The organism is Photobacterium obscurum (assembly GCF_026191635.1).
In the GTDB taxonomy this organism is placed as follows: Bacteria; Pseudomonadota; Gammaproteobacteria; order Enterobacterales; family Vibrionaceae; genus Photobacterium; species Photobacterium obscurum.
Genome location: NZ_JAKRRW010000011.1, coordinates 57,672 through 171,658 on the forward strand (window position 1 = coordinate 57,672; position 113,987 = coordinate 171,658).

The following is a 113,987-nucleotide window of genomic DNA, read 5'->3' on the forward strand; positions in this document are numbered from 1 at the left end:
GCTAAAAGCCTGTCATTCGCTGCAAATTAGCAACATTCATTATTGAGAAATAGGCAAGAAAACCGAGGAATGGTTTGTCGAAGACAAGGTATCGCAGAAAAAGATACAAAAGACATACTATTCCGAACCCGGGCTGGTTCGGAATCACAGGAGACCGACACCGCTAGCGGGTTTGATTTTCCACCTTCATACTCGGGGGATGGTCGGTATCGTTCATTTAAGTCTCCAAAAAGTTTGCCGCTTATGCGACGCCGCCAATTGTACGCAATTGCGTTCTCAGTTCAAGCGATAAAAGCGCCGAATTTGACACAAAGTATTAATGCCGGCGTTATACCAGCCAAAACAAAACAGCCCGCACAAAGCGGGCTGTTTAATTCCATCAGTTACGAACGGTTAGGCATTATTAAGACGCGCATGCAGCTCTTGAACAGATGTCACCTTGTTACGGTCATCTGCACTCCAGGCCATGCAAGTTGCAAAGGCCGCATTCAACGTCGTGGTGTAGTTGACTTTCTCAGCCAAGGCACCACGGCGAAGTACTTTCGAGTCTTCAATCGCCTGACGACCTTCGGCGGTATTCACGATGTAGGAGTACTCATTGTTCTTGATGCGGTCAAGAATATGAGGACGACCTTCGTGTACCTTGTTCACCAAGCGAGGGTTAATCCCCGCCTCGCCCAACACCACTGCTGTACCATGGGTCGCATCCAGCTCATATCCCTGCTTCACCAGCTTGGAAGCCAGGTCAACGACACGCTGCTTGTCATTGCCGCGAACGGAAAGCAGTGCACGACCTTTCGCCAGTTTCTCTTTGCCACAGCCCAGCTCAGCTTTGGCAAAAGCCTCGGCGAAGGTATCACCGACCCCCATAACCTCACCAGTTGAGCGCATTTCAGGGCCCAATAGCGGGTCGACACCCGGGAACTTGTTAAATGGCAATACCACTTCTTTGACAGAGTAATATGGAGGGATGATCTCTTTGGTAAAGCCTTGAGACTCTAAAGACTGGCCCGCCATGACTCGAGCAGCAATTTTCGCCAGCGGCGCACCGGTTGCCTTCGAGACGAACGGCACTGTACGCGCGGCACGAGGGTTCACCTCAATCAGGTAAACTTCGTTGTCCTTCACCGCAAACTGGGTATTCATCAGGCCACGGACCCCCAGCTCGAATGCTAGCTTCTCAACCTGCTGACGCATGACGTCCTGAATCTCCTGGCTCAGGGTATAAGCCGGCAATGAACATGCCGAGTCACCCGAGTGAACACCCGCCTGCTCGATGTGCTCCATGATGCCACCGATAACCACGCGCTCGCCGTCACAGATAGCATCAACATCTACTTCTGTTGCATCATCGAGGAAGCGGTCAAGCAGTACCGGCGATTCATTAGAAACGCTAACCGCTTCATTGAAGTAACGACGCAAGTCAGACTCGTCATAGACGATTTCCATCGCGCGGCCACCCAGTACATATGATGGGCGAACCACCAATGGGAAGCCAATCTCTTTCGACTTTTCTACCGCCTGCTCCATCGTTGTCACAGTAGCGTTTTCAGGTTGTTTAAGGCCTAGACGCTCAACGGCCGCCTGGAAACGCTCGCGGTCTTCGGCACGGTCAATCGCATCTGGACTGGTGCCGATAATTGGCACGCCTGCGGCTTCAAGCGCACGAGCCAGTTTCAACGGCGTCTGACCACCGTACTGGACAATCACGCCCTTTGGTTTCTCGACACGGGCAATCGCCAGTACATCTTCCAGGGTTACCGGCTCGAAATACAAACGGTCAGAGGTATCGTAGTCGGTCGATACGGTCTCTGGGTTACAGTTAACCATAATGGTCTCATAACCGTCTTCACGCAGTGCCAAAGAAGCGTGCACACAACAGTAGTCAAACTCGATTCCTTGGCCGATACGGTTTGGACCACCGCCAAGTACCATGATTTTGTTATTATCTGTCGGGTTCGCTTCACACTCTTCATCATAGGACGAGTACATGTAGGCCGTATCCGACGAGAATTCTGCCGCACAGGTATCAACACGCTTGTACACAGGGTGAATATCGTACTGGTCACGCAGCTTGCGGATTTCGCTTTCTGCTACACCAAGCAGTTTCGCCAGGCGTGCATCAGCAAAGCCCTTACGCTTCAGCTGGCGCAGAACATTGGCATTCAAACCGGCGAAGCCGCCTTCTTTTACCTGTGCTTCAAGCTTCACCAGATCTTCGATTTGTACCAGGAACCAGCGGTCGATGTTGGTTAGGTTAAAGACGCCGTCGACTGATAGACCGGCACGGAATGCATCGGCGATGTACCAAATACGCTCGGCACCCGCATCTTTCAGCTCGTGGCGGATTTGCGTCAGGGCATCCGGCGCATCTAGGTCAACCATCTCATCAAAGCCCGTTGCACCGACTTCAAGCCCGCGAAGTGCTTTTTGCAGTGATTCCTGCTGGTTACGGCCAATCGCCATCACTTCGCCGACCGACTTCATCTGGGTGGTCAGGCGGTCGTTGGCACCGGCAAATTTCTCGAAGTTGAAGCGAGGGATTTTGGTAACGACGTAGTCGATCGTTGGTTCGAACGATGCGGGTGTTGCACCGCCTGTGATATCGTTCATCAGCTCGTCAAGAGTAAAGCCGATAGCCAGTTTCGCGGCAATTTTCGCAATCGGGAAGCCCGTCGCTTTCGAGGCGAGTGCCGATGAACGCGATACACGCGGGTTCATCTCGATAATAACCATTCGGCCATCTTTCGGGTTGATACCGAACTGAACGTTTGAACCACCGGTTTCAACACCAATTTCACGCAGTACCGCAAGCGATGCATTACGCATTAGCTGATATTCTTTGTCCGTTAGCGTCTGGGCCGGAGCTACGGTGATGGAGTCACCGGTGTGGATCCCCATGGCATCGAAGTTTTCAATTGAACATACGATAATGCAGTTGTCGTTCTTGTCGCGAACCACTTCCATCTCGTACTCTTTCCAACCGATTAGCGACTCATCGATAAGTAGCTCATTAGTCGGCGACAAGTCCAGGCCACGTGAACAGATCTCTTCAAATTCTTCCTTGTTATACGCGATACCGCCACCGGTTCCGCCCATCGTAAACGAAGGACGGATGATACAAGGGAAACCGACCATATCGAGAACCTTGTAGGCTTCTTCCATGGTCTTCGCCGTATCGGCACGCGGACACTCCAGGCCGATAGACTTCATGGCCGCATCGAAGCGGGAACGATCTTCTGCTTTATCAATCGCATCTGCCGTTGCACCAATCATTTCCACACCGAACTCTTCCAGCACACCGTGCTTTTCAAGATCCAAGGCACAGTTCAGTGCGGTCTGGCCGCCCATGGTTGGCAATACTGCATCCGGGCGTTCTTTTTCAATAATCTTACGTACAACTTCCCAGTGAATTGGCTCGATGTAAGTCGCATCGGCCATGTCAGGGTCAGTCATGATGGTGGCCGGATTCGAGTTAACCAGAATAACTCGGTAACCCTCTTCGCGCAGCGCTTTACATGCCTGCGCTCCCGAATAGTCAAACTCACACGCCTGACCGATAACAATCGGGCCAGCACCTAGAATCAGAACACTTTTAATGTCAGTACGTTTTGGCATTTCTTACTACTCCCGGCTTAGGCGCTGTGCTTCTTAATTAATTCGATAAAGTGATCAAATAGTGATGCTGCATCATGTGGACCAGGGCTCGCTTCTGGGTGTCCCTGGAAACTGAATGCAGGCTTGTCGGTACGATGGATACCTTGAAGTGAGCCATCAAACAGGGATTTGTGCGTTGCTCGCAGATTGTCAGGCAGTGTGGCTTCATCAGCGGCAAAACCGTGGTTCTGACTGGTGATCATCACGACATCGCGGTCAATATCTTTCACCGGGTGATTCGCACCATGGTGACCAAACTTCATTTTTACGGTTTGGGCACCGCTTGCCAGCGCCAGAATCTGGTGACCCAGACAGATACCAAAGATTGGCAGTCCTTTGTCCAGGAATGTTTTGGTTGCTTCGATGGCGTAAGTACATGGCTCCGGGTCGCCAGGGCCATTCGACAGGAAAACACCATCCGGATTCAGTGCCAGTACCTCTTCCGCTGACGTCTGGGCCGGAACAACCGTCAGGCGGCAGCCGCGGTCAACCAGCATACGCAGGATGTTACGCTTGGCACCGAAGTCATAAGCCACGACATGGTATGGCAGCTCGCTATCATCTTTCGCTTCAGGCAAGCCATTTTCCAGCGTCCATGAACCTTGCTTCCACTGGTAGGTTTCAGCCGTTGTCACTTCTTTCGCCAAATCCATGCCTTTCAGGCCAGGAAATTGTTTCGCCTTTGCCAACGCCAATGCTTCATCAAGGTTGTCGCCCGCCATGATGCAACCATTCTGTGCCCCCTTTTCTCGCAATATGCGCGTTAGCTTACGCGTATCTATGTCGGCAATACCGACAATGTTTTGCGATTTAAGGTAGTCAGAGAGGGAGAGTTCGTTACGGAAGTTTGAAGCTAGCAGGGGAAGATCACGAATTACCAGGCCTTGCGCGTGGATTGAGGAGGATTCTTCGTCTTCGGAATTGGTTCCGGTGTTGCCAATATGGGGATAGGTAAGAGTAACAATCTGTTGAGAATAAGAGGGGTCAGTGAGAATTTCCTGATACCCCGTCATCGAGGTGTTAAAAACAACTTCACCAACGGCCGAACCATCTGCCCCAATGGACACGCCGTGGAACACTGTCCCATCTTCAAGGACTAACAGCGCAGATTTGCTCAAGACAACCTCCAAAAATAATAAAAATGCAATTAAAACAGATAAACTTGCAACTACCCATTCCATACAAAGTCAAACATCGAGTCAAGCTGATTTTTGACAAATTCCGCGCAGTCTAGAGATCGCTGCGAATTCTGTCAAGAAACCAACCAAAATAAATTTAACTTTTATCAATCTTACACCACTTGCAGAGCAAAGATGCAAAAACAACAAGCTTTCTTCGCTTTTTAGAGTAACCAAGTGATAGCCAATCTCATTTTATCGTTTGCCCAAACACCCAGAAAGACAGAAACAAAAATATCACTCAAAAAAAGGAAATAATGACAACTTAACATTAGATTTCAAAGGGCACGCAAAGCAAAAGCCACCAACAAGCCAAAACAAAAGCCAAACCATAGTGCATCACTGCTCAAAAAGCGAGCTACGCAGATAAAGCAAATATTCACAGGACCAAAGCTCAAGAATCAGGTTTTATGCACTCAGCGCACCACTACGCATAAAGAAAAAGCCCCGCCGGAATAATGCCAGACGGGGCTTTCTAGGTAAGAGTAAACGGATATCACCGCCTACTGGCTGTTATAGCTCATCAAGACCGAGGACATCCTGCATGGTGTAAAACCCCGGCTCCTTGTCATTCAACCAAGCAGCAGCGCGCACCGCACCATTAGCAAACGTCATGCGATCCGTTGCCTTATGGGTTATCTCCACCCGCTCGCCGATATCGGCAAACATCGCGGTATGCTCGCCAACAATATCACCGGCACGGATGGTCGCAAAACCTATTTCATCACGGCTACGCTCGCCGGTGATCCCCTCTCGGGCATAAACAGCAACGTCACTAAGCTTGTTGCCCATCGCCCCGGCAATCGCCTCGCCCATCCCGATTGCGGTACCGGACGGTGCATCGACCTTATGACGGTGGTGCGCTTCAATAACCTCGATATCACAATAATCCCCCATGACCTTGGCGGCTTTCTCCAGTAATTTGAATACCAAATTAACCCCAACGCTATAGTTCGGCGCCATCACAACCGGAACGTGTTCCGCGGCTTTATCGATTTGCAGGCGCTCCTCGTCACTAAACCCCGTCGTACCGATAACAATTTTTTTGCCGTGCTGCTGGCAAAATTCAATATTCGCCAATGTGGCAACCGGTGCGGTAAAGTCAATCAGTACATCAAAATCATCTTTTGCTGCCGTTAGATCATCAACTACCGTGACTGACACGGCGCCTACCCCAGCCAGTTCACCGGCATCAACGCCGACTAATGTTGAACCGCTTCGCTCTGTCGCGGCCCCCAGTGCTGCCTGCTCCGAAAGATGCGTGGCTTTTAGTAGCTGGCGCCCCATGCGTCCTGCCGCGCCCGCAATCGCAATTCTGACCATTGCGCTATTTCTCCCTGATTCTGTCGTCTTGAATGAGTATTGCTTCAATGTAGCCTGTTGGCAGATATAAAAAAAGCCCCAGCTTACGCTGAGGCTTCAATTTCGGTTCGAGTCACGCTAGAAGTTCTTATCCCGATTGGTATTAAACATTCTTTACTTGCAGCTCACGAGGTACTTCAAAGAACATATTTTCTTCACGGCCGCTCAGTTCTTCCACTTCTGCGCCGCTCAGCTGTTGAATACGTTCGATGATCTGGTTAACCAGCTCTTCCGGTGCGGAGGCTCCGGCCGTGACCCCAACATTGGTTTTTCCCTCAAACCAGACGGGCTGAACATCCTCAGGGCAATCGGTCAAAAAGCCCGGTGTACCCAGCTTTTCTGCCAGCTCACGTAGGCGATTTGAGTTCGATGAGTTTTTCGAGCCCACCACAATCATCACATCAACAGCCTGTGCCATTTCGCGCACTGCATCCTGGCGGTTCTGTGTGGCATAGCAAATATCATCTTTGCGCGGCCCCTGGATTTCCGGGAACACTTCGCGAAGCTTGGCAATCACATCGGCTGTTTCATCAACCGACAGTGTTGTCTGGCTGACGTAATGCAGGTTAGTCGGGTCTTTTACTGCCAACTTATCGACATCTGCCGGTTTCTCGACCAGGTACATGCCACCCGCTTCACTGGCATACTGCCCCATCGTCCCTTCGACTTCCGGGTGGCCGGTATGGCCAATCAACACTACCTCCATATTTCGGCGGCTCGCACGCGCGACTTCCATATGGACTTTGGTTACCAATGGGCAGGTTGCATCAAATACCGTTAACTGTCGCTCTTTGGCTTCGTTACGCACTGCCTGCGAGACACCGTGAGCAGAGAAAATCACTATATTGTCATCAGGGACTTCGTGCAGCTCTTCGACAAAAATAGCACCACGCTGTTTCAGCCCTTCGACGACAAAGCGGTTATGCACCACTTCATGACGGACATAAATTGGCGGTTGATACATTTCCAGTGCACGCTCAACAATGCTGATGGCACGGTCAACGCCGGCACAAAAGCCGCGTGGATTGGCTAGTAAGATTTTCATTGCTAACAGCTCTTAGTTTTCTATGGTCACAACTTCGACATCAAACGTGACGCGTTGTCCCGCAAGAGGGTGGTTGAAGTCAACAGTCACCGAGTCACCGACAACTTCAGTAATAATTCCTGGGATATCGTTGCCATCAGGGCCGGCAAAGGCAATGATAGTTCCCACTTCAGCTGGTGCGTCAGCACCAAACTTGGTCAAATCAACATGGTGAATATTATCGGGGTTGGCATGGCCAAAGGCATCCTCCGGCTCGAGAGCAAAACTGCTCTTCTGCCCTTCGCTCAATCCCAATAGACACTTTTCAAAGTTATCCGTCAGGCTACCGTCGCCCATCCGGAATTTTGCCGGCTTCCCCATTGCCTGGGTTGAATCAGCAACAGAGCCATCTTCCAGTTTTATGGCAAAGTGCATCAGTACTTCACTGTTTTCCGTAATTACCGACATGTAAGGTCCTTTTGAATATTGTCTTTATTTTCCCCGCCCATTTAACAACAAAGCGCTGCCCGTATCAACGGACAGCGCTCAGGGTTATAACGTGAATCTGTTTTTAGTGGTTAACTGGTTGTTTCTTCTTGTCAGCAATGAAGCCTTCCAAAATAATCAGTCCAGCACCGATACAAATAGCCATATCTGCAATATTAAATGCCGGCCAATGATAGTTACCAACATAAAAATCGAGGAAGTCGACCACGAAACCATGGTAAAGGCGGTCAAACAAATTGCCGAGTGCACCACCAATGATCAACCCGTAGGCACTATTTGCCAGCTTATGTGACACTGGCGTTTTTCGCATCCAGTACACCAACAGGGCACAGACTCCCAATGCAATCGCCGTAAATAACCAGCGCTGCCAACCACCAGCATCACTCAAAAAGCTAAATGCCGCACCGTAGTTATGGACATAAAGCAAATTAAAGAATGGCAACAACTCAATACGGTTAGGCCAACCGTACTCCATGGTGTTCATCACCAAGAGTTTACTACCAATATCAATGATGAACACCAGAGCCGCCAGCCAAAGCCAGCGAACCCCCGATTGTTTCAGCGACAGCCCTTGTTTAGGCGATAACTTGGTCATTAGGCAAACTTACGCTCTTCACCTGCACCGTCGATGTTGCTCACACAACGGCCACAAACTTCTTCGTGACCTTCGATAGTGCCAACATCAGCAACATGGTGCCAACAACGGTCACACTTCGCTGCTTCAGATGCATTAACAGTAACAAACAGACCTTCAACCTCAGTTTCCTGAGCGCCTTCTGGCAGGCTGTCCGCAACCACAACTTCCGCTTTCGATGTCAGCATCACAAAGCGCAGCTCGTCTTCCAGCTTGTTAAGCTTCGCAGCCAGTGTGGCGTTCGCATGAAGAGTCACCTCTGCCTGCAGAGCACCACCAATCACTTTGTCTTTACGTGCACCTTCAAGCAGCTTGTTTACCGCACCACGAACCTGCTGGATTTCAGCCCAGAACTCATTGTTTAGCTCTTCGCCTTCAGCAAGGCCGAACAGGCCATCGAACCACTCACCAGTGAACACGAACTTGTCACGCTGGCCTGGCATTTCGTTCCAGATCTCATCGGCAGTGAACGACATAATTGGTGCCATCCAACGAACCAATGCCTCGACGATGTAGTAAAGAGCAGTCTGACAGCTACGCTGCGCATGGCCGCCACGTTTTGCTGTGTACTGACGGTCTTTGATCACATCAAGATAGAATGAACCCATCTCAACTGAACAGAATTGCATCAGGCGCTGAGTAACAGTGTGCAGGTTGTACTCATCGTACGCCTGAATAATTTCTTCTTGTGCAGCCATTGCACGGCCCACAGCCCAGCGGTCAAGCGCTACCATTTCTTCCGGTGCAACAAGATCTGTTTCTGGGTTGAAACCACTCAGGTTGGCTAGGAAGAATCGTGCCGTGTTACGGATACGACGGTAAGCATCAGCAGAGCGCTTCAGAATTTCATCGGAAACCGCCACTTCACCGGTGTAGTCTGTCGATGCAACCCATAGACGCAGGATATCGGCGCCCAGCTTGTTGGTTACGTCTTTTGGTGCAACAACGTTACCTACAGACTTGGACATCTTGCGGCCCTGGCCATCAACCACGAAACCGTGAGTCAGCACTTGGTTGTAAGGGGCTTTGCCTTTCATCGCTACTGATGAGATCAGTGAAGACTGGAACCAGCCACGGTGCTGATCCGAACCTTCCAGATATAGGTCTGCTTGGTTACCGTTGTACTCTTCGCGGCTATCAACCACAGAGAAGTGAGTAACACCGGAATCAAACCATACGTCTAGGGTATCCAGTACCTTCTCGTAGTTTGCTGCGTCTTCTTCACCCATTAGTTCAGCAGGATCAAGATCCCACCATGCCTGAATCCCTTTTTCTTCAACCAGCTTCGCGACTTTTTCAATCAGCTCTGGTGAGTTCGGGTGAAGATCCTGTGTTTCTTTGTGAACGAACAGTGCAATTGGCACGCCCCAGGTACGCTGGCGCGAGATACACCACTCAGGGCGACCTTCTACCATACCTTCAATACGGCTCTGGCCCCACTCAGGCATCCACTGTACGTTTTTGATTTCTTCTAGTGCCTTGGCACGCAGACCCGCCTGCTCCATCGATACGAACCACTGAGGTGTCGCACGGAAAATGATTGGCGTTTTGTGACGCCAGCAGTGTGGGTAGCTGTGCTCGTAAGCATGGTGATGCAGTAATGCACCATGCTCTTTCAGCGTTTCAACCACGGCATCGTTGGCTTTGAATACGTGCTGACCGGCAAACAGCTCTGTGTCAGGCAGGTAAACACCGTTGCTGCCCACAGGGTTAGCCACTTCAAGACCGTATTTCTGACCAACAACGAAGTCTTCCTGACCATGGCCTGGAGCAGTATGAACACACCCCGTACCAGATTCAGTCGTTACGTGATCGCCAAGGATTGCCGGCACGTCGAAGCTGTAGAATGGGTGGTTGAAGCGCATTAGCTCCAGATCCGCACCTTTACAGAAGCCTAGGTTATGGAAGTGCTCGATACCCGCACGATCCATCACATCTTTTGCCAACTCTGCAGCCACAATCAGACGCTGAGGGTTTTCACCTTCAGTTTGGACCAGTACATATTCCAGATCGTCACGGATCGCTACTGCGCGGTTTGCAGGCAGTGTCCAAGGTGTCGTTGTCCAGATAACAATCGAGACATCACCCTGGCCTTCGTGACCTTCAGCACAGCCGAACTTGGCAATCACGGCAGCTTCGTCGACGGCTTTGAACTTCACATCAATAGATGGTGAAACTTTGTCTTTGTATTCAACTTCTGCTTCTGCCAGTGCAGAACCACAGTCTGTACACCAGTGAACTGGCTTGAAGCCTTTCAGTAGGTGCCCCTGGTCGGCAATTTTACCCAGAGAACGAATGATGTTCGCTTCTGTTGCAAAATCCATTGTACGGTACGGCTTGTCCCACTGACCCAGAACACCTAGGCGGATGAAGCTCTCTTTTTGGCCTTCTACCTGGCCAGCCGCGTACGAGCGACACTTCTCGCGGAACTCGGCAGCCGTTACTTTGTGGCCTGGTTTGCCTACTTTCTTTTCTACCATGAGTTCAATTGGCAGACCGTGGCAGTCCCAGCCTGGGATATAAGGTGCATCAAAGCCAGAAAGAGTCTTTGACTTAATAATAATGTCTTTAAGAATCTTGTTCAGTGCGTGACCAATGTGAATATCACCGTTGGCATATGGAGGGCCATCGTGCAATACGAAGGACTTTTTACCCTTCTTGGCTTTACGGATCTCACCGTAAAGATCTTCATCATACCAACGCTTAAGCATCGCAGGCTCACGGTTAGCTAGATTGCCTCGCATCGGAAACCCTGTTTCAGGCAGGTTCAGGGTATCTTTATAGTCGCTCATTGATTCTCGATTCCGTTACTTGGGCGAAGTTGGACATTATTACGCTCAGACAGCCACACCCGTGCCGTTTGAGCATCACGCTCTATTTGCGCTCTTAGCGCATCAAATGATTCAAATTTAATTTCGTCGCGCAGCTTATGGTGCAGCACAACTTCAATCTGACGTCCGTAGAGATCAGACTGAAAGTCAAACAGGTGTACTTCAAGCTGTCGCCGTACACCATTAACTGTTGGCCGGCGGCCAACATTGGCAACCCCAGGTACGGGATGGCCATTCACACCGAACACCTCTACAGCATAGACACCGGACACCGGTGATACACGCCGCTTAAGGGGTACGTTCGCTGTTGGAAAACCGATTGTGCGGCCGAGCTTGCGCCCATGAGATACCCGCCCGCTAATACTATACGGACGGCCCAACATAGACTCAGCCACCTGCAACTCGTCACTGGCTAGTGCCTGACGTATTGCGGTGCTGCTGACACGTTGCTGTGACACACAAAAACTCTGGGTGCTGACAACGGTAAAACCAAACTCTTTTCCAGCCGCTTCCAGCATAGCAAAGTCTCCGCTACGGCCTTTGCCGAAGCGAAAATCGTCGCCAACTACCAGAAACTTAACACCCAATTGCTCAACCAACAAGCGACGAACAAAATCTCGTGCCGACATATTGGCAAAATGGGCATTAAAATTGACGCAAAGCAAACGGTCTACACCCACTTGCTTGAGTTGCAAGTACTTGTCTCGAAAGCAGGTCAATCTAGCCGGGGCTTTATCTCCCGCAAACAATTCCAGCGGCTGAGGCTCAAAACTCATCACCGTTGCCGGATAGCCTAAGGCTCGTGCTTTCGCCATAACCTGACGCAACACCGCCTGATGACCTAAGTGAACACCATCAAAGTTACCAATTGTCACCACGCTACCGTGGTGCTCTGGTTTGATATTATGTATGCCTCGGATTAATTCCATGCGCCGCTTAAATTATCGCAGAGTGAAAAACTGACGGATTATATACTACTCTGAGCCCATCATACCAATCTGAATCATTTTCTGGCCATATCAGGCCACATTATATTCAGGGTTAACTCTCGGCTCGCAGGTGATGCAGACGGATACCCAGCACTCCCGCAGCCAACAAATAAACCAACGCCCCGAGACCTATCAGCCCCGCCAGCCACAGTACCCGATAACTCAACGACCAAGCCAGCCACTGATCCATTGCCGGCAGTACCCATAACAAGGCCGCCACCATCGCCGAGCCAGCTACAGCCAAGCGCAGGACAAACATCAGGGTAGTTTTCGACACCTGGTACACCTTTGCGCGGTGCAGGCCACGGTAAAGCAAGGCTGCATTCACCAGTGCTGACAACGCCGTGGCCATTGCCAAGCCGATATAGCCATACAGATAGGCAAATATGGCGTTAAACACCATATTGGTGAGCATCGCAATAATGCCATAGCGCACTGGTGTCTTGGTATCCTGTCGGGCGTAGTAGCCCGGTGCCAGCACCTTAATCAACATAAAGTTAAGCAGGCCAGAGGCATAGGCCAGCAGTGATAGAGAAGCCTGCTCGACATCCGCCGGCGAGAACTCGCCCCGCATAAACAGCACCATCAGCATCGGTTTTGCCAGCACCATCAGCCCCAGCATCGCCGGAAGGCCCAGCAGCAAGACCATGCGAACTCCCCAATCCATGGTGTGGGCAAACTGGTCGCCGGTTTGCTCAACATGCTTGCGCGACAAGGCAGGCAGAATAACCGTGGCAATCGCAATACCAAAAAGCCCAAGCGGAAATTCCAGCAAGCGGTCTGAATAGTACAGCCAGCTGATCGAACCAGTCGCCAGGAAGCTGGCAATAAAGGTATCAAACAGCAAATTGATCTGGCTCACCGACACCCCGAACAGTGCCGGGATCATCAGGGTGCGGATTTTTACCACACCTGGTTCGTGCCAGCCCCACTGCGGTTTTACCAGCATCCCCTCTTTATATAAGAAAGGCAACTGGAACAGGAACTGGATCAAACCACCAAGAAAGACCCCCAGCGCCAGACCGATTTCCGGTTGTTCCAGGTTCGGGGCCACAAACCAGGCACAGCCGATAATAGCAACATTGAGAAATACCGGGGTAAAGGAAGAGACCGCAAACTTACCCAGCGTATTGAGGATTGCCCCCGACAAGGCCACAAAGGTGATAAACCAGAGATAAGGAAAGGTGATCTTCAGCAACAGGCTCGCCAGTTCAAATTTTGGTGCAGCCGGGCCGCCGTTAAGCCAGTCAATAAACCAGCCGGCACCGAACAGCGCGGTGACAACTCCCGAGCCCACGATCCCCAGCAGCGTCACGACAGACACAATGACCCCCAGAGTACCAGAAGCCCGAGCAATCAACTGACGGGTCTTATCCATATCGCCGGCGGCATGGGATTCAGTCAAAACAGGAACAAATGCTTGGGAAAAGGCCCCCTCGGCAAAAAGTCGACGTAAAAAGTTGGGGATCTTGTTGGCAAAAAAGAAAACATCGGCGGCAGCTCCGGCTCCCATCAGGTTCGCTACTACCACATCTCGCACTAATCCCAGTACTCGAGAGACCAATGTCATCGTACTGACAATCAATCCGGAGCGTAAAAGACGCTTACTCACAAAAAAACCTCATAAAGATGGCTCAGAAAGAGGTGACTTCCGAGTCCAAATGCTGCTAAAATCTGCCGCCATATTAACCGTGTTAATCCGCAAGTGCCAACTCTGTTGGTTAGGCGGTTATTTGCACAAATCATTTGACAATCTTTGGTTTTGCAGGCATAGTCCTCGGCCTTAAATTGTCACCGTACCAAGAATTTGGGAGTTACACCCTTGGCAAATATCAAATCTGCTAAGAAACGTGCTATCACTTCTGAGAAACGTCGCCAGCACAACGCTAGCCGTCGTTCAATGATGCGCACTTTCTTCAAAAAAGTTATCGCTGCTATCGAAGCTGGCAACAAAGAAGCTGCTTCTCAGGCGTTTGCTGAAATGCAACCTGTTATGGACCGCATGGCTACTAAAGGCCTGATCCACAAAAACAAGGCTGCACGTCATAAAGCACGTCTAGCTGCGAAAATCAAAGCTCTTTAATTAAGAGTTGCGATTTAAGCATTAAAAAAAAACCGGCTCACGCCGGTTTTTTTTATACCTGGACTTTCCAGGTCAATACATCAATGCTACGCACCGCAGTACATTTTGTGGAGCAACTGGATCATCGCCCTGACTTCATCACTCTTTAAACGGTAATATACCGTTTGAGCTACTTTTCGGGTATCAACCAATCCGTCACGCCGTAGCCATGCCAAATGCTGAGATAACGCAGACTGACTCAAACCCAGCTTTTCACTCATCATCCCAACCGACATTTCTTCTTCCAGCAGATAGCACAGAATAAATAAACGTCGTTCATTCGCCATGGCTTTCAGTAATGCTACGGCTTTAGGGGCATTCTGCTCCATTTGCTGCAGTTCCATACCTTCACCACTTTAACTTAAGTTAATGCTAATATACTTAATTTAAACTGGGTTTGCTAGTTATTGGCGTTAAAAAACCGCCAATTCAACAGCAAAGGTGCAACATTACTTAAACAACTTCCTGAAGTCGGCTTCGCAGATCTTCTTTACCGCCGGGTGCATAATCATCCGTTCGGCAAAAATAACGTAATACTCTTCCTTAATTTCTTTTACCCGCTTCACTTCTCGTATGGTATTGGACTCTTCGATTTCCACTGCATAAATCGATGGCGCAACAAACATTGATTCATGATACGAACCAAATGCTTTCATCAAAGCCGCATCGTCAAACTCTCCGAGGATGTTCGGCGTGATCCCCTGCTGATCAAACCAATGATGCAACTTACGTCCCATCGCCGTACGTCTGCCGGGTACCAATAACTTATAGTCTTCAATACAGGCTGGAAAGTTAAGAGCCTTTGCAGGTACCGAGCAGAAAAAGCTCATGGTCGATTCGCCAAGCTTCTTACTATATAGCCCCGGGCTCTGTGTCGAGTCAACGGGACAGTCAGAAAGGATCATATCAAGCTTGTGCTGCGAGAGTTGCTCCAGCAGCATTTCATGGGTGGACTCATAGCAACGTAGGTGGATACGTTCATCTTCCGGGATCCCCTCCAGCAACACTTTACTGACTAGGCGTTTTGACAGGGCGTCTGCGACCCCTACTTCCAGTAGCTGGTTTTCCCGCTGGGTATAATTGACGATATCCAGCATCTCGTAACTCAGGTCAAACATTTTGTCGGCATACTTAAATACCAACTGCCCCAGCTCGGTCGGTTCAATATTACGCCCGACCCGTTTGGTCAGTTTGCCTTTCAGTCTCTCTTCCAGCGCTCTGATTTGTCCAGTAACCGTTTGAGGAGCAAGAAATAATGCATCCGCGGCCTTCGTTACTGAACCTTGTTTACAGACCATCCAGAAGTAATAGAGGTGGTTGTAATTTAGATGAGACATCCTGTTATGCTAATTTCCAAATATAAAAAACCCCAGATGCGCAGCTTACGCTGTGCCCCCGGGGTCTTCAACTTTTATCAGCTTCGGAATAAGCTATCAGAGATAATTCTTTATCAGTTTGTTGACTGAATCGACTTTTTCTCATCCTGCACGGTTTTACGGTAACGCTCTCCTACTCGTTGCTCCAAGGCACGGGAGCGGAAAGTATCCTTCTGCTCAACCATTGCCGTAGTATCAACGCTAGCCTTACCGTGGCTAAGACCGGCCAAATAGGCCTGACAAACTTCCGTATTACTATTATTGATGCAGCTGTCATAATCAGGAGCCGCAACGGCTGCTGAAGATATCAGGATTGCAACGCTTAGAAGATAACGCTTCATATTATGCCTCCGTTTTGGCAACGCACTGTTTTGGCAGCGCGCGGCTCAGTAACAAGTACCCCGTAACAGCTGATACCGTCGACCCCAACAAGATCCCTAATCGAGAATAAGTGCTGAAATCTTCTGGTGCACCGACAAAGGCCAGCGACGAGATGAAGATAGACATCGTAAAGCCAATACCACACAGCACTGATACTGCGAAGATATGGGAAAAACCAATACCATCAGGTAATTTTGCCACGCCCCCCTTCACAGCCAGGTAGCTGGCTGTAAAGATCCCTAGCGGCTTGCCAATCAACAGACCCAGTGCAATACCGAGTGGCAGCATAGATGTCAGGCCGGATAGCGATACGCCTTCTAGCGAGATCCCCGCATTGGCAAAGGCAAACAACGGCAGAATCAAGAATGCCACATATGGGTGCAGAACATGCTCCAGGTGCTTCAATGGTGATTGGCTTTCCGAGTGGCCTTCTTTACCGTTCAACGGAATGGCAAAACCAAGTACCACACCGGCTAGTGTCGCATGAACACCTGACTTCAATACACTGAACCACAAGATAGCGCCGACCACGAGATACCAAGACAGCTTCGTCACGTTCTTGGCATTCATTACAAACAGAGCTGCTGTTGCGGCAAACGCTACAGCCAATGCCAGGGTTGACAGATCACTGCTGTAGAACAGCGCGATAATCACAATAACACCAAGGTCATCAATAATAGCCAAGGCAAGCAGGAACACTTTAAGGGAAACCGGCACACGGGTACCCAGCAGTGCCATAATACCCAGCGCGAAGGCAATATCCGTCGCCGCAGGGATTGCCCAACCTTTGATTGCCATCGGATCGGCATAGTTGAATGCGACATAAACCAGTGCCGGAGCAAGCATGCCGCCGACAGCCGCAATCGCCGGGAAGATCGCTTTCTCTTTGGTATTAAGCGCACCTTCAATCAGCTCGCGTTTAACTTCCAAGCCAATCAATAGAAAGAAGACTGCCATCAGGCCATCGTTGATCCAGTGCGCAACAGAAAGGCCGGCAACATAAGAATGTAGCGTGCCGTTATATAGAGGCTCCAGCGGCGAATTCGCAATCATCATTGCGATCGCAGCGGCGAAAATTAAAATAATACCGCCAGCAGACTCTAATTTTAGAAAGTTTCGAATTGCCTCGGTCATCGACCGTAACTCCTTTACATGAAACAGATATCACAAAGAATGTGTAAAATTAGTTTAGTCGTCACACTACTATTGTGAAAAATCGTTTGTTTAGAGATAACACATCGGAAAAACCGAGCTATTTAAGGGCTAACAAAGTAATATCCGCAGAATAATTTTTCACTGTCATAAAACAAAGGTATTTCTTACTATCAAATTACACAGTAGGCGAAAAATATGACTGCTAGCTAGCTATATTCAAGCAATAAAGCCTAAATCATCATCATTTTTCCAAAACAAATAAAATGGAAAAGAACAACCACAAATCAATAACTTACCACCATAGGTAAAGTATTTATTACACTTCACACAGCTGCAGCCGGTCACAAAATAAGCACAAATTTACTTTATGACAGTCGGTGTCATATTTCTGAAATATTCGATCTCTACCATCGCCCCCAGATTTCAAAAATATGAAACCCAAACGACATATTCCTGTCATGGAGAAATAATTATGACTACCCAAGCCACTACTGCTGAGCCAATGAACAGCTCTATGCGCTGGGTCCGCTGGGCAAACCTAGCGTTCATGCTTTACGTTCTACTTGTTGCTGTCTCTATGGTCAGCAGCGGCTTTAAATGGTCGGTAGGTGAACAAGCAAAAACGCTGTTTGAATTTGCTTCCCACCCGATTGCCGGTCTGATGATTGGCCTGGTGGCTACATCGCTGATTCAATCGTCCAGTACTGTTACTTCAATTATTGTAGGCCTTGTTGCAGGTGGTCTGCCTGTTGAAACGGCTATTCCAATGGTGATGGGTGCCAATATCGGTACGACTCTTACCAATACTCTAGTTAGCCTTGGCCATGCACGCTGCAAGGACGAATTCCGTCGCGCGTTTGCAAGTGCTACGGTTCACGACTTCTTTAACCTACTAGCTGTTGTAATCTTCCTTCCGCTGGAAATGATGTTTGGTCTACTAGATAAAGTATCGTCATGGTTAGTTTCACCAATGATGGGTGCTGGCGATATGAGCATGAAGGGACTGAACTTCATGAAGCCGCTGACCAAGCCTGCAGTAGAAGTGGTGAAAGGTCCACTAGAAGCGATGGGCAATATGGGGGGTGTCGTACTCATCTTTATCGGTATTGCACTTATCTTCGTTGCTATCACAGCAATGGGTAAACTAATGCGCAGCCTGATGGTTGGCCGTGCTCGCGAAATTCTAAAGAGTGCAATCGGCCGTGGCCCAGTACACGGTATCGCATCAGGTACAGTAGTGACTATTCTGGTTCAGTCATCTTCTACAACAACCAGCCTAATGGTACCGCTAGTGGGTACTGGCGTGCTAAAAGTGCGTGATGTTTATCCTTTCACTCTGGGCGCCAATATCGGTACTTGTATCACAGCACTGCTGGCTGCTACAGCAATCTCTGGCGACTTCGCCGTCTTTGCTCTGCAAATTGCACTGGTACACCTGTCGTTCAACGTACTGGCAACACTGTTTATCTTTGGTATACCAGTACTGCGTGAGCTACCGTTGAAAGCCGCTTTCTTCCTGGGCGAACTGGCGACCAAGAACAAAATGGCTGTTGCTGGCTACCTTGGCCTAGTGTTTGTAGCGATTCCGAGCACTATCCTAGCTGTTACTGCCTAAGCACTAGCAACTAGCAACTAGCAACTAGCAACTAGCAACTAGCAACTAGCAACTAGCAACTAGCAACTAGCAAAGCATAAAAAAAGCCCCGCAATGCGGGGCTTTTTGTTGTTCTGATTTCCGGTATCAAGCGCCAAAGTATTTCAGCGCTAAATTTTTGTTACCCGGGGAAACACTCTTATACAGAAAAAGGGTACTTGATCGGCTCGTGATGCTGGTAACCCACCACTTCAAAGTCATCCATAGTTACCCAGGTCTCCAGATCCTCCAACGTCTTGATCTCCGGATTGATGATAAGTTGCGGTGACTCAAACGGCTCACGCTTAAGCTGAACATCACGCATCAACTCCAGCTGATCCTCGTAAATGTGAGCATTGATAATCTTGTGATAGGCCTGACCCGGTTTCTTACCCGTGATCTGCGCCATCAATGCCAACAAGGTATAGACTTGGATCTGATTGAAGTTCAAGCCTAACGGAACGTCACAAGAACGCTGGTAGCTGGTTAGGTACAGGGTATCCCCCAACAGCGAGAAAGTATGGGTATGCATGCATGGGCGCAGACACCCCATGTCGAACTCACCCGGGTTGTAAAATGTCAGGATTTCACCACGATCATCAATTCCCTGGCTCAGGTCATCAACAATTTTACGCAACTGGTCAATCGTCGTGCCGTCTGGCTTCTGCCAGCTTCGCCCCTGCACGCCATACACTCTCCCCATATCATCAGGGCCTTTACGATGGGGGTTATTTAGCCATGCCTCGTTATCATTGGCATTCATGTCCCAGGTCTTGGTACCCAGAGCACGGAAGTCAGCCGCATTGTCATAACCACGGATATAACCTAGCAATTCAGCAATTGCCGCCTTCCAGAAACTCTTACGCGTCGTGATCAGTGGGAACTGGTTGTTGGCCACATCGTAAGTTAAATCGGCATTCACCACGGTTAGGCATCGCTTGCCGGTTCGCTTGTTTTCAATCCAAGTACCGTCGTCAACAATTCGTTGACAGAGGTCTAAATACTGTTTCATCGTCCCACCCGTTTATTTCAGAGCCGTGTCCTGTCCACCAAAGTAGCAAGGTACCAAGACACAAAATTGCGCCCGATTTTATCAGAATACAAAAAAGGCAGCACCCAAAAGGTACTGCCCTTATGTTATGAGTCACCGTAACCAGATGTTAGGCTGTCTTGCCTTTAGGCTGAGTTTTATATGCCCAAACCATCATCAAAAGACCACCAATAACCATAGGTAGAGACAAGATCTGTCCCATACTGATCCAGCCGCCAAACAAGCCTAAATGCGCATCCGGCTCACGAAAATACTCGACGAGAAAGCGGAAGCTGCCGTAACCGAACAGGAACAAGCCAGATGCGGCACCTGCAGGGCGTGGCTTACGAATAAATACGTTCAGAATAACCAGCAATACCAGGCCTTCTAAGAAGAACTCATACAACTGTGATGGATGACGAGGCAGCGGGCCACCGGTCGGAAACACCATTGCCCACGGCACATCGGTCGTACGCCCCCACAGCTCGCCGTTAATAAAGTTGCCCAACCGCCCGACACCGAGACCAAACGGTACCAGCGGCGCAATAAAATCTGCCACGTTGAAAAAAGTCCGGCCATGCTTATGGGCATACCAGAACATCGCCGTGATCACCCCCAGCAGGCCGCCATGGAATGACATGCCGCCTGTCCAGACTTTGAACAAGTAGAGCGGGTTGGCAAGAAACAGGTCAAAGTTATAGAAAATCACATAGCCAATACGGCCACCCAGGACGACGCCGAGGAAGCCGGCAAATAACAAGTCACTGACCTGCTCACGGGTCCAACCGCTGCCCGGTTTGTCTGCCCGGCGATTCGCCAGCCACATGGCAAAAACAAAACCCAGCAGATACATCAGACCATACCAGCGAATTGCCAGCGGACCGATCTCAATCAAAATCGGGTCAATGTTTGGAAACGTCAAATAACCTTGGCTCATTAAATCAATCTCAGAAATTAGCAGCAAGTTCTAGTATCTCACCACTTGAAGCAATTATCCCAAAAACATCTTCGTGCTGATAACCAACAAAAAGACGGCAAAAATCTTTTTCAATGTCATGGTCGGCAAACGGCTGACCAATGCCGCACCATAGCGGGTTGTGACCATCGAGGTCATTACAATCCCAACCAACGCCGGCAAATAAACATACCCAATACTCATCGCAGGCAATGCCTCGTCACCAACGCCTGCGGTAATAAAGCCAACCATACCAGCCACCGCAATCAATGCCCCCGACAACGAGGCACAGCCGATTGCCCGGCGCATTTCCACACCGTGCCAGCTTAAGTATGGTACGGTCAGAGAACCACCACCAATACCGGCTAAGCTCGATACCACACCGATCACCCCGCCACTGCACACCGTCTTCACCGGCCCCGGTAACGGACGCTGGCCAGAAATCCGCATTGATACCAGCATTTGCAACGCCAGTAACAACACTATTACGGCAAATATTTTCGGCAATAGTTCAGTCGGAACCAACTCAGCAATAATGCTACCGCCAAGTCCGCCAATAATCACCCCCGGAGCCAGAGACTTCACAATCGAGAAATCCACATTGCCCAGTTTGATATGATTACGAGCCGACGAGCCAGAGGTCAATACAATACTGGCCAATGATGTCGCCAAGGCAATATGCATCACCAATTCACTATCAATACCCGCTCGGGGCAGTAGCCATACCAAAGCCGGTACTACCACCAAGCCACCGCCAATGCCCAGCATCCCCGCGAGTAAACCGACCCCACTGCCCAGCACTAAACACATGGCAAACAGCCATAACGCATGATCTATCATTCTAACCTACTGCTTACCCGCGCGAATAAACCCACCTAAACCGCGCTCATCGACAAACTCAGTTGCCTTTCTGCGCACATCATCGGCCAATGTGGCCTGTAAAGCAAATTGAACCAGCTGCTCCATCTCACTGACCGAAATATGGCGTAAGATATACTTAATCTTGGCAACGTTACGGGTATTCATACTCAATGAGCGGTATCCCATCCCAACCAGCAATAATGCCCCTACCGGGTCACCAGCTAGCTCGCCGCAGACACTCACCGGTATATTTAACGCCTTGCTGGTATCAATAATATGCTTCAGGGCATGAAGTACCGCAGGATGCAATGCATCATAGACATTTGCAACCCGCGAATTGTTCCGGTCAACGGCCAGTAAATACTGCGTCAGGTCATTGCTACCGACAGAAATAAAGTCAACCATCCCCTTCAGCGCATGCAGTTGGTACAGTATCGACGGGACTTCAATCATTATCCCCAGCCGAGGTCGCTTGAGGACCTTACCTTGCTCTGTGGCATATTTGGCTACTTCCGTATAAGCCCTTTCGATCAATGCCTTAGATTCTTCAAGCTCGGAAATACCGGAGATCATCGGTAGCAAAATGTCCATATTTTCCAAGCCGATACTCGCTTTAAGCATCGCACGAACCTGGATCAGGAAAATTTCAGGATGATCCAAGGTAAAGCGGATCCCCCGCCAGCCCAGAAACGGGTTATCTTCTTCTATCGCAAGATAGGGCAACGGCTTGTCGCCACCAATATCGAGCGTGCGCATCACCACCAGCTTATCGCGATAAGTCGATAATATTGCTCGATACTGCTGGGTTTGCTCTTCTTCGGATGGAAAACTACGCTGCAATAAAAACGGGACTTCGGTTCGGTATAAACCAACACCGTCCACCCCTTTATTGACGGCAATACTGGTATCAGCACTCAAACCGGCATTGAGATGAATATGAATACGCTGGTTATCCTGAGTATAAGAGGCTTTATTGAGCTCCTCCTCCACCGTCTTGGTAAGCTCATTTTCTTCTTTAAGCAGGCGAGTATATTCGGCCAGTACGTGCCGGTTAGGATTTACCAGGAAGTCACCCCGGTAACCATCAACCACCACCTGACAGTTATGAACAACCTCCGGAATAAAGTCGACCCCCATGATGGCAGGAATACCCAATGCTCGGGACAAGATAGCAGCATGAGAGTTTGCCGCCCCTTCCTGCGCCACAACCGCAGCCAGTTTTTCTCGAGGAATACTTGCGAGCATCGCAGCCGTCAGTTCACGGGTTAACAGTACAATAGGCTCATCCCACTGATACTCGGTGACATCGTCATTATTGAGAAAGAACAACAGGCGCTGGCCAAGTTCACGAATATCCTGTGCTCGCTCTTTCAGGTATTCATCCTTCATGTTGGCAAAACGATCAGAGTAGGCTTCAACCACCTGTCGGATTGCCCACTCTGCCAAATCACCACCTTCAATCTTGGCGAACAAATCTTTGCGTAGCATCGGATCATTGAGCAAGTGGCTAAACAGATCGAAGATAGCCAATGTCTCTTTATGCAGGTCATTATCGAAACGCTTTCGCAGTCGGCGAAACTCCGCACTGGCAAGCTCGATAGCAATGCTCAGCCTTTCCAGCTCCGCTTCTGTATCCAGGCAAGAGGCAGGCAGTACCTGCTCCAATCGAGGTTGATTATCATCCCACCAGGCACGGGCAACCGCCACACCGGTCGAAGCTGCTGAACCTATCAGATGCAGGCCATTACGCTGATCCGGCCACATGCCCTGTGCTCTGGCATGGGCAAAGATCACCGCGAGCTGGGCTGCCAAAGTAACCATGAAAGATTCTTCACTTTCATCAAACTCCCGCCGCTGGCGCTGCTGAATAACCAATACACCCAAGACCTGGCGCTGATGAATAATAGGTGTACCAAAAAACGAACAAAAAGACTCTTCCCCCGTACCGGGAAGATGTTTGAAATGAGGGTGATGCCTTGCATCGGCGACATTGATTGGCTCGGCACGACTGCCCACTAAGCCAACAAGGCCTTCACCAAATGCCAACCCGATCTGGCGATGGGGCTTTCTCAGCCCCTGCGTTGCCATCAGGGTATACTGCTTACGTTTATGGTCTGCAATATAAACAGAGCAACACTCTGTTTTCATCGCCCGGCATGTACTGACGACAAGCTGATCGAGCGCTTCAATCAAACTTTGTGCGCTTGCGACTTTCTCTACAATTTCTCTAAGCTGCGTCAGCATAATAAACCCTAGGGTCTGTTGGCCTTTCTGCGCCACACCTGTAGAGACTAAAAAGGTCTTCAGGCAAGGCACGAAGAATGCGGTTTAGCCCGCTAAATAAGTTCTGAGTAACGCAGAATGAAGCCTTGTTAGCCTCTTCCCGAAGGGCTGGGACTATTTTCCTCGCTAACTGCGTTATCGGAATGTCAATATAGAAAGCTATGATTGAACTCCTCCGCCTTGTTATCGTAAAAAATCGCCTCCAGCAGGAAAGGCGATGCAAGGTCAACAGACTCTAGCTGAGCTATCCTCGCTTGCCTCTTCGCTTGATCTTGCGCTCTTTTCTTTCTTTGAATGGCATGGCCATCGCGGCAAACTCTTTCAGCGCGCGTCGATAAACATCCCGCTTAAAAGACACGACTTGACGCACTGGGTACCAATAACTCACCCACCGCCAACCATCAAACTCAGGCGTGTTGCCACGCTGCATATTCACCTTTGACTCATCACATTCCAAGCTGAGCAAAAACCATTTTTGCTTTTGCCCGATACAAACAGGTTTAGAGTCCCACCTTACAAGACGCTTGGGTAATTTATAACGTAGCCAGTGACGGCTTGACGCCAAAATTCGGACATCTTTTTTAGTAAGCCCTACTTCCTCATACAGTTCCCGATACATGGCCTGCTCAGGGGTTTCCCCTTCATCAATACCGCCTTGCGGAAACTGCCAGGAATGCTGTCCATATCGTCGAGCCCAGAATACTTGGCCATGGCTATTACAGATAACTATCCCTACATTAGGGCGGTACCCATCGCCATCAATCACTGGACGACCTCAAGTATAATTCTCTATTAGCAGTGATTTTTTCACAGTCGATGCAATGGGTAAACAAACATTCTAATTAATAACCGTTTTTTCCTACCTAGCACTCAGTTTATGGATAACTTCAAATAACCGAATAGTTTATAAACAGACAAATGAGACCTATGCCACATTTATACACGCTTTCTGTGGATAGATTTGTGCAGAAGCCCCGTCAGAGGTCAGTTTTACCAGGTGGGCAATCATAAAATATCGTTATCACCCGCTAACAAACAATAAATAATGACATAATAAACAATAAGTTAAAAACAACCCCAAAATCATTCGATGATAATAAGAGGATCATTTTTGTTAGAAAAAATGGATCGGTCAAAGATCAACCAATCATGGCGTTATCCACATGCCCAGCTCCAATTTGAACAAAAACCCACCACCATCATGCTCAAAAACTCCTCGAACACCTGGATAAATAACCAGATAGTGATAAATAAAAAGATTTATCCAAACATCCTGTGGATATCTTTGTGAAAGATCCTTACATTCTTACTGTATAAGGCGCGTTATCTTCATTACCAACTCAACCACCCCATCTTTAAAAACAATAAAAACTATTATTATTCATAAACTTAACAACAAGCGCGACAAGATATACCTTCGTAACACCTCTTGTTGACAACAGGATCGAGCGTTTTTTAACCGCGTGATGACGGCGGGGTAACCATCAAGGCTGTAGGCGACTGCGTCCGAGTGACTAACGATGATCTCGTTTCCAGCTATTATCAGCATAAAGCCGCTATGATAGTATTTCGACTTAAGCAACGAACCATCTAAAACTGGCCTCTAATGTTATGCGCCCAACTCCCCAAACTGAACAAGAACTCCTAAACCGAGCCCATGATTTAGCTGGCTTAACTCTGGGTGAGTTGGCCCAACAGGCAGGTATCGCCACACCACCGGACCTAAAGCGGGATAAAGGCTGGGTCGGCCAATTACTCGAGTGGCATCTTGGTGCAACAGCAGGCAGTCAACCCGTTCCCGACTTTGTCGATTTGGGAATTGAACTCAAAACCATTCCGATTGGTTATCACGGTAAGCCGCTAGAAACCACATTTGTCTGTGTAGCCCCGTTAATTGGCCTCCAGGGGCTACATTGGGAAAATAGCCATATACGACATAAGTTAGCCAAAGTACTTTGGATCCCGGTAGAAGGCGAGCGAGATATTCCGTTGGCTGACCGTCATGTCGGCTCGCCATTGCTTTGGAGCCCATCGGCCAATGAAGAACAGCGCTTGCGACGAGACTGGGAGGAACTAATGGATATGATCGTATTAGGGCAAGTTGAACAGATCACTGCTCGGCACGGAGAGATCTTGCAGCTTCGTCCGAAAGCCGCCAACAGCAAAGCATTGACAGAAGCCTATGGAGCGAATGGTCAGCCAATAAAAACCCTTCCGCGTGGCTTTTATCTGAAAACCAACTTCACTGCAGAACTGCTTGAGCGATATTTCATTTTATAACGAGATAGTCATATCTTCCCGGCACTCTGACACCTTGCCATCAGGCGAGAATTCATCATAAGGGTCGGTCACCCGTAGTACGACAGAAGTGATCCCCAACGGACGGAGAAGATCTTTGACCTGCTCGATAGACTGAAAACGCAGCATTGCGTCATTATCATCCTTCAACGGCTCCAGTTGATGTTTAAACTCAACTTCCATTAGGTAATCCGAGCAGCCCGCATAGCTGGTCAGAATACATTTTGGCGCCTTTCCATCATGTGCTTTCAACCAATGCTTCAACTGAGATAGTTTCATTATATCTCCTAGGATCCCTGCGACCGAAAATCGGATCGTTTGTATCATCAGTGTATAACTATGTGACAGGTTAGCAATTACGGCAAGGTGCGACTGATAGATTAAATATAGATCTTGTTGATTTTACAGTCTTCTCAGCTTCTGAAAGACAGGTTATATTCAAGATAAATAACCGGTCCAAGGAGGGCTGATGGAATACCATAAACTCCCCCACTCTTCGCTAGAAGTCAGTAAAATCTGCCTCGGCACCATGACCTTCGGCGAACAAAACAGCGAATCGGAAGCGCACAGCCAACTGGATTTGGCTTTTGAGCGCGGTGTGAATTTCATCGATACCGCGGAGATGTATCCGGTGCCGCCTCAACCCGAGAGCCAAGGGCTGACCGAAACCTATATCGGTAACTGGCTGAAAAAATCCGGTAAGCGAGACAAGGTGGTGCTGGCTACCAAAGTTGCAGGCCCCAGAGGGCTGCCCTATATCCGTGAAAATATGGCATTGGATCGACGCAATATCCATGACGCGATTGAAACTAGCCTCAATCGCCTGCAGACCGATTATATTGATCTCTACCAACTGCACTGGCCGCAACGGGAAACCAACTGTTTTGGCAACCTCAACTACCAATACCAAGAAGACCATTCCGGTGTGACGTTCTCCGACTCACTAGAAGCACTGGCCGAGTTGATCCGTGCCGGTAAAATCCGTTATATCGGTCTGTCAAATGAAACACCATGGGGAGTCATGTCGTTCCTGCGCCTGGCCGAAAAGCATAACCTCCCGCGTGTGATTTCAATTCAAAACCCCTACAACCTGCTTAACCGAAGCTTTGAGATTGGCCTGTCAGAGATCAGCCATCATGAAGGGGTGGAGCTGTTGGCCTATTCACCACTGGCATTCGGTACGCTAAGCGGCAAATATTTAAACGGAGCCCGGCCGGATGGTGCCCGCTGTACCCTGTTTGAACGATTTTCGCGTTATTTCAACCCGCAGGGAGTAGCCGCAACTCAAGCCTATGTTGATGTCGCCAGAAAACATGGCTTGGATCCGGCCCAAATGGCGCTCGCCTTCGTTAACCAACGTCCTTTCATCGCATCCAATATCATTGGAGCAACGGATCTTGAACAGCTAGAAGCGAATATAAACAGTATTAACCTCACCCTCAGTGAGGAGGTGCTGGCCGATTTGGAAGCTGTCGGTATCACTTACTCCAACCCTTGCCCATAATACCACTCTGCGGCCAGCGGCCAGCGGCCAGCGGCAAATGAAAAAGCCCCCGATAACGGGGGCCAAAACATTAGCTCAACCAACGTCGGTCGCAGCCGGTATTGATAGATTTATTCCTGTACAGTATCGCTCCTCCGCTCTCGAGGCAAGCATTGTCACAAAGCGTTGTCATTGGTTACAACCCATGTTGTCAGTACGCTGGTTAAGCCCTCGACCTGAGTTTGCAGGCCGACTTTGGTTGTGGCGCCTTGCTCCTTACGTATAGAGCAAGGCGCTATCGTTACGTCATGAGTCGTGATTTATATTCTCGTCTCAGGTGACGTGCCATGCGAGTGGCTTTGGTTGATACAAGGTTATGTGCAATACGTTGATCTTTGCCGACTCCGACATCCTGCAGCATATGCTCAGAAAAATGTGGGAGATGAATCGTAATTCGACGATGTTCACGACGCCAGGCGGCATCTTCACGATGAACGTCAAGACGAATTAACAAAACGGCGATACGTAAATAGACTGATTGGCGCATAGTTGTGCTCTCCATAAGATAAATTATCGGAGGGACACAGATACAACTGTTCAGGCTGACAACTTTACTAGCCGCGACAGGTATCCGCGGCCCGTTTACACAGCGGATTGCTGTTATTGGTTGGTGTGCTTAGAGACATCACCAGCAGGACGCAGATATTTCAAAGTACTGATAATCATCATATGTTCCTCCTGGTAATAAGTGGAAAGGGGTAAAGTTGTTTTAATTTTAACCACTTAGTTAAATAAAACAAGTATATATTAGCACCCAAATGCATAATAATACTTTATGCTAAATTCTCTGGTTCCGACTCGCATATTCCCCTCGTAACCCTCGGATTAGGTTAATAAATTAGCATGATTGGTAAGCGCCCTAGGGCGCTTTGGCTGTTTACATCATCTATCGCTTAGCTTTGGCGAAGATGGCGGGGAGGCGGGACCAAATCATGCTTATTCAGCAACCGGTACATGGTCGCACGCGATACTCCCAGCTCACGTGCGGCTGCAGAAATCTGTCCTTTGTTATTTTCCAGCACCGTTAGTAATGCGCTTCGCTCTGACTCTTCCCGAATTTTCTTCAAGCTCTGCTTGTCATCCACCAGGCGAGGAAGATCAAGGTGTTCAACCTCAATCGTTTTGCTTTCGGTCAGAAGAATGGCTCGCTTGATCTGACTAATCAGCTCACGGACATTACCTGGCCACGGATAGTTCAACAACAGCTTCTGTGCCTCCTCCGATATGCTCTTTGCAACACTGTTGTACTGACGGGAGAACTTTAGCAACAAGTACTCAGCCAACAGCAAGATGTCTTCGCCACGCTCGCGTAGTGCCGGTACCGTCAAGCTAAGTACGTTCAACCGATAATAAAGATCCTCACGAATTTTCCCATCGGCCAGCAGCTCTTCCAGTGGATAACGCGTCGATACGATTAGACGAATGTCAGACTGTATCAGCCGACCACCTGCCGTCGTGAAGCTACCATCTTGTAGAAAGCACAATAATTCCTGCTGCCGCTCATCATTCAGGCCAGATATTTCATCAAGATACAGTACCCCCTGATCGGCTGCGGAAAAACAGCACCGGCTCTGTTCTGGCTGGCTATCATCATCGGTTATCTGCCAAGACGCATTTACCGCCTCACAACTCACGCCAACAAACGCCGCTTTGGCCCTGGTTGAGGCTTGGTGAATTGCCTGAGCAACCAGTTCTTTGCCGGTGCCTATCTCGCCCTGCACAAACACCGGCATGTCGGCCACTGCCATACGCTTTACCTGATGACGTAACTTCTTCATCGCAGCCGCATTACCCTGCAATCCATGCTGGCCAAATTGACCGAGTTCAGGCCACACTTTACGCTCCAGCTGCAGCATCCCCAACTGATGACCAATGGTCTTCAGTAACTGAGACTCAGGAACCGGAGAAGTAAAATAGTCGATACAGAAGCTCACGATAAACTGACAGATTGACTCCGTATTGAGTTGCTCTTCACGGACCAAAGCCAGCCAACGGGCTTGCTTATTACGGTTAACCACCCCTGCGATACCATTGAGGCTGAATTCGTCCTGAGTCAGATCAACCACACCGATACAAGGCCCCACTTCAAGCAACAATGATTCGGCAGTACGAAGATCATAACAGCGATAGCAGAGCCAACCTGCCTGCTCCAATGATGTGATCCAGGGTATATTGTTGCCCCCTAGAACGATTAATGTCCCCAGGGCTGAAGCGCGCTTCAATTCTGTGCTCATTCTTTACCGCCTTCCATCTGCCAGTAATAACACCTAACTCGTTACCCACGGCTTAGCCGTGTTATCTCAAACCGTCGATTCTCACAGGAGAATCCATCTGCAATAAACCAAGACTGAGTTTGATGATAAATATCTCGCCCCAATAAATGCAACTTGTTTGGTATTATAATTGATATCCTTGTAAGGTTTTCACATAAATTGTCGCACCAAAACGCAAAAAGCGCCCGAAGGCGCTTTTAAATCATTATCTTATTGTGAGTTAACTCACTGTTACCGCTTCCGGTTGTGCATCGTTCTCATCAACACCAATCTCGTTTTCACTTTTTGCGACAATGGTGTTCACTGCGGTATCACCGACAACGTTAGAGCTGGTACAGAACATATCATTGATACGGTCAACAGCGGCAACAATCGCTAGACCTTCAGGCGGAAGACCTAGTTGGTGAAGCAAGACACCAACCATCACCACACCACCACCTGGTACACCACCCGCACCGATAGACAGTAGCAGAATAGTCAATCCTAGGGTAAATAGGTCGGCACTGTTAATTGGCTGGCCGAAAGCATTGGCGACGAAGATAGTAGCCAGAGCGATGTAGATAGACACACCTGACATATTCATGGTCGCACCTAGTGGTACACCGAAACCGGCTACTGACTTTGAGACGCCAATCTTGTCAGTCAGGGTACGCATCGTAACCGGAATCGTGGCATTCGAGCTTGCCGTCGATAGCGAGAACAGGATCTGCTCACGAGTATGACGCAGGAACTGAGAAGGCTTGATGCCTGTCGTCAGGCCAACCATCATTGGATAGAAGAAGAAAATCCAGAATACCAGCATCGCAACAACCAGCGCGACGTAACCGGCTACCGACATCAGTGTATTGGCATCCAGGGTAGCACCTAGCTGAACCATCAGGGCAAATACACCGTATGGCGCCAGGCTCATCACCAGGCCAACCAGCTTCATCATGATTTCGTTGGCCATCTTGAATGTCTTGATGGCAGGACCACCACGACTATCCAGTGCCTGAATTGCAAGACCTGTCAGAATCGCCATGAAGATAATCTGTAGCATATCTCCACTTGCAAAAGCTTGTACTGGGTTGCTTGGTACGATGTTAACAATCAGTGAGAAAATATCAGGAGTTTCCGTGGTTGTCAGTTTAACCGTTTCTGATACCGTACCGGCCAAGTTCGCATCTGCACCAGGCTGGAAAATCATCCCAACCGTCAGGGCTGCGGTGATCGCGATGATGGTATTGATAATGTAGAGACCAAAGGTTTTACCACCCAAGCGACCAAATGCCGTAATGTCTTTCAGATCAACGATACCGCAAACAATCGAGACATAAACTAATGGCACGACCAATAGCTTGATCAGTGAAACAAACATACCGCCAGCACCTTCTGCCAGGCCAAGTACATAGGTATCCATCAATGTCACGCCGTTAAACAGGTACTGAATCGCGGTACCTAATATCAGACCAGCAAATAGGCCTGCGAATATTTTTCCTGATAGCGATTTCTTCATCGTCCATCTCCAGTAGGTTGTGCTTGTTTAAGTTTCGCTTACTTCCTGTTCCCACTGTTCCTCGTGGGTTGGACGACATTTTACACAGATGGATTCGACTGAAAAGAACAATTTTTACAATTTAACTACAAATGAAATACAAGATTAAACACCGTTAGAACAGATAAATTACAGCATAACAAACTAAAACATATAATTATCTGCAACTTATGGGCATGAGGAATAGAACATTACTCGCAGAATATCGTTCCATTTAACAGGGCAAAAAATACCTGTAATGTGAATCTAATCACATCCAATAATCCACTATAGGAATAAAAAGCAACCTATTTCCACTATAAGAAATTCTGGTTAAACGAAGGAATACGCCTCTCTCCCTAACACTCCAATATCGATATGACAGCGAGAAAAGAGGCAATATACCAAGTGACATCAAGCTGAAGGAATCAGGACGAGATCACTTGGGGATGGGATTAGCTCTCTGTTGGCTGACTTAAGTTATGGCAGGTCTCTGCTGTAACAACATCAGTGGCAAAACCACCATTGCCGGAGTACCAATAACGTACGCCTAGCCCATTTTCAATTGCTCCGCCAAACTGCTCACACACATAAGGAAATATGTCTTTCTCTGCCTGCGACTTGTGGGTATTCCAATACCAGCGCGGGTTAGGTAAACGATAGATAACCGTCAGCAATGAATTTTCTTCATCAAACTGAAAAGTCTGAACACCACCTCGAAACGGTGTGGAAGGCACATCATTAAGTTTATTAAGTTCGACCTTGTATGCATCTGGCAAATTACCGACATAGTCTGATGATGGTGGGGTCAACTTCGTCGAGATACAACCTGATAGCAATAGTGGTGCAATGGCCAATGACGCAATACGGAACTTCATTATAATCCCTTAGCTTATTATTAATATGATGATTGTTTCAGCGGTAATTATACAGCATTCAAATGCAACACCAAGCAATACAGATTGTAATTCTTTGATTATTATTACAAAAAAAAGCCACCCTATGGGTGGCTTTATTAATCTGATAATACCTTAGCAGATATTAGGCATTACTCTGCGGGCGCATTGCCGGGAACAGGATAACGTCACGGATGGTATGCGTGTTAGTAAACAGCATCACCAGACGGTCGATACCAATACCCTGACCCGCTGTTGGCGGTAGGCCGTGCTCTAGAGCTGTGATGTAGTCAGCGTCGTAGAACATCGCTTCGTCATCACCCGCATCTTTCGCTTCAACCTGAGCTTTGAAACGCTTGTCCTGATCTTCAGCATCGTTAAGCTCAGAGAAGCCATTGGCTACTTCACGGCCACCAATGAAGAATTCAAAACGGTCGGTAATGAACGGGTTCTCGTCGTTACGGCGTGCAAGCGGCGAGATATCAGCAGGGTATTCAGTGATAAACGTTGGCTGCATTAGCTGCGGCTCTGCCGTTTCACCAAAGATTTCTTCCAGAAGCTGACCACAAGTCCAGAATTTTTCGATAGCAATGCTTAGAGACTCGGCCAAATCACGCATAAAGTCGACGTTACGAACATCGTCATAGGTCATTTGCTGAATAGTCGCATTGTCTGGGTTGTACTTCTTGATCGCGTCCAGCATGCTCAGACGTGGGTATGGACCACCGAAGTCAATCGTTTCATCGCCATATGGTAGTTTTGGCGAACCGCATAGATCCATCGCAATACTGCTTAGCATTTCTTCGGTCAGATCCATCAGATCATTGTAATCTGCGTATGCCATATAGAATTCCATCATCGTGAATTCTGGGTTGTGGCGTGGAGACAGACCTTCGTTACGGAAGTTACGGTTAATTTCGAACACACGTTCGAAGCCACCCACAACCAAACGCTTCAGGTAAAGCTCTGGCGCAACTCGCAGGTACATATCGATGTCTAGCGCGTTGTGATGCGTAATAAACGGACGTGCTGTCGCACCGCCAGGGATCACGTGCATCATTGGCGTTTCAACTTCCATGAAACCTTTGGTTGTCATGAAGTTACGGATCGCGCTAACTACGTTAGAACGCATCATCATCGCATTGCGAGATTCTTCGTTCACGATCAGGTCAACGTAACGCTGACGGTAACGCATTTCCTGATCCGTCAGGCCGTGGAATTTCTCCGGAAGCGGACGCAGTGCTTTAGTCAGCAGTACGTATTCGTCCATATTCACATAAAGATCACCTTTACCTGACTTATGAAGCGCACCTTTAATACCGATGATGTCACCGATATCTAGACCAGAGTATTTTTCTTTTAGCTCTTTCTGAACAGCTTTGTCTGCGTAAGCCTGGATACGGCCAGACACATCTTGGATCGCCAGGAATGGACCACGCTTGGCCATAATGCGACCTGCGATAGCAACCACGTTGCCCGCTTCTTCCAGCTCTTCTTTCGATAGTTCGCCGAATTTAGCCTGCAGGTCTGCCGCTAAGCTATCGCGACGGAAATCATTCGGGTGACCGGCTGCCTTACACTTCTCGCGAATCATATCCAGTTTCGCGCGACGCTCGGCAATCAGCTTATTCTCATCTTGTAATTGATCAGTCATGGGTTAACCTTAAATTTTTAACCGAATTCGGTTACAGACCTGATTTCAGGCTAGCTTCAATAAAACGGTCTAAGTCACCGTCCAGTACCGCTTGGGTGTTACGATTTTCCACCCCGGTACGCAAATCTTTAATGCGGGAGTCATCCAGTACGTATGAACGGATCTGGCTACCCCAACCAATGTCAGACTTCGAGTCTTCATTGGCCTGCTTCTCGGCATTTTGTTTTTGCATCTCAAGCTCAAACAGTTTTGCTTTCAACTGTTTCATCGCCTGATCTTTGTTTTTGTGCTGAGAACGGTCATTCTGGCACTGCACCACGGTATTCGTCGGTACGTGGGTAATACGTACCGCAGATTCTGTGGTGTTAACGTGCTGACCACCCGCACCTGATGCACGGTATACGTCAATACGCAGATCAGATGGGTTAATATCGATAGCAATGTTGTCATCAACTTCAGGGTAAATAAACGCTGAAGCAAATGAGGTATGACGACGACCGCCGGAATCAAACGGTGACTTACGTACCAAACGGTGAACGCCGGTTTCCGTGCGCAGCCAGCCGTAAGCGTATTCGCCGCTAATTCGAACCGTTGCAGATTTCAGACCTGCCACTTCACCTTCTGAAACTTCGATCACCTCAGTTTTGAAACCTTTCGCGTCAGCCCAGCGCAAGTACATGCGCAGCATCATCGAGGTCCAGTCCTGAGCTTCAGTACCACCTGAACCCGCCTGAAGATCGATATAACAATCGGATTCGTCGTGATCGCCAGCAAACATTCGACGGAATTCCAGCTTCGCTAGCTTGGCTTCCAGCTCTGCCAGTTCCGGCTCGATCTCATCAAACGTTTCCTGATCGTTTTCTTCAACGGCCAGCTCAAGCAGACCTTCAACGTCTTCAACGCCTTGATCCAGCTGATCGATAGTATCAACCACAGCTTCTAGTGCTGCGCGTTCTTTACCTAGAGCCTGAGCACGTTCTGGCTCATTCCATACATCTGGTTGCTCTAGTTCTGCATTGACCTCTTCTAGACGCTCTTTCTTAGCATCATAGTCAAAGGTACCCCCTAAGGATATCAGTACGTGCTGACACATCCTCAAGTCGGTTTTTAATAGGATTAATCTCGAACATTGCCACTCTTCATAGCCGAAACGGACATAACCGATGAATTCTATCGAATTGTAGATAGAATATACAGAGGGGAAGAAAGGTTATCGGTGAATTTATTTTTTTATCTTGGTCACAGAAACAGTCTCGTCACCATCTTGAAATAATCTATTTACCCTCTTAACCAAGAGGGTAATAACGATCTTGATCACAATCGCGGCACTTCGAAGCCCCGCTCCCGACAGTTACAATTATAACGCTTCAATATGCTCAATCATCAGCTGGGCGCTGCTGTTTCCCCTGAACTCATTGACATCCAGGCGGTACACCAGCTGAACTTGCTGTACCGAGGCATCCGGCCAGCGGCGAATATCAATATTAAAGGCAATACCATCAATAACGCTGCCGCCCGTGACAGGCTCGAGCATCATCTTGAGGTGCTTACCGCCCACCAGCTTCTGATGCAGCAGACGGAACTTTCCGTCAAACATTGGCTCCGGAAACTGCTGCCCCCAAGGTCCGCCCGCCCGCAGTACCTCAGCTGTCTGCAGGTTAAGCTCATGACGGTTTAACTCACCATCCGTTAACAGCACGCCCTTGAGCGCATCTTCGTCCAGCTCCTTGCGTACCGCCAGATCAAACGCCTGGCTAAATGCCGTCAGTTTGTCTTCCGGTATCGTCAAGCCTGCCGCCATGGCGTGGCCGCCAAATTTCAAAATCATCCCCGGATTCTGGGTATCAATCCCATCTAGCACATCACGCATATGCAGACCGGGAATCGAGCGGCACGAGCCTTTAATTTCACCGTTGCCGGCATCGGCAAACGCAATCACTGGGCGGTGATACAGTTCCTTGATCCGCGAGGCCAGGATCCCAATCACCCCTTGGTGCCAGTCACGCTGGAACAGGGCAAGGCCATAGGGCATATCTTGCTGATTGAACTTCAGTCGCTCGCAAATGGCCAGCGCCTCTTCTTTCATCCCGTGTTCGATTTCTTTCCGAGTCTGGTTCAACGCGTCAAGTTCAGAGGCCATCCGCCGTGCCGCCTGGATATTGTCACAAAGCAGCAACTCGACGCCAAACGACATATCATCCAAGCGCCCTGCAGCATTAATACGCGGGCCGAGGGCAAACCCCAAATCACTGGAAACCAGCCTTGCAGGATCACGGTTGGCGACCTCAATCAATGCCTGGATCCCCGGCCGGCACTTGCCGGCACGAATTCGCTGCAACCCCTGATGAACCAGTATTCGGTTATTGCCGTCCAGCGCAACCACATCAGCAACCGTTCCCAGAGCGACTAAATCCAGCAGCTCTGCCAGATTAGGTTCAGCGATTCCCTGAGTAGTAAACCATCCGTTTTGGCGTAGCTCTGCGCGCAAAGCCAGCATCAGATAGAATGCCACTCCAACCCCGCACAATGCCTTTGACGGAAAGTCACACTCGTGCAAGTTAGGATTCACGATAGCATCGGCCTGCGGCAGTTCATCCCCCGGCAAGTGATGGTCGGTAACCAACACCTGAATCCCCTTGGCTTTTGCCGCCGCCACCCCGGAAAGAGAAGATACCCCATTATCCACCGTCATGATCAGCTCAGCACCACGCGCTTCCGCCTGCTCAACCACTTCAGGACTCAGGCCGTAACCATCATCAAACCGGTTTGGTACCAAATAGTCGACATTGCGACAGCCCAGCATCTTTAGCGCCAGCACAGACAGTGCCGAGCTGGTTGCCCCATCGGCATCAAAATCACCAACGACGATGATCCGGCGGCTCTCCGCCAGTGCCGATACGAGCAGCTCTACAGCCGGGTCAATACCATGAAGCCGGTTGAAGCCCAGCAATCCCCGGGCTCCACGCTCAAGATCAGCATCGGAAGCCAAGCCACGACTGGCATAAATACGTTTTAACAACGGATGAATAGCATCTGAAAAGCCGGAAGTCTCGGCTTGTGAGCGACGTTTAATTTCAATCATAACAAGGCTAAGTTTGTGCTGAATAAAGACCCGGTGCGAGGCACGAGGTGAGAGTTCTAAGCATTATAGAGGCTCTGCCAGAGATAAAAAACCCGAATTCGATAACTCGAATCCGGGTTTCAACTACTGCCGGAAAAATACGGTTAGCTTCGGCTATCGAGCATCTTGCGCAGCATGTCGGCAGGCTGATAACCCGGTAACATAGTGCCGTCTTCCAACACCATCGCAGGCGTACCACTCACACCCATCGCCACACCAAGCTGATAATGCTTACGTACCAGATCCTCACGCTGCGCATCGCTACTCGGGGTAAAGCCAGTGCTCTTCGCATCATTCATCGCAGCGGCCGGGTCTTTCGCCCCCCAGATAGCACTCATCTCGGCAAAGTTACGTGAACGCTCGCCACCGCGCGGGAAGGCAAGATAACGAATCGTGATACCGGCATCATTGTAGGCACTCATCTCACTGTGCAGCTTTCGGCAGTAGCCACAGCTGGTATCAGTAAATACCGTCACCACATATTTTTCATCTTTTGCCGGGTAGACGATCATCTCGTCTTCCATCCCCTGCAACTTATCCTTATTCAGCTTCGCCATTTTTTGTTCAGTCAAGTTAACGGGCTGAGCACCATCATTCTTATATAGTTGACCGGCAAGGAAATAGTTACCGTCATCAGAAACGTAAACGATACCACGTTCTGTAACCACTTCGTTCAGACCAGAAAGCGGAGAAGGCGTAATAGAGACCGGCGCTAGTCCCAAGCCACTAAGTTTCGTCTTGATTGCAGCATCATCAGGCTTTGCCGCTGCTGTAAAAGCAGTCAGTGCCACAGCAGTTGCAAGTATCGTACGGCCAAAAAAGTGCATTCGACTATTTCCTTTTAAGCAAAATATAGATAAATAATAAGACCAGTAAGAGTCCCAGAAACTTTCATAGTTCAATAATAAATGAGAAGACTGGAGCCTGATTCCTAGATCTTGGAATTGAGTTCTAGGCTCTTCGTGTATATGCCCACCGTTCAACCAACCAGCAGTATAACGTTATTTCGGCTTGATAGCCTTTTCGATCATAGTTGGATTTCGCTATGCTCGCGGATGGTGTGTTTCATGCAGCTGCTTCAACCTCTCGGTCGCCACATGAGTATAGATCTGCGTTGTCGATAAATCACTATGACCCAGCAACATCTGCACCACTCGTAAGTCCGCGCCGTAATTTAACAAATGGGTCGCGAAAGCATGGCGCATCACATGGGGAGAGAGCTTATCTGAATCAATTCCGGCCAACACTGCATAATGCTTGATCCGGTGCCAGAAGGTCTGCCGCGTCATTTGCTTGGCACGCTTGCTGGGAAACACCACATCGGAGCTTTTCTCGCCCAGTAACTGCGGACGGCCAGTTTCAAGAAACTGCTCAATCCAATCAACGGCATTTTCTCCCATCGGCACCAAGCGTTCTTTGTCACCTTTACCCGTAACCCGCACCACTCCTTGGCGAAGGCTGACATTTTCCATCGTCAGGCTGACCAATTCAGTCACACGCAGTCCTGTCGCATAGAGCAATTCCAGCATCGCCTTGTCGCGTAATTCAATTGGGTCATTGGGATCCGGCGCATCCAGTAAGGCATCGACCTGCTCTTCACTGATATCTTTCGGCAGACGTTTCGGCAGCTTCGGGCTCACTAGCATGACACTGGGATCGTCATCGCGAATTTTCTCCCGGTGCAGGTACTGGTACAAACGCCGGATCGCCGAGACCATCCGCGCACGGGAAGTCTGCTTATAGTCAGCATCAAACAGCCATTGCTGATAGCGCTGCAAATCATCCACCGAGGCACTTTCAAGGCTGAGCTTTTCCTGCTCGATCCAGTTACACAGCTTCTTCAAATCATTGCGGTAGGACGTTAGGGTATTCTCAGATAACCCCCGCTCCATCCACATTGCATCGAGAAACCGCTCAATGATCACTTCGTCGTTTTCCACCACAACCTCTAGTCAATCTTATATCTATCCCAATTGCTGTTGTTACATACAAAACACATGGATAAATACACAGTGCTTTTGTCCATGGTAGTCTATTTCGCCACAAAAGTAACTTGTCATTTTAGTGTCAAAATCACTCATGGCTGGCAACCTGCACGACTTTACCCTCCTTCAATTTGCATCGTACTCAGACATTATTAGTCAACGGCAACCAACCTAGGTAAAATCCCCAGCTATTGTTCTAATGCACAAACCAACTGGACTAGCAGCATGAAAATTGGCTTATTCTACGGCTCAACCACCTGTTACACCGAAATGGCAGCAGAGAAAATCCGTGACTGTATCGGCGCAGAACTGGTCGAACTGCATAACATCAAGGAAACGGATATCAGCACGATGAATAACTTCGATATGCTGATTCTGGGAATCTCGACCTGGGACTTTGGTGAACTGCAAGAAGACTGGGAAGCCGTATGGGAACAGCTGGACGGCCTGACACTGCAAGGCAAGACGATAGCCCTGTTTGGCCTTGGCGATCAGGAAGGCTATACCGAGTGGTTCCAGGATGCGATGGGGATCCTGCACGACAAACTGATACCGACAGGAGTGAATTTCGTTGGCTATTGGCCGAATCAGGGATACCAGTTCGAGGCCTCAAAGGCCCTCACCGAAGACCAGCAGTATTTTGTCGGTCTCGCACTGGATGAAGACAGCCAATATGAACTGAGCGATGAGCGAATCACCCAATGGTGCGAGCAAATCCTGACTGAATACAGCGAAACGCTATAGTTCCAAACCAGCAGAAAACAAAAAGGGATGCCGCGGCATCCCTTTTTTAATGATCGTCAGCCAGCGATTAAGCCGTCTGGGCTTCCTGCGGTTGCGCCTGGCCACCCACAAAGCGAGTGATCACCAAGGCAACAAATGTCGGCATCAGCCATGCCATACCGTAGTCAAACAATGGAATGATTTGGAACGCGGTTACGTCAAAGCCAGATACTTTTGCCGCATCAATCATACTGAACGACAAGGCCACCAGCATAACCACACGGTAAGACAGTGCCGGGTTTGGCAACCAGCGGCGGATAAAGGTCAGGATAACTAGAGCCATTGCAATCGGATATAGTGCAAACAATGCTGGTAGCGAAATCTTGATAAGCTGGTTCAGGCCAACATTCGCCACAACACAGCAAATAACCGCCAGTACCGTCACCCACTTCTCGTATGACCAGCTGGTCAGGGTAGAGAAATACTCAGAACACGCACTCAGCAGGCCAACAACCGTCGTCAGACAAGCCAACAATACAATCAGTGACAGAATCACCTGGCCAGCAGGACCAAACAGAGCAGCAACATAGATAGCCAGGATATCACCACCATTACTTGCATTCGCAGCAATCTCAACGCTGGTCGCACCTAGGTAGAATAGCGATACATAGACAAAAGCCAGTCCAGCTGCGGCAATAAGGCCAGCGCTAACCAGATACTTGCGTGTTGCCTTTTCATCGGTCACGCCCTTGCTGCGTACCGCATCAACAATCACCATACCAAACAGCAGTGCCGCGACGGCATCTAGGGTGTTATAGCCTTCAACAAAGCCTTTGATAAACGGCATCTCAACGTAGTCGCCTTTTGCCGCTTCAATGGCATCTTGCGGGTTAACCACAACCGCCACAGCCAAAGCCACAAGCGCAATGAACAGAATTGGCGTCAGGAACTTACCAACCATGTCGACAAGGTTGCCGCGCGAGCGAGAAAGGAACAGAGCGATAGCAAAAAAGACAATAGAAAAAATAGTTAGGCTAAGCTGACCGGCATCTGCAATAAATGGTTTCACACCCATCTCGTATGCAACAAGACCGGCACGCGGTGCTGCAAACGCAGGACCAATAACGATAAAGATCAATACTGCCAGCAGGGTTGCTGCTTTAGATGGCAAGTCACGGGTCAATCCTTTCCAACCACCCGCAACCGCAACCGCGATAATGGCAATCAGAGGCAGGCTAACGCCGGTAGATAGGAAACCAAGCATCGCAGGAACCAAATGCTCCCCGGCCTGCTGACCTGCTTGCGGTGGGAAAATGATATTTCCGGCACCTAGAAAGAACGCAAAGGTCATAAAACCTAGCGCCAATATATCTGTTGTCTTGAGTGTTTTCTTCAAACTGCACCTTCCACTCTGTCTGTCTATGTTATGTCTGCGTATTTGTAATTATTTGTCACAAATTACTTATTGCTAAATGTGACACTTATCGCAGCATAATGAAGAAAAAGAGAACAATAAGCAACCACCCAGTGAAAAACACCACAATCTTTGGGTTGCGACCTCAAAAACTAGCACAAACCACCAATTTCACCTCCCAGATTGAAACATAAAGCCAATAAAATACACTTATCAAAAAGATCAAAAAAGCATTAATATCCAAACAACAATAAGCTAACAAAATTAAAATATTCTTAAGTTAGTGATGAAGTCGCTATAATGCCGCACTTATTTTGTGACGCTCGACCTGCACAACGGTATAGCTTGGTTCTTGAAACTGACGGAGAAATGATGGCAAAAGGTTTTACTTTCAAACAGTTCCACGTTGATGACTATGGCTGCGGGATGCCAGTCAGTACCGACGGGGTATTACTGGGAACCTGGGCTGATTTACCCGCACCGGGCAAAATTCTGGATATTGGTACTGGCAGCGGGCTACTGGCGTTGATAGCCGCTCAACGAACCAGCACCTCTGAGAACCCGGTAGTTGCAATCGAAATCGATCATCGTGCAGCCAAGGCTGCCCAGCAAAACTTCATCCTGTCTCCCTGGAACGAGCGCCTTATTTGTATCGAACAAAACGTTGAAAGCTGGTCAGCCCAACAGCAAGAAGGTTGCTTTGAGGCTATCGTCTGTAATCCACCTTACTTCAATACAGGGCAACAGGCTGACTGTCAGGCAAGAGCCACCGCTCGCCACACCGACAGCCTTACCCACCCAAAGCTGCTGGCGGTGATCCGCCACTTACTGAGTCGCACCGGTACCGCCAGCCTGATCCTGCCTGAATACGAAGGACAGCAACTGGTCAAACTCGCTGAAGAGAACCAACTGTTCTGCCGAAGATTATGCGAAGTAAGAAGCACAGAGAAAAAGCCGGTCAGCCGCCTGCTGATCGCACTTTCGCGTCAGCAAGGAGAGAGGCGCACCGAGCAGCTATCAATCCACTCACAAGGTGAATATTCGACGTTATTTACCGCTTTAACCCGTGATTTTTATCTTAAGCTTTGAGCTACCAGAAGGGGCAGAACAACAGCAGATAATTTTATCTCGAAGTTTTTGTGCTTTAATCGGTGATACTTGCGACAATTATCTCTATAATGCCGCCCCTTATATCAATGCCTCAGGTCGTTATCTCATACCAAGATGAGAACAATGACAGGCGTTAGTCTTATTCCCGAGGAGAGATGACTGGTGAGAGACTTTTCCGAATTAGAGTTAGATAGCGAGCTATTACAAGCGATTGAAGAGATCGGCTATGACCGTCCGACCGTTGTTCAGGCCCAGGCTATCCCTCATGCCCTGGACGGTAGAGATGTTCTGGCTTCCGCTCCGACCGGTACCGGAAAAACTGCCGCATTTCTTCTGCCAATGCTTCAGCACCTGCAGGACTTTCCGCGTAAGAAGCCGGGGCCTGCCCGCGTGCTGGTACTAACACCGACCCGTGAACTCGCCATCCAGGTTGCAGATCAGGCTCGTGCACTGGCAAAGCATACTAACCAGAAAATCTTCACCATTACCGGTGGTATTTCCTACGACGAGCATGCCGAGCTGCTGGGTAAAACTCAGGATATCGTGGTCGCTACGCCAGGGCGTTTGATGGAATACATCGAAGCAGAGCGCTTTGACTGTCGCGCCATTGAATGCCTGATCCTCGATGAAGCCGACCGTATGCTGGATATGGGCTTTGCCAAGGTCGTTGAGCGTATTAACAAAGAGTGCCGCTGGCGCCGCCAGAGCCTTTTGTTCTCGGCAACCCTAGAAGGAAAAGGTGTACGTGAGTTCTCGGAAACTATCCTGACAGAACCTGTCGAGGTCAATTCAGAGCCTTCACGCCGCGAGCGCAAGAAGATCCATCAGCTATACCTGCGTTGTGATGACATGAATCACAAGCTGGCACTGCTTGAAAACGTTCTGAATCATCAGGCCGAGCGCAGTATTGTGTTTGTTAAAACCCGCGAGCGTCTGGGCATCCTACGTGATCAACTAGCGGCAATGAACATCAAATGCAGCTGGATTCAGGGAGAAATGGCACAGGTATCGCGTAACAACGCGATTGCTCGTTTCCGTGATGGCGAAGTAAACGTCCTGCTAGCGACCGATGTTGCCGCACGTGGTATCGATCTACCGGATGTCAGCCACGTTATTAACTTCGATATGCCGCGTACCTCTGATGTGTACTTGCACCGTATCGGCCGCACTGCCCGTGCCGGTAAGAAAGGAACCGCAATCTCACTTATCGAGGCACACGATCAGCCGATGATCGAACGTGTCGGCCGTTATATGAAAGAGGAAGTGCCTGAGCGCTTCATCAGCGGGCTGCGACCTGTGAGCAAGAAGTCGAAAACGGTTAAGAAGAAAAAAGTTAAAGTCGACAAGAAGCTAAAAGCGGCCAAGCAGAAGAAAACCGCGAAGAAGAAAAAGAAAGCGGCCCAGCAAAAGCCAAGCGGCAAGAAAGAAGCTTAAGGCGCGTAACACGCCTCGTCACAACGGTTTATGACGAACTAGCTAACCAATCACAAAGGCAGGGTATGAACCCTGCCTTTATTATTTGCGCTAATCGCGCTTGCCCTTACTGACAATCTTGCAAATAGCCCTGCTTGCAATTCACTTCACACCAATAAATTAATTTTGCTCTTCGCGCTTGAACACCAACTCTTTGTCAGTCGACTCTGCAGGAACGAAGTAGTAGCCGGCCACATCAAATTGTTTCAGCGCTTCAACTGACTCAATTTTATTTTCAATAATATAGCGAGCCATCATGCCACGGGCTTTCTTGGCATAGAAGCTGATCACCTTATAGTTGCCATTCTTGCAGTCTTTAAAGACCGGAGTAATAAGCTGGGCATCCAACTGCTTCGGCTTCACCGATTTGAAGTACTCGTTCGATGCCAGGTTCACCAGTACCTTATCACCTTGCTCTTCCAGGGCCGAATTCAGTTTATCCGTGATAATATCGCCCCAGAACTGGTACAGGTTGGTACCACGCGGGTTGGCAAGCTTGGTGCCCATCTCTAAACGGTAGGGTTGCATCAGGTCCAGCGGACGCAGTAAGCCATAAAGGCCAGACAGCATACGCAGGTGCTTCTGGGCATAAGCAAAATCATCTTCACTCATGGTCTCGGCAGCCAGGCCGGTGTATACATCCCCCTTGAACGCCAAGACAGCCTGACGCGCATTGTCAGGGGTAAATTCTGGTTGCCACTCAGCAAAACGTGCCGCATTTAAGCCGGCAATTTTATCGCTAACCTTCATCAGGCTGGCAATGTCCATTGGCGTCAATTGGCGGCACACTTCAATTAGTTCGGCAGAGTGCTCGGCCAATTCCGGCAGGGTATAGGTTTGCGTTACCAGAAGTGATTCATAATCTAGTGTTTTTGCTGGTGAAACCACGATTAACATAGGGCTTTTTCTCTTTTAGGCTGATGCCAAAAGAGTAACATTGATGCAAAAAAAAACCACGCGATAGTCGCGTGGCTTCGGTTATTTTTCTGATAGGAAAAATCAATTATTTGTTATTTGACTGATCCCAGATCCCTTCTTCCAGCTGAGCATGCAGCTCCGGATAATCGTTGCTGTCGAAGGTCGGTACCTTACCCAGTGCCAACTGCTTATTGTAGTCCTGGGCCAGCTTCACCACCGTGCCGGAGAGCAACACAATCGCAATCAGGTTAATGATAGCCATCATTCCCATCGACACATCAGCCATCGCCCATACCGTCGGTAAATCGGCAACCGCACCAAACATGACCATTCCCAGTACAATCACCCTAAAGATATTCAGGCCCGCTTTATGGTTATGCTCAAGGAAGATCAAATTGGTTTCGGCATACGAATAATTGGCCACCAGCGACGTAAAGGCAAAGAAGAAAATAGCTACCGCAATAAAGATCGAACCCCAGCCCCCGACCTGCGAACTGAGCGCTCGCTGGGTCAGCTCGATACCGGTGATCTCGCCATGTGGTACGTACTCACCTGACATAAGGATAATCGCAACGGTCGCCGAGCAAATCACGATGGTATCCATGAACACCCCGAGCATCTGCACATAGCCCTGAGAAGCCGGGTGCGGCGGATAAGGCGTTGCCGATGCTGCCGCATTAGGCGCGGAACCCATGCCGGCTTCATTGGAGAACAAGCCACGTTTGAGGCCATTGATCATCCCCTGGGCGATGGTGTAACCCAAGGCCCCCGAAGCCGCTTCTTCCAGGCCAAAGGCACTGCGGAAGATAAGCATCAGTACATCCGGCAGTTTGCCGATATTGGAGAACATGATAAACAGGGCCAGCACCAGGTAACACAGCGCCATTGCCGGTACCAAGATCTCAGCGGTACGGGCAATCGTCCGCAACCCTCCAAAGATAATGACCCCTGCCATCAACACCAGTGCCACACCGACATACGTCGGATTCCAGCCAAAGGCCACATTCATCGCCTGAGTGATGGAGTTAGCCTGTACCGAGTTAAATACCAAGCCGAAGGCAATAATCAGGAAGACAGAGAACACGATCCCCATCCAGCGCATGCCCAGCCCTTTTTCCATATAGTATGCCGGCCCACCGCGGTAGTTACCGTCATCATCTCGCGTCTTGTAGAGCTGCGCCAACGCACTTTCAGCAAACGCCGTAGCCATCCCCAGCATAGCAATCAGCCACATCCAGAAAATCGCTCCCGGGCCACCCAGCGTCAATGCAACCGCGACGCCAGCCATGTTACCGGTCCCCACTCGGGCAGCCAGACTGGTACACAGAGCCTGAAAAGAAGAAATACCGGCCTTGTCGGACTTTCGACTGTTCTTCATCACACTGAACATATGACCAAAATGCCGGAACTGAATAAATCCCAGACGATACGTGAAGAAAATACCGACCCCGATAAGAAGGTAAATGAGTACTGAGCCCCACAACAGATCGTTCAAAAAATTAATCTGACTTGTCACGTCCACCCCTCTAAAAATCATCAAAACATGACCGTACCCAGCACCAAATTAAGTAATGCTGAATAATAGTCAAAATAATAGGGTTGCTTACCAACAACCATAGTCGTTCTTTATTATGCGGTAAATGACAGGCACGAAAATCACCCAACCAGGCGATGATACTGTACCCGAATGCAGTTTGTGTGTGTTTTGTCACTGCAGATGGCACATGATCATGCAAATATATGCGCCAAAAATCAATATGCACAATCGGAATATCTACGAGGGACATGCATTCTTTCTGGGCTATAAATAGCCTTCCCCTACCAACGGCAAATGAATTCCATTAACAATTCTATTCAATACAAACAACACGTCGTGTTCACCATTGCCACGCTACCTCATTGAATTATCAATAACATTTCTCGCCGATGACTCCCCCGCCCCCCCCCAAACGAAAGCCTGTTTCTCGGCACCCCGTTCCATTTCCACCGCTCCACAGAAAACAATTTTATCCCTGCTATTCAAGCTGGTAGTTTCACACTGTCGAGCTAAATTATGGTTATTTTTCGAACAACTACGAACAAGTTGCGAATTCCATCACATGAAAACTTCATAAATAAGTAACAAATGCGAAACACATCAATTTTATTTTAATTCCCAATATGATATTTAACTAAGACCAATCTGTAAGAAAGAGGTGCTCTATGGACAGCTATGCATTCGATGACATTCTTGCAACAGATACGCCACGCCGCGCGCCGCGCGGTAAATCAGTAAAACGTAAATGGCGTGAAATTGAAGCGCTAAAGGATAGGCAAAGACTTCGTAAAGAATTGGAAGATATTGATATGTTCCGGGACTATCCTGATGAGATTGACTTCTGATCACCCGCTATACCAATAATTAAATAGCCGGCTACTGCCGGCTATATTTTATTTTAATCACGTATGATGGGTGCCATCAATATTATCATTCAAGCTAAGCACTCAAGCGTTCGGACAAATTACGATAACGCTCAGCCACCTTGTCACCAAATAAAGGATCGTACTCACACTTATCATACTTTTCGTACTCAGCAGAGACTGCAATCCAGTCTTCCGCGGTAAAGGTACGCCGGATCAAGGGGATTATGTGCTTTTCCTCAAACTCCAGATGGGCCTTTTGCCTCATCACGAAGGTATTGAGCTTTTCGGCAAATACATCAAGCGGGATCACCGCATCCATCAGGATCATATCCACTGCATCAGCAAACTCATGGGTTAACTTGGCCAACTCAACATGCTCAGCTTCCAGGTTTTGCATTTCGCCACTCTTTCCATAATGCGACTGATAATAGCGATACAAGAGGTCTTCTTTCGGGTGGTGACAGCACTCAGCATGCTTTTGCAAATACTCGACAATATCTTTGATCAAACTGTAATTCACTGGCTGGCCATTCTGGATCGCATCCAACTTTTGCCGCAAAATCTTTAGCAGCCGATTAATATAGCCATGCTCGGTGTGAATACTTTCCAACATCATAGCTCCCTCCCAGATAATTCTTCCTTAAACCTTATTTTGAGTTTAAGACGAACTTGGAAAAGTCGCTTTGATCCTGATTACTTTATATGCAAATTAGGCACAAAAAGATCACTTTGGCATCAATCAGACACATTCTTCTAACTTCCAGTCAATTACTGGTTTATTCATCCGTTCAAGTAACATATTTGTTTGCGAAAAATGCTTACAACCAAAGAAGCCACGATAAGCAGATAGTGGCGAAGGGTGTGCTGACTTCAGGACATGGTGTTTATCACCATCGATCTTCTTACCTTTTTTCTGGGCATGTGCCCCCCACAGCAAGAAAACCACCCCTTCAAGATGCCGATCCAATGCCTCAATCATTCGATCGGTGAATGTTTCCCAGCCAATCTTGGCATGCGAGTGCGCCTTTCCCTGCTCAACCGTCAGCACAGTGTTCAGTAGCAGCACTCCCTGCTTGGCCCAATTTTGTAGGTAGCCATGTTGAGGAATAGCAAAACTTGGTATATTTGTCGCTAACTCTTTGTACATATTCGCCAATGAAGGCGGCGGCTTGATACCAGGGCGAACGGAGAAGCTCAGGCCGTGGGCCTGGTCCGGGCCATGGTAGGGATCCTGTCCCAAAATGACGACTTTTACATTATGGAACGGGGTGGACTCAAAAGCGCTAAACACATCTTGCTCCGGCGGATAGATATTCTTACCCGCAGCCCGCTCGGCTGCAACAAAGTGTTCTATATGCTGGAAATAGGCTTGCTCTCGCTCCTGGCGAATAAGCGCCTGCCAGGTAATTGCCTCGCTCATGGCTTGCTCCCGATACTAAAATGACCGTCTATTTTAATACCGTTTCCCATAGATAGGAAACGCGACCAGCCTCTTAGGAACAAGCCACACCGATTGTAACTACTTTTGCTCTGGGTGACGATACCGATTCACCGGGTGGCGCCAATGTCCCCGCCCCTGAATGGGGCGATTGGCTTGAGGAAAGCGAATGGCTAGGCCATAGCAAAAAATCATCATATCCGTGTTCATAGCAATCTCCTTCAGATCTGCCAAATGGCAGCATATTCATCCCACTGTAGACATGAATAAACCATGCCAGAACAGTTAAAATATCGCCTAGCATTTAAAATCAATACGTTAGATCATCGGTGGTTGGATAATGAATATCAAAAAAGCACTCTTTTCAGGCCATTGCCCTAAAAGAGTGCTTGGTGTGAGGTAGGCACTTGCTGTGACGAATGGTTTAGTCAGGAATAAATGAGCGAAGCGTATTTATCTCCTGTTGCCAGATGTCGGGATTAATGGTTTCCAACACCAATGGAATACCATCAAAACGCTTATCTTGCATGATGTAGCGGAAACAGTCCCAACCAATCTCCCCCTCACCCAGGCTGTGATGACGGTCAAGTCGACTGCCGAGTGTTCCCTTGGAGTCATTCAAGTGCATCCCGCGCAGGTACGACATACCGACAACCTGATCAAACTCAGCAAAAGTTGCCTCTGTCGCAGCCTCGGTCCGCAGATCGTAACCCGCTGCAAACGTATGGCAGGTGTCGATACAGACACCGACCCGCTTTTTATCTTCGACCTGATCAATAATTTCCGCCAGATGTTCAAACCGCCAGCCCAAGTTGCTGCCTTGGCCTGCTGTATTTTCAATCACCGCAACGACCTCGGGCACCTGCTGATGAGCCAAGTTGATGGACTCGGCAATCAACGCCAGGCATTCCCGTTCTGAGATTTTTTTCAGGTGACTACCTGGGTGAAAGTTGAGCAAAGTCAGCCCCAGTTGCTGGCAGCGCTGCATTTCGTCGATAAACGCATTACGCGATTTTTCAAGCTTTTCGGCTTCTGGCGCCCCAAGGTTAATCAGGTATGAGTCATGCGGCAAAATAGCTTCAGGAAGAAAACCATATTGCCGGCAACGGGCCTTAAAGGCTGCAATGACATCCTGCTCAAGCGGCTTGGCGACCCACTGACGCTGGTTTTTGGTAAACAGGGCAAACGCATTCGCCCCTATCTTGGCGGCATTTTCCGGCGCATTAAAAACGCCACCAGCTGCCGATACATGCGCTCCAATTAACTTCATTCTTTCTACCTGTAGCCCTTATACCCAATCCACTAATTATCAGCTCTATGTTTAGATAATTAATGGAATGAGTGTTAATACTTGGGCGTTATTTTTAAACGTTTTCCACTACAAAATGATCCGACACAGGCCACAGTATCACGGCAAATCTCGGAATTACACTCAATGAAATGTTGTAATTTTACTACATTTGATCGACTCAACTATTTTTTAAAGAATAAAATATAAATGAGATAGCAGTAAATGTAAGGGTTAATTGACCTAGCTCAAAAAAACAGCCCTATCCAATTTAAGGTTTTTTGTTGTTATTTGATCTAAATCAATACCAATTTTACATCGAGCAGGTATATAATACAGCCAGCTCAATACAAAAATTGAAAAAATTAACTACATCCTTCGGAGGAGTAAGTCATGATCACAGGTATTCAAATCACTAAAGCAGCAAACGACGATCTACTGAATTCTATCTGGCTGCTAGATAACGAAAAAAATGAAGCACGTTGCGTAAGTGCAAAAGCAGGTTTCGAAGCTGATCAAGTTGTCGCTACTTCTGATCTGGGCGAGATCGAGTACCGCGAACTGCCAATCGAAGCACCAGCTAAAATCGAAGGTGGTCAGCACCTGAACGTTAACGTTCTTAAGCGTGAAACGCTGGAAGACGCAGCTAAGCACCCAGAAAAATACCCACAGCTAACAATCCGTGTTTCTGGTTATGCTGTACGTTTCAACTCTCTGACTGTAGAGCAGCAGCGCGACGTTATCGCACGTACCTTTACCAACAGCCTATAATCACACGCTGTAAAGTAACTGGACTCTAAAACGGCATCCCCGATGCCGTTTTTTTTATTTCTACCAATCCCCTCAGCTCGCAGCTAGAGCACAATTTCCCTTCTTTTGTTTAGCTCATATTCAAACAGCATATGAACCATCCCTGATAGATACCTCTCAATTTTGATTAATATTTAGACATTAATGTCATAAAGAGCGTACATTAACAGCATTGACTGCCACTCACGCTCAAAAATACGGCAGACAATTTCAACTTACGGAGTCATTCAAAACACATATCTCAGGAGCCAGCTTAATGAAGTTAATACTAAAACTAATTGCAGGTATTTTGGTCGGTATCCTACTCGGATTTTTTGCCCCCGATGCAATCATTCGAGTTCTACTCACAGTGAAACTCCTTGGTGGCCAGCTCATCGGGTTCACCATCCCTTTAATCATCCTTTTCTACATCACCAGCGGTATTGCCAGCCTACCGAAAAACTCCGGTTCGCTACTGGGTAAAACCGTCGCACTATCCTATGGTTCAACGATTATTGCCGGTAGCCTCGCCTTTATCGTCGCCAGCGTCGTCATTGCTGGCCTACCAGAGCCTACTGCCGCCAGTGCCGATGCTGCCGACAAGCTAACAAGTTATATCTCTCTGGAAATTCCTCCCCTCTTTGGCGTTATGACAGCCTTGGCAACTGCCTTTTTATTTGGTCTTGGGATCAGCATCACCAATAGCTCGCTACTGAAAAATGTGGCCGAAGAAGGCCGCAGCGTTATCGACCTGTTGCTGGCTAAAGTCATCATCCCATTGCTTCCGTTCTACATTGCCGGCGTATTCGCAGAGATGTCCGCGGAAGGCACCGTCTTTACAACGCTAAAAACATTCGGCGTGGTACTGGCACTGGCCATTTTCATGCACTGGGTATGGATCATGATCCAGTACACCATCACCGGTTTAGCCGTTGGCCAGTCTCCGGTCAAACTGATTAAGAACATGCTACCGGCCTACTTCACTGCGGTTGGAACCATGTCCTCTGCCGCAACCATTCCTGTTACCCTTCGCCAGACTAAAGAGAACGGTGTCGATGAGTCGATTGCCAACTTCACCATTCCGTTATGTGCCACCATCCACCTATCTGGCTCAACCATTACCCTGGTCACCTGTTCTACGGCCGTCATGGCGCTGAGTCAGCATATCGCTATCCCATCGCTATTGGATATGCTGCCATTCATCATGATGCTGGGAATAACAATGATTGCAGCGCCTGGCGCACCGGGTGGTGCGGTTATGGCGGCACTGGGGCTAATGGCGTCGATGCTGGGATTTGGCGAGGCCGAGCTAGCACTAATGATTGCCCTATATATGGCACAGGACAGCTTCGGAACGGCATGTAATATTACCGGGGACGGAGCAATTTCACTGTGGGTAAATAAATTTGCCAGACACACTCCTGAACCGGCCCCCCAAGCGCAACAAGAAGGCTAATAGTAACGAGTTATATAGCAGCAATAAAAAAGGTAGCCGGAAAGCAATGACTTCCCCCTGGCTACCTTTTTCTCATCTAGGTCCCTTATCTTATTTAATGACCTAGCTTCTGATGGCGATTAATCCTGAACGCTACGCAGCACAGCCTTTAGCTGTTCAAAATCATTGTCGCGCTCAAGAGACAACAGCTCCATCGCATTGTGCTTGGCAAGCGGCGCCGGCAGATCAATGTCCTTGTCCAAGATCTCGTCAACAACCTCTTTGAACTTCGCTGGATGGGCGGTACACAGGAACATCCCCGTCTCACCGTCTTCAAGCTGCTCAGTCAAGATACGGTAGGCAATCGCACCATGCGGCTCGCACAAATACCCTTCAGCATCCATCTGACGCAACGTTTCTGCCGTTTGCTCATCGGTCACCGCCCCATAACCAAGCTGATCCAAGCCCCAGCCTTTTAGCTTGCAGAGCTCTTCGATACGCGGCCAGTTATTGGGCTGGCTGACATCCATGGCATTGGAAATTGTCGGGACGGTCGGCTCCGGCGCCCATTCACCGTTTTTCAGGTAGCGAGGCACAGTATCGTTGACATTGGTTGCCGCGATAAAGCGCTTCACCGGCAGACCCAAAGATTTTGCCAGCAAGCCTGCCGTCAGGTTACCGAAGTTGCCACTCGGAACAGCAATCACCAGCTGCTCGCGCTCAGCCTTTGGCAGCTGGGCAACAGCTTCAAAGTAGTAGCAGATTTGCGCCATCAGGCGACTGATGTTTATTGAGTTTGCCGAGTTCAGCCCAACCTCCTGACGGAGTGCCTCATCGTCAAATGCCTGCTTCACCAGTGCCTGACAGTCGTCAAACGTACCATCTACCGCAACTGTGCTGATATTACCGCCAAGGGTACAGAATAGTTTTTCCTGCAGCGGGCTGATCTTGCCTTTCGGATACAAGATCACCACCTTGATGTTATCCATACCATAGAAGGCGTGGGCTACAGCAGCACCGGTATCACCCGATGTCGCAGTCAGAATTGTAATCTTGCCGTCGCTGTCGGTTACCGCAGCCAGTGACTGCGCCATAAAACGGCCACCAAAATCTTTAAATGCCAGTGTTGGACCGTGGAAAAGCTCCAGTGCATATACACCGTCCTTCACCTTCGCAACAGGAGCCGGGAACTTAAACGCGTTGTCCACCATTTGGTTAACGGTTTCAGCGGCAAGCTCTTCACCAATAAATGCCGAGAGAATCTTGGTGCTGCGACCGACAAAGTCCATCTCTAGCAGGGCATCAACATCCCCCAGCTCAGGTAACTCCGATGGGAAAAATAACCCCTGGTTGCGACCTAAGCCCTGACGAACGGCCTGACCAAACGAAACCTGCTCTTGATGTTCTTTTAAGTTATACAACTTCATAGTTTATAGCTCACTTCCTGTTACTTTTGATCCCTGCTCGTCAAGACGACAAACGTGGACGAATCCTTCATCATTCTGAACATAATGCTCTTCAAGCCAACGTGCAATACGTTTGGCCACTTCAATATCATTACAGACACTGAACATGGTCGGCCCCGAACCAGATATGCCGCTAGCCAGCGCCCCAGCTTCCAGTGCATATTGCCGCGCTTCGGCAAAACCGGGGAGTAACCTTTCACGGTACGGCTCAGCCACCACATCTTTAATCATTTTAGCGGCCAGCTCGGATTGTTGTGAATGACAGGCATGGATGAAGCCCCCAAGATACCGACCGTGGGCAATCACATCCTGACGACGGTACTGAGAAGGTAAAATCGCACGCGCCTCGGCCGTCGGCACCTTAATCCCCGGATAGGCCATTACCCAATACCACTCATCAAAGCAAGGTACCGACTGGCTGATGATACCCAGCTCCTCCACCATAAACTGCAGCCCGCCCAAATAACACGGTGCGACATTGTCGTAATGCAGGCTGCCAGAGATCTCGGCTTCCATCTCCCCCATCAGGGACAGCAATTCAGTCTCGTCCAGCGGCATATCATGATAGCGGTTCAATGCATCCAGTGCCGCGACAATCGAGCAGGCACTCGAACCCAGTCCCGAGCCAATCGGCATATTTTTCTCTAGGGTCATCGCGACTGGCTTTAGCTCCAGCCCTTTCTTGTCCAACTCGCGGCCGAATACCTGCCAGCAGCGATAGACAATATTCTCTTCGGCCACCTGAGGTAGCTTGGCAACAAAATTGCCCACACATGCCAATGAAAATGGCTGCTTGCCCACGGCAACTTTTACCCGATCCCCCAATAGCGAACCATCAATAGGAGATACCGCGCCCCCCAGCACGTCGAACCCTACACTTACATTGCCAATCGATGCTGGCGCATAAACTACTACACTCATTTTATACTCCCAGTTTCCAACCTAATGTACGCATCAGATCAGCAAATACACCTGCTGCCGTCACTTCAGTACCGGCACCGTAGCCACGCAACACCAGAGGGATAGGTTGATAGTATCGGCTATAGAATGCCAGGGCATTTTCACCGTCTTTAATTTTGAACATCGGGTCATCGGGGTTCACGGCAGCGATCTTCACCGCGCACTTGCCATTATCGATCTCACCGACATAACGCAGCACTTTATCTTCTTTGGCGGCTTGCGCTGATAGCTGCTTGAAGTACTCATCCGCCTCAGGCAGACGCGCCATGAACTCATCCGCAGAACCATCAGCATCAAAGCCTGGCGGCAAGGCTTGTTCGACGACCACATCGTCTAACTCCAGTGCCAGACCAGCTTCACGAGCCAAGATCAATAGCTTTCGCGCCACATCCATTCCTGACAGATCATCTCGCGGATCCGGTTCAGTAAAGCCATTATTACGGGCGATGGTGGTCGCCTCGCTAAAGCTCATACCTTCATCAAGCTTACCGAAAATATACGACAGCGAGCCAGACAAGATTCCGGAGAAGCGCTCCAGCTCATCACCGGCCGCCATTAGGTTCTGCAGGTTTTCGATAACCGGCAGGCCGGCACCGACCGTGGTGTCATACATAAACTTACGACGAGTAGAGCGTGCTGCCTGTCGTAGCTGCTGGTAATACGCCATGCTCGCAGTATTGGCTTTCTTGTTCGGGGTGATCACATGGAAACCGGCAGCCAGATAATCGGCATATTGCTCGGCAATCCCCTGATCGGAGGTACAGTCAATGATCACCGGGTTGATAATATGATTCCGCCGGACCAGCTGGATCATTCTGGCCAGCGTCAGTGGCTCGCTTGCCTGCCCCATCAGATCGCGCCAGTTTTCCAGCGGCAGGCCATTGCTATCAAGCAGCAGGCCTTTACTGTTAGCCAGGCCACATACCCGGATCACGATGCCGTTCTCGGCCAATTTTTCTTGCTGGCGACGTACCTGATCAACCAGCTCGGCACCAACCCCGCCGACCCCGATCACAAACACATCCAGGAAGTGTTTACTGTTAAACAGGTTCTCGTGACAAGCTTTGACCGCTTCGGATACTTTAGCCACCGGAATAACTGCAGAAATTGCCCGCTCGGACGATCCCTGGGCAATCGCAATAACATTTACGTCAACTTCCGCCAGCGAGGTAAAGAAACGGGATGCCACTCCGCGAGAGGTACGCATACCGTCACCGACCAATGTCACAATGGCTGAGTTATCAAGGAACTCTACCGGCTCTAACAGACCTTCTTTCAGCTCTAGCTCAAAGTTGTTCTGCAACGCCTGCTGCGCTAGCTGCTTGTCTTCACTTTCAATACAGAAGCTGATGCTGTATTCCGACGAAGACTGAGTGATCAGCACAATCGATACCCCGGCAGCCGACATTGCACCAAACACTCGCGCGGCCATGCCAACCATCCCCTTCATCCCCGGGCCTGATACGTTGACCATAGTGAGCTCTTTCAGTGTGGTGATCCCTTTGATATCCAGCTTGTCCTCGCCGGTATCCAGACCGATCAGCGTACCGGCACCTTGCGGGTTAAAGCTATTTTTTATCAGGCAGGGAATATGGAACTGGGCAATCGGGGCGATGGTTTTCGGATGTAGTACCGAGGCACCAAAATACGACAGCTCCATCGCTTCCTGGTAACTAAGAGACTTCAGCAAGCGGGCATCGGGAACCAAGCGAGGATCACAGCTGTATACTCCGTCCACATCGGTCCAAATTTCACAACACTCAGCCCGCAGGCATGCTGCTAATACCGCAGCCGAATAATCGGAGCCATTACGGCCAAGGGTAACCAGCTCGCCTTTTTCGTTCCCGGCAGTAAAGCCCGGCATAATATGGACATGCCCCTCGGCAAGCGGATCCTGCTTAAAGTTCAGGGTCGAGGCTTCGATATCGACATGGGCCTCAAGAAAATCCCCATGTGCCAGCAGCCGCTCGACAGGATCAATCAAACTAGCAGGCTGGCCTTTGGCCTCCAGCATGGCTTTCATTGCCACGATGGATAGACGCTCCCCCTTGCTAATCACTTTGGCATACACATTATCAGGGCATAGGCCGAGTAGCTTCATACCATGGACATATTGTTTCAGCTGGCCTAACGAACTGGCCAACTTGGCATCTAGTAAGGCTTTATCAAACTTAGGTTCGAGCGCCTTCAGGCCTTCAAACAGCTCATTGAACACCTTTTCCAGATCTGCCAACTGTAGCTCTGATTCACCGGTCTTAACGGTGCTGTCAATCACCGAGACTAACTTATTGGTCACTTTGCCCGGTGCGGACAGCACCACGGAGACTTCGCCCTGCTGGGCGTTATTAGCAATGATATCCGCAGCCCGCGAAAAACGGTCGGCATCTGCCAATGATGAACCGCCAAACTTTAATACACGCATTCCCTACTCCCGACTTCCTTCATTCACTGACTACCGAACTGCATAAGTAGCGCTGGTGTAAGTAAACTTATTCGATAAATAAATGGTTAAAAAAAAGCCCGCACCTTTTGAGTGCGGGCTTTTTTCTCAATTCTTATGCGTATCAGCCCGCCCCAACACGCATAGTGCCGGTAATAATAATGGTGGTGGTAATGCTGATCGCTTTAAACATAACTGTCGTCTTAAACTTCGCCAATATTCTGTATTACTTAACGTTTACCTGAATACATAAGCGGAGTCAACCATGTTTTTTGCTTTTCCTGCCTAAGCTGCTATCAATTCGGAGATAAATTACACGGCGCCATCATGCCAAAAGGGAATAAAAACAGACTATAGATTGAAGTTATTCGCACTGCGTTGCATAGTAGTGCTATTAATGAATAATAAATAACCAATTATAAGATTTAAGACTGGCAAAACTGTCTACTCTTAGTTCGGAGGGATCCCGAATGGCAGCAGTAATGGAACAGCTCGTAGCCCACACAATATTACAAGGTTTTGACGCTATGTATGGTCGATTCCTGGATGTCACGGCCGGTGCACAGGAGCGGTTTGAAAGCCAAAATTGGCCTACGGTACATCAAGCACTCAAAAAACGCATTAGCTTCTATGATCACCATGTTGATCTGGTTACCAACCAGATCCAGATAATGCTGGGGGAGCGTTACGCCAATCGTACTTTTCTCACGGCGGTCAAATCGGCCTATGAAGATCTGCTGCTGGACTATCCCCGCTATGAGATAGCAGAGAGTTTTTTCAATTCAGTCTACTGCCGGATCTTCGAGCACCGCAATATCAACCGGGACAAATTATTTGTTCACAGCTCACAGGAAGGCCGGATCCCGACCTATCCCACCGCTCTCACCCGTACCTATAACGCGGGTAGCAGCTTGAAAAGCTTGCTGGAAAGAATGCTGGATGATGCCCCGTTTACCGTAGACTGGGAGGACAAAAACCGGGATATTGACCTCATCGTTCAGCGGTTGCAAAACGAACTGGGCAACGAACTGGAACCCAGCCCAGTGATAGAACTGATCCGCGAACCCTTCTACCGCAACAAAGCGGCTTACCTCATTGGCCGCATCAACCTCAAGAATAACCGTAACGCTCCGCTGGTATTACCGGTGCTCACTAACAGCAACAAGCAACTCTATATCGATGCCTGTCTCTGCCATGTCGATAATGCCAGTATTATTTTTGGCTTTGCCCGCTCTTATTTCATGGTATATGCCCCGGCTCCCGCTGCGTTGGTACGCTTCCTCGCCGAGATCATGCCCAACAAAACCAACGCGGAGCTTTATACCGCCATCGGCTGCCAGAAACACGGCAAAACAGAGCTGTACCGCGAGTTCCTGCATCACCTGGAAAACTCGGACGACCAGTTTATATCTGCCCCGGGGATCAAAGGGATGGTGATGTCGGTATTTACCCTTCCTTCTTATGATTTTGTGTTCAAAATCATCAAAGACAAGTTTGCTCCGCAAAAAGCAATCAGCCATGCCACCGTTCGCGAGAAGTACAAGCTGGTAAAAGAGCATGATCGGGTGGGAAGAATGGCCGATACCCAGGAATACCGCAACTTTACCTTCGAGCGACACCGCTTCAGTGAGGAACTGCTCGAAGAATTGCTGGAGGTGGCGCCCTCGAACATTTCGGTCGCAGGCGATCAGATCATCATCAAGCACCTGTATACCGAGCGGCGGATGATCCCGTTCAATATTTATATCGAGCAGGCCGACGAACAAGATCTTCGCCATGCCGTTGACGAATATGGTAAAGCCATCAAGCAACTGGCAGCCGCCAATATTTTCCCTGGTGACATGCTGTTTAAAAACTTCGGCGTCACTCGGCACAAGCGGGTCGTATTCTATGACTATGATGAAATCAGCTATATGACCGAAATGAATTTCCGCAAGATCCCGCCGCCCCGCTACCCGGAAGATGAAATGGCGGCGGAGCCCTGGTATAGCGTCGGGATCAATGACGTGTTCCCTGAGGAGTTTCGTACCTTCCTGCTGATCAATCCGACCGTCAGGGCATTGTTCAATGAGCTACATAGTGATCTTTTTGAGGCCAGTTACTGGCAACAGTTACAACAAAATATTATCAATGGGCAGTACGAAGACGTCTACCCCTACCAGAACAAACACCGGCTACGTAAGTAGCCTTGTTCTTGGATCGATACCCGAAATTGGACAAGGTTTGATGTCAAATATCTCATTCAGTTATATTTGGCATGTCAATGATGATAAATCTGTCCTATTATTAAAAACGCTGACCAAAAATCAGACAGCAACGACAGATAAATGATTAAACAATAACAATGCAACAGGGAAGGTGGCGCAATGAAAAAATTGCTGATCACGATTGCCCTGCTGGTAGTGGCTTTACCAACAACAGCAGCAGAAAAAGGATTGTTTGACCTGATCGGCAGTGATAACCCACCCTCGTCCGGCTGGTTTATGTCTTCTCAATCCAAAAGCGCCGAACAATTCGATGTCTGGCAAATTGATAGCGGTTACGCCTATGCTCTGAATGACAACACCGAGCTTTACCTAAGTACCCGCTTGAAATCCGGTAATGACTCTCAAGCAGCCAGTCGGGGACTGTTATCCGGGGTAAAATACAGCCTGTCACCGAAGCTCAGCCTACAAAGCGCCTTAACCTCAGAAACACTTGAGCAAGAGACTATAATGGGTGTCGAAGTATCAAGTCAGTATGAAGTTACGGAGCGAGTAAACCTGCATGCCACCGTTGACTACGAGGCCCTAGAGCAGATCTATCAATTAGGAATTGGGTTCCGTTTCTAATACGGCATGAGTCTTTAAACTCAGCGAATACAAGCAGGTAAGCCTTGTTTGTATTCGCTGATGTGTCATTTTCATATCTGTGGCTTTGTTATGGCGAGCTCAGGTTTATCACTCTCAAAAACTGACAAATCCAACGGTTTCTGGCTCAGCAAAATACCATTTAAATCGGCATACAGCATATCTCCCGGATACACCAGAGTGTGGGCAACGGCCAGGGTAACATTCTGATCGCCGGTCTGCCTTTTATCGGTTTTGAACGGGCAAGCCGCCAAAGCCTTAACCCCGATATCAATCGTCGCAAGGGTACCAATATCACGTGCCGCCCCATTGATCACAATCCCTTCCCAGTTATTTTTATGAGCCAACAACGCCAGTTGATCCCCCAGTAATGCCCTATTGCAGGAACCATGCCCATCAATGAATAAGACCTTACCGGTTCCATCCTCCGAAACGATATCCCGCACCAAACTGTTATCTTCAAAACAACGCAGCGTGACCACTTCACCGTAAAAAATGGTTCTGCCGCCATAATTATTCGTCACCAGGGGTAGCCAGCGAACATCTTGCCCGTAGTGATCACACAGGTCCGGTAATAAATCTATCATCACATACTCCTTTACCTTCATGGCCAATAGCCTTCCACTACTCAGTGTAGAAAAAGTCTTTCATTTCACCTAGTTTCATTGCTATGACGTTTTCGATTAATACCGGTACCAGCAACAGTTGCCCCTGCTCAACCCAATAAATCGCGTTCTGCTGCCATCGGCGAGCCAGCTGGCAAGCTTGCTCTAAGGTGATCACTGCAGCAAAACCCGGCTCCTGCCAACTGCCGTCTAAAGCACGGCACGTCACAGGCAATATTTTCTCCGTCAGGTTGACCAGCTCAATTTTCAGCAATTCATTGCGTTTTACGTTGTCATAGTTATTAAGAACAATGCTTCTGGGATTAAATGCTGTTAGAATTGCAAAACAAGGGTAAACGGGGTGTTGCTCAGCTTTGAATGAAATAGCCTGATAGCTACACCAGAGCGAGATGTTTTCACACATTTTCGGTTTAGCCTTAAGAGCGACGTATTATTTTGTAGCTAATGTTAAACAAAGTGCCGATTCGTAATACACTTCACTCTGTTTGATATAAATCAATAAAGCTCCAAAAAGCAGTCACGAAACAAAGCCGCATTATTGTTAGCGAGCTGTTAAGTGCATACAATCGTCGCCATCCCACGGAGATTGTAGCCAATGCCCCCTTATTTTCGGGCTTTTTCAGCAGTTACTATGACACATCGTCTTGCTGAATAAAGGATGGCGTACCAAACAGGCAGCTTTTCAGCTTAATAAAATGTATTTTGTCCAATACGTTGCCTGTATGTGAATTTTTTTTATAGAATTTAACTATTCTGTTTTTGACCAGATTCCGTTTTTTGAAATTAGGTACTGCCAATGCAAACCCCTCACATTCTAATTGTAGAAGACGAGCACGTAACACGTAACACCCTGAAAAGCATCTTTGAGGCAGAGGGTTACACTGTCTTTGAAGCTAATGACGGTGCAGAAATGCATCAGATGCTTTCAGAGCACCCTGTTCACTTGGTGATCATGGATATCAACCTGCCAGGCAAAAATGGCCTGCTGCTAGCCCGTGAACTTCGCGAGCAAGGCGACATGGCACTGATGTTCCTGACCGGCCGTGACAACGAAGTTGACAAGATCCTGGGTCTTGAAATTGGTGCTGATGACTACATCACAAAACCATTCAACCCACGTGAGCTGACTATCCGTGCACGTAACCTGCTAACTCGTGCTATGAATCAAGGTCTGCCGACTGAAGATAAGAGACTGGTTGAGCGTTACGAATTTAATGGCTGGTCACTTGAGATCAACAGCCGTTCACTGGTTAGCCCAAGCGGCGATCAGTTCAAGCTGCCTCGTTCTGAGTTCCGTGCCCTGCTTCACTTCTGTGAAAACCCAGGCAAGATCCAGACCCGTGCCGAGCTGCTGAAGAAGATGACTGGTCGTGAGCTGAAGCCGCATGACCGTACTGTTGACGTTACGATTCGTCGTATCCGTAAGCATTTCGAGTCTGTTGCTGATACTCCGGAAATCATTGCCACCATTCATGGTGAAGGTTACCGTTTTTGCGGTGATCTAGACGAAGAATAATATTTCTTTGACACCATAAAAAAGGCTCCCTCGGGAGCCTTTTTTGTTAAGTCGGTAACCAAACTGAATAATTAGCAGGCCTATCCGCGAGATTGAGTAGGGCCGTTTGGTACAAATTAGAACACCTGACTCAGTATCACGTCATGCTGCACCAAGGTATGCTCCTGGCCGCCATGCAAAATATTGACAGCGATATTGACCTTACTGCCCGGTACCCACTCCGGACCACCACGCAGTATCACCTCCAGACTCAGTTCACCCTCGGCACGTATTTCCAGGTTCTCATTTACCAGCCACTGCTTGTCCTCATGCTCCAGTAGAACCTGGGTAATTTCGATCCCCTGCGGCAGAGCCTGCATATCTGTTGACTGTAGTTTCACTGAGGCATGCAGCTTATCGGCCGGTTTGGTTCCATCATCACCAATAACCGGCATGCTGTTAAGCCACAGTTCACTACGCAGGTTTAACAGTACATCTGAAACCATAAGTTCAGTCGGCGACTGCCAGATATCGGCCGTGGCAGGTAGTGCAGGATGCTCTGGCTCAAGTACCTCGGGTTCGGCTGGCGTCTGAGGTGTCGTATCTTTTGTTGTGTCTTCGGCAGCAGAGACTTGCGTCTCAGTAGCGGCCTCTGGCTCTATATCCGTCGATGCCGGTTTCTCTGGCTCAGAACAAGCCACCAGTATCAAGCAGCCAGCTGCCAACGTGATTTTCCGTAATGTCATGATCATTTCTCCTGCTGGGCTAACCAGTCTTTGAGCACGCTTAGATCATTCTGGTAGCCATCTTTGATTTCATCGACCCAATCATTGATATTTTCCCACCAAGCCGGTAACTCCGGTGACTGGGCCTTCTGGGCTACCTGCTGGATATGCTTCAAGCCGATAGAGCCTGCTGCTCCTTTAATCTTATGCGCTTCAAACTTAATGCCGTCTTTGTCCTTGGCTGTCATATTCGAATCCAAGATGGCAATATACTCGGGCATTTTTTCTTCGAACATCGCAATACTTTGATATACGGGCTGAGTGCCGACAATATCTACGTATGATGTCAGCATCTCCAGATCCAGTAACTGGTTGACCATTTCATCACTAGGCACATTATTGTCTTGCTCTGGTAACGGCTCTTCCATCTCCTCATCCTCATCAATCGGGCAAGTAAGTACCAGTCGCTGGATCACATCAGTAATCGCCTTAACACTCAAAGGCTTACTCAGCGCATCATCCATGCCTTTTTCAAGATATTCGGCCTTGTCCTTAATCACATTGGCGGTCAGTGCCACCAATGCCGGTAGATAGTCATACTTTTCGCGTAATATTCTGGCGATATCGAATCCCGTCATATCCGGTAGCTGAATATCGAGCAATACTAAATCATAGGCTTCGGGATCAAACATCTCCAACGCTTCGTCGCCACGCATGGCAACCGTAACTTCGTGGCCAAGACTTTCAAGCAGCGCCTTGGCAACGGTTATATTCAGCTCTATATCTTCGACCATGAAGATATTCAGGCCGACTTGCGGCACCGCAGGCATCACATCCTCTTCCTGCACGCTGTCAACCAGCGGAACACGGATAGTAACGGTAAAGGTACTGCCCTCACCCACTTCCGAAGAGACGGTGATATCGCCGCCCATCATCTGGACTAGCTGACGCGATACCGCCAGACCGATACCTGTGCCAACGGCATGCAGGTTGTCACTGCCGTCCTTGACCTGATAATACATGGCGAAAATTTTATCGAGCTCGGTATCAGGTATTCCGATCCCACTGTCTTCGACTTCGAAGGTAATTTCAGCCTGCTGCTCAACTATCTCACTGCTGACCGACAGTATCACACCACCTTCTTTAGTAAATTTGGTCGCGTTACTGACCAGGTTCCATAGCACCTGGCGCAAGCGGGTGCTGTCAACTTCGATACAGCTCGGCAGATCCGTTAAGCGCTCGAGATCAAATCGCAGCCCTTTCTGCTCGGCCATCAGCCCGGAGATATTCTCCATCTCGACCACAAACTCTTTGAAATCAAGAGGCTTAGGCAGCAACTCCAAGCGCCTGCGGTCTGACTTGTCCATGTCGATAATGTCATTGAAAATATTACCGAGGGTGATAGCGCTGACGTGGATCGTCCGCATATAGCCACGTTGCTCTTCATTAAGCTTGGTCTCCAGCAACATTCGGCTCAGGCCAACAATACCGTTAAGCGGGGTGCGCAGCTCGTGGCTAATCGTTGAGATAAAGGCCGTTTTATCTCGGCTCGCTTTCTCTTGCGCATCCTGATATTGCTTGCGTTCGGTAATATCCCGGCCAAAGCCCATCAGGCCCAGGCGGCGCCCGTCGCGGCTATAGAACGGCACTTTGCGCAGTTCAAAAATCGCTTTGCGGCCATCTGGATACTCCAACCACTGCTCATAGGTCAGCGAGAGACTCTGGGAGAAGACCTGCTGATCCGTCTCAACAATCTTGCTCGCAACCTCCTCGCTATAGACATCCCACGGGGTCAGGCCCACCAGCTGTTTTTCGGTTCGGTCTGTCAGCTCTTCCATCGCACGGTTACACCCCGAGAACTGACCTTTTTCATTACGGTAGTAAATCAAATCCGGTGAGGCATCGAGGAATGACTTGAGCAGGGCACTTTGCTCGGCCAGCTCCAGCTGGGCATTTTCTCGCTGGTACACCTCGTTTTCCAAGTCCTGCATCGCTATCTGGCGTGCTTCCTCGGCTTTCTCCCGCTCTTCTATTTCCTGATTGAGCTGGGCAATATTCGCCTGCAGCTGCTTGTTGAGCTGCATATCACGGGAGCGCATCTCTTCTAATTTAGTGACCAGCTTTGACAGCCGCTGACGCGAGTCTTCTAACTGATCCACCACAACCGAGAGAAAATACACCGCCCATGGGGTGATTAGCAGCCCAAAGAATACGGAGCGCACGATATCAATATCATGCACTTCCCCCTGCAGCACCAGAGTTACCCCGACCTGCACCACGACAGCCAGGGCCACCAAGGCCAGCGCCAGTAATAAACTGAATCTGACGATACCGAGCTTAACCAGCAAGTCGACATAGAACTGAGCCAGCACTTTGATTTGTTTCATTATTTATTCCTACCAATGAAAGGCTGCTACCATGATAATCGTCGCGACGACAGAACCAAAGGATAAGCACCACAGTTATCTCAATTTGCCCAGATATAACAAAGCCTGCTGGCGCAGGCTTCAATATAGTTGAAATGTCTCTCTCAGAAGTCGTCGTTGTCTGACATCGACATCGTACAGTTTCGCCCCGCCGCCTTGGCTTTATACAAGGCGATATCGGCCAATTCAACCAATTCACCATAGTCCTGGCTCGGTAGCGGCGTGACCGTGGCAACCCCGAGGCTAACAGTAAGCGTGGTTCCCACCTCAGAATACATATGGGTGATCCCTTTTTCAGCCAGAGCCTGGTGTACTTTCGCCGCAATCAACTCGCCGCCTCTCAGATCGGTGTTCGGCAGCAAAAACGCAAACTCCTCACCTCCGTAGCGCGCCACCTCGTCGGTCTCTCGCCTCACCACAGAGCGGAACACCTTCGCTACCTCACGCAGCGCAAAATCCCCCTGCTGGTGGCCATAGTTATCATTAAACGCTTTAAAGTTATCAATATCACATAGCACCAGCGTCAACGGATTTTGCTCACGAACATGGCCATGCCATAGCTTACGCAGCTGTTCATCAAAGCTGCGACGGTTGGCAACCTTGGTCAGGCTGTCGATAAAGCTCAGCTCCTGCAGCTCCATAATCGCATCTGCAAGCTGCTGCTCGGCCATCTTCCGCTCAGTCACATCCCTGGCCATCACCAACACGCCTTTAGCCCCATCGGTCGGATCACAATACGGCGACTTCACGACTTCATACCAAATAGGGGTACCGTCTTCCAAAATCACATAATCATCAGTTTTGAGCGTCACCCCCTGCTCCATAACCTGCTGATCAGTTTCCCGGAAAACCTGCCATTTGTCGGGATCGAGCACATCTGCCGCAGATTTCCCCAGCAGATCTTCCGTGCTGCAACCCAGTGAACGGGCAAATGGCTCATTACAGCCAGCATAGACGCCATGCTCATTATAGATACCAATCGGATCCGTACTGGCATTCAAAATGGTATCAAGCACCGTATTACGCTGCGCCAGCGCTTGCTCGGTTATTTCACGCTTTTCTATTTCCTGTTTGAGGCTTTCCTGCATTTCATGCCAGTCTGTGACATCGTGGCTAATACTCAGCGTGCCAACAGCCTCACCATTGTCTCCAATTAACTGGGTTTTATTGGTTTCAAACAACCGGCTGGAACCATCTGGTGCCGTCGTCCAAGTATGGAGCGAGTTATTGATAACAGAAAAATCATCATCATCCATAACCCCTTCATCGATCCGCCCGCGCCAGAAGCGGTCAAAGGATTTATTGGTCCCGATAATACGGCCAGATTTATCCTGGAAATATACCAGTTCAGACAGCGAGTTCAGCACCTGCTGGAATACCCGTTGTTCCTGCTCCAGTTTCGAATGCGAGGCCAGCTTCGATTTCGGTTTGACAAAAAACAACAGCCAAGCAGCTTGCCACTTATAGCGTATCGGCTGGCCGGACACATTCAGGGACATTACCCGCCCCTGGGCGAGCTGAATTTCTTCCTTTACATCACGAAAGCCGCGATGGCTGGAAAAAGGACGCAAAATATCGGCAATCATCTGCGGGTTTAGCTCATCGGGATACAGGTAGCGATGACCGAGCTTGCGCACCCCCAACAGTTCTCGACAGCTTTTATTGCCATAAAGCAGTACACCGTCTTTTTTTCTGACAATGGCAACCGCTACAGGCATATGGGTCAGAGTGGCATGAAGTTTACGAAATGAAGATGAATCAAGATGATGCAGGATCAAAACCAACAGCCCGCCACCGACAATGGTCATCAGAGTCATCAGGGAAAAGACCAGGATCGAGCTATTCAAGCTATCGACCGCACCTGCTGCCAGTACCGGAAGTGGAGAAAGCAATGCAGTCAGGGGGAACAAACAACGAAAAGCCCCCCGGGCAAGTATCCGAGGGGCGTTCCGGATGGATATCCGACGGGATTTCATGAACGTTTCTCGAACATCTAATCCCCCGATCCAACAATCAGGGTTTCTGATTGAGCTAGAGCAATGACTAACCGCATGCATATAAATTGAATAGTTACTTATTAGACTCCCGGTAATCTAACATATTTCTGCTGCGATCCTATATACCCACTTAATTTCAAGATAAAGCCGCGATTTTTGACGCCGAGGTTCAGCGTCAAAAATTAGCAACATTCAGTTATCCCTATACTTTTTCAATAAAAACAGTTACTAGTGATTACTGAACTGGACAATTTTACGTAGATCACTTGGCTATTGGCTGATACACAAATGGCTTGCCTAACGCACTGCCCTGAGCCCCCAGGCGGTCAAGGGTACGGCCAATTTCCGTCATCGCCAACCAGCGGTTCTCGCACCAGGTCGGCGCCAGCAAAGTCGGCCGGCGAGCACTCGCTGATACACGATGGTAAACGATCTCTGGTGGTGTCAGGCGGATCATCTCTGACGCAATATCGGCATAATCGTCCAAACTCAGAGCCTCCAGCCGATCGGCCTTCCAGGCCTGCCCCATCTTACTGCCTTCGACTATATGCAACGGATGCAGCTTAATCCCATCGACACCGACATCAACGGTACGCTTGATAGTATCGATATTGTCCGCTTTGGTGTCGCCCGGCAAACCAACAATCAGATGCGTACAGACTTTTATTCCTAGTGCACGGGCACGCTTGGTGATCTGCTCGTAACAGGCAAAATCATGACCGCGATTAATTCGTTTGAGTGTTTTATCGTTGGCCGTTTGCAATCCAAGCTCAAGCCAAATCTCATACCCCTGCTCACAGTAGCTGGCTAGCAATTCCAATACCGCATCTGGTACGCAGTCCGGGCGGGTGCCCACACATAATCCGACAATATCTGCCGACTGCAACGCTTCTTCATACATGCTTTTCAGTAGCTGTACTTCGGCATAGGTATTGGTGTAAGCCTGAAAGTAGGCGAGATAGCGCTTTGCTCTATCCGTTTGCGCGGCGCGCTGTGCCAATTGCTGACTGATCGGCAAATACTGAGCCTGCTCGTCTGCAAAAGATGCGACATTGCAAAACGTACAGCCGCCACGACCAATCGTGCCATCACGGTTCGGACAACTGAATCCGCCATGCAGGGTAAGTTTGTGAACCTTCTCTCCATAGCGGCGCTGTAAGTCCTGTCCAAATGTGTTGACTAGCTCGTGCAACTGCATCTTGTCACCTGAAGTTGTTAATTAAAAAAGCAGCGCAGATTAGCACCAACTTCACACGGGAAGTTTGTGCCAAAACAAGAAAAAATGCTTATTTGCACACTCTCGGCCAATCAACAATACCATGTAGACAAAATACTACAGAATCTTCTCCCTTTTCCGGCATTAACCACACTCTTTAAATGGTTAACTGACAATTATTCAATCCGTAATATTCATAATGAGAACTATTATCGAATAATCAATCAATATATTGCGCTATAAATTCAAATAACCGACCGTTTTATGCTGTCTGGAGGCGAATTTTTGTTGGTAATTAATAAATCAAAAATGTAGGATAGTTACAGCTGTGTGCAATTTATGAACAATTAATGTGACGATTTCACCTATAAAAATAGTGATTTATGTCACCATACCTATGTAGTCGTAGAACTTTTGCAAACCAGAGCAAGGGTGCTACAGAATTTAGTTTGCTAATGATCTCAACCATCATCCCACAGCAAACATCCCATCTCACCGGTTGGACAGGAGTCCGCTCAATGCCGGTCACGATGGACAAAAACAAATTAGGGAACTCAGGCCTCTGGATTGAAGCCTGTTGAAACTGGAAGGAAGTATCTATGACAGATCAAGAGCTTAATGCTCAGGGACTCTACGTGCCTGAATTGGAGCACGATGCCTGTGGTATCGGCTTTGTGGCCCACCTAAAGAACCGCAAATCCCATGAAATTGTAACCCAAGCCCTTGATATGCTTGCTCGGATGGAACACCGTGGCGGCCAGGGTTGCGATCCATGCAGCGGTGACGGTGCCGGTATTCTTCTGCAAAAGCCCCATGAATTTTTACTTGAAGAAACCGTTAAACAGGGCATTAAACTACCGTCATTTGATCAGTACGGTGTGGGGGTTGTGCTCTTCCCTAAAGACGAGCATAAACGTCAACAGTGTCGTGATATTTTAGAGCGCAATGCCAAGCGCCTCGATCTTGAAATCATTGGCTACCGTGTACTGCCTGTCGACAATTCCATGATCGGTGAAGATCCGCTGAGCACAGAGCCTCAGTTTGAACACGTCTTCATTACCGGCGGTGCCAACCTCGACCCGGCCGTGCTTGAGCGTAAGCTCTACGTCCTGCGTAACTACACGGTTCGCGTCTGCCTGGAAAGCATTTCCAATATTGGCGATGACTTCTACATCAACTCATTGTCATACAAGACCCTGGTGTACAAAGGCCAGCTGACAACCGAGCAGGTACCGCAGTACTTCCTCGATCTGCAGAATCCAACCATGGTCACTGCTCTGGCGCTGGTTCACTCACGTTTCTCGACCAACACCTTCCCGAAATGGCGCCTGGCTCAGCCTTTCCGTTACATTGCCCATAACGGTGAAATCAACACCGTACGCGGTAACCTTAACTGGATGAAGGCCCGCGAAGCGATCCTTGAGTCTGAGCTATTCAGCCAGCAAGAAATCGACATGCTATTGCCGATCTGTCAGGAAGGCAGCTCAGATTCATCGAACTTTGATATGGCACTGGAACTGCTGGTACTTTCCGGCCGTAGCCTGCCGCACGCGCTGATGATGCTGATCCCTGAGGCATGGCAGGAAAACAAGAACATGGATCCAAAGCGCCGTGCCTTCTACCAGTACCATGCCAACGTCATGGAACCGTGGGACGGCCCGGCATCCGTTTGTTTCACCGATGGCGTTCAGGTAGGGGCAACACTGGACCGTAACGGTCTGCGTCCTTCCCGCTATACCGTAACCAAAGATGACTTCCTGGTAATGGCATCCGAATCTGGTGTCGTCGAAATTGAACCTGAAAACGTCCAGTTCCGCGGGCGCCTGCAGCCTGGCCGTATCTTTGTCGCCGATCTCGAACAAGGCCGCATCATCTCTGACGAAGAGGTCAAGGACAGCATTGCCTCGGCCCAGCCCTATGAGCAGTGGGTTCAGGACAACCTGTTGAGCCTGAAGGCACTGCCTGAAGCCGACAACATGCACCACCAGCCAACACCTGAACGCCTGCTGCACCACCAGCAAGCCTTTGGTATGAGCTCGGAAGAAGTGAACGAAATCATCGTTCCGCTGGCAAAAACCGGTTACGAGCCCCTCAGCGCGATGGGTGCCGACTGGCCGTTAGCAGTCCTTTCACATCAGTCACAGCACTTGTCGAACTACTTCAAGCAGCTGTTTGCCCAGGTCACCAACCCGCCGATCGATCCGATCCGTGAACGGATGGTGATGTCTCTGAATACGTATCTGGGTAAAGATCAGAACTTGCTCACCGAGACCCCTGAGCACTGCCAGAAGGTCGAGCTGGAGTCCCCGGTACTATCAAACGCCGAGCTTGAAAAACTCCGTGCTATCGACAACGAGCACCTACAGGCCAAGACACTGGATATCGTATTCCGTGCCAATGGCGAGCAAGGCAAGCTCGAACGTGCTCTAAAGCGTATCTGCCAGTACTCGGAAGATGCCGTTATTGACGGCTACTCAATCATTATCCTTACGGACCGCGCGGTTAACTCGAACCATGCCGCAATCCCGGCGATGCTGGCGGTCGGTGCGGTACACCATCACCTGATCCGCAAAGGGCTGCGTGCCAAGTGTGACATCGTGGTGGAAACCGGCGATGCACGTGAGACCCACCACTTTGCAACACTGGTTGGTTATGGTGCCAATGCGGTTAACCCATACCTGGTTACAGAGACTCTGGTTGACCTGCAAAAAAAGCGCAAGCTGGATCCCGAACTGCCAACAGAGACGCTATTTAACAACTACCGTAAAGGTGTCAACGGCGGCCTGCTGAAGATCTTCTCCAAGATGGGGATCTCCACCCTACAGTCATATCATGGCGCCCAGATCTTCGAGGCTCTGGGGATCAGCAAGGCGGTAGTGGACAAATACTTCACCGGTACGGTTTCACGTATCCAGGGCCTGACTATCGATGATATTGCCCAGGAAGTGCTGATCCGTCACCGTGTCGGCTATCCGACCCGCGACATTCCAATCCAGATGCTGGATGTCGGTGGTGTCTACCAGTGGAAGCAGCGTGGCGAAAAACACCTGTTCAACCCAGAGACCATCTCGCTGCTGCAGCAATCAACCCGTAACAAGGACTTTAACCAGTTCAAGCAATATGCCCACGCAGTTGACTCGCAGGGCGACCATGCCGCAACACTGCGTAGCCAGCTTGAATTTATCAACAATCCGGCAGGTTCCATTCCGCTGGCAGAAGTCGAGCCAATCGAAAGCATCCTCAAGCGTTTTGCGACCGGCGCCATGAGTTTTGGCTCTATCTCATACGAGGCCCACTCGACACTGGCTGTGGCGATGAACCGCATCGGTGCAAAGTCCAACTCCGGTGAAGGCGGTGAGGATCCGACCCGCTTCGAGAAGAAGGACAATGGCGACTGGGAACGCTCGGCGATCAAGCAGGTAGCCTCCGGACGCTTCGGTGTGACCTCTTACTACCTGACCAACTCTGACGAAATTCAGATCAAGATGGCTCAGGGTGCCAAGCCTGGTGAAGGCGGTCAGCTACCGGGTGACAAGGTTGATGACTGGATCGGTGCAACCCGCCACTCCACTCCGGGGGTCGGTCTGATTTCGCCACCGCCGCACCACGATATTTATTCTATCGAAGACTTGGCCCAGCTGATCTACGATCTGAAAAATGCCAACCGTGCTGGTCGTGTTAACGTCAAGCTGGTATCGGAAGCCGGTGTCGGTACGATTGCCTCGGGTGTTGCCAAAGCAAAAGCCGACGTAGTTCTGATTGCCGGCTTTGATGGCGGTACGGGTGCCTCGCCGATGTCATCGATTCGCCACACCGGTCTACCTTGGGAGCTCGGCCTGGCCGAAACCCACCAGACCCTGCTGAAGAACGGTCTGCGTAACCGTATCGTGGTGCAGTCTGACGGTCAGATGAAAACCCCGCGCGATCTTGCTGTCGCGACCTTGCTCGGTGCCGAAGAATGGGGTGTCGCCACAGCCGCACTGGTGGTTGAAGGCTGTATCATGATGCGTAAGTGTCATAAGAACACCTGTCCGGTCGGTATCGCGACCCAGAACAAGACCCTGCGTGAGCGTTTTGATGGCCGCGTAGATGACGTAGTTACCTTCTTCCAGTACATGGCTGAAGGCCTGCGCGAAATCATGGCTGAATTGGGCTTCCGTACTATCGACGAAATGGTCGGTCAGTCCCACAAGCTGAAAATCCGTGATGATATCGGCCACTGGAAATACCAGAACCTTGACCTTAGCCCGGTACTGTTCAACGAGCCTGCGCGTGAGGAAGACGGTATCTACAACCAGCGCGAACAAGAACATAACCTTGAAAATGTACTTGACCGTAAGCTGATTGAGGCGGCGGCACCTGCATTGTACGAAGGCAAGCAGGTTGATGCCGAGTTTGACATCATCAACACCGACCGTAGTGCCGGTACCATGCTGTCGAACGAAATTTCAAAAATCTACAAAGACCAGGGGCTGCCACAGCCGATGAACGTGAAGTTCAAGGGCTCTGCCGGTCAGAGTCTGGGAGCCTTCCTAGCCAAAGGCGTGACGTTTGAGGTGGAAGGTGATGCCAACGACTATTGGGGCAAAGGCCTGTCCGGCGGTACGCTGGTTCTTTACCCGGACGCCAAGTCTGACATTACCCCGGAAGATAATATCGTGGTTGGTAACGTCTGTTTCTACGGCGCGACTTCAGGTGAGTCTTATATCCGCGGCTTGGCCGGCGAACGTTTCTGTGTCCGTAACTCAGGTGCGAAAGTCGTTGTCGAAGGTGTCGGAGATCACGGTTGTGAATACATGACAGGTGGGGTCGCGGTGATCCTCGGTCAGACTGGCCGTAACTTTGCGGCAGGTATGAGTGGTGGGGTGGCGTACGTTTGGGATCAGTTTGATGATTTTGAAACCAAGCTAAACCCGGAACTTGTTGACCTGGATCCAATCGAGCAGGAAGACAAGGACTTACTGCAAACTATGCTAGCCAAACATGTTGAGCTGACGGGCAGTACAGTGGCACAGACTTTCCTTGCCAACTTTGAAGCAAACCTTCAGAAGATGGTGAAAGTGATGCCTCGGGATTACAAAGCTGTCCTACAAAAGCGCAAAGCGGAAGCAGAAAACAAGGAAGAGTTGGAGGCCGTAAATGGGTAAGCCTACAGGATTTTTAGAATTTGGCCGCGAGCTGCCACAAAAGTTAGGACCGAGCGTCCGTATTCAGGACAACAAAGAGTTCGTTCTGAATGAAGAGTTTGGTGACAAAATCAATACACAGGCATCACGCTGCATGGATTGCGGCGTCCCGTTCTGTCATAACTCGTGTCCGATTGGCAACATCATTCCGGAATTCAATGATGCGGTGTATCGCGATAGCTGGGAAGAAGCATGGAACATCCTAAGTTCGACCAATAACTTCCCGGAGTTTACCGGTCGTGTCTGCCCGGCTCCCTGTGAGAGTGGCTGTGTACTGGGGATCAACCAAGACCCAATCACTATCTGTAATATCGAGAAGACCATTGTCGAGACTGCGTACCGCGAAGGATATGCCAAGCCGAAGACACCGCGCACTCGCACCGGAAAAACCGTGGCCATTATCGGCTCAGGCCCAGCAGGCCTGGCCGCCGCCGAGCAGCTAAACAGTGCCGGTCACTGTGTAACGGTGTTTGAGCGTGACGAAAAAGTTGGTGGCCTGCTGCGTTTCGGTATTCCTGACTTCAAGCTCGGGATGGATATCATTGACCGTAAAGTCAACCTAATGGCCGAAGCCGGAGTAAAGTTTGAGGTCAATGCTCATGTTGGTGTTGACGTCAATGCCCAGCAGTTACGACAAGACTTTGATGTTGTGCTGCTAACTGGCGGATCAACAGTACCACGGAACCTGCCGATCCCTGGCCGGGAACTAAATGGCGTTCATTTTGCCATGGAGTTTCTGGCGCAGAATAACCGCCGAGCCAACAACATGGATCTGAAGACCGAAGAAATTCACGCTGAAGGTAAGCACGTGGTGGTTATTGGTGGCGGTGATACCGGCTCTGACTGTGTCGGTACCTCGAACCGTCATGGCGCAAGCAGCATTACCCAGGTTGAGATCATGCCGATCCCGCCGGAGAAGCGCCCAGCCAATCAGCCATGGCCGTCATACCCGATGATCATGAAAACGTCGACATCACACGAGGAAGGGTGTGAGCGCCATTGGAATATCCTGACTAAGGAATTTATTGGTGACGAAGCCGGTAATGTCAAAGCACTGCGGATTGCCGATATTCAGTGGCAAGAGGCCAAACCGGGCGAGCGCCCTGGGTTTGAAGAAGTCGCCGGCTCTGAGCGGATCATTCCGTGTGATCTGGCATTCCTGGCAATGGGCTTCCTCCACCCGGAACCAACCGGTGTGATTGCCCAGCTGGATGTTAAGCTCGACGAGCGCGGCAACGTGGCGACTTCGGGCTTTGCCACCAGCCAGAAAGGCGTCTTCGCCGCAGGCGATATGCGTACCGGTCAGTCTCTGGTCGTTCGCTGCATCAATGAAGGACGAGAATGTGCGCGAGAAATTGATGCTTACCTGATGGGGAACTCTAACCTGGAAGCCAAAGCCAATTCACTTATGCTGTCTCAAGCCTGATTTCATTCAGTATTGAACTAAAATCCATGCCAGCTCTTATGAGCTGGCTTTTTTATGTTTCTTATCGCCATTTTCTTGCTGGATTATAGTAACTCCCGTATTTTATTCCGGCCCTAGCTATCAGCCTCCTTGCCTTTTGCATATACCTGCGACGACTTCCCCCCAGCAATAAAGTTCTCACTTTTCATAAGCTTCCTAGCTGAATAAGCAGCCCAAAAATGTAATCAAAATATTTCAAATAAACCAAAACCGGCTAAATACCAATAATTTATAAAACACATGGCACGAAATCACTGGGTTAACCCGCGATTGTGACGGAAATTTGACCTTTTTGTAAATTGTCGTTAACTTCAAATATTGCTGGAAGCAGAAATGGCGATCAGGGAGATAGCCATAAATATGCAGTAACACTGCCTAGATAGGCAGGAGCAAGGGAGAGTTGCAATGACACTGTATGACCCAACGCTGGAAAAAGATAACTGTGGTTTTGGCCTCATCGCCCATATTGAAGGAGAAACCAGCCACAAACTTGTCCGTACCGCTATATCCGCATTGGATCGTATGACCCACCGTGGTGGGATTGCCGCAGACGGCAAGACCGGCGATGGTTGCGGTCTGCTGATGAAGAAACCGGAAAATTTCTACCGGATCGTTGCCGAGGAGAAAGGCTGGAAACTCGCCCGTGAGTTCGCTATCGGGATGCTGTTTTTAAGTCAGGATCCAGTCAAGGCCGAACAAGCCCGTACCATCATCAATGAAGAGCTGGCCAAGGAAACCCTGTCGCTGGTCGGCTGGCGTGAAGTACCGGTCAACCCACAGGTACTTGGTCCGATTGCCACCGAATCACTGCCTCAGATTGAGCAGGTCTTCGTCAATGCCCCTGCTGGCTGGAAACCCCGAGATGTAGACCGGCGCCTCTATATAGCCCGCCGCCGGATTGAAAAACGGATTAACGAAGATCCGGACTTCTATATCTGTAGTCTGTCGACACAAGTTACTGTCTATAAAGGGCTCTGCATGCCGGCAGACCTGCCGAAGTTCTATCAAGATCTCGGAGACCTACGGCTTGAATCTTCCATCTGTCTGTTCCACCAGCGCTTTTCGACCAATACCCAGCCACGCTGGCCGCTGGCCCAACCGTTCCGCTACTTGGCCCACAATGGTGAAATCAACACTATCGCCGGCAACCGTCAATGGGCACGGGCCCGAGCCTACAAGTTTGCATCTCCGTTACTGCCGGATCTACAAACGGCTGCGCCGTTTGTCAATGAAACCGGCTCGGACTCCTCCAGCCTCGACAACATGCTGGAGCTGTTTCTCTCCGGCGGGATGGATCTGTTCCGGGCCATGCGGATGCTGGTTCCACCAGCCTGGCAAAACCACCCGGATATGGATCCGGAACTGCGTGCTTTTTACGATTTCAACACCATGCACATGGAACCGTGGGACGGCCCGGCCGGTATCGTCATGTCCGACGGCCGCTACGCCGCCTGTAACCTCGACCGTAATGGCCTGCGTCCGGCCCGTTATGTGATCACCAAAGACAAGCTGATCACCCTGGCTTCCGAGGTCGGGATCTGGGATTACGCACCGGACGAAGTGGCCGAGAAAGGCCGTGTCGGCCCCGGCGAGCTGCTGGTGATCGATACCAAGTTCGGCAAAATCTGGCACTCGGGTGATATCGACAGTGAACTGATGAGCCGCCACCCCTATAAAGAGTGGATGGACTGCCATGTCAAACGCCTGGTGCCATTCGAGGAGCTTGGTGATGATCAAGTCGGTAACCGATCGCTTGATGACAGTGAGCTTCAGACCTACCAGAAACTCTTCGGGGTCAATAACGAAGAGCTCGACCAGGTACTTCGCGTCGTCGGCGAAAACGGTCAGGAGGCCACCGGTTCAATGGGCGATGATGCCCCGATGGCAGTCCTGTCATCCAAAGAGCGATCGGTAACCGATTATTTCCGTCAGATGTTTGCCCAGGTCACCAACCCTCCTATCGACCCATTACGGGAAAAACACGTCATGTCACTGGCGACCTGTATCGGCCGTGAGATGAACGTGTTCTGCGAGACCGACGGTCATGCCCACCGGGTTGCCTTCCGCTCTCCGATATTGCTCTATTCCGATCTGGTGCAGTTGCTGGAACTCGACAGCCAGTACTACCGCAATAGCATCATTGATATTAACTACGATCCTAACAAGAAAGATCTCAAGCAGGCCATCCTCGATATCTGTGATCAGGCCGAGCGTCTGATCCGAAACGGCACCGTTCTGGTGGTACTTTCCGACCGGGGGATCAACCCGGACAAGCTCCCAATCCCGGCAGCAATGGCGATCGGAGCCGTTCAGAGCCGCCTCGTCGCAACCAACCTCCGTTGTGATGCCAATATCGTTGCTGAAACTGCCACCGCCCGGGATCCTCATCAGTTCGCGGTATTGCTGGGCTTTGGAGCTACCGCCGTCTATCCGTATCTGGCCTACGAATCTCTCGGCCAGCTTATTGATAACGGTGCAATCAGCAAACCGTACCGTGAAGTGATGATTAATTTCCGTGATGGTATGAACAAGGGCCTCTTCAAAATCATGTCGAAGATGGGGATCTCCACCATCGCCTCCTACCGATGCTCGAAGCTATTTGAAGCCATTGGCCTGGGTGACGAAGTGATCGAGCTGTGTTTCCAAGGCGTCGCCAGCCGGATTGCCGGAGCCGATTTTGACGACTTCCAGCAAGACCTGTTCAACCTATCACGCCGAGCATGGCTAAAACGCAAACCTATTGAGCACGGCGGACTGCTGAAGTACGTCCACGGCGGAGAGTTCCATGCCTATAACCCAGATGTCGTGGGAACATTACAAAAAGCAGTGAAATCGGGTGACTATCAGGACTACCTCGCGTTTGCCAGCGAGGTGAACCAACGCCCTGTCGCCGCTATCCGTGACTTACTGAAATTAAAAGAAGCCGCAAGCCCCCTCGGCATCGACCAGGTTGAAGCCGCAACTGAGCTGTATAAGCGCTTTGACTCTGCTGCAATGTCTATCGGCGCCCTGAGCCCGGAAGCCCATGAAGCCCTGGCCATCGCCATGAACCGCCTGGGCGGCTGTTCTAACTCCGGCGAAGGCGGCGAGGATCCGCGTCGCTTCGGCAACGAGCGAAACTCTCGGATCAAGCAGGTCGCATCCGGCCGTTTCGGGGTCACACCACACTATCTGGTTAATGCTGATGTCATTCAGATTAAAGTGGCCCAGGGGGCAAAACCCGGAGAAGGCGGCCAGCTACCAGGCCATAAGGTAACAACCGAGATAGCCAAACTCCGCTATGCCGTACCGGGAGTTACCCTGATCTCGCCACCGCCGCACCATGACATTTACTCCATTGAAGATCTGGCGCAGTTGATCTTCGACTTAAAGCAGATCAACCCGCAGGCAATGGTCTCGGTCAAGCTGGTATCAGAGCCGGGGGTCGGTACAATTGCCACCGGTGTCGCCAAAGCCTATGCCGATCTAATCACCATTTCCGGCTATGACGGCGGTACCGGGGCCAGTCCACTGACCTCGGTCAAATATGCCGGTAGCCCTTGGGAGCTGGGGCTGGCTGAAACCCAGCAGGCCTTGGTGGCCAACGGACTGCGCCATAAAATCCGCCTTCAGGTCGACGGTGGTCTGAAAACCGGTCTCGACGTGGTGAAAGCGGCTATACTGGGGGCCGAAAGCTTCGGCTTTGGTACTGCGCCGATGGTTGCCCTAGGGTGTAAATACCTGCGTATCTGCCACCTCAATAACTGTGCAACTGGCGTAGCCACCCAGGATGAGAAACTACGCCGCGACTTCTTCAAAGGCCTGCCAGAACAAGTAATAAACTACTTTGTCGGCCTGGGTCAGGAAGTCCGCGAGTTGCTGGCTCAACTAGGCGTTGAAAAGCTGACGGATTTAATCGGCCGCACCGATTTATTCGAGACTCTTGACGGATTCAGCGCCAAGCAGAGCAAGCTGGATCTGACAGGCCTTTTGCATGCCCCAACCCCGATAGTCGGCAAAACCCTGTACTGCAGCGAACCGAATACCCCATTTGATACAGCAGTCCTGAGCAATGCCTTGCTCAACGAGGCACTGCCTGCCATCGAAAGCCGCAGTGGCGAGGCGCTGTACCACGATATCCGAAATACTGACCGCTCTATCGGTGCCCGGTTGTCGGGTGAAATCGCCCAACGCTATGGAAACCAGGGCATGGCCGGCAGCCCGATCAACCTTCACCTGACAGGCACAGCCGGCCAGTCATTCGGGGTGTGGAACGCCGGGGGCCTAAACCTCCACCTGACCGGTGATGCCAATGACTATGTCGGAAAGGGGATGACGGGCGGAAAAATTGCTATCCGCCCGCCAATTGGCTCCGCGTTTAAATCGCATGAAGCCACCATTATCGGTAACACCTGCCTCTATGGCGCAACTGGTGGCCAGCTCTTTGCCGCAGGCACTGCGGGCGAGCGCTTCGCTGTGCGTAATTCGGGTACCATCGCGGTGGTTGAGGGCGCTGGTGACAACGCCTGCGAATACATGACTGGCGGCATTGTCGCGATTCTCGGTAAAACCGGAGTCAACTTTGGGGCAGGCATGACAGGAGGTTTTGCTTACATCCTCGATGAAGACGGTGACTTTGCCGGCCGGGTTAACCCTGAGCTGATCGAAGCATTGCCGCTGGACGACTTGAAGATCCACCAGGAACACCTGCGTGGCCTGATCGACCGCCATCTTGAAGAGACAGGCTCAAGCCGCGCCCAGGAAATTCTCGCCGACTTCGACCTGTGGATCCCCAAGTTTTACCTGGCGAAACCAAAATCTGCCGATGTGAATACTCTGTTGGGTCACCAAAGCCGTTCAACCGCAGAACTACGCGTACAAGCACAATAGGAAGGGATGCCTAATGAGCCAGAACATATACCAATTTATTGACGTTGCGCGGGTTGATCCGGCCAAGAAGCCACTCAGTATCCGTAAAATCGAATTCGTGGAAATCTACGAGCCCTTTACCCAACAGCAGGCAGGAGCACAAGCAGATCGCTGCCTTGACTGCGGTAACCCGTATTGTGAGTGGAAGTGCCCGGTCCACAACTATATTCCGCAATGGCTAAAGCTGGCTAATGAAGGCCGGATCATCGAAGCTGCTGAACTGGCGCACCAAACCAACACCCTGCCGGAAGTCTGTGGTCGGGTCTGCCCGCAGGACCGACTCTGCGAGGGTGCCTGCACCCTAAATGATGACTTTGGCGCCGTCACCATCGGCAATGTTGAGAAATATATTACCGACAAAGCCTTCGAGATGGGCTGGAAGCCCGATATGTCCCATGTCGAGTGGACCGATAAGAAGGTGGCCATTATCGGTGCCGGTCCTGCCGGCTTGGCTTGTGCCGATATTCTCGTTCGTAACGGGGTTAAACCCGTCGTGTTTGACCGCTATCCGGAAATCGGCGGTCTGCTGACCTTCGGTATTCCTTCCTTCAAGCTTGAGAAGGCGGTCATGACCAACCGCCGCAAGATCTTCACCGAAATGGGGATCGAGTTCCGGCTCAATACTGAAGTCGGCAAGGATATCCAGATGAAGCAACTCCTGGAGGAGTACGATGCTGTCTTCCTCGGTGTCGGTACCTACAAAAATATGCGGGCCGGCCTTGCCAACGAAGAGGCGCCGGGCGTCCACGATGCCCTGCCATTTCTAATTTCGAACACCTATCGTGTCATGCAGCTGGAGGCCGATAGCAAATTTGTTGATATGGCAGGCAAACGGGTAGTTGTACTCGGCGGCGGCGATACCGCTATGGATTGTGTCCGTACCTCAGTACGCCAGGGGGCTCGTGACGTGATCTGTGCCTACCGGCGTGACGAGGCCAACATGCCTGGCTCTAAGCGAGAAGTAAAAAACGCCCGCGAGGAGGGTGTGAAATTCAAGTTCAACCTGCAGCCCCTCGGAATTGAAATTAATAGCGATGGCAGTGTATCTGGTGTCAAGGTCGTTAAAACGGCACTGGGCGAGCCAGATGAAGCGGGTCGCCGACGCCCTGAACCCGTTGCCGGTAGTGAGCACGTACTGGCAGCCGATGCTGTGATCATGGCCTTCGGCTTCCAGCCGCATGCCATGCCGTGGTTAGAGACCCATGATGTCGAGCTGGACCAATGGGGGCGGATCAAGGCTCCCGCTGCAGGGGCTTTCCAGTTTCAGACCAGCAATGCCAAAATCTTTGCCGGCGGGGATGCGGTTCGGGGCTCTGATCTGGTCGTCACGGCGATTGATGAAGGGCGCAAAGCCGCTGAAGGGATCCTCGATTACCTAGAAGTATAAACGCCAGTTTAACCGTACCTGCAACTGCGGGAGTGAGGGTCTACCATACCGTCATTCCCGCTTTTTATTTGTTCATGTTACAATCCCTACCACACTCACTCCCTCATGGGAGTATCGATTCACCGACAAGAGAACAGATTGATGAAAATCGGCATTATTGGCGCAATGGAACAAGAAGTTGCCATTCTGAAAAAGCAACTGACCAACAGCGAAACTCACAACAAAGCAGGCTGTACGTTCTATACCGGTACGCTTAATGGCGCTGATATTGTGTTGCTGCAATCTGGCATTGGTAAAGTAGCAGCAGCGGTAGGTACCGCGGTACTGCTTGAAGTCTTCCAGCCAGATGTCGTACTGAACACAGGTTCTGCAGGTGGTTTTGATTCAAGCCTAAATCTGGGTGATGTGGTTATTTCAACCGAAGTACGTTACCACGATGCCGACGTTACGGCCTTTGGCTATGAAATTGGCCAGATGGCACAGCAGCCTGCTGCTTTCATCTCTGATGCAAAACTGATGGATACCGCTGAGCAGGCACTTGCGACCATGGGCGACATGCACGCGGTTCGTGGCCTAATTTGTACTGGTGATGCCTTCGTATGCTCAGCAGAAAAGCAAGCTTTCATCCGTGACAACTTCCCTCACGTTGTTGCCGTTGAAATGGAAGCTGCCGCTATCGCCCAGGCTTGTCACCAGTTCGAGGTGCCATTTGTGGTTGTTCGTGCGATTTCAGACGTCGCCGACAAAGAATCACCAATGAGCTTCGAAGAGTTCCTGCCACTGGCGGCGAAAAGCTCCTCGGTCATGGTGGCCAAAATGGTTGAGCTACTTAACCAGTAATGTCAGAAACCCTGGCGGTTCTACTTAATAACAGCTCCCTGCTGATCTTGTGGGGAGCGTTAGCCATGCAATGGCTACTCCCAATTCCAAACACTCTCCACCCACTGCACTTCTGGCAACAGCTGGCAATAATCATTGCTGACAGGGTGAATAACCCGAATGATGGCCGAAAACAGCAACTGTTGTCAGGCTTTCTCGCCTGGTCGCTGATGTGGGCAACAGTACTGATCCTACTGGTGGCTCTCGACCAACTGGTATGGATTGAGAGTGCTTTTCAGCTCATCCTGTTATGGCTCGCTCTGGACTGGAGAAACACCGCCAAGTTCAGCAAGCGATTCATTCGAGCCTATAGCCGGGAAGATAAAGCCTACTGCCGCCAGTTACTGGCAACACCACTTAATCGCAACACCCAGAACCTCTCCCTGCTCGGCCTCGGCAAAGCCGGTGCCGAAACCCAATTACTCGCCTATGGACGCTTGGTCGCCGGTGTTTTGTTCTGGTATACACTCACTGGCGGTATTGGTGCCCTGATGTATCGCCTGGCCGTCAGCCTAGCCAGAGTCTGGTCCCCCAGCCGGGAGCGTTACCGTACCTTTGGCCTGCCCGCTGTCCGGATCCTTGCCGTGCTCGATATCATTCCTCTACGTATTTTTGCCCTGCTGCTCTGTGCCGGCCACAACGGCAAAGTAGCGCTTCAGGGGATTATCCGGCAAGGAGAAAACTGGTTACTGCCAGGACCGGGATGGCTGCTGGCCGCGGTGGGCCATAAATTATCGCTTTCGCTCGGTGGCCCGGCAATTTACGATAATCGAAAAATGGAACGTCCGCGGCTAGGGGGAAAAATAGCCCCGGCAGCCTTACATTTAGCACAAATAGAGAAAATCGCGACCAACCGTTTGCTCATCTGGATCATTATCCAAAGCGCTCTTATCTTTATTTTTCAAGGAGTCTCCTAAGTGCGTCTGGCCTCATTCTGCCTGTTACTGCTTTCCTCTTACGCATTTTCCGCTCCTGTCGCACAACGTGTGATCAGTTTGTCACCGCATACCACCGAGCTAGCCTATGCCGCAGGGCTTGGTGAGCAGCTCATTGCTGCCAGCGATTACAGTGATTATCCGGAAGCGGCAAAGTCCTTAGAGCGCGTTGCCAACTACAGAGGTATCAAGCTAGAGCGTATTGTAGCCTTGAAACCTGACTTAATCTTGGCCTGGAAAGGGGGGAACCCACCCCGCGAAATGGCCAAGCTAGAACAGCTCGGCTTTCCGATTTATTATTCAAACCCGGTTGCGCTTGAAGATATCGCTGACTCCATTGAAACTCTGGGGAAATATTCTGCCCAGCCAGAACAAGCCAAGCAGATCGCCCGCCAGTTTCGCGACAAGCTACATGCCCTGAAAGCCACTCACCGAGATCAGCGCCCGATCCGCTACTTCTACCAACTCAGCGCCTCGCCGATTATTACGGTAGCCGACAACAGTTGGCCTAGTCAGGTCTTTGCCCTGTGTGGCGGACAGAATATCTTTGCGGACAGTCCCGCGGCCTATCCGCAAGTTTCCGAGGAGCAGGTGGTGGTTCGCCAGCCGGAAGTGATTTTCGGCACTCCCCATGCAGGCACTGAAACCAGTGTCTGGCAAAAATGGCAAGGTAAGCTCCCAGCAATTGATAACCAGCATGTGTTTACCCTACAGGCTGACTGGCTAAACCGACCGACGCCACGTTCAATTCAAGCCGTCGAACAGGTCTGCAACTACCTTGAGCAGATCCGAAAAGACAGCCTGTAACAGGCTGTCAACAATCATTGTGAATGGGCTCACAAAGCCATTGCACTAAGTTGTACAGGTTTCATTTCGTCGTACAATCTCAGCCAGTTATACCAATTGCGCTAAGTCATTCAGTCCTTTGATTCGGTTGGTATTACACTTCACTTCAGAGCTAACAGGTACAGACATGCTTATCTATATTCTCGATATGTTCGGCACCGCCGTGTTTGCCGCATCGGGTGTGTTACTGGCGGGCCGCCTTCGTATGGACCCATTTGGTATTGTTGTGCTTGCCAGTGTAACGGCTATTGGTGGGGGAACGATCCGCGATATGGCCTTAGGGGCGACGCCCGTCTTCTGGATCACGGATACAAACTATCTGTGGGTGATCTTTGTTACCTGCCTGATTGCCATGCTTGCCATTCGTAAGCCCAAGCAAATGCCCTGGTATTTTTTACCGGTGGCTGATGCCATCGGTCTGGCCGTTTTCGTGGCCATCGGTGTCGAAAAAGCCCTCCGCTTTGGCGCATCACCAATGGTTGCAGTGATCATGGGAGTGATCACCGGATGTGGCGGCGGGGTGATCCGAGATATCCTAGCCCGTGAAATCCCGATGGTACTTCGGACGGAAGTCTATGCGACAGCCTGTATTCTTGGCGGAATCATCCATACTACGGCACTGACACTGCAGATCGATTCAGCCGTTGCCACTCTGGCTGGTGTTGTTACCACCCTGACTATCCGCCTGGCAGCTATTCGCTGGCACCTCTCGTTACCGAATTTTGCCCTGCGTCACTAATCCGGCTTTGTTTCACCCGGTTACAAAAAAACCGCCAACTCAGGCGGTTTTTTTGATCTTTAAAACCATTTAGTAAGCATAATACTTTACTAACCAACAAGGCCGACTAATATGTAAATAAACAAATAACTTTACTAAAGTAAATACACCGGAGGCACCATGAATCCCTACGTCGAACATGCCAATGTCACCGTCAACAACCTCGACAATACCGTCGACTTCCTGCAAGCGGCTATTCCTGAATTTCAGATCCGTCATCAAGGCCAGGCTGAGCATTATCGCTGGTGCCATATAGGTACTGATAACAGCTACCTAGCCCTCCAAGAAATCGTCGAGCGCACGCAGATTGACCGCATCCCTTACCGCGATGTCGGACTGAATCATATCGGCTTGGTCATTGAAGACGTTGATGCGGCCCGAAAGCGCCTACTGGCTGCCGGGTACCGCGAAAATGATATCGTTTCACCGCACCCATGGCGCAAGCGCATCTACTTTTGGGACCAAGACGGTATCGAATGGGAGTTTACCGAATACCTGAGCAATGACCCCGCCCAGCGAAACGACTATACCCTATAGATAATCAACGATTGCGAGTACCGGTTTGCTGTTCAAGTGCCGACGCCAAACAAAAAAAAAGGCGCCCGAGGCGCCTTTTTTTGCAATATGTTTACCGGATTACTTTAAGGTAATGCGGGCAAACTTGCGCTTACCGACCTGGTAAACCGCAGTACCAGCCGCAGGAACCAGCTTGGTATCTTCGATCTTGTCGCCGTCGATTTTCACAGCACCCTGACGGATCATACGCATTGCGTCTGACGTCGAGTTAACCAGACCAGCATCTTTTAGCAGATTACCAATCGCGATGCCGGCTTCGAATTCGAATTCTGGCATTTCAGTTGGCATTGCGCCCTTCTGGAATCGGTTGATAAATTCTTGCTCAGCAGCCTCAGCATCAGCTTCCGAGTGGAAACGGGCAATGATTTCTTTCGCCAGCAGGATCTTGATATCACGAGGATTCTTACCGTTCGCCATATCAGCTTTGAACTGGTCGATCTCTTCAATCGGACGGAAAGACAGCAGCTCATAGTAGTTCCACATCAAGTCGTCAGAGATCGACATGATTTTACCGAACATATCGTTTGGCGCATCTGCCACACCAATGTAGTTGTGTGCCGACTTAGACATTTTCTTCACGCCGTCCAGGCCTACAAGCAATGGCATTGTCAGAACAACCTGAGGCTTCTGGCCATTGGCTTTCTGTAGTTCACGCCCCATAAGCAGGTTGAACTTCTGATCAGTACCGCCAAGCTCGACGTCAGTTTCCATCGCAACTGAATCGTAACCCTGCAGCAGCGGGTACATGAATTCGTGGATTGCAATAGGACGACCTTCGTTGTAACGCTTTTTGAAGTCATCACGTTCCAACATACGCGCTACAGTCTGGTTGGCTGCCAAACGGATCATGCCCTCTGCACCAAGGTCTGATAACCATGAAGAGTTGAACTCAATCTTGGTTTTAGCCGGATCCAGGATCTTGAACACCTGCTCTTTGTAGGTTTCAGCATTAGCCAGAACATCTTCACGCGTCAGCGGCGGACGGGTAGTATTCTTGCCTGTCGGATCACCCACCATACCGGTGAAGTCACCAATAAGGAACGTCACTTCGTGTCCCAATTCCTGGAAAGTACGTAGCTTGTTAAGAATGACTGTGTGGCCTAGGTGAATATCCGGTGCTGTTGGATCGGCACCCAGTTTGATTCGTAAAGGACGGTTTTCTTTTAGCTTGGCAATCAGCTCTTCTTCAGGAATCAGCTCATCGACACCACGCTTAATTTCAGCTAGTGCTTGTTCAATGCTGGCCATTCTTGTTCGCTCCCACAGAATTGGCAAAAAAGTAATAATCAACCATCTTACTTGAATAGCGATGTTTTTTGAAACCAGTTAGACTAAGCGTTGTCTTATTTTTTCCTTTTGCGCAAAAAAAACCTACCAATGCTAGTATCAAAACTTATCCGGCTGCCAAGGATGCACCAAATACTCATTACGCTACTCAGTGCCATAGTGGTTCTGCTGATCCTATTGCCGGGTACAGAGAACAATGCGCACCCGGAGCGTAAGTTTGAAATCGGTAAAGCTTACCCGCTTGATATCGACTTCGAGTCCAACCAGCTAAGGCCGCTAGAAAAAGACGAAAAGCCAGTTATTCCTGAGCTGCAATGGAAGGAACATAGCGTAAAATCAGGTGAGAGCCTCGCGGTCGTATTTGACAAGGTCGGCCTCTCCCCCGGTGCCCTTTACCGCCTCGTCAATGCTGACGAGGGCACCAAAAGCCTGACCGACCTTCGGCCTGGCGATGTCCTGAAGTTTGGCTTCGATGAAAACAACGAGCTTATCCAGCTGATCCAACCCAAAAGCGCGACAGACACCTTGGTCATTACCCGCACAGGTGATACCTACCACTCCGTTCAAGAAACTAAAAACGTTGATACCCAGCTTAATTTTGCCCAAGCCATCATTACCTCCAGTTTCTGGAACGCCGCCGACAAAGCCGGCCTAACCGCCAACCAAATCATGGAGATTGCCGGGATCTTCGGTTGGGATATCGATTTTGCCCTCGATATCCGCGAAGGTGACAGCTTTTCCGTCCTGTTCGAAGAGCGCTTTGTCGAAGGGGAGCCAATTGGCCGCGGCAACATCCTGGCTGCCACATTTACCAACCTCGGACAGACATTTACCGCAGTTCGCAGCAAAGATGGTAAGTATTATGATCAGGAAGGGCGAGCTATGCGAAAAGCCTTCTTGCGCTCGCCGATTAACTTCCGCTACGTTAGTTCCAACTTCAACCCTCGCCGCCTTCATCCGGTAACAGGGCGGGTCAAAGCACACCGTGGCACAGACTATGTGGCTCCCGTCGGCACACCAATCTGGGCTGCGGGTGATGGTGTGGTCATGAAGTCGGGATATAACCAGTTCAACGGCAACTATGTCTTTATCCGCCATAGCTCGACGTACATCACTAAGTACCTGCATATGACGAAACGCAAAGTGAAAACCGGACAACGGGTAAAACAGGGACAGACCGTAGGAACACTGGGCAGCACCGGTCGAGTGACCGGGGCACACTTACACTATGAGTTCTTGGTCAACGGGGTACATAAAAACCCACGTACGGTGAAGCTCCCGCAGGCCGACTCGTTGAAAGGCAAAGAAAAGACCAACTTCAAGAAGTTTGCCAGCGAGCGTTTAAGCCAGCTATCTCAGTTTAGCCAGCTGATTGCCGACAACAGCCCGCTAGTAAACAATCGAGGCTGAGACTATACCCTGCACCTTAAAGGTGCCAGGATATAAACTCCCCATACAAAAAAGCCGTCACATTGATTGTGACGGCTTTTCTTTTATCTGTCTGGCTGGGCAGCTTATACCAAGTGGTACTGGCAACGCCGCGATCGTCAGATATTAGACGCTAAATGATGCACCACAACCACAGGTTGTCGTTGCATTAGGGTTGTTCACAAAGAAACGAGAGCCTTCCAGCCCTTCAGTGTAATCCACCGTACCACCAATCAGGTATTGCAGACTCATTGGGTCAACCACCAAAGTCACACCACTGTTTTCAATCGTGGTATCACCATCATTCACTTTTTCATCAAAGGTAAAACCATACTGAAAACCGCTACAACCACCACCGGTGATGTAAACGCGCAGTTTCAGATTCGGGTTTTCTTCCTCGGCGATTAGCGCTTTCACTTTATTCGCTGCAACATCAGAAAAATTCAGCGGCAAATTGGCATCGCTCATTAAAAAACCTCTCAAACACATGCGGTAATTGTTCTGATTATCTAATACCTGACTATCTCGTTCAAGTATTGACCACTTCAGACTGCTCTCTCTGGGCTATTTTTTCCTTTTCCATCTTGCGACGCAAGAGCAGTGAGTAAATTGGCTGCCCACCAAGTACCTGAGCCAGCATGGTTGCTCCCAGGGTGGTAATGATCAACGGCAGGATAAGGTGGTAGTTATTTGTCATCTCGATAACCAACAAGATCCCGGTGATCGGTGCTCTCACTGTCGCCGCAAACAATGCGCCCATGCCTGCAATCGCAAACATTCCCGGCTCAAGTCCCAGATCGGGAAACAAAAGCTGGGCTACCGAACCAAAGAATGTACCAAACAGCGTGCCAAGTGCCAGCATCGGGGCAAAGATACCACCCGGCGCACCGGAGCCAAAACACAGTAACGTGGTCGCAACACGCGCAAGAAATAAGATAAACAGCAGGCTGATACTGTATTCACCATTGGTCGCGCTTGGGATCAACGAGATCCCGCCACCAGTCAGTTCCGGCAGGTACAGCAACAATAAACCAAAACAACCGCCGAGCAAGGTACCGGTCAGGATATAGCGCTTACGCTCATTACGATGGATGCGGTCAAAAACATCCTGCGCCATGGTCACCAGCCGATTGAAAATCACCCCAAAGACCCCGAAAAACATCCCTAGCAGTAAAAACAGCCACAGGGAGTGAAGAACCGGTGCATCATACTGCGGCATGGTGATCACGGCATGCTGTCCCTGGATACTGCGGAACACAATATTGGCGACAATCGCAGAAATTAAGACACATTTAATGGAGATCAGGCTGTAACGAAACTGAGGCCGCATCTCCTCGACCACGAACATGATCCCGGCCAGCGGGGCATTAAATGCCGCAGCCAGTCCTCCGGCTGCACCAGAAGCCAATAGGGCATGCCTGCCTTCTTTATCTTTAAGACGAAAAGTATCCGATACCATCCGGCCTATATTTCCGCCCATCTGCACTGATGGTCCTTCCCGTCCCAGTACCATCCCCGAACCCAATGCGCCCAGGCCACCGATGAACTTCACCGGTAGTACCCGCCACCAGCGTACCGGACGAATATCGTCCATCGCTCCTTCAATTTCCGGGATCCCGGAACCTGCAGCCTCCGGTGCAAAGCGGTGGACCAGATAGTAACCGATAAACGCCAGTCCGGCGCTAATCAAAATAGCTGCTAACCACAACGGCAAGACACTGCTGAACACATCACGCAGCCACTCAGTTCTTTGCTCGGATACCCAGTGGACGGTAATTTCAAACAGAGTTGAAAGAAGGCCAGCACCGAGACCAACCAGTGCCGAGAGAAACAGCACCGATACCGGTGTTTTATCACGAGAAAGAAAACGCCGAACCAAGCCGCTAGGTTGCAGTCGTTCAGGCGCAGGGGTGCCTTGGGTGTTATCAGTCATTAGTCAGCCGTATCTATGGTTGGGTTGCTCTGGAAAGAGCCGATAGGAAGGACGAAGCTCGTCTGCGGTAAGAATAGCTGACAGTTGCATATTTTCACACACCCAATGTTGAAAACTAGCTTTCCATCTGTGCCGAAAGAGAGTGATACCAAATCCGCTAGTTATCTAATCAATGGTTAGATAATCGGTAGAATTGGTATAAAGATCCTGCAAGACGCACATTCCGTCAATTCTCTCGCCAAGTTCCCGAAATTTTAGGTACAATGCCGGCAGTTCAAATCAGACATTATTTGAAAATAGGACATCACAATGAGCAAATCAGCTGATTTATTTGCTAAAGCACAAGAGACGATCCCTGGCGGTGTTAACTCACCGGTTCGCGCATTTGCCGGTGTTGGCGGCAGCCCACTCTTTATCGAGCGTGCTGACGGTGCATACATCTTCGATGCTGATGGAAAAGCGTACATCGACTACGTTGGCTCTTGGGGTCCTATGATTCTGGGTCATAACCATGTGGCTATTCGCGATGCAGTGATCAAAGCAGCGCAGCAAGGGCTAAGCTTCGGCGCACCAACCGAAATGGAAGTCACCATGGCGGAACTGGTTTCTAAGCTGGTTCCATCTATGGAAATGGTACGTATGGTAAGCTCTGGTACCGAAGCAACCATGAGTGCTATCCGTCTTGCGCGTGGTTTTACCAACCGTGACAAGATCATCAAATTTGAGGGCTGCTACCATGGCCATGCTGACTGCCTGCTGGTTAAAGCCGGTTCTGGTGCCCTGACTCTGGGTCAACCAAGCTCACCAGGTGTTCCAGCAGATTTTGCCAAGCACACCCTAACCTGCACCTATAACGATCTTGACTCTGTACGTGAAGCATTTGCCGAGCACCCGGAGCAGGTTGCATGTATTATCGTTGAGCCGGTAGCCGGCAACATGAACTGCATTCCACCAGTACCAGGTTTCCTTGAAGGCCTGCGTGAGATCTGTGATGAATTCGGCGCCCTGCTGATCCTTGATGAAGTGATGACCGGCTTCCGCGTATCAGAAGGCGGCGCCCAGGGTTACTACAACATCAAACCTGACCTAACCACACTGGGCAAGGTTATCGGTGGCGGTATGCCTGTCGGTGCGTTTGGTGGCCGTCGTGAAGTCATGGAATATGTTGCACCAACAGGCCCGGTCTACCAGGCAGGTACACTATCGGGTAACCCGGTTGCAATGGCGGCAGGTCATGCATGCCTAAGCGTACTAACCGAAGAAGGTAACGAGAAACGTCTAGCCAATACCACCAAGCGTCTTGCTGATGGTTTCAAGGCATTGGCTGATAAATACGATATTCCGCTGGCAACAAACCAAGTTGGCGGTATGTTCGGATTCTTCTTTACCGATCAACAGCAAGTTACCAGCTACGCTGACGTTACCAAGTGCGATATCGAGCGCTTCAAACGTTTCTTTAACCTAATGCTGCAAAAGCGTGTTTACCTGGCTCCATCAGCCTATGAAGCATGCTTTACCTCCCTGGCTCATGGTGACAAAGAAATTAAAGCGACATTAGAAGCGGCAGAGTTTGCCTTTGCAACATTGGCTGAAGAAGCCAAGGCATAAGCATTTATAAGCTTGCTTATAGTTTGAAACGCCACTTTTAAGTGGCGTTTTATTTTTACCTTTAAACGGTTAGTTCCCCCCAGAGCCAGCTTGGCCCGGAAGCATCACCGCTGAACTTTCATTCCACAGACAGCTCCCACTCCCTATTTAAGCGCTACTGCCAAAAATACACCGCAAGGGCAGCAAACCCGATCAGAATCCATACCGCCAACGGAATCTTACGTTTTTTCTTCGTTTCGCATCCGCAATCACAACATCCCATTTCAGTGACAACCTTATTAGTAAAAACAATAAATTAATAATACCAAACTGAATATTTGCTACTTACGCGAGCTGATGCAATTATAAGCGACGTTCCATGCCGTGTTAACAAATAGAAAGGATAAACACAGTGCCCAAACCATTTAAAGCCGAATCACGTCACTGGATGCTAATGGCCGCCCTCGCGCTTGCTGCCTATGCGAGTTATCGCCTGATAGAGCCTTATCTTGGGCCTATTGTGATGGCTTTCATTATTTCTCTGCTCTACTACCCGCTGCATGCCAAAGTCGAAGCGAAAATTCCTCGTCAGCCAAATTCTGCAGCAATGCTATCCTGCACCCTGCTGACCTTTATCATTGTGATCCCGGTATTGGTTGTGTTCAGCTCTATCGTCCACCAGGGCTCCACCTTTTCGAAAGAAAGCTACCTCTGGCTGACATCCGGCGGCGCCAAAGAAGTGCTGGCACACCCTTTTGCCGTCAAAGCACTTGCGCTTATCGATAAATATTCGCCTTTCGAGCCGCTTGATGCCCAAGTCGTGGTACAAAAAATTGCCGCGGCGGCATCAAAGTTTGGCGCCCAGTTACTCAATGTGAGTGCCAAGATCCTCGGCGATGCGACTAACTTTGTGATCAGCTTTATGTTGATGCTATTTGTCTTGTTCTTCCTGCTCCGGGATCACAAGAAGATGGTTTCAGCCCTGCGCCATGTGATCCCGCTTTCTCGCAGCCAGGAAGATGCCGTTCTGACGGAAGTCGAACAAGTGGCTAAGTCGGCTGTACTGGGCTCGTTCCTAACCGCCTTGGCACAGGGCTTCGCAGGTGGTTTTGCAATGTGGCTAGCCGGGTTCCCTGGGTTATTCTGGGGGTCAATGATGGCCTTTGCCTCATTCATTCCGGTATTCGGTACCGCATTGATTTGGTTACCAGCAGCCATCTATCTGCTGTTGATCAACCAATGGGAATGGGCGCTATTTCTGGTTGGCTGGGGCATTATCGTCGTCGGCTCCATCGACAACATTCTCCGCCCGCTGCTGATGCAGGGTAACTCCAGTATGAATACCCTGCTGATTTTCTTCTCGATCCTCGGCGGCCTGCACCTATTCGGCTTAATCGGACTGATCTACGGACCGATCATTTTTGCCGTCACTTTGGTGCTGTTTAAGCTTTACGAAGTCGAATTCAAGGACTTTTTAGATCACCAAGATCAGAACTAGCCGCTATTATCTTCACGACAAGCCAGCAAAGCCGCTCCTTACGCGGCTTTGTTCATCTTTTCATACCGCGTGATTTATGGAACAATTCGCGCCCTTAACTTCATGTAAAGCTAACTTGAGGCCATTATGTCTTATACTGCTGCAAGCCAGGTTGTTGCCCGCCAGCTTGAGTTTTTTGAAAATCGAAAAGTCCTAGTCGTCGGTGAACTCTCTGACTCGTACCCGCTTGAGCTAACGAAGGTTGCCAAGTCAGTGGCAGTATTTACCACCAACTATGGCTATCACCGCAGCATGAGCCGCCACAGCAAAATCCAGTCTTACTTTGGCGCCGAGCTAAACGACGATGCTGATATCGACATGATCCTGCTGTATTGGCCAAAAGCCAAAGCAGAAGCCGAGTACCTGCTGGCCATGCTCTTGGCTAAGTTTGGCCCGCAGACAGAAGTGTGTATTGTCGGCGAAAACCGCAGCGGCGTTCGCAGCGCCGAAAAGTTATTCAAATCCTACGGCCCGCTGACCAAGTATGATTCAGCACGTCGCTGCAGCTTCTATTGGGGACGCTGTGACAATGCAACTCCGGCCTTTAATATCAGCAGCTGGTTCCGCAGCTATCCAATCAAAGTCGCTGGTACTGAGTTGACGATCCGCTCGCTGCCGGGGGTATTCAGCCACGGTGAGTTCGACAAAGGGTCGGAATTGCTGCTCGACACCCTGCCGTCACTACACGGTAAAGTGCTTGATTTCGGTTGTGGTGCCGGCGTGATTGGCGCGGTAATGAAAACCAACAACCCAAGTATCGAGCTCGAGCTATGTGATATTAGCGCCCTGGCGATTGAATCAGCCCGTGAAACTTTCAAGGCCAATAACCTTCAGGCCCGGTTTACGGCTACCGATGTCTACGCAGCGCTAGAAGGTCCATACGACTACCTTATCAGCAATCCGCCATTCCATGCCGGGTTGAAAACCTTCTACGCAGCCACCGAAGATTTTATTGCTCAGGCACCGCAATACCTAAAGCCAAACGGCCAGCTTATTATTGTTGCTAACAGCTTCCTGCGCTACCCGCCACTTATCGAAGCAAGCCTTGGCAGCTGCGAAGTCAGTGCCAGTACTAACAAATTCAATATTTACGCCGCGAAAAAATAACCTTCCAGGGCTGAGCCAGTGCTCAGCCCTACACCATTATTTTCCCGTAAGCGGTATCTTCTTCGCCATTTCGGGGCCATTTATACCCCATCACATCGTTAACATCGTCAATTATGTGTCTCGGCACACGCTTCCCTGCTCACTTACTTGATTACAAAAAAAAACTCAGTATAACTGGTCAGCATGGTGTTTTGACTCGCCCTTTGCGACGACTATTCCGTTAAAAACGTGCTAAAAATCGTCAAAATTACCGCCCTGCCTTCAAACAGGCTGAATTGTTATTGATCCGTACGTTGAATATTACTACTCGTTTCTCATAGATTAATTTCAGGCACAGGAATGCAGAATACCACCCGTTTCAAACGCCTCCAGCATACGCTTATGCTGGCCTTTTTAGTGCTCAGCATTACCCCGCTGACGTTATCAGCGCTTTTCTTCCTCAACTCTCACACCAATGATCTCGCCGAGCAGAGTACCAACCACCTTGCGTCGCTGTTGGAAAACAAGCAAAAGCAGCTGAGCAGTTTCTTTGCTGCCAGAGAATCTGAAGTGCAGAGCTTCGCCCGCTCGGAGCTGGCCAATGCCAGTGGCGGCCGCTTTTATGGCCTGGTCGGAGCCTACCATCAGCTCGGTGATATTTCAGCGCTCACAAGGGATACCGATAAGAGCCGCTACTTTACCGAGACCCTGACAGCAAAACCTCACAACGGGGGCAATTCCGGCAACTATGTGGGTCATGAACGCTATCGCCTGATGTATAAACGCTATAACTGGGCCTATGACGAATACTTAAAACGATCTGATTTCAGTGATATTTTACTGGTAGATATCAAAGGCAACGTCGTCTACTCGGTCTACAGCCCGGATAAATTCAGCTTTAACTTACTTGCGGAAAGCAATCCGTTTACTGCCTTGCAGCAGACGTTCGTTACAATCCAGGAAAAAACCCGTCAGCATCAGAGTGAGCCGGAGCAAGTTCCCGTGGCCTTTACCGACTTCGTGGTTGATCCGTCCAGCGGGGAAAGCAATGCCTGGTTTGCAGCCCCTATAATCCAACAGGGTTATCTGCACAGCTATGTCTTCTTTAAGCTAAGTAATCAAGCGATCAGTACCTTTATCGCAGATACCGGAAGCAGTAGTAACCATGTCCAGACCCTGCTGGTCGGTGACGATCACCAATCACGCCTGCCAAGCAGCAAAGCATTTCCGGAAAGCCTTTCTAGCCAGAGTATCAAGAATGCCTTATCTGGTCATAGCGGCGTCGGTAGCTTCCTGAACTTCAACCAAATTCCCGTGCTAAGTGCATTCGCCCAAATTAATGTACTGGGCAACCCTTGGGCGCTGGTCGTCGAACTGCCGGAGGAGGAGGCCTTTGCCCGGATCCGCCAGCTAGAAAAGATTTTCTTCGTTGCCATGCTCACTGCCATAGTGCTGGTGTTTATTGCTTCGCACTGGCTCTCTAACTCAATCACCGCACCACTGCTACGACTCACCTGGGCTGCAGAACGGGTATCTGCCGGGGATCTGGAGCAGAAGATAGAAAGCACCGAACGAAGTGATGAAATAGGCCGGCTAGCAGTCAGCTTTGCCAGAATGCAACGCTCGGTCCGCGAGAAAATGTCGCTGATCCGCGAGCAAAACACCGAACTCGAGCAAAACTTGCAAGTGATCCAGCAGCAAAATGAAGAGTTGCAGACAGCCGATAAACTAAAGGACGAGTTCCTGGCGACAACATCACACGAGCTCCGCACCCCTCTGCATGGCATGGTAGGGATCGCGGAATCCCTTTTGGCTGGTGCCAATGGCCCTGTTCAACATAACCAGCGTCGGCAACTTGAGATGATGATAAATAGTGGCCAGCGGCTGACAAACCTTGTCGATGACCTACTGGACTATCACAAGATGCGCTACGGCGATCTGGACATCAACAAACAGGCGGTCGACCTGGCGTCCGCCGTCCGGCTGGTACTGGAATTGTCCAGTCATCTGCTCGGCAATAAACCCGTCCGGATCATAAACCAAATCCCGGATGACCTGCCTCCGGTACTTGGCGATGAGCAGCGCCTGGAACAGGTGCTCTACAACCTGGTCGGCAATGCCATCAAGTACACGTCGGAAGGAAAAATAATCCTGTCTGCCACCATCTTGGAAAACCAACTCCGAATCCAGGTGGTTGATACCGGCCAGGGGATCCCGCCCGAACAGCTAGAGCATATCTTTGAGCCGCTGATCCAAGCCAACACGAACTCAGCACACTACCGTCAGGGCTCAGGGCTTGGCCTGTCTATCAGTCGCCAGCTCATCGAGCTGATGGGCGGCCGGCTGTATGTCAGCAGTCAGCCTATGGTCGGGGCAACATTTAGCTTTACCCTAAACTTGGCATCCGACGAAGATATCGAAGATAGCCAACTGGCTAGCCGTAACCTTCACTTCCAGGTGCCATCACCGGATACTGCAATTTGCGAAGCCGAAGACCTACCGGAAAACCCAGATGGCGAGCTACTGTTGATCGTCGATGACGAGCCCGTCAACTTACAGGTGCTCAAAAACTTCTTGCGCCTGGAAGGCTACCGCGTCATTACCGCCGAAAGCGGCCCACAGGCATTAAAACTCCTCGAAGCCCAGCAACCCGCATTGATCTTGCTTGATATTATGATGCCGGAGATGTGCGGCTATGAAGTCTGCCAGCGCCTGCGAACCCAGTATTCGCTGCTTGAACTACCGATTATCATGCTTTCTGCATTAGGGCAGGTACAAGACCGTGTCAAAGGCTTTGAGTGCGGCGCCAATGATTACCTCACCAAACCATTTAACAAAGAAGAACTGACGGCAAGGATCGGCGCACATATCAAAGCAGGCCAAACCGAAGTTCAACGCCAGAAAAACCGTGCTCTTGAACAAGAAATCGAGCGCCGAGAGCAAGTAGAGGCCGGGCTACTGGAAACCCAGACCCGCCTGATGGGGCTGCTGGAATCCACCAGCGAAGCCATACTTTGCGTGCAGAGCGGCGGCCGAATCCGTTATGCCAACAGTGCGGCAGGCAAGCTGTTCAAACGTTTACCGGAACAACTGGAACGGCACAATATCGAGGATATTCTAGCGACCCACCTCCCAGAAGACATCAGTAGCAGCCACCACTTTAATGGTAACTTGATGTACCGCATCGGCGATGATCTGCAAACACTAGATACCGATGTGATCAACCTGCCGGAAGAGTCTGGCCTGCAGAGAATGTTTATTTTTGACAATAACGGCCCGACAGCCCAGCACCGGGTAGCGGTACTGGAAAATGCCATCGAGGTGCTGTCCGGGTTTGCCTTTGACGGGGATAAAAATAACCTGCAGCAGCTGCGCGAGCTGGGTGGCGAGTTTACCCGGCTGGCTGACAAGCTCGATGACAACGGCAGGAATAAGGCCGATTCACTCCGTGAGCTGCTGGTCGATGTGATGAAAGCCACCCTCAAGTTCTGGGAGCACTCAGCCCAGAAAACCAAGTTTGAGCTGGCCGAAGAAAGTGGCTTGTGGCGAGTTTACTTGGACCGTAGTACTCTTCAAACCCGTACACTAGACAAATACCTGCACCTAGAAACATTGCCCAAAACACCGCGCTGGCGTACCGTACTCAGCACCATCGATTTTGTCCTTGAACGATGCAGCTCCCCAACCTCTGAACGCAATGACATTGAGGCCATGAGAGACAAACTCCAGCACCTCATCAGCCAGTAGTGTCCCCCACACATTCTGATACACAACGAGCCCGCAGCCTGCGGGCTTCTTTATATCGGCCAATAACCACCGGGACCAGACGGGGCATGAGACTCGACTGATGAATGTAGACTTCCGATTCCAAGGCAAAAATTGCCGTAACTCGCGACGCAAATTGCACATTGCCAGTCCTAGGAGCTGTTGATTTGCACGCCCCCTCTGAAGCCTTGATACCCGCATAGGAAGCAGCGCATGGCACAGCAATAGTATGCCCCTAACGTTCTCTTTGAAGCCGAGCGGACACAAGAGAGAAGCCTTGCCAACCCGCTTATTTTGCCAATTGAAATATACATTTTCCCGCTGCAAAAAAGCCGAATTTGGTAGCCAGGACCTGTTCAAAATCCCCTCAAATCAGACAACAAAAGTACTCAAAAGGCCATTAACGGAAAAATAATTCAGTTTATGAGAAGCCAATCACAACAAATCACGGACATAAATTTTCCGCAGGGAAATAACCCAAAATACGAGCATGCGTTACATCACGAATTTATAAAAAGGAAATCAAGACCTTAATTATCAACGTTAATATCGATAGTAAGCACAAACTTATATAGTGAAACGGCAGGTATGAAATGTGATATTAAGCACAGGTGCGCACAACTACTGAGAACAATCACAATCGAAAATTAACGTTTTTTACAGTAACAAAGCTGGTTTTAACGTTTTTAACGGGCTTTCAGATTGACGATCTAGCTATTCAAGGGTTTCCTTAAGGCACTTAGAGCCTACAAGGCCATTCGATACGAGGCGCGTTACTCTGCTCTATCGAAGTGGGCTCAAAGAGACCCTACGGGGTATTCAATTTCCATAAGTGAAACTAAAAGCAAAGAGTAAGGAACAGCTATGCTTGCCAATATTAAGAAAACCAAGTTAGCGTTAGCGGTCGTTGCCGCAGCCGCATCAGCTCTGACAGCACCAACCGTTGCAGCAGCAGAACGTAGTGAGCTAACAATCGTACCTCAGTTCTACCCTACAATGGTGCGTAACTTTAACCCATTCCTAGACACTGACTTGGATACAACCACTGAGTTCATCTATGAACCATTGATTATTTTCAATCAGAGACATGGTAATGAGCCTGTAATGCGTCTGGTCAAAGACTACTATATGTCTGATGACCTGATGAGCGTTACTTTCGAGATGCGTGATGGCGTTAAGTGGTCAGATGGTAAGGCGCTAACCGCGAAAGACGTTGTATATACGCTTAACCTACTTCGTGAAAAGCCTGAGCTAGACCGTACTGGTATCAATAACTGGGTGTCAGCTGTTAAGCAAAAAGGCAACAAGGTTATCTTTACCCTGACAGAAGCTAGCTCAAATGCACCTTTTGAAATCGCAAAAGTACCTGTCGTTCCTCAACACATCTGGAGCAAGGTTAAGAACCCAGAGTCATTCACCAATGACAATCCTGTAGGTTCTGGTGCATTTACTGAAATCGACACCTTCACCCCACAACTTTACATTCAGTGCCGTAACCCTCACTACTGGGATAACGCTAACCTTGATGTTGACTGTCTACGTGTTCCACAGATCTCAGGTAACGACCAGCTACTAGCTAAGATCATTAACTCGGAGCTAGACTGGACTTCATCGTTTATTCCTGATGTCGACAGCACTTACGCGGCTGCAAATCCGAACCACAAGTACTGGTACCCTGCTGCAGGTACGCAATCATTCTTGCTGAACTACAAGTCGCCAAAAGCGGGTAACAAAGAAGCCATCAACAATGTTGACTTCCGCCGTGCCTTCTCAATGGCTATCGACCGTCAAACCATCATCGACATTGCGTTCTATGGTAACGGTAAGCCAAATGACTACGCTTCGGGTCTGGGTGAAGCGTTCGAGGCATGGTCTGACAAGGAAGTTCACAATAAGTACAAGGGGTTCAATACCTACAATGTCGAAGGCGCCAAGAAGCTACTTAAACAAGCCGGCTTCAAAGATACCAACGGCGACGGCTTTGTTGAAACACCAACCGGTAACAAGATTGAGCTTGAAGTTCAATCACCTAACGGCTGGACTGACTTCAACAACACGGTACAGCTAGCCGTTGAGCAACTTCAGGAAGTAGGCATTAATGCCAAGGCCCGTACGCCTGACTTCGCGGTCTACAACAAGGCCATGCAGGACGCAACCTATGATGTTGCCTACACCAACTTCTTCCATGGCGCTGATCCTCATACCTACTGGAATGACGGCTACAACTCTGCGCTTCAGGAAGGCGAAGGTAAACCTCGTTTCGCAATGCACCACTACAAAAATGCGGAACTGGATAAACTGCTAAACAGCTTCTACAAAACAGCAGATAAAGAAGAGCAGCTAAAAATTGCTCATAGCATCCAGAAGATCATCGCTGAGAACCAAATCACGGTTCCGGTAATGTCTGGTGCATTCAACTTCCAGTACAACACTACCCGCTTCGACGGTTGGTGGAACGAAAACAACCCACAAGGCCGTCCAATGATTTGGGCTGGTGTTGCTGAGCGTGTTCTTCAGGTATTGGATCTAAAACCTAAATCGTAATTTCTACTTAGTTTGCGGTGCGCGTCTTGCGCACCGCCTATTCTCCCCCTCAACGTGTTGAAATGTGGCGCTAGTCGTCAGGGGATTTTTCGTCCGGAATCCAGCTCAGGGACGTTTGATGCTGGTATGGAAAGGTGTGAGTTATGGGATTTTTTCTACGACGTTTATCGTTTTATTTTATAGCGTTCCTCGTGGCCGCTACAATCAACTTTATTATACCGCGGGCAATGCCGGGTGATCCGGTTACCATGATGTTCGCCAATGCGACAGTACAGGTGACACCAGAGCGTATCGCCGCAATGACCAAGCTACTAGGCTTTGTCGATGGCCCACTGTATGAACAGTACTTTACTTACCTAAAAAGTATTCTGAGCTGGAATTTGGGTATTTCGATCCAAACCTATCCGCAAACAGTAAATGAAATGCTCGGAAACGCGGTTGGCTGGTCTCTGTTTCTAGCGGGTACCGCGGTCATTCTATCTTTCTGTATCGGCTCAGTATTGGGGATCTTCGCCGCCTGGAAACGCGGCAGTAAATATGATGCCTTCATCTCTCCGGGGATGCTGGTCGTGCAGGCCGTCCCTGCAGTGGTTACCGCCATGATTGCGCTGTACACCTTCGCTATCAGCCTGAAATGGTTCCCTACCAGTTACGCCTATACGCCAGGGGTCATCGCAGACTGGACCAGCTGGGAGTTTTACAAAGATGTAGCCTACCACGCTATCTTGCCACTTATCTGTGCGACCATCATCCAAATCGGTGGCTTCCTGATTAGCATGCGTAACAACATGATTAACTTGCTCAATGAAGACTATATCACGATGGCCAAGGGTAAAGGCCTGAGCGAAAACCGCGTTGTCTTCAACTATGCCGCCCGTAACGCCATGCTGCCAAGTGTCACGGCACTGTCGATGGCGCTGGGTATGGCAATTGGCGGTCAGTTAATTATCGAAATTATCTTCAACTATCCGGGCCTAGGTACGGTACTGCTTAACGCCATCAATGGCCGTGACTACCAGGTTCTTCAAGGTCAGCTGCTGATCATGACCCTGTTCATGCTGTTCTTCAACTTCCTGGCTGACCTACTGATTGTTGCACTGGATCCTCGCCTACGTAAGGGAGGCAAATAATTATGAAAGGCTTAATCAAACTACTCTCAGGCAATACCAAGGCCTTGATCGGTCTGGTCATTATTTCACTATTCATTCTTGCAGCGGTGTTTGCACCGGTCATTACCAAACATGCTCCGGATAGAAAATCAGGCAACCCTCATGAATACCCTGCGTTTGTAGTAAAAGCTGCGCAGAATAACCCCGATGGGTGGGTGGCAGAGAATCTGGCGAACAAGCCTCGCACTCTACTAATGTCCAAAAAAGCCGATCATGTACTGGGAACTTCGCGTATGGGACGTGATGTCTGGTCACAGGTTGTCTACGGCACTCGTACTTCCCTGGCTGTCGGCTTCGGTGCCGGTATGGTGGTTTGCTTCCTTGCAACAATTATCGGTGTCTCTGCCGGTTACTTTGGCGGCCGCGTGGATGATGTCCTCACCGCTGCGATGAATATCATGTTGGTTATCCCTCAGTTTCCACTGTTGTTTGTCATCGCCGCCTTTATCGGCCAGGCAGGGCCTTTAACTATCGCCATCGTGATCGGGATGACCTCCTGGGCATGGGGTGCCCGTGTGGTCAGGGCGCAAACCTTGTCATTGCGAGAAAAAGAATTTGTCAAAGCCGCCGAGGTACTGGGCGAGTCATCATGGCGGATCATTTTTGTTGAAATCCTGCCGAACCTGGTTTCTATCGTTGGTGCCAGCTTTATCGGTTCGGTAATGCTAGCCATCATGACCGAAGCAACCCTGTCATTCCTCGGCCTGGGAGACCCAAGCTCAATCAGCTGGGGCGTAATGCTCAACAACGTACGTACCTCGTCGTCAATGCTGGTCGGTGCATGGTGGGAACTCTTTGCCCCTTGTCTCGCTCTGATCTTTATTGCTATCGGCCTTGCGCTACTTAACTTTGCCGTCGATGAAATTGCCAACCCGCAGCTACGCTCGCACAAGGGCATGCGCCGCTGGAAAAATATGGCCAAACAGAACCAAGAACAAACTAAAGCGGTTGTTGCACCACAGCCAGTCCTTGAAGGGGGAGAAAAATAATGAGCAATCCACAAATCTCCATTCGTAACCTGTGCGTCGACTACATTACCGATGCCGGAGATGTTCGGGCCGTCAACGACGTAAGTTTTGATATTGGCAAAGGTGAGGTATTTGGTCTTGCCGGGGAGTCCGGTTGCGGTAAATCGACCGTGGCATTCTCTCTGATGCGCTTGCACAAGCCACCCGCATTCATTACTGGTGGTGAAGTCATCTTCGATGGTCATGGCGACATCCTGAAATACAACGAAGCCCAGATGACAGCCTTTCGCTGGAGCGAGATTTCCATGGTATTCCAGAGTGCGATGAATGCACTCAACCCGGTAATTACCATGGAAGAGCAATTCTGCGACGTTATCATGCGCCATACCAACTTAAGCCGGGAACAAGCTGTTCGCCGTGCCGAAGGCCTGTTGGAAATAGTCGATATTCACCCAAGCCGCCTTCGCGACTATCCGCACCAGTTCTCTGGCGGTATGCGTCAGCGCCTGGTGATCGCCATCGCCTTGGCTCTTAATCCCAAAATGATCATTATGGATGAGCCAACAACCGCGCTCGATGTGGTAGTACAGCGCGAGATATTACAGAAGATCTATGCACTTAAAGAAGAGTTTGGCTTCTCTATTCTGTTCATTACCCATGACCTGTCGCTGATGGTCGAGTTCTCAGATCGCATCGGCATCATGTATTCCGGTGAGCTGGTTGAGGTCGCGCCATCGAAACAGATCCTGGAGACCCCGTTTCACCCCTACACCGAGGGACTGGGTAGCTCATTCCCGCCACTAACAGGTCCTAAAACACGCCTTACGGGTATCCCGGGTAATCCGCTGAACTTACTGGAGGTTCCTCAAGGTTGTCGGTTCCAGGCTCGCTGCAGCAAAGCCCATGAGGCCTGCTTTAGCCAGCCAACTCGGTTACGCCAGCTGGAACCCAACCGTTTAACAAACTGCCACCTATTCAATAAAAGCAGTTAATAACAACCAGGAAGCATTTAGGAGGCACTATGAGCAAGCCAGTAGGACAGCCAATTATTGAAGGGAAAAACCTGATTAAGGATTTCCCGGTAAGCAGTAACTCATTGAAGAAATCGATGATGCGTGCGATCAATGACGTATCGTTCAAGATGTATAAAAGTCGCGGCCTATCTGTTGTGGGGGAGTCCGGTTCGGGCAAGTCAACCACGGCAAAAATGATCGCCAAAATGTACCCGCCAAGTGGCGGTACTATTGAGTATTTCGGTCGCGATATTGCAGAGATCAAAAAGAAAGATGATCTGATGCAGTATCGCCAAGGGGTACAGATGGTCTGGCAGGATCCGTTTGGTTCCCTGAACCCAACTCATACCATTTTCCATCACATCGCCCGTCCGTTGCTGATTCACAACAAGGTATCGAAAGGCAACAAGAAAGAGCTCGAAGAGCGCGTATACAGCCTGCTTGAACAGGTGGGGCTGATCCCGCCGAAGGAAACCGCGGCGAAATATCCTCACCAGCTTTCCGGAGGCCAGCGCCAGCGTGTCAACCTTGCGCGAAATATTGCCGTCGGAGCGGAGGTCGTACTGGCTGATGAGCCGACATCGATGCTTGACGTTTCTATCCGTGCGGGGGTACTCAACCTGATGGAAGAGATGAAGTTCGAGCGCGAGATGGCGCTGCTTTATATCACCCACGATATCGCCACCGCCCGCTACATTGCGGAAGATTTGGCGGTGATGTATGTCGGTCATATGGTTGAGTGGGGCGATACCGAAGAAATCATTCACGATCCTCAGCATCCATATACCCAACTGCTGGTCTCTGCCGTACCGGATCCAAGTAAGTCTATTCACGAAAAGCTCAAAGGTAACAAGGGCGAGATCCCGCTTTGGACCCCTGAAAGTGCGGGGTGTCCGTTTGCAGGTCGCTGTACTCACGCTACAGCTAGATGTCGCGAGCAATTACCAAGCGTTACCCAGCTATCGGATAACCATTTCGTACGTTGTTACCTGTACGAGAACTAATCGGAGGACAAATGCAGCTGTTAACCAACCATCTTGGATATGAGCGTTTCGGGGCCAAACAAGTGATTATTTTGGCCGCCCCGAACCTGTCTGCCACCCATGCAGAAGTTTTCCGCTGCGATGATGCTCAGTCCGTTATGCAGCTGCCTCTCAAGGCCTGTGGTCCGGTCGCACAATGGCACACAGGTAACACCTATTCGGTGGACTTCACCGCACTCTCTGAGTGCGGTGAATACTACCTCCGGGTAAGTGATACCCAATCAGCACCATTTACAGTGGCCGAGGGGCTGTTAATGCAGCAAACCTTTAGTGACGTTCTGCACTACTTTAAGTCACAGCGCTGTGGCGGCATCTTCGAGCGCGCAGACCAACACGTTCCCATACTGAACAGTGACGAAACCGCGGATGTCCGCGGAGGCTGGTATGACGCCTCGGGCGATGTCAGCAAGTACCTCAGCCACCTGTCTTACAGCAACTACTTGAATCCCCAGCAAACACCCATGGTGGTCTGGAACATGCTAAAGGCATTCGAGGAGCTCGAGGGCGAAGACACTATCGCTAACTTTACGCGTATACGCCTGATGGAAGAGGCAATACACGGGGCTGATTTTTTGCTGCGGATGCAAAATCCGCAGGGTTATTTTTATATGACGGTGTTCGACAAGTGGAGTAAGTCCACGGAGCAACGGGAGATTTGTTCATATTCAACCCAAGGCGGCATCAAGTCTGATGATTATCAGGCTGGATTTCGCCAGGGTGGCGGTATTGCTATCGCCGCCCTGGCAGCAGCGTCACGCTTGCTAAGAGGAACATGTGCCACGCAACTGACGCTGGCAGATGACTGTCAAGGTGATACCTACCTGCAAACAGCCGAGAGCGGTTACTGGCACTTAATTGAAATGAATACCCAGTACCTTGATAACGGTACTGAAAACATTATTGATGAATACTGCGCCTTGCTTGCCGCAGTTGAGCTATATCGGGCAACAGAAAATACCCGCTACCTTGAGGAGTCCAGAGGTTGGTCGGCGCGTTTAGCAGCCCGCCAAATGTCAGATCATCATCAAGCCTATTTCTGGTCGGCCAACAGTGATGGTCGCCGCCCCTATTATCATGCATCGGAGGCCGGCTTACCGGCTATCAGTTTAATGCAGTATTTGACGGTAGAGCGTGATGAAAAGCGACAGCAAGCAATTCGGCAGGTACTCAGCAACGCATTGCGTTTCGAGCTGAATATCACCCACGAAGTAAACAATCCGTTTGGTTATCCACGCCAGTATGTTAAAGCCGTAGACGGAGAGAAACACACGGCCTTCTTTGTTCCCCACAACAATGAAAGCGGCTACTGGTGGCAGGGCGAAAATGCCCGCTTGGCCTCATTGTCCGCGATGGCTTATATGGCACAACGCTATACCGACGATAGCCAGCTAAAAGGCGAGCTGAAAACCTATGCTCAGCGGTTAACTGACTGGTTACTGGGCTTGAATCCATTTGATGTTTCCATGCTGGGCGGGCACGGCCGGAATAACCCCGATTACCTTCCCGAGCTGGGCTTTGCCAATGCCAAAGGTGGGGTTTGCAACGGCATTACTTCCGGCTTTGATAACGAGCAGGATATCGCCTTCAACCCTGCCCCACAAAAAAATGACATCTTGCAGAACTGGCGCTGGGGCGAGCAGTGGATCCCTCATGCTGGCTGGTATCTGCTCGCGATTACTATGCAATTTAAGGAGCGTCATCATGACCAAGCCAATTAAATATTACGTCGGGGTCGATGGTGGTGGTACGTCCTGCCGGGCGCGGATTTGTGACTTAACCGGAGCCATTCTGGGCGAGGCCAAAACAGGCAGTGCCAATATCCTATTGGGCGGTGACGTCGCCATGGCTTCGATTCGGGATGCCATTGCCACTGCCGCAGCACAGACCAAGCTAGCTGAAACCGACTACAACCACATGTCCGTCGGTTTGGCACTGGCAGGTGCCGAACAAAAATCAGCTTGGTACGACTTTATGGCCCTCCCTCATCCTTATGCCGCCATGACGTTAAATACCGATGCATACGGTGCCTGCCTAGGTGCCTGGAATGGCCAAGAAGGCGCCATCCTTATCGCTGGTACCGGTTCGTGCGGGATTTTGCTGAAAGGCGGGGAACAACAGGTTATTGGTGGTCGGGAGTTCCCTATTTCCGATCAAGGAGGTGGGGCCGTGATGGGGCTTCGCCTGATCCAGCAAGTGCTGCTCAGCATCGATGAGATCATTCCCCACACCCCGCTTGCCCAGCATGTCATGACACACTTCAACCATGATGTCGATGCGATCGTAAGTTGGTCAAAAACGGCAAGGCCATGTGATTACGGACAGTTCTCGCCTGCAATCTTTGCTCATGCCGAAGAAGGAGACAGCCTAGCAATTGGCTTACTGAAGCAGACGGCTGCCGACGTTGAAATGTGGCTATCGGCCTTAGTCAAGCGAGGAGCAAGCCAAATCTGTCTGATGGGAAGTATCGGAGAGCGCATTCAACCATGGCTGGCACCACCGCTGCAATCACGCCTCGCCCTTCCTCAGGGAGATGCGATGGATGGGGCAATAACAATGGCAAAAGGTTGTCACAACCTGTATCCACTCTGAGAGGGCAATATGAGTTATCGTGTCGACTTCACCGTGATCAGCCAGAGCGAGCAGCAGTCTCGCTTTGCGCTGACTCTTCACAACCTCAGTGATCAGCCTTTACATAACTGGTCTCTGCATTTTGCCATTGGTCGCTGGATCCATGCCGACACCCTTTCTAACGGCAAACTGCAGCAGCTTGGCAGCTACTGTATCCTAACCCCGAATAAATCTGCACCATTGGCTCCAAACTCGCATTTTTATACCGAGTTCACGATTGGGACCTCACCATTTACACTGTATGAGGATGGGATCCCTGAGGCATTTATCAGCACCTCGCCGGAAGGCAACTTCATCAAACCGATCCCGGTTGAAGTAACGACCATTAATCTGGACCACCCTGTCACAGAGCGCTTTAGCACCGCCCTGCCTGCAGCCAAGGCGATTAACCTAATCCCGGCCCCTTGCTCGCTTACCCCGCTACAGGGGGAGTTCAAGCTGACCCAGCACACGGCGATTACGGCACCAACCGAGAAAGCGGCAGGCAGTACTCGCTGGCTACAAGCCGAACTGTGTCGGTTGCTGCATGAAGATATACCGGTTCGCCAAGACGGCAACATTACTTATCAGTATCACGAAGAGCTCGCCGAAGGTGCCTATTGCCTGTTAATTGAACAGGATAATATCTGGCTTCAGGCCAGCTCAGAATCAGGGTTTGTTCATGCGACTTCTAGCCTGTTGCAGCTCATCCCGGCCGCACCGGCCCACCAGGTTCATGCGGCGTACAGTGTGCCTATGGTTGAGATTGCAGACCGACCCAATTACCAGTATCGCGGCATGATGCTTGATTGTGCTCGGCACTTTCATCCGGTTAAGCGCCTTCAACATCTTATCGATCACCTGGCTCGCTATAAGTTCAATACCTTTCACTGGCACCTGACTGATGATGAAGGCTGGCGTATCGAAATCGATGCCTACCCTGAGCTCACCAGGATCGGAGCCTGGCGTGGCCCGAACGAAATTATTCAGCCTCAGTTTACCACCATCAGCCAGCGCTATGGCGGTTACTACACCAAGCAGGACGTACGTGAACTGATCGCTTATGCCAGTGACCGGGGCATTACCATCATCCCGGAGATCGACATCCCGGGGCACTGCCGGGCTGCAATTAAGTCCCTTCCCGATCTGCTGGTCGACCCGAATGATCATTCAACCTACCGCAGTATCCAGGGCTATCCCGACAACATCCTGTCGCCAGCTATAAAGGGCACATACACCTTCATATCCAACGTACTGGAAGAGATCTGCGAGCTCTTTCCTGCCCCCTATGTCCATATTGGCGGCGATGAAGTTCCTCTGGGGGTCTGGACCAATAGCACAGCTTGCCAGTCATTAATGGAACAACATGGCTATCAGGAGCCGAGTGAGCTGCAAGGGCATATATTGCGATTTGCAGAAGAAGTCCTGCAAGCGAAAGGCAAACGCATGATGGGATGGGAAGAGGCCGTCGAAGGTAACAAGGTCAGCAAAAACACCATGATTTTCTCATGGCGAAGCGAAGAGGCCGGACTTGCCTGCGCCCACGCCGGCTACGATGTGGTCATGCAACCGGCACAGTTTACATACCTTGACTTAGCTCAGGGATACTCGGCCGATGAGCCTGGCGTGGACTGGGCCGGCAAACTCCCTCTCGATACCGCCTATAGCTATAAGCCTTTATCAAACCTCGATGATAGCGATCCTGCGCATCAACATATTCGGGGGATTCAGGCTGCTCTCTGGTGTGAGCTTGTCAACAACCAGAGTCGTTTTGAGTACATGATTTACCCGCGCCTGTTGGCTATTGCCGAACTGTGCTGGACCAAGCCAGAACAAAGAAACTGGAAAGATTTTAAAGCACGCCTGCAAGGCCAACTTAAATATCTAGACCAGGCGGGCATTAATTACCGTCACTGTGAATAACCACTCACAGCAGAGTGAAACATTTAAAAGGATTGGAAGTAATGAAATACGGTTATTTTGATAACGACAACAGAGAGTACGTAATCACTCGCCCTGATGTCCCTGCGCCTTGGACGAACTATCTTGGTACAGAGAAGTTCTGTACTGTCATTTCACATAATGCAGGTGGTTACTCATTTTACAATTCACCTGAATACAATCGCGTAACGAAGTTCCGCCCAAACGCATCCTTTGACCGTCCGGGTCACTATGTATACCTGCGTGATGACGAAACCGGGGACTACTGGTCAATCTCCTGGCAGCCCGTTGCGAAAAGCCTTGATGAAGCCAGCTATGAAGTCCGTCACGGACTTTCATATTCCAAGTTCAAATGTGAATACAAGGGTATTACCGCTTCCAAAACCTTGTTCGTTCCCAAGGGCGAAGATGCTGAAGTTTGGGATGTTGTCATCAAAAATGATAGTGATAAGCCGCGTACCATCAGTGCCTTTTCTTTTGTTGAGTTCTCGTTCAGTCACATTCAGTCTGACAACCAGAACCACCAGATGAGCCTGTACTCGGCGGGCACCTCTTATCTGGATGGGGTCATTGAATATGATCTCTTCTACAACACCAATGAATTCGAAGGATTCTATTATCTAGCCTCGACTTTTGATCCTGATAGCTATGATGGCCAGCGTGATGCATTCCTTGGTCTGTACCGCGATGAGTCCAACCCTATCGCCGTCGAACAAGGCCAATGCTCAAATACCGCACAAACTTGCTACAACCACTGCGGCTCATTGCACAAGCAGTTTGTAATTCAGCCTGGCGAGGAAGTTCGTTTTGTCTATATCCTGGGCTTGGGCAAAGGCAACGGTGCAAAGCTTAGAGCCAAATACCAAAACCTCGACAATGTCGATGCGGCATTTAGCGGGATCAAGGCTCATTGGGATGAACGTTGTGCCAAGTTCCAGGTGACGTCACCGAATGAGGGGTTAGATACCATGCTAAATGCCTGGACCTTGTATCAGGCTGAAACCTGTGTTGTCTGGTCTCGTTTTGCTTCCTTCATCGAGGTCGGCGGGCGTACTGGGCTGGGCTATCGTGACACCGCACAGGATGCCATGGCCGTCCCCCATTCAAACCCTGAGATGACCAAGAAGCGCATTGTCGATTTACTACGAGGCCAAGTGAAAGCCGGCTATGGTCTTCATCTCTTCGAACCGGATTGGTTTGATCCAGAAAAAGCTGATGTCGCCCCATCGAAATCACCGACCGTTGTACCGACTCCGAGCGACGAAGATAAGATCCACGGTATCGAAGACACATGCTCAGATGACCATCTATGGCTGGTTCCAACCATTTGCCGCTATGTCATGGAGACCGGTGAGACCGACTTCTTTGATGAGGTGATTCCTTTTGCTGACGGCGGCGAGGCCACCGTCTACGAGCATATGAAAGCTGCCCTTGATTTCACTGCGGAACATGTGGGCCGTACCGGTATCGCAAAAGGCCTGCGGGCGGACTGGAACGACTGCCTGAACCTCGGTGGCGGCGAGTCTTCAATGGTTGCCTTCTTGCATTACTGGGCAATTCAAGAGTTCATTGATCTGGCGAAGTTCCTTGGCCATGACGAGGACGCAGCTCGCTATGAAGACATGGCTGGCGGCGTGCAGAGCGCATGTGAGAAACACCTCTGGGACGAAGATGGCGGTTGGTATATTCGCGGTATTACCAAAAACGGCGATAAAGTCGGAACAAACGAACAAGTCGAAGGTAAGGTTCACCTAGAGTCGAACACCTGGGCGGTGGTCTCAGGTGCGGTCTCTCAAGAGCGTGGCGAGAAAGCAATGAATGCTGTCGATGAGTACCTGTACTCAGATTACGGCCTGCACCTAAACGCGCCTTCCTTCGCAACACCAAACGATGATATCGGTTTCGTTACCCGTGTTTATCAGGGCGTTAAAGAAAACGGGGCCATTTTCTCTCATCCAAACCCATGGGCTTGGGTTGCGGAAGCCAAGCTCGGTCGCGGTGACCAGGCAATGAAGTTCTATGACGCACTGAACCCGTACAACCAGAACGACATGATAGAAACGCGCGTCACTGAACCTTATTCATATGTTCAATTTATTATGGGCCGCGATCATCAGGACCATGGCCGAGCCAATCACCCTTGGCTTACAGGAACTTCTGGCTGGGCTTATATCGCTGCCACGAACTTCATCTTGGGTGTGCGACTAAGCTTCGATGGACTTATTGTCGACCCTTGTATTCCGCAGGCATGGCCGGGCTTTGAAGTGACGCGTCAGTGGCGTGGAGCGACCTATCACATCAAAGTCGAAAACCCTGCGCATGTTAGTAAAGGCATAGTTTCGATCACCCTTAACGGCAAATCAGTTGAAGGAGCTATCAAGCCACAGGCTGAAGGCTCTGAAAACACTGTCACCGTTGTTATGGGTTAACTCTTTTCGGGGATGGCTTTCATCCCCACTTTTACATTTTTCGACAGAAAGAAATAGGAGTTCCACATGATTCAGTTTGGAACAGGTGGCTGGCGTGCCTTAATCGGTGAAGAGTTCACAAAAGACAACGTAAGATTGGTTGCTCAGGCACTATCAAACATCATGATTGAAGAGCAAGTCACTGAAAATGGCTTTGTGATTGGTTATGACCGTCGCTTTTTATCTGATAAAGCAGCCTCATGGTTTGCCGAAGTATTAGCTGGCAACGGCATAAAAGTAAATTACATCAACAAGTATGTTCCCACTCCCATTGTTATGTTCAAATCAAAACAAATTGGGGCAACTTATTCAGCTTGTATCACGGCCTCACATAACCCGGCAGACTACAACGGTATCAAAGTCTTTATCGAGGGCGGAAGAGATGCCGATGAGGTCATTACCCAGAAAATTGAATTTCAGATTGCCGGTTTAACATATTCAGACATCAAATCACTCGACTTTGAGGATGCCTGTAAAACGAACCTAGTTACTTTAGTCAACCCAATGAATGAGTTTGTTGATTCAATTATCGATTTCATTGATATTGATGCAATCAAGAAAGCTAACCTTCGTGTATTGATCGATCCGATGTTCGGGGTGGCCAAAAATGCCCTGCAAACCGTATTAATCTCCGGGCGCTGTGATGTTGATGTGATCAATGATGATCAAAACCCCGCATTTGGTGGCCTAATGCCTTCGCCCAATGCAGCGACCCTTTATCGCCTTAAACACCTCGTCGCCCGCGAGGGTTACGACATTGGCATTGGTACGGATGGTGATGCCGACCGTTTAGGAATTATTGACGAGAAAGGTAACTTTATTCACCCGAATGAAGTGCTGCTATTGCTCTACTACTATCTCCTTGAATACAAAGGCTGGAAAGGCTCTGTGGTTCGTAATATTGCGACCACCCACTTGCTCGATAAAGTAGCTGTAGCTCATGATGAGAAATGCTTTGAGGTCCCAGTTGGGTTCAAGCATATCAGCTCGCAAATGGAAACTGATGATTCTCTGATTGGTGGCGAAAGCTCAGGCGGATTAACGATTCGCGGCCATATCAAAGGTAAAGACGGTGTCTTTGCATCTAGCCTATTGGTTGAGATGATCAGTGTCACAGGCAAAAAACTGTCAGAAATGCTCGATGAAATCTATGGCAAATATGGCTATGCCTATACCGCAGAAGGCGACTGTACATTCAAAGCATCCGAACGTGAGCGCCTCTACACAAAAATTTACGTCGATAAAGAGCTCCCTGACTTTGAATATGATATTGAAAAGGTCAGCTACGCTGACGGCGCAAAGGTCTATTTCAAAAATGGCGGGTGGGCATTAGCCCGGTTCTCTGGCACCGAGCCTTTGTTACGCCTATTTGCTGAAATGGAAAATCAAGAAGAAGCAGAGAAAGTAATCCTGCAGCTAAAGAATTTTTTACACCTTTAATCTGCCCCCCTTATCTCTTCACATTCAGCAATATACACTGCCGTAACGCTGAGTATGAATAGATTATGTTGAGTCCAAAGTAACACGCGGCATAGCTGTTACATTTCGCAAACCTTTGGTTTCGGGTTTTAGCGACAAGGGTAGCCTCGCTACCCTTTTTTCTTACTCTCGGGCCACACACCCTTCCAGTCGAATATCATCCCACTCAAGCATTGCCTCATCACCTTTGGTATACAGATATGTATTGCCCTCAAAATCGCGATACTGCGCCCCAGAGGATGAACGGCGACGCTCCAAATTTCTGGTGTCATTTAAATATTGGATAATCGCAGACTCGGCAGTTGGATACGTCAGGGTAAAATACTGCCCCGCCTGACAATCATAGGTGATCTCTGCAGGGAAATAACCAGGGTCCGTTGTACATGCAGCCAGTACACCAATACTCGCTGCTAAGTATATCTTTCGCATCATTATAGCCCTCGTCGGGTTTTCTCATTGATAAGTCTAGCAATAAGAACAGAGTTCATAATGACAAAAATGTCCTAAAATCGAGAATCGGTAATACCAATACACCATAAAAAGCTCCTATCTCGGTTAAAGCCCATGACATATTCGGAGTACTAGATAGCAAAAAAACCAGCCATTTCTGACTGGGTTTCTTAATAAGTGGCGGAGGGCTGGGGTTGCACACAACCGGGACTCAAGCCGCAGGCTCGTGAGAGTCCTTTTTTCATAAGGCAGATAGCAAAAAACCCCAGT

Annotated in this window: 85 protein-coding genes and 1 other annotated feature; of the genes, 37 read left to right on the forward strand and 48 right to left on the reverse strand. The window is 49.8% G+C overall.

Going from position 1 to position 113,987, the window contains the following annotated elements; all coding sequences use genetic code 11:
* Positions 1-393 precede the first annotated feature (393 nt).
* From carB to murJ, 9 genes are all read right to left on the reverse strand, one after another.
* Positions 394-3,618: a carbamoyl-phosphate synthase large subunit gene (gene carB / locus MD588_RS14730; protein WP_265698138.1), complete on the reverse strand. Its 3,225-nt coding sequence runs from the start codon at positions 3,616-3,618 to the stop codon at positions 394-396.
* 17 nt (positions 3,619-3,635) lie between these two features.
* Entirely contained in the window at positions 3,636-4,775 is a 1,140-nt protein-coding gene (gene carA / locus MD588_RS14735) for a glutamine-hydrolyzing carbamoyl-phosphate synthase small subunit (RefSeq protein WP_265698139.1), read from the reverse strand.
* Positions 4,776-5,348: 573 nt separating this feature from the next.
* Positions 5,349-6,158 (reverse strand): 4-hydroxy-tetrahydrodipicolinate reductase, encoded by an 810-nt coding sequence (gene dapB, locus MD588_RS14740; protein ID WP_265698142.1) that lies wholly within the window; start codon positions 6,156-6,158, stop codon positions 5,349-5,351.
* A gap of 142 nt (positions 6,159-6,300) precedes the next feature.
* Positions 6,301-7,242 (reverse strand): 4-hydroxy-3-methylbut-2-enyl diphosphate reductase, encoded by a 942-nt coding sequence (gene ispH / locus MD588_RS14745; RefSeq protein WP_265698143.1) that lies wholly within the window; start codon positions 7,240-7,242, stop codon positions 6,301-6,303.
* A gap of 12 nt (positions 7,243-7,254) precedes the next feature.
* Positions 7,255-7,689, reverse strand: coding sequence for an FKBP-type peptidyl-prolyl cis-trans isomerase (gene fkpB, locus MD588_RS14750; protein WP_265698145.1), 435 nt, complete (start codon positions 7,687-7,689; stop codon positions 7,255-7,257).
* A gap of 103 nt (positions 7,690-7,792) precedes the next feature.
* The gene (lspA, locus tag MD588_RS14755) at positions 7,793-8,323 is read right to left on the reverse strand and encodes a signal peptidase II (protein ID WP_265698146.1); all 531 of its coding nucleotides are present in this window, start codon (positions 8,321-8,323) and stop codon (positions 7,793-7,795) included.
* Complete coding sequence (ileS, locus tag MD588_RS14760; RefSeq protein ID WP_265698147.1) at positions 8,323-11,154, reverse strand: isoleucine--tRNA ligase; 2,832 nt, start codon at positions 11,152-11,154, stop codon at positions 8,323-8,325. Before ileS ends, lspA begins: the two co-directional genes overlap by 1 nt.
* Positions 11,151-12,122, reverse strand: coding sequence for a bifunctional riboflavin kinase/FAD synthetase (ribF, locus tag MD588_RS14765; protein WP_265698148.1), 972 nt, complete (start codon positions 12,120-12,122; stop codon positions 11,151-11,153). Before ribF ends, ileS begins: the two co-directional genes overlap by 4 nt.
* 112 nt (positions 12,123-12,234) lie before the next feature.
* Positions 12,235-13,794, reverse strand: a complete 1,560-nt coding sequence (gene murJ / locus MD588_RS14770; protein ID WP_265698149.1) for a murein biosynthesis integral membrane protein MurJ — start codon at positions 13,792-13,794, stop codon at positions 12,235-12,237.
* 210 nt (positions 13,795-14,004) lie between these two features.
* Between murJ and rpsT the strand changes: the two genes are divergently transcribed.
* Positions 14,005-14,265, forward strand: coding sequence for a 30S ribosomal protein S20 (rpsT, locus tag MD588_RS14775; RefSeq protein ID WP_075762540.1), 261 nt, complete (start codon positions 14,005-14,007; stop codon positions 14,263-14,265).
* Between the two features lie 86 nt (positions 14,266-14,351).
* Here rpsT and MD588_RS14780 read toward each other — a convergent pair whose 3' ends face one another.
* The 4 genes from MD588_RS14780 to nhaA form a co-directional block, all read right to left on the reverse strand.
* Positions 14,352-14,648, reverse strand: a complete 297-nt coding sequence (locus MD588_RS14780) for an ArsR/SmtB family transcription factor (protein ID WP_265698150.1) — start codon at positions 14,646-14,648, stop codon at positions 14,352-14,354.
* A gap of 105 nt (positions 14,649-14,753) precedes the next feature.
* Positions 14,754-15,641, reverse strand: a complete 888-nt coding sequence (gene nhaR / locus MD588_RS14785) for a transcriptional activator NhaR (protein ID WP_265698151.1) — start codon at positions 15,639-15,641, stop codon at positions 14,754-14,756.
* A 113-nt stretch (positions 15,642-15,754) separates the two neighbouring features.
* On the reverse strand, positions 15,755-16,021 hold the full coding sequence (locus MD588_RS14790; RefSeq protein ID WP_265698153.1) for a hypothetical protein: 267 nt from the start codon (positions 16,019-16,021) through the stop codon (positions 15,755-15,757).
* Between the two features lies 1 nt (position 16,022).
* Positions 16,023-17,195, reverse strand: a complete 1,173-nt coding sequence (gene nhaA, locus MD588_RS14795) for a Na+/H+ antiporter NhaA (RefSeq protein WP_265698154.1) — start codon at positions 17,193-17,195, stop codon at positions 16,023-16,025.
* A gap of 493 nt (positions 17,196-17,688) precedes the next feature.
* Between nhaA and MD588_RS14800 the strand changes: the two genes are divergently transcribed.
* Positions 17,689-18,831 carry a Na/Pi symporter gene (locus MD588_RS14800; RefSeq protein ID WP_265698155.1) on the forward strand — a complete coding sequence of 381 codons (1,143 nt, stop codon included), beginning with the start codon at positions 17,689-17,691 and terminating at the stop codon, positions 18,829-18,831.
* 178 nt (positions 18,832-19,009) lie between these two features.
* On the opposite strand, the gene MD588_RS14805 is transcribed toward MD588_RS14800, so the two are convergent.
* The 5 genes from MD588_RS14805 to rppH all read right to left on the reverse strand — a co-directional run bounded on the left by MD588_RS14805 (position 19,010) and on the right by rppH (position 24,744).
* Positions 19,010-19,861, reverse strand: a complete 852-nt coding sequence (locus tag MD588_RS14805; RefSeq protein WP_265698157.1) for a thymidylate synthase — start codon at positions 19,859-19,861, stop codon at positions 19,010-19,012.
* A 148-nt stretch (positions 19,862-20,009) separates the two neighbouring features.
* A complete protein-coding gene (gene lgt, locus MD588_RS14810) occupies positions 20,010-20,816 on the reverse strand; it encodes a prolipoprotein diacylglyceryl transferase (protein ID WP_265698158.1) in 807 nt (268 codons plus the stop codon).
* Between the two features lie 54 nt (positions 20,817-20,870).
* Complete coding sequence (locus MD588_RS14815; RefSeq protein ID WP_265698159.1) at positions 20,871-21,674, reverse strand: sulfite exporter TauE/SafE family protein; 804 nt, start codon at positions 21,672-21,674, stop codon at positions 20,871-20,873.
* A 6-nt stretch (positions 21,675-21,680) separates the two neighbouring features.
* Complete coding sequence (gene ptsP, locus MD588_RS14820) at positions 21,681-23,939, reverse strand: phosphoenolpyruvate--protein phosphotransferase (RefSeq protein WP_265698161.1); 2,259 nt, start codon at positions 23,937-23,939, stop codon at positions 21,681-21,683.
* Positions 23,940-24,222: 283 nt separating this feature from the next.
* Complete coding sequence (rppH, locus tag MD588_RS14825; RefSeq protein ID WP_265698162.1) at positions 24,223-24,744, reverse strand: RNA pyrophosphohydrolase; 522 nt, start codon at positions 24,742-24,744, stop codon at positions 24,223-24,225.
* A gap of 845 nt (positions 24,745-25,589) precedes the next feature.
* Between rppH and mutH the strand changes: the two genes are divergently transcribed.
* Complete coding sequence (mutH, locus tag MD588_RS14830; protein WP_265698163.1) at positions 25,590-26,258, forward strand: DNA mismatch repair endonuclease MutH; 669 nt, start codon at positions 25,590-25,592, stop codon at positions 26,256-26,258.
* On the opposite strand, the gene MD588_RS14835 is transcribed toward mutH, so the two are convergent.
* Complete coding sequence (locus tag MD588_RS14835) at positions 26,253-26,555, reverse strand: DUF6482 family protein (RefSeq protein WP_265698164.1); 303 nt, start codon at positions 26,553-26,555, stop codon at positions 26,253-26,255. The two genes, mutH and MD588_RS14835, sit on opposite strands and share 6 nt — an antisense overlap.
* Before the next feature lie 190 nt (positions 26,556-26,745).
* Here MD588_RS14835 and MD588_RS14840 point away from each other — a divergent pair, with 190 nt between their 5' ends.
* On the forward strand, positions 26,746-27,780 hold the full coding sequence (locus MD588_RS14840) for an NADP(H)-dependent aldo-keto reductase (RefSeq protein ID WP_265698165.1): 1,035 nt from the start codon (positions 26,746-26,748) through the stop codon (positions 27,778-27,780).
* A 280-nt stretch (positions 27,781-28,060) separates the two neighbouring features.
* On the opposite strand, the gene MD588_RS14845 is transcribed toward MD588_RS14840, so the two are convergent.
* The 9 genes from MD588_RS14845 to xerD all read right to left on the reverse strand — a co-directional run bounded on the left by MD588_RS14845 (position 28,061) and on the right by xerD (position 39,216).
* Positions 28,061-28,306, reverse strand: a complete 246-nt coding sequence (locus tag MD588_RS14845) for a hypothetical protein (protein WP_265698166.1) — start codon at positions 28,304-28,306, stop codon at positions 28,061-28,063.
* Positions 28,307-28,712: 406 nt separating this feature from the next.
* Entirely contained in the window at positions 28,713-30,053 is a 1,341-nt protein-coding gene (locus MD588_RS14850; RefSeq protein ID WP_265698168.1) for a sigma-54-dependent transcriptional regulator, read from the reverse strand.
* 259 nt (positions 30,054-30,312) lie between these two features.
* Positions 30,313-31,587 carry a dicarboxylate/amino acid:cation symporter gene (locus MD588_RS14855; protein ID WP_265698169.1) on the reverse strand — a complete coding sequence of 425 codons (1,275 nt, stop codon included), beginning with the start codon at positions 31,585-31,587 and terminating at the stop codon, positions 30,313-30,315.
* A gap of 473 nt (positions 31,588-32,060) precedes the next feature.
* A complete protein-coding gene (locus MD588_RS14860) occupies positions 32,061-32,483 on the reverse strand; it encodes a hypothetical protein (RefSeq protein WP_265698170.1) in 423 nt (140 codons plus the stop codon).
* Between the two features lie 163 nt (positions 32,484-32,646).
* A complete protein-coding gene (gene lysS, locus MD588_RS14865) occupies positions 32,647-34,155 on the reverse strand; it encodes a lysine--tRNA ligase (protein ID WP_265698171.1) in 1,509 nt (502 codons plus the stop codon).
* A gap of 31 nt (positions 34,156-34,186) precedes the next feature.
* Positions 34,187-35,285, reverse strand: a protein-coding gene (gene prfB / locus MD588_RS14870; protein WP_265698172.1) for a peptide chain release factor 2 whose coding sequence is annotated in 2 segments (ribosomal slippage) — positions 34,187-35,209 and positions 35,211-35,285 — 1,098 coding nt in all. Because the reading frame shifts where the segments join, the coding sequence is not laid out codon by codon here.
* A 227-nt stretch (positions 35,286-35,512) separates the two neighbouring features.
* The gene (gene recJ / locus MD588_RS14875) at positions 35,513-37,237 is read right to left on the reverse strand and encodes a single-stranded-DNA-specific exonuclease RecJ (RefSeq protein ID WP_265698173.1); all 1,725 of its coding nucleotides are present in this window, start codon (positions 37,235-37,237) and stop codon (positions 35,513-35,515) included.
* A gap of 143 nt (positions 37,238-37,380) precedes the next feature.
* Complete coding sequence (gene dsbC, locus MD588_RS14880) at positions 37,381-38,103, reverse strand: bifunctional protein-disulfide isomerase/oxidoreductase DsbC (RefSeq protein WP_265698174.1); 723 nt, start codon at positions 38,101-38,103, stop codon at positions 37,381-37,383.
* Positions 38,104-38,319: 216 nt separating this feature from the next.
* A complete protein-coding gene (gene xerD / locus MD588_RS14885) occupies positions 38,320-39,216 on the reverse strand; it encodes a site-specific tyrosine recombinase XerD (protein ID WP_265698175.1) in 897 nt (298 codons plus the stop codon).
* 270 nt (positions 39,217-39,486) lie between these two features.
* Here xerD and fldB point away from each other — a divergent pair, with 270 nt between their 5' ends.
* Entirely contained in the window at positions 39,487-40,005 is a 519-nt protein-coding gene (gene fldB, locus MD588_RS14890; protein ID WP_265698176.1) for a flavodoxin FldB, read from the forward strand.
* A 67-nt stretch (positions 40,006-40,072) separates the two neighbouring features.
* Here fldB and brnQ read toward each other — a convergent pair whose 3' ends face one another.
* Complete coding sequence (gene brnQ, locus MD588_RS14895) at positions 40,073-41,380, reverse strand: branched-chain amino acid transport system II carrier protein (RefSeq protein WP_265698177.1); 1,308 nt, start codon at positions 41,378-41,380, stop codon at positions 40,073-40,075.
* 390 nt (positions 41,381-41,770) lie between these two features.
* Here brnQ and MD588_RS14900 point away from each other — a divergent pair, with 390 nt between their 5' ends.
* Entirely contained in the window at positions 41,771-42,487 is a 717-nt protein-coding gene (locus tag MD588_RS14900) for a tRNA1(Val) (adenine(37)-N6)-methyltransferase (protein WP_265698178.1), read from the forward strand.
* Between the two features lie 183 nt (positions 42,488-42,670).
* Positions 42,671-43,942, forward strand: a complete 1,272-nt coding sequence (gene srmB, locus MD588_RS14905) for an ATP-dependent RNA helicase SrmB (RefSeq protein ID WP_265698179.1) — start codon at positions 42,671-42,673, stop codon at positions 43,940-43,942.
* Between the two features lie 159 nt (positions 43,943-44,101).
* Here srmB and yaaA read toward each other — a convergent pair whose 3' ends face one another.
* The gene (gene yaaA, locus MD588_RS14910) at positions 44,102-44,878 is read right to left on the reverse strand and encodes a peroxide stress protein YaaA (protein ID WP_265698180.1); all 777 of its coding nucleotides are present in this window, start codon (positions 44,876-44,878) and stop codon (positions 44,102-44,104) included.
* A 106-nt stretch (positions 44,879-44,984) separates the two neighbouring features.
* Positions 44,985-46,415, reverse strand: coding sequence for an alanine/glycine:cation symporter family protein (locus tag MD588_RS14915; protein ID WP_265698181.1), 1,431 nt, complete (start codon positions 46,413-46,415; stop codon positions 44,985-44,987).
* A 686-nt stretch (positions 46,416-47,101) separates the two neighbouring features.
* On the opposite strand from MD588_RS14915, the gene MD588_RS14920 reads away from it, so the two are divergent.
* The gene (locus MD588_RS14920) at positions 47,102-47,281 is read left to right on the forward strand and encodes a DUF3545 family protein (protein WP_265698182.1); all 180 of its coding nucleotides are present in this window, start codon (positions 47,102-47,104) and stop codon (positions 47,279-47,281) included.
* Between the two features lie 94 nt (positions 47,282-47,375).
* Here MD588_RS14920 and MD588_RS14925 read toward each other — a convergent pair whose 3' ends face one another.
* The 4 genes from MD588_RS14925 to nfo form a co-directional block, all read right to left on the reverse strand.
* Positions 47,376-47,918 carry a hemerythrin domain-containing protein gene (locus MD588_RS14925; RefSeq protein WP_265698183.1) on the reverse strand — a complete coding sequence of 181 codons (543 nt, stop codon included), beginning with the start codon at positions 47,916-47,918 and terminating at the stop codon, positions 47,376-47,378.
* A gap of 123 nt (positions 47,919-48,041) precedes the next feature.
* Positions 48,042-48,722 carry a uracil-DNA glycosylase gene (ung, locus tag MD588_RS14930; protein WP_265698184.1) on the reverse strand — a complete coding sequence of 227 codons (681 nt, stop codon included), beginning with the start codon at positions 48,720-48,722 and terminating at the stop codon, positions 48,042-48,044.
* Between the two features lie 99 nt (positions 48,723-48,821).
* On the reverse strand, positions 48,822-48,950 hold the full coding sequence (locus MD588_RS14935) for a hypothetical protein (RefSeq protein WP_265698185.1): 129 nt from the start codon (positions 48,948-48,950) through the stop codon (positions 48,822-48,824).
* A 214-nt stretch (positions 48,951-49,164) separates the two neighbouring features.
* Positions 49,165-50,010: a deoxyribonuclease IV gene (gene nfo, locus MD588_RS14940; protein WP_265698186.1), complete on the reverse strand. Its 846-nt coding sequence runs from the start codon at positions 50,008-50,010 to the stop codon at positions 49,165-49,167.
* A 411-nt stretch (positions 50,011-50,421) separates the two neighbouring features.
* On the opposite strand from nfo, the gene grcA reads away from it, so the two are divergent.
* Complete coding sequence (gene grcA / locus MD588_RS14945; protein WP_265698187.1) at positions 50,422-50,799, forward strand: autonomous glycyl radical cofactor GrcA; 378 nt, start codon at positions 50,422-50,424, stop codon at positions 50,797-50,799.
* Between the two features lie 295 nt (positions 50,800-51,094).
* Positions 51,095-52,273 (forward strand): dicarboxylate/amino acid:cation symporter, encoded by a 1,179-nt coding sequence (locus MD588_RS14950; protein WP_265698188.1) that lies wholly within the window; start codon positions 51,095-51,097, stop codon positions 52,271-52,273.
* 119 nt (positions 52,274-52,392) lie between these two features.
* Here MD588_RS14950 and thrC read toward each other — a convergent pair whose 3' ends face one another.
* The 3 genes from thrC to thrA are packed head-to-tail and all read right to left on the reverse strand — an operon-like array spanning position 52,393 to position 57,100.
* Positions 52,393-53,679 carry a threonine synthase gene (gene thrC / locus MD588_RS14955; RefSeq protein ID WP_265698189.1) on the reverse strand — a complete coding sequence of 429 codons (1,287 nt, stop codon included), beginning with the start codon at positions 53,677-53,679 and terminating at the stop codon, positions 52,393-52,395.
* Between the two features lie 3 nt (positions 53,680-53,682).
* A complete protein-coding gene (thrB, locus tag MD588_RS14960) occupies positions 53,683-54,639 on the reverse strand; it encodes a homoserine kinase (protein ID WP_265698190.1) in 957 nt (318 codons plus the stop codon).
* Position 54,640: 1 nt separating this feature from the next.
* Positions 54,641-57,100 carry a bifunctional aspartate kinase/homoserine dehydrogenase I gene (thrA, locus tag MD588_RS14965; protein WP_265698191.1) on the reverse strand — a complete coding sequence of 820 codons (2,460 nt, stop codon included), beginning with the start codon at positions 57,098-57,100 and terminating at the stop codon, positions 54,641-54,643.
* 87 nt (positions 57,101-57,187) lie between these two features.
* Positions 57,188-57,301 (reverse strand) — a sequence feature (Thr leader region).
* A gap of 287 nt (positions 57,302-57,588) precedes the next feature.
* On the opposite strand from thrA, the gene aceK reads away from it, so the two are divergent.
* On the forward strand, positions 57,589-59,304 hold the full coding sequence (gene aceK / locus MD588_RS14970) for a bifunctional isocitrate dehydrogenase kinase/phosphatase (protein WP_265698192.1): 1,716 nt from the start codon (positions 57,589-57,591) through the stop codon (positions 59,302-59,304).
* Between the two features lie 180 nt (positions 59,305-59,484).
* The gene (locus MD588_RS14975; protein WP_265698193.1) at positions 59,485-59,949 is read left to right on the forward strand and encodes a hypothetical protein; all 465 of its coding nucleotides are present in this window, start codon (positions 59,485-59,487) and stop codon (positions 59,947-59,949) included.
* A 71-nt stretch (positions 59,950-60,020) separates the two neighbouring features.
* Here the strand turns inward: MD588_RS14975 and MD588_RS14980 are convergent, their stop codons facing one another.
* Both MD588_RS14980 and MD588_RS14985 read right to left on the reverse strand, forming a co-directional pair.
* Positions 60,021-60,554: a putative 4-hydroxy-4-methyl-2-oxoglutarate aldolase gene (locus MD588_RS14980; protein ID WP_265698194.1), complete on the reverse strand. Its 534-nt coding sequence runs from the start codon at positions 60,552-60,554 to the stop codon at positions 60,021-60,023.
* Between the two features lie 37 nt (positions 60,555-60,591).
* Entirely contained in the window at positions 60,592-60,996 is a 405-nt protein-coding gene (locus tag MD588_RS14985) for a DUF3293 domain-containing protein (RefSeq protein ID WP_265698195.1), read from the reverse strand.
* Positions 60,997-61,389: 393 nt separating this feature from the next.
* Between MD588_RS14985 and arcA the strand changes: the two genes are divergently transcribed.
* Positions 61,390-62,109, forward strand: a complete 720-nt coding sequence (gene arcA, locus MD588_RS14990) for a two-component system response regulator ArcA (RefSeq protein ID WP_036816827.1) — start codon at positions 61,390-61,392, stop codon at positions 62,107-62,109.
* Positions 62,110-62,225: 116 nt separating this feature from the next.
* On the opposite strand, the gene MD588_RS14995 is transcribed toward arcA, so the two are convergent.
* From MD588_RS14995 to MD588_RS15010, 4 genes are all read right to left on the reverse strand, one after another.
* Entirely contained in the window at positions 62,226-62,834 is a 609-nt protein-coding gene (locus MD588_RS14995; RefSeq protein WP_265698196.1) for a hypothetical protein, read from the reverse strand.
* Between the two features lie 2 nt (positions 62,835-62,836).
* Positions 62,837-65,200 carry an aerobic respiration two-component sensor histidine kinase ArcB gene (arcB, locus tag MD588_RS15000; protein WP_265698197.1) on the reverse strand — a complete coding sequence of 788 codons (2,364 nt, stop codon included), beginning with the start codon at positions 65,198-65,200 and terminating at the stop codon, positions 62,837-62,839.
* Positions 65,201-65,343: 143 nt separating this feature from the next.
* A complete protein-coding gene (locus MD588_RS15005) occupies positions 65,344-67,215 on the reverse strand; it encodes a diguanylate cyclase domain-containing protein (protein WP_265698198.1) in 1,872 nt (623 codons plus the stop codon).
* Positions 67,216-67,498: 283 nt separating this feature from the next.
* Positions 67,499-68,434: a TIGR01212 family radical SAM protein gene (locus MD588_RS15010; protein ID WP_265698200.1), complete on the reverse strand. Its 936-nt coding sequence runs from the start codon at positions 68,432-68,434 to the stop codon at positions 67,499-67,501.
* A gap of 617 nt (positions 68,435-69,051) precedes the next feature.
* On the opposite strand from MD588_RS15010, the gene gltB (MD588_RS15015) reads away from it, so the two are divergent.
* The 9 genes from gltB (MD588_RS15015) to MD588_RS15055 all read left to right on the forward strand — a co-directional run bounded on the left by gltB (MD588_RS15015) (position 69,052) and on the right by MD588_RS15055 (position 85,373).
* Entirely contained in the window at positions 69,052-73,599 is a 4,548-nt protein-coding gene (gene gltB / locus MD588_RS15015) for a glutamate synthase large subunit (protein WP_265698201.1), read from the forward strand.
* Complete coding sequence (locus MD588_RS15020) at positions 73,592-75,064, forward strand: glutamate synthase subunit beta (RefSeq protein WP_265698202.1); 1,473 nt, start codon at positions 73,592-73,594, stop codon at positions 75,062-75,064. The genes gltB (MD588_RS15015) and MD588_RS15020 overlap by 8 nt, the downstream gene beginning before the upstream one ends.
* A gap of 444 nt (positions 75,065-75,508) precedes the next feature.
* Positions 75,509-79,972, forward strand: a complete 4,464-nt coding sequence (gltB, locus tag MD588_RS15025) for a glutamate synthase large subunit (RefSeq protein ID WP_265698203.1) — start codon at positions 75,509-75,511, stop codon at positions 79,970-79,972.
* Between the two features lie 13 nt (positions 79,973-79,985).
* Positions 79,986-81,398: an FAD-dependent oxidoreductase gene (locus tag MD588_RS15030; protein ID WP_265698204.1), complete on the forward strand. Its 1,413-nt coding sequence runs from the start codon at positions 79,986-79,988 to the stop codon at positions 81,396-81,398.
* A 141-nt stretch (positions 81,399-81,539) separates the two neighbouring features.
* Positions 81,540-82,238, forward strand: coding sequence for a 5'-methylthioadenosine/S-adenosylhomocysteine nucleosidase (mtnN, locus tag MD588_RS15035; RefSeq protein WP_265698205.1), 699 nt, complete (start codon positions 81,540-81,542; stop codon positions 82,236-82,238).
* Positions 82,238-83,194: a cobalamin biosynthesis family protein gene (locus MD588_RS15040; protein ID WP_265698206.1), complete on the forward strand. Its 957-nt coding sequence runs from the start codon at positions 82,238-82,240 to the stop codon at positions 83,192-83,194. The genes mtnN and MD588_RS15040 overlap by 1 nt, the downstream gene beginning before the upstream one ends.
* Positions 83,195-84,019, forward strand: a complete 825-nt coding sequence (btuF, locus tag MD588_RS15045; protein WP_407676574.1) for a vitamin B12 ABC transporter substrate-binding protein BtuF — start codon at positions 83,195-83,197, stop codon at positions 84,017-84,019.
* Between the two features lie 166 nt (positions 84,020-84,185).
* Complete coding sequence (locus MD588_RS15050) at positions 84,186-84,797, forward strand: TRIC cation channel family protein (RefSeq protein WP_265698207.1); 612 nt, start codon at positions 84,186-84,188, stop codon at positions 84,795-84,797.
* Between the two features lie 159 nt (positions 84,798-84,956).
* Positions 84,957-85,373, forward strand: a complete 417-nt coding sequence (locus MD588_RS15055; RefSeq protein ID WP_265698208.1) for a VOC family protein — start codon at positions 84,957-84,959, stop codon at positions 85,371-85,373.
* Positions 85,374-85,472: 99 nt separating this feature from the next.
* On the opposite strand, the gene tyrS is transcribed toward MD588_RS15055, so the two are convergent.
* The gene (gene tyrS / locus MD588_RS15060) at positions 85,473-86,660 is read right to left on the reverse strand and encodes a tyrosine--tRNA ligase (protein WP_265698209.1); all 1,188 of its coding nucleotides are present in this window, start codon (positions 86,658-86,660) and stop codon (positions 85,473-85,475) included.
* 129 nt (positions 86,661-86,789) lie between these two features.
* Here tyrS and MD588_RS15065 point away from each other — a divergent pair, with 129 nt between their 5' ends.
* Positions 86,790-88,109: a peptidoglycan DD-metalloendopeptidase family protein gene (locus MD588_RS15065; protein ID WP_265698210.1), complete on the forward strand. Its 1,320-nt coding sequence runs from the start codon at positions 86,790-86,792 to the stop codon at positions 88,107-88,109.
* A 144-nt stretch (positions 88,110-88,253) separates the two neighbouring features.
* Here the strand turns inward: MD588_RS15065 and erpA are convergent, their stop codons facing one another.
* Positions 88,254-88,595 (reverse strand): iron-sulfur cluster insertion protein ErpA, encoded by a 342-nt coding sequence (erpA, locus tag MD588_RS15070; protein WP_265698211.1) that lies wholly within the window; start codon positions 88,593-88,595, stop codon positions 88,254-88,256.
* 61 nt (positions 88,596-88,656) lie between these two features.
* Positions 88,657-90,060, reverse strand: coding sequence for a H(+)/Cl(-) exchange transporter ClcA (gene clcA, locus MD588_RS15075; RefSeq protein ID WP_265698212.1), 1,404 nt, complete (start codon positions 90,058-90,060; stop codon positions 88,657-88,659).
* A gap of 309 nt (positions 90,061-90,369) precedes the next feature.
* Here clcA and hemL point away from each other — a divergent pair, with 309 nt between their 5' ends.
* The 14 genes from hemL (at position 90,370) to MD588_RS15145 (ending at position 113,228) form a co-directional block, all read left to right on the forward strand.
* Complete coding sequence (hemL, locus tag MD588_RS15080) at positions 90,370-91,668, forward strand: glutamate-1-semialdehyde 2,1-aminomutase (protein ID WP_265698213.1); 1,299 nt, start codon at positions 90,370-90,372, stop codon at positions 91,666-91,668.
* 391 nt (positions 91,669-92,059) lie between these two features.
* The gene (locus tag MD588_RS15085) at positions 92,060-93,145 is read left to right on the forward strand and encodes an AI-2E family transporter (protein WP_407676575.1); all 1,086 of its coding nucleotides are present in this window, start codon (positions 92,060-92,062) and stop codon (positions 93,143-93,145) included.
* Between the two features lie 126 nt (positions 93,146-93,271).
* Positions 93,272-94,291 (forward strand): 16S rRNA (guanine(1207)-N(2))-methyltransferase RsmC, encoded by a 1,020-nt coding sequence (gene rsmC, locus MD588_RS15090; protein WP_265698214.1) that lies wholly within the window; start codon positions 93,272-93,274, stop codon positions 94,289-94,291.
* Between the two features lie 339 nt (positions 94,292-94,630).
* On the forward strand, positions 94,631-98,017 hold the full coding sequence (locus MD588_RS15095) for a hybrid sensor histidine kinase/response regulator (RefSeq protein ID WP_265698215.1): 3,387 nt from the start codon (positions 94,631-94,633) through the stop codon (positions 98,015-98,017).
* Positions 98,018-98,899: 882 nt separating this feature from the next.
* A complete protein-coding gene (locus MD588_RS15100; RefSeq protein ID WP_265698217.1) occupies positions 98,900-100,579 on the forward strand; it encodes an ABC transporter substrate-binding protein in 1,680 nt (559 codons plus the stop codon).
* A 143-nt stretch (positions 100,580-100,722) separates the two neighbouring features.
* Positions 100,723-101,709, forward strand: a complete 987-nt coding sequence (locus tag MD588_RS15105; RefSeq protein ID WP_265698218.1) for an ABC transporter permease — start codon at positions 100,723-100,725, stop codon at positions 101,707-101,709.
* A 2-nt stretch (positions 101,710-101,711) separates the two neighbouring features.
* Complete coding sequence (locus tag MD588_RS15110; protein ID WP_265698219.1) at positions 101,712-102,737, forward strand: ABC transporter permease; 1,026 nt, start codon at positions 101,712-101,714, stop codon at positions 102,735-102,737.
* Positions 102,737-103,708, forward strand: coding sequence for an ABC transporter ATP-binding protein (locus MD588_RS15115; RefSeq protein ID WP_265698220.1), 972 nt, complete (start codon positions 102,737-102,739; stop codon positions 103,706-103,708). The genes MD588_RS15110 and MD588_RS15115 overlap by 1 nt, the downstream gene beginning before the upstream one ends.
* A gap of 29 nt (positions 103,709-103,737) precedes the next feature.
* Positions 103,738-104,733 (forward strand): ABC transporter ATP-binding protein, encoded by a 996-nt coding sequence (locus MD588_RS15120; RefSeq protein ID WP_265698221.1) that lies wholly within the window; start codon positions 103,738-103,740, stop codon positions 104,731-104,733.
* Between the two features lie 11 nt (positions 104,734-104,744).
* Complete coding sequence (locus MD588_RS15125) at positions 104,745-106,490, forward strand: glycoside hydrolase family 9 protein (RefSeq protein WP_265698222.1); 1,746 nt, start codon at positions 104,745-104,747, stop codon at positions 106,488-106,490.
* On the forward strand, positions 106,474-107,361 hold the full coding sequence (locus MD588_RS15130) for a BadF/BadG/BcrA/BcrD ATPase family protein (RefSeq protein ID WP_265698223.1): 888 nt from the start codon (positions 106,474-106,476) through the stop codon (positions 107,359-107,361). Before MD588_RS15125 ends, MD588_RS15130 begins: the two co-directional genes overlap by 17 nt.
* Positions 107,362-107,370: 9 nt before the next feature.
* Entirely contained in the window at positions 107,371-109,302 is a 1,932-nt protein-coding gene (locus MD588_RS15135; protein ID WP_265698224.1) for a beta-N-acetylhexosaminidase, read from the forward strand.
* Between the two features lie 41 nt (positions 109,303-109,343).
* Entirely contained in the window at positions 109,344-111,749 is a 2,406-nt protein-coding gene (locus MD588_RS15140; protein WP_265698225.1) for a GH36-type glycosyl hydrolase domain-containing protein, read from the forward strand.
* 66 nt (positions 111,750-111,815) lie between these two features.
* On the forward strand, positions 111,816-113,228 hold the full coding sequence (locus tag MD588_RS15145) for a phosphoglucomutase/phosphomannomutase family protein (RefSeq protein ID WP_265698226.1): 1,413 nt from the start codon (positions 111,816-111,818) through the stop codon (positions 113,226-113,228).
* Positions 113,229-113,390: 162 nt separating this feature from the next.
* On the opposite strand, the gene MD588_RS15150 is transcribed toward MD588_RS15145, so the two are convergent.
* The gene (locus MD588_RS15150; protein ID WP_265698227.1) at positions 113,391-113,699 is read right to left on the reverse strand and encodes an MliC family protein; all 309 of its coding nucleotides are present in this window, start codon (positions 113,697-113,699) and stop codon (positions 113,391-113,393) included.
* Positions 113,700-113,987 lie beyond the last annotated feature (288 nt).

Coding starts and splice junctions, on each gene's coding strand:
- carB (WP_265698138.1), bottom strand. CDS start 3,618: ATGCCAAAACGTACTGACATTAAAAGTGTTCTGATTCTAGGTGCTGGC.
- dapB (WP_265698142.1), bottom strand. CDS start 6,158: ATGGTCAGAATTGCGATTGCGGGCGCGGCAGGACGCATGGGGCGCCAG.
- ispH (WP_265698143.1), bottom strand. CDS start 7,242: ATGAAAATCTTACTAGCCAATCCACGCGGCTTTTGTGCCGGCGTTGAC.
- fkpB (WP_265698145.1), bottom strand. CDS start 7,689: ATGTCGGTAATTACGGAAAACAGTGAAGTACTGATGCACTTTGCCATA.
- lspA (WP_265698146.1), bottom strand. CDS start 8,323: ATGACCAAGTTATCGCCTAAACAAGGGCTGTCGCTGAAACAATCGGGG.
- ileS (WP_265698147.1), bottom strand. CDS start 11,154: ATGAGCGACTATAAAGATACCCTGAACCTGCCTGAAACAGGGTTTCCG.
- ribF (WP_265698148.1), bottom strand. CDS start 12,122: ATGGAATTAATCCGAGGCATACATAATATCAAACCAGAGCACCACGGT.
- MD588_RS14780 (WP_265698150.1), bottom strand. CDS start 14,648: ATGGAACTGCAGCAAATGGAGCAGAATGCCCCTAAAGCCGTAGCATTA.
- nhaR (WP_265698151.1), bottom strand. CDS start 15,641: ATGTCTCATCTAAATTACAACCACCTCTATTACTTCTGGATGGTCTGT.
- MD588_RS14790 (WP_265698153.1), bottom strand. CDS start 16,021: ATGAAGCGTTATCTTCTAAGCGTTGCAATCCTGATATCTTCAGCAGCC.
- nhaA (WP_265698154.1), bottom strand. CDS start 17,195: ATGACCGAGGCAATTCGAAACTTTCTAAAATTAGAGTCTGCTGGCGGT.
- MD588_RS14800 (WP_265698155.1), top strand. CDS start 17,689: ATGACTACCCAAGCCACTACTGCTGAGCCAATGAACAGCTCTATGCGC.
- MD588_RS14805 (WP_265698157.1), bottom strand. CDS start 19,861: ATGAAACAGTATTTAGACCTCTGTCAACGAATTGTTGACGACGGTACT.
- lgt (WP_265698158.1), bottom strand. CDS start 20,816: ATGAGCCAAGGTTATTTGACGTTTCCAAACATTGACCCGATTTTGATT.
- MD588_RS14815 (WP_265698159.1), bottom strand. CDS start 21,674: ATGATAGATCATGCGTTATGGCTGTTTGCCATGTGTTTAGTGCTGGGC.
- ptsP (WP_265698161.1), bottom strand. CDS start 23,939: ATGCTGACGCAGCTTAGAGAAATTGTAGAGAAAGTCGCAAGCGCACAA.
- mutH (WP_265698163.1), top strand. CDS start 25,590: ATGCGCCCAACTCCCCAAACTGAACAAGAACTCCTAAACCGAGCCCAT.
- MD588_RS14835 (WP_265698164.1), bottom strand. CDS start 26,555: ATGAAACTATCTCAGTTGAAGCATTGGTTGAAAGCACATGATGGAAAG.
- MD588_RS14840 (WP_265698165.1), top strand. CDS start 26,746: ATGGAATACCATAAACTCCCCCACTCTTCGCTAGAAGTCAGTAAAATC.
- MD588_RS14845 (WP_265698166.1), bottom strand. CDS start 28,306: ATGCGCCAATCAGTCTATTTACGTATCGCCGTTTTGTTAATTCGTCTT.
- MD588_RS14850 (WP_265698168.1), bottom strand. CDS start 30,053: ATGAGCACAGAATTGAAGCGCGCTTCAGCCCTGGGGACATTAATCGTT.
- MD588_RS14855 (WP_265698169.1), bottom strand. CDS start 31,587: ATGAAGAAATCGCTATCAGGAAAAATATTCGCAGGCCTATTTGCTGGT.
- MD588_RS14860 (WP_265698170.1), bottom strand. CDS start 32,483: ATGAAGTTCCGTATTGCGTCATTGGCCATTGCACCACTATTGCTATCA.
- lysS (WP_265698171.1), bottom strand. CDS start 34,155: ATGACTGATCAATTACAAGATGAGAATAAGCTGATTGCCGAGCGTCGC.
- recJ (WP_265698173.1), bottom strand. CDS start 37,237: ATGATTGAAATTAAACGTCGCTCACAAGCCGAGACTTCCGGCTTTTCA.
- dsbC (WP_265698174.1), bottom strand. CDS start 38,103: ATGCACTTTTTTGGCCGTACGATACTTGCAACTGCTGTGGCACTGACT.
- fldB (WP_265698176.1), top strand. CDS start 39,487: ATGAAAATTGGCTTATTCTACGGCTCAACCACCTGTTACACCGAAATG.
- MD588_RS14900 (WP_265698178.1), top strand. CDS start 41,771: ATGGCAAAAGGTTTTACTTTCAAACAGTTCCACGTTGATGACTATGGC.
- yaaA (WP_265698180.1), bottom strand. CDS start 44,878: ATGTTAATCGTGGTTTCACCAGCAAAAACACTAGATTATGAATCACTT.
- MD588_RS14920 (WP_265698182.1), top strand. CDS start 47,102: ATGGACAGCTATGCATTCGATGACATTCTTGCAACAGATACGCCACGC.
- MD588_RS14925 (WP_265698183.1), bottom strand. CDS start 47,918: ATGATGTTGGAAAGTATTCACACCGAGCATGGCTATATTAATCGGCTG.
- ung (WP_265698184.1), bottom strand. CDS start 48,722: ATGAGCGAGGCAATTACCTGGCAGGCGCTTATTCGCCAGGAGCGAGAG.
- MD588_RS14935 (WP_265698185.1), bottom strand. CDS start 48,950: ATGAACACGGATATGATGATTTTTTGCTATGGCCTAGCCATTCGCTTT.
- nfo (WP_265698186.1), bottom strand. CDS start 50,010: ATGAAGTTAATTGGAGCGCATGTATCGGCAGCTGGTGGCGTTTTTAAT.
- grcA (WP_265698187.1), top strand. CDS start 50,422: ATGATCACAGGTATTCAAATCACTAAAGCAGCAAACGACGATCTACTG.
- MD588_RS14950 (WP_265698188.1), top strand. CDS start 51,095: ATGAAGTTAATACTAAAACTAATTGCAGGTATTTTGGTCGGTATCCTA.
- thrC (WP_265698189.1), bottom strand. CDS start 53,679: ATGAAGTTGTATAACTTAAAAGAACATCAAGAGCAGGTTTCGTTTGGT.
- thrB (WP_265698190.1), bottom strand. CDS start 54,639: ATGAGTGTAGTAGTTTATGCGCCAGCATCGATTGGCAATGTAAGTGTA.
- thrA (WP_265698191.1), bottom strand. CDS start 57,100: ATGCGTGTATTAAAGTTTGGCGGTTCATCATTGGCAGATGCCGACCGT.
- aceK (WP_265698192.1), top strand. CDS start 57,589: ATGGCAGCAGTAATGGAACAGCTCGTAGCCCACACAATATTACAAGGT.
- MD588_RS14975 (WP_265698193.1), top strand. CDS start 59,485: ATGAAAAAATTGCTGATCACGATTGCCCTGCTGGTAGTGGCTTTACCA.
- MD588_RS14980 (WP_265698194.1), bottom strand. CDS start 60,554: ATGATAGATTTATTACCGGACCTGTGTGATCACTACGGGCAAGATGTT.
- MD588_RS14985 (WP_265698195.1), bottom strand. CDS start 60,996: ATGTGTGAAAACATCTCGCTCTGGTGTAGCTATCAGGCTATTTCATTC.
- arcA (WP_036816827.1), top strand. CDS start 61,390: ATGCAAACCCCTCACATTCTAATTGTAGAAGACGAGCACGTAACACGT.
- MD588_RS14995 (WP_265698196.1), bottom strand. CDS start 62,834: ATGACATTACGGAAAATCACGTTGGCAGCTGGCTGCTTGATACTGGTG.
- arcB (WP_265698197.1), bottom strand. CDS start 65,200: ATGAAACAAATCAAAGTGCTGGCTCAGTTCTATGTCGACTTGCTGGTT.
- MD588_RS15005 (WP_265698198.1), bottom strand. CDS start 67,215: ATGAAATCCCGTCGGATATCCATCCGGAACGCCCCTCGGATACTTGCC.
- MD588_RS15010 (WP_265698200.1), bottom strand. CDS start 68,434: ATGCAGTTGCACGAGCTAGTCAACACATTTGGACAGGACTTACAGCGC.
- gltB (WP_265698201.1), top strand. CDS start 69,052: ATGACAGATCAAGAGCTTAATGCTCAGGGACTCTACGTGCCTGAATTG.
- MD588_RS15020 (WP_265698202.1), top strand. CDS start 73,592: ATGGGTAAGCCTACAGGATTTTTAGAATTTGGCCGCGAGCTGCCACAA.
- gltB (WP_265698203.1), top strand. CDS start 75,509: ATGACACTGTATGACCCAACGCTGGAAAAAGATAACTGTGGTTTTGGC.
- MD588_RS15030 (WP_265698204.1), top strand. CDS start 79,986: ATGAGCCAGAACATATACCAATTTATTGACGTTGCGCGGGTTGATCCG.
- mtnN (WP_265698205.1), top strand. CDS start 81,540: ATGAAAATCGGCATTATTGGCGCAATGGAACAAGAAGTTGCCATTCTG.
- MD588_RS15040 (WP_265698206.1), top strand. CDS start 82,238: ATGTCAGAAACCCTGGCGGTTCTACTTAATAACAGCTCCCTGCTGATC.
- MD588_RS15050 (WP_265698207.1), top strand. CDS start 84,186: ATGCTTATCTATATTCTCGATATGTTCGGCACCGCCGTGTTTGCCGCA.
- MD588_RS15055 (WP_265698208.1), top strand. CDS start 84,957: ATGAATCCCTACGTCGAACATGCCAATGTCACCGTCAACAACCTCGAC.
- tyrS (WP_265698209.1), bottom strand. CDS start 86,660: ATGGCCAGCATTGAACAAGCACTAGCTGAAATTAAGCGTGGTGTCGAT.
- MD588_RS15065 (WP_265698210.1), top strand. CDS start 86,790: ATGCTAGTATCAAAACTTATCCGGCTGCCAAGGATGCACCAAATACTC.
- erpA (WP_265698211.1), bottom strand. CDS start 88,595: ATGAGCGATGCCAATTTGCCGCTGAATTTTTCTGATGTTGCAGCGAAT.
- clcA (WP_265698212.1), bottom strand. CDS start 90,060: ATGACTGATAACACCCAAGGCACCCCTGCGCCTGAACGACTGCAACCT.
- hemL (WP_265698213.1), top strand. CDS start 90,370: ATGAGCAAATCAGCTGATTTATTTGCTAAAGCACAAGAGACGATCCCT.
- rsmC (WP_265698214.1), top strand. CDS start 93,272: ATGTCTTATACTGCTGCAAGCCAGGTTGTTGCCCGCCAGCTTGAGTTT.
- MD588_RS15095 (WP_265698215.1), top strand. CDS start 94,631: ATGCAGAATACCACCCGTTTCAAACGCCTCCAGCATACGCTTATGCTG.
- MD588_RS15100 (WP_265698217.1), top strand. CDS start 98,900: ATGCTTGCCAATATTAAGAAAACCAAGTTAGCGTTAGCGGTCGTTGCC.
- MD588_RS15105 (WP_265698218.1), top strand. CDS start 100,723: ATGGGATTTTTTCTACGACGTTTATCGTTTTATTTTATAGCGTTCCTC.
- MD588_RS15110 (WP_265698219.1), top strand. CDS start 101,712: ATGAAAGGCTTAATCAAACTACTCTCAGGCAATACCAAGGCCTTGATC.
- MD588_RS15115 (WP_265698220.1), top strand. CDS start 102,737: ATGAGCAATCCACAAATCTCCATTCGTAACCTGTGCGTCGACTACATT.
- MD588_RS15120 (WP_265698221.1), top strand. CDS start 103,738: ATGAGCAAGCCAGTAGGACAGCCAATTATTGAAGGGAAAAACCTGATT.
- MD588_RS15125 (WP_265698222.1), top strand. CDS start 104,745: ATGCAGCTGTTAACCAACCATCTTGGATATGAGCGTTTCGGGGCCAAA.
- MD588_RS15130 (WP_265698223.1), top strand. CDS start 106,474: ATGACCAAGCCAATTAAATATTACGTCGGGGTCGATGGTGGTGGTACG.
- MD588_RS15135 (WP_265698224.1), top strand. CDS start 107,371: ATGAGTTATCGTGTCGACTTCACCGTGATCAGCCAGAGCGAGCAGCAG.
- MD588_RS15140 (WP_265698225.1), top strand. CDS start 109,344: ATGAAATACGGTTATTTTGATAACGACAACAGAGAGTACGTAATCACT.
- MD588_RS15145 (WP_265698226.1), top strand. CDS start 111,816: ATGATTCAGTTTGGAACAGGTGGCTGGCGTGCCTTAATCGGTGAAGAG.
- MD588_RS15150 (WP_265698227.1), bottom strand. CDS start 113,699: ATGATGCGAAAGATATACTTAGCAGCGAGTATTGGTGTACTGGCTGCA.